Raw genomic sequence first — 115,343 nt, 5'->3', positions numbered from 1 at the left:
AGGCCGGCGAGTCCTCGGAAACGACCGGGGAGACGACCGCGGAGACGAACAGTCATGGCATACCAAGACAGCACGATTTCTGCCGGCGACAAGGCAGACCCAGGCCTCGACTCCGCGCTCCGTGTCCTCGGACTTGAAGCCGCCGGCATCGAGGCGCTCGCCCGCTCGCTCGACAAGCATTTCACCCGCGCGCTGCAGGTCCTCGATCACGTGACCGGGCGGGTGATCGTCACTGGGATGGGCAAAAGCGGGCACATCGCGCGCAAGGTCGCGGCGACGATGGCCTCCACAGGCACGCCGGCGAGCTTCGTTCATCCCGCCGAGGCGAGCCACGGCGATCTCGGCATGGTCACGCAGGGTGATGCGGTCATCGCCTTTTCCAACTCCGGCGAGACCGCGGAACTTGCCGACCTCGTCACCTACGCCAAGCGCTTTCAGATCCCGCTGATTGGCATTACCGGGCGCGCGGGAAGCACGCTCGCAGAGGCCTCCGACGTCGCCCTGGTGCTGCCCGACAGCCCGGAGGCGTGCCCGATGGGGCTCGCGCCGACGACATCGACGACGGTCATGCTCGCGCTGGGCGACGCGATCGCTGTGGCGATGCTGGAGCGCAAGGGATTTTCCGCCGACGACTTTCACCTGCTCCACCCGGGCGGCAAACTTGGGCGCCGGCTGCTGCGGGTGGGCGCAATCATGCATACCGGGGACGCGATTCCGCTGGTCCCGCCCGAAATGCCGATGCGCGAGGCGCTGATTGTCATGTCGTCGAAGAGCTTCGGCTGCGTCGGCATCGTCGGCGACGACGGGCGGCTGCAAGGCATCATCACCGACGGCGACCTGCGCCGCCATATGGGCGATAATCTGCTGTCACTGACCGCCGGCGCGGTGATGACGGCAAAGCCGCGGGCCATCCGGCGCGACGCACTGGCAAGCGAGGCGTTGGGCGTAATGAACGTGCGCAATATCACCAATCTTTTCGTCGTCGAGGACGGCTGTCCCGTCGGCATCGTCCACGTTCATGATTGTTTGCGCGCCGGTGTCGACTGATCGGGTGCCCCCAGCGCCCCGGCCCCGCGACGATGAGCGCGTGGTTGTACCGCCGGAACCGGCGCCGGTAATCCCTATGGGCACCCATACACCGCCAGCCGCACCGCGACGCTCCGGCCCGGCGACGCTGTTCCGGGTGCTGCGTATCGTGCTGCCGGCCGTGGCGACGGCGATCGTCCTGATCGCCGTCTTCTGGCCACAGATCGCCCCGGAACAAGGCCGGTTTGGCGTCAAGGTCATTCCCGCCGACCAGACGGAGGGCGCGTCCGGAGAAGCCGCGGTCGATGCCAGCTATTCCGGTGTCGATCGCGAGGGGCGACCGTTCACCGTCACGGCGAAAAGCGTCCGCAACGATCCGGCGCTTGAGCATGTGCTGCTGTTGACCAAGCCGGACGCGAAGATCGACCTGAAAGACGCGACGACGATGACGATCGCGGCAGACACCGGTACATTCAACCGCGAGCGTCACGTCCTCGACCTCGATGGGCACGTAACGCTGAACCGCGGAGCCGATATGACTGCCGAGACAAGCCGGGCAACGATCGATCTCGACACCGGCTCTGCCGAAGGCGCGGAGCCCGTGCAAGGCCGGACAGGGTTCGGCCGGGTCACCGGCACCGGTTTTCGCATCATCGACAATGGAAAAACCGTGTTCGTCAACGGACCAGCGCGGATGATCATCAATCCTGACGCGCAACCGCGACTGCCATGATTGCACCACACATGATTGCATCAAGATTGCATGCCGCATCGTTTGCGATCACACTCGTCGGCCTCATGGCGTGGTATGGATATGCTGCCGCCGAAACAGCTGAGGAGCCGGGCGGTTCTCCGGTAACGTCCGGTGCGATTGCCATTGACGCGGACAAGGCGATTGAATGGCGCCGGGCAGAACGGATCGTCATTGCCCGCGGCAACGCCAAGGCGTCTCGCGGAGATACGCAGGTTCAAGCCGATGTGCTGACCGCGCACTACCGAAATCGGCCCGACGGTACGACGGAGGTATGGCGAATTGACGGTGACGGCGGCGTGCGTATCACGTCACCGTCACAAACGGCCACGGGCGAACGAGGGACATACGACCTGGACACCGATACCTTGACACTGACCGGCGGCAAGGACTTGGCCGTAACGACGTCAACCAGCCGCATTACCGCCGATCGCCAGATTGACTACCTAGTGGCGTCGAAGACGCTGGTCGCGCACGGCAATGCCGTCGCTGTCGACGGCGAGCGAACCGTCTATGGCGACGTCGTCACCATTCATCTGGCCGATGCTCCCAAGGGTCAGTCGCAATTTCAGAGCCTCGACGCGGAACGGAACGTCCGGTTCGTAACGGCCCAAGACGACATTCGCGCCGACCACGGCACTTACGACGCAGATAGCGGCATCGCCAAGGTGAACGGCTCGGTTAAAGTGGTGCGCGGCAGCAATGTTCTGACCGGCTGCCGCGGTGAAATCAACGTCAAGACCGGCATCAGCAAATTGCTGGCATGCGACGAGGCGCGAGACGGCGGGACGCGCGTACAGGGCGTGATCCTGCCGCAATCGCTCCGCAAGAACTGATCACGGCGGAGCGGAGCGGCGAGGCCGGCATGGCAGTCATACGAGAGACCCACGCGCTAGACATCGAGGCCGTCCCCCGCGGCGCGGCGCGGCCGCGTCTGATTGCCGGCGATCGCGGGCTGTTCGCCATCAATCTCGGCAAGCGCTACGGCCGGCGGCCGGTCGTGCGCGGCGTCAGCCTCGCGCTGCAGCGCGGTGAGGTCGTCGGCCTACTCGGCCCGAACGGCGCCGGCAAGACCACCTGCTTTTACATGATTACCGGCTTGGTCGCGCCGAACGATGGTCGCATCAGTCTTGATGGCCGCGACATCACCGGGCTGCCGATGTATCGCCGGGCCCGCCTCGGCGTCGGCTATCTATCGCAGGAGCCATCGGTGTTCCGCGGCCTGACCGTCGAGGAAAACATCCGCGCCGTGCTTGAGGTCGTCGAGCCGTCGCGGGTGCGCCGTACCTCGATCCTCGATGCCCTGCTCGAGGAATTCGCCATTGGTCACGTTCGCCATACGTCGGCGGTGGCGCTGTCCGGCGGCGAGCGCCGCCGGGTGGAGATCGCCCGCGCCCTCGCCTGCAATCCGCAGTTCATCTTCCTCGACGAGCCTTTCGCCGGCATCGATCCGATCGCGCTCAGCGACATCCGCGACCTTGTCGTGCACCTGAAGGACCGGGGAATTGGCGTTCTGATCACCGATCACAACGTCCGCGAAACGCTCGACGTCATCGATCGAGCGTATATCATCTACGACGGTAAGGTGTTAACCGAGGGAGATCCCTCGGAGATCGTCGACAACGAAGACGTTCGGCGCCTTTACCTGGGTGATCGCTTCAGCCTGTAGATCGCTGGCCATGGCGTTAACCCCTCGACTTGATCTGCGCCAGACCCAGTTATTGGTCATGACGCCGCAACTGCAGCAGGCTATCAAGCTGCTGCAGTTCTCGAGTATCGAACTTACGGAGTATATCGAGACGCAACTGGAGCAGAATCCGCTGCTTGAGCGCGATGAAAGCGTCGAGACCGTTGACTTGCCTGCGGACGCGGCCGACAACGCGACGGCGGTCGCGCGCTCGGACGGCGAGCCGACGTCGGTCGATACCGCCGTCAGCGGCGATGATCACAGCATCTCCGACGACGGGCTTGATACCGAATTCTACGATAACGTCTTCGATGGCGAGTCCTCCGGTTCGGACTGGCAGACCGACCCGCTGGGCGGCCAGTGGCAGGCGCGCGGCGGCACGTTCGATGACCACGAGTCCAATCCCGGCGAGATGGTCTCCGGCCAGATCACCTTGCAGGAGCATCTGGTCAGTCAGCTCGCGGTCGAGATCGACGATCCCATTGATCGCGTCATCGGCGTGCATCTAATCGACATGCTCGACGAATCCGGCTATCTGAGCGCCGACATTGCGCAGATCGCCGAGGTGCTCGGCTGCCCCGTCGAGCGCGTTGAAGCCGTCCTGCACCGCCTGCAGGATTTCGATCCGCCGGGGATTTTCGCCCGCTCGCTCGCCGAGTGCCTGGCGTTGCAGCTCGACGAGCGAGGCCTGCTGAACCAGCCGATGCAGGCGATGCTCGCTCATCTCCCCCTCATCGCCCGGCGCGACTGGCCGGCGCTCGCGCGCCTCTGCGGCGTCGGCACGGAAAAAGTGATGGAGATGATGGCGCGCATTCGCAGCCTCAATCCCAAGCCCGCCTCCGTCTTCGATTACGGGTTCGCGGCGCCGGTGACGCCGGACGTCATCATGCGCGCGCAGCCGGGCGGCACCTGGATCATCGAGCTGAACAGCGAGACGCTGCCGCGCGTCCTCGTCAACAATCACTATTTTACCCAGATCAGCCGCGCGGTGCGCAATCGCGAGGAAAAGCAGTTCGTCAATGAGTGCTTTCAATCAGCGAACTGGCTGGTTAAATCGCTGCATCAGCGCGCGACCACGATTCTCAAGGTGGCGAGCGAGATCATCCGCCAGCAGCAGGCATTCTTCGTCAATGGCGTACAATCCCTGCGGCCGCTGGTACTGCGCGATATTGCCGACGCCATCGGCATGCACGAGAGTACGGTGAGCCGGGTGACGTCGAACAAGTTCGTCGCGACGCCGCGCGGCATATACGAGCTGAAGTATTTCTTTACCCACGGTGTCGGCGGATCGAGCGGCGGCGAGGTGCATTCAGCGGAATCCGTACGCGACCGGATTCGCAAGATGATCAGCGCTGAGCCGCCCCAGGCGATCCTGTCCGACGACGCGCTGGCCGACGCCCTGCAGAACGAGGGCATCGACATCGCGCGTCGAACCGTGGCCAAGTACCGTGAGGCAATGCGGATTCCATCGTCGGTGCAACGGCGAAGGGAGAAGAGCGGTGAGCTATGATGACAGGACGGTCATCGCGCTCTCGCCGCGGACGCGCGATTGTGCGAGGGAGCGTATGGATACGAGCGCGCGTTTATAAGATTACAGATGACGGCGACGTGGCGGCATCGTGAGTGCCGCTGCCACGTCGCCGTCCGATCAAAGGCGGTGAATTGATGGAGCTATTGGTCAAAGGCAAAAGCCTGGACGTCGGAGAGGCGCTTCGCGGCTACGTCGAAGAGCACATGGGCGCGGCGGTATCAAAGTATTTCGCCAAGGCACACGATGCGCTGGTGACGATTTCGCGGGAAAAGCACCTGTTTCACGTCGATATCTCGGTGCATCCAATGCGCGGCCTGCTGGTCCAGGGACACTGCGCCGCCGAGGACGTCTACGCGGCGTTCGATGCCGCGCTCGAGCGCATCGCCAAGCAGCTGCGCCGCTACAAGCGCCGGCTGAACGATCACCACAAGCGGCGATCGGCGGACGATGCCGAAATCCTGCCGGCGCAGCAGTACATCATCGCTGCAGAAACGGTGGACGACGAGTTGCCGGTCGACGGGCAGCCGGCGATCATTGCCGAACTGCCGACCGAGATCGCCACGCTGAGTGTCGGCGAGGCGGTCATGCGCATGGACCTCGGCGATCTTCCGGCGCTGATGTTCCGCAATACGGCGAGCGGCACGCTTAATGTCGTCTATCGCCGCTCTGACGGCAACATCGGCTGGATCGACCCTGCCAATACGCGTCCTGTGTGAAGTGCTGAGGCAGAATGGATATCGCTAGTCTCCTGACCCCGGAATCGGTCGTCGCCAAGTTGCGGGCGACGAGCAAGAAGCAGGCGCTGCAGGACCTCGCCCGCCGCGCCGCCGATATCACCGGGCAGTCGGAAAAGGCCATCTTCTCGACGCTGATGAAGCGCGAGCGGCTGGGCACCACCGGCGTTGGCAACGGCATCGCCATTCCGCACGGCAAGCTCGCCAACCTCGACCGGCTGTACGGGATGTTCGCCCGGCTTGAGCATCCGATCGATTTTGATGCGATCGACGACCGTCCGGTCGACCTTTTGTTCCTGCTCCTGGCGCCGGAGTCCTCGGGCGCCGACCACCTCAAGGCGCTGGCTCGCGTCTCCCGCCTCCTGCGCGATAAGATCGCGTGCGAAAAGCTGCGTGGAACGGACGACGCCGAGGCACTCTACGCGCTGCTGATCGACACAACGGCGAGTTGGGCGGCATAAACCGCGGCGGGAGCGCGAGAAAGGGGGCGCGAAATAATCTCGCCCTCTTGCTGCGGAGAAACCGGACATTGGTTCGCGGCCGGGTTGGCCATTCCTTCTTGGTCGCGGCTTCGAGCCAATGCGGCGTCAGGCGGTCGGGGTCTGGCGGGGAAAGAAGGTGGCAAGGCCAGCGCCGGTGCCGTCGTGCGAGCGCTCTCAGGCAAGTGTGGGGGTAAAACCCTATGTCGCGTCCGGATCGAGAGGTTCGGGCAACGCCGTCGGTGTCGCATCGCTCACGCCGGCCGCGTCGCGCAGGCTCTGGATCGCCGGTCGCGCATCGAGCAGCCCCGCCGCGCGCAGTTCCTCGACATTGGGAAGATCCGACAGCGCCGCCAGACCGAAATGGCGCAGGAAGGCCTCGGTGGTCGCCCAGGTCACCGGCCGCCCAGGCGTCTCCCTGCGGCCCTTCGGTGTGATCCAGCCATTGTCGAACAAGACATCGAGCGTCCCCTTGCTGAGCTGAACACCGCGGATTTCCTCGACGTCGCCGCGAGTCACCGGCTGGTGATAGGCGATGATCGCAAGCGTCTCGATCGCGGCGCGGGAGAGCTTCTTTTCCACCGTCCGCTCGCGCACGAGAAGCGGCGCGAGGTCCGGCGCGGTCGCGAACGCCCAGCTTGAGCCCGCCTTAACCAGCTGTACGCCGCGCCCGGAATAGCTTTCCGAGACGCACTGCAGCAGCGTGCGCACGTCGGTGCCGTCGGGCAGGCGTTGGGCCAGCTCGCGTTCCGTCATCGGCTCGGCGGCGGCAAAGAGGATTGCCTCCACCAGACGCGCGAGTTGCTGCTCATTGCGATGGGTCGATGCCATCACGCTCCCCATCTGCGTTGTGCCTGACGTAGATCGGACCGAAGGGCTGGTTCCGCCGCACCACCCCCCGGCCCTGACGGACCAGTTCGAGCATCGCCACGAACGTTGCGGCGAGCGAAGAACGGGCGGTCAGGCTGCCGGCGCGCAGGCCTTCAAGCGCCCCCGCCGGAAGATAGCGCATCAGGCTTTCCCAGCCTGGTGCCTGGCCGAGACTGAGATGGATGCGGGCAAGTGCCGCTTCGACTGAATCGAGCTCGATCGGCTCCGAAAGATCGAGCGGCTCATCGCGGCGCCGACGACGCAGATGATCACCATACGCGCGCAAAAGATCATGCAGGCCCGCCCGAACCGAGGTCGCGATGCGCTCCTCGACCGTCTCGGGCCGTCCCCGCGACCAGAAATCGCGGCCAAGCTGCGGGCGGGCGAACAAGGCGGCGCCAGCTTCGCGCATGCCATCAAGCCGGCGTAACTGAAACGCCAGCGCTCCCGCCATCTCGTCCGATGACGGCTCTTCCGGGCCCTCCGGCTCCGGCAGGAGCAGGCGCGACTTCAGCTCGGCGAGCCACGCCGCCATCACCAGGTATTCGGCGGCAAGCTCGAGGCTCGCCCGCCGCGCCTCCGCCACGTAGGCCAAGTACTGATCGGCAAGCTGGACGATCGAGATCTGCCGCAGATCGACTTTCTGGGTGCGGGCCAGCGCCAGCAGCAGGTCGACCGGCCCTTCCCAGCCGTCGACATCGACGATGAACGCGGCGTCGGGCGCGGGCTCTGCGGTGGTGATCGCATCGTCACCCGCATCATTGCGCAGGGCGGACGGCGACGGGCTCACGACACCCCGACAAGCGCGAAGATCACCCGGCTCAGCCAGTCGGCCGGCTCGACGACTAGCCACTGCATGACCGGGAAATTGAAGTCAAGCGTCCGCCCGAGCCAGGGCAGCACGAAGACGACGGCAAGGATGATGAAGAAGCCGTACGGCTCGACGCGTGCGAGCGCGCGCGCCGCCGGATCGGGCAGGATGCCGACGGCGACCCGTCCGCCGTCCAGCGGCGGTAACGGCAGCATGTTGAAGACGGCGAGCAGGATGTTCATGCCGACGGCGTTGAACAGATTGGCGTACCACCACAGTTCCAAGGCCGAGGGATCGACCGGCATGAAACGGATGAAGACGGCGGCGATCAGCGCCATCGCAAGGTTGATGCCCGGACCGGCGCCCGCAACCAGAACCATGTCGCGGCGCGGGTGATGCAGCCGGCGAAAATCCACCGGGACGGGTTTGGCAAAGCCAAACATCGCCTGGCCGTTCGACGCCAGCAGCAGCATTGCCGGCAAAACGATCGTGCCGAACGGATCGATGTGGCGGAGTGGATTGAACGTCACCCGGCCGAGGCGCAGGGCGGTATCGTCACCCAGCTTCGAGGCGACCCAGCCGTGCGCCGCCTCGTGCAAGGTGATCGCCAGCAACACCGGGATCACCAGGACAGAGATCTGATAGAGAACCTCGTGCATGGTCAGGCCACCGCCCGATCGGCGATCAGGTTCTCGAGCCGAGTCAACGCCGCGATGGCATCAAACGGCTCTGCCGTGATGGCGCGCAGCGCCTGTGCGCGTTCGAGCCGCGCCTGTGCTGCCGACGTCAGCGACGGACATGCCTTCGCCACGTCCTGCATCTGCGCGATATCGCCGTTGCAGTGCAGAACGACGTCGCAACCGGCGGCGAGTGCCGCGTGCGTGCGTGCCGCGGGAGTCCCGGCGAGCGCCCGCATGCACAGATCGTCCGAGATCAGCAGGCCGTCGAAGCCGATCCCCTCGCGGATGACCCGGCCAACGACTGCGGGGGACGTCGTCGCCGGGTGGAGCGGATCAATGGTGGAGAAGACGACATGCGCCGTCATCGCCAAAGGCATGTCGGCGAGGGCCGCGAAGGGCGCAAAGTCGCACCGCTCCAGTTCCTCGGCTTCGGCGCCAACAACTGGCAGCGATTCGTGACTGTCTAAGGTCGCCCGCCCATGGCCTGGAATGTGCTTGATCACCGGCAGCACGCCCCCTGCGATCAGCCCGGCGCAGGTGGCGCGACCCAGCAGGGCGACGATCTGCCCGTCATGCGAGAACGCGCGATCGCCGATGATGGCGTGTCCTTCCGGCCGGCGCACGTCGAGCAGCGGCGTACAGTCGACGGTAATGCCGAGATCGGCGAGATCGGCCGCGATCAGCCGCGCGTTGAGCCACGCGGCGGCGATCGCCCGGCGCTCGTCGCGTGCGGCGAGGGCACCGAAGACTCCCGGCGGCGGCGCCGCGCGCCAGTGAGGCGGCCCGAGGCGCTGCACCCGTCCGCCCTCCTGGTCGATCAGGACCGGGGCGTCCTCGCGGCCAACCGCCGCGCGCAGCGCGCACACGAGCGCGCGTACCTGGCCCGGATCGACGCAGTTGCGGGCAAAGAGAATAAAACCGAGCGGCTGGCAGTCGGCGAAGAACTGCCGCTCCGCCCCGCTCAACACCGGCCCGGCGAGGCCGAAGATCGCTGCTCGCGGCAGAGAGCCGCCCATCTCAGGCGCCGGACCGGATGATAATGCAGGGCACGCCGCGTTGAGACAGCGACTTGCAGGTCTGCCGGGCGCCAGCCTCACTCGCGATCGGCCCGGCGCGCAGGCGATAGAAGACGCCGCGATCACCAAGATCGGCGCGCGCGACACTGGGCGCCAAGCCGCCGAGGATGTCGGCATTCTTGCTCTTCAGACGCGTCCAGGCGGTATTGGCGTCGCTTTCCGAGCGCCCGGCGAACAACTGAATGACGTACGCCCCGGACGCAGGCGCCGACTTGGCCGCCGATGGCGCCGCCGGCTGGGCCCGCGCCACCTCCTTCGCCGGCGGCGGGGGCGTCTCGCTGGTACCGGTTGCACCGGATTGTTTGCGCGGGACTGGGCTCACCGCGGCTTTCGGCGGGGGAGCTGGCTTAATCGGCGGAATCGCCTTGATATCCGGCTCGGCGCCCGGCTCGTCCTCAGGCACCGACGGCGCCGCCTGCGATTGATACGGTGACGGCGGGATCTGATCCAGGCTCGAGGATTTCGCCGGCGCCTCGGGCTCGCCGGCCGTCGGCCGCTCGCCCGGGTGCGCCGGCGCCGACGGCGGCGACAACGGCTGTTCTGGTTCGGGAAGAAGGCGCTCCACCGGCGCCTTGCCGTCCGGCCCCCCGTGCATCCGGCCATAGACGAGCAGGTCCTGGTTGGGAACGTCCATGCCGCCCGGGTGTTCGGGCGTGACCTTGATCGGCTGATCTTCAGCCTTGATCAGCGGCGCCTCCGCCGGCGCGCCCGCCTGCCGGTCATCACCACCGGAAAACAGCAGCGCCAGGACGATGATGACGATAAGCGCCAGCGCGCACAGCCCTGCCAGCAGCAAAACGTTCCGGCGGCGCAGCAGCCCCCCCGGCAACAGACCCCGCGGCGGTTGAGAGGGCACGGGCCGGTCGGGAATCTCGATGCTGTCGAGCGGTGGCGGTTCCGAGACCATCAGCGAAGCTCCTCGACCGGCTCAACGCCGATCACATCCAGGCCGGAGGCAATGACGAGCTGCGTCGCGCGGACAAGCGCCAGCCGCGCCACGGTCATCGGCAGGTCATCAAGGTGAATGAATCGCAACTGCGCATCCTCCTTGCCCTTGGTCCACAGTCCGTGAAACGCCTGCGCCACATCCTGCAGAAAGAAGGCAATGCGGTGGGGCTCGTGCGCCTCGGCCGCGCTCTCCACCAGGCGCGGCCACCCCGCCAGGACCTTGATCAAACCAAGCTCGACCGGGTCGGTCAAGCGGACGAACGGCGCCTGCCCCAATCGCGCGTCGTCGATCGCCGCATCGCCCATCTCCGCCGCCGCGTGGCGGAGCACCGAGCAGCAGCGCGCGTGCGCGTACTGGACATAGAAGACCGGGTTGTCGCGCGTCTCCTGGGTCACCTTCTGGAAGTCGAAATCGAGCGGTGCGTCGTTCTTGCGGGTGAGCATGATGAAGCGAAAGACGTCGCGGCCGACCCGGTCGACGACATCGCGCAGCGTTACGAACGTGCCCGCCCGTTTCGACATGCGCACCGGCTGCCCGCCCTCGAGAAGATTAACGAGCTGACAGAGCTTTACGTCGAGCGCGCCGGCGCCGCCGGTCAGGGCGTCGACCGCCGCTTGCATGCGCTTGACGTAGCCGCCGTGATCGGCGCCCCAGACGTCGATCATCGTCGGAAAGCCACGGCGAAACTTGTCGAGGTGGTAGGCGATGTCGGCGGCGAAGTAGGTCCAGGAGCCGTCCGATTTCTTCAGCGGCCGGTCGACCTCGTCGCCGAATCGGGTGGAGCGGAACAAAGTCTGCGGGCGCGCCTCCCAGTCGTCCGGCAGCTTGCCTTTCGGCGGCTCGAGCACGCCTTCATAGATCAGACCGGCGTCGTCCAGCATGCGCAACGCCGAATCGACTCCCCCCGCCTCGACCATTGCCCGCTCCGAGGCGATCACCTGAAAGTGGATTCCAAGCGCAGCAAGGTCGGCGCTGATCAGCAGCAGCATCCGTTCGACGGCGAAGTCGCGAAAGATCGGCAGCCATTCCCATTCCGGCGCGACCGCCCAGCGATCCCCGTCGAGGGCCGCCAGCGCCTCGGCGACGGGAACCAGATAATCGCCGCCGTACTGAACCTCGCCGCTCGTCCGTTTCTCCTCGAACGTCTCCGGCTGTTCGGCACCGATCGCGATCAGGTAGCGAAGCCGCAGCGAGCGGGCGAGCGCGTCAACCTGACCGCCGGCGTCGTTGACGTAGTATTCGCGGGTGACGTGGAAACCCGCTTTCGCCAGCAGGCCCGCCAGCGCGTCGCCGACGACCGCACCGCGGCCGTGACCGACGTGTAGCGGACCCGTCGGGTTGGCGGAAACGTACTCGATATTCACCGGCCGGCCGTTGCCCAACTGCGAATCGCCGTAGGATCGCCCGGCACTAAGAATCTCGACCAGCCGGGCGTGCCAGAACTGATCCGACAGCCGCAGATTGATGAACCCGGGGCCGGCGACCTCGACGGCGTCAACATCCGGCAGCTTGAGCAGCCGCTCGGCGAGCAGGGCGGCAAGCTCGCGCGGCTTGCGGCGAGCGGCGGACGCCAATGCCATGGCGGCGTTCGAGGCGATGTCGCCGTGTGCACCGTCACGCGGCGGATCGACGGCGATCCGATCGAGGTCGAGGCCGGCCGGGAGAGCTCCGGCGGCGATGAGCGCGTCGATCTCGGCGACGATGGCGGATTGGAAATAACGAAAGAGATTCATGAGGTCCGTGATTGTACGTCGAACAGGCGCCGATGCTCGTCGGCGGCGAAACGGTCGGTCATGCCGGCAATATAATCGGCGACGACGCGCGCCGCTTCGGGCTTCGCCATCCCCTCGGCCCGCCGCCGCCACTCCGTCGGCAGGCACTCCGGCTCGACCAGAAAGAGCTCGAACAGCGCACGCACCAGCCGGCGTGCCTTGCTGGTCATCCGGTTCAGCTTGTAGTGCCGGTACATGTGTCGCCGCAAGAACGCCTTCAGCGCCCGGTCGTTTTCCTGCATCTCGGCGGAGAACGCCGCGACCGGCCGGCCGGCGCGCCGCACCGCGTCGACCGAGGCGGGACCAAGCTCAGCGATTCGCCGGCTGCTCTCGGTGACGAGATCGCCGACCATGTGGCCGATCAGCCGGCGAACCGCCTCGTGAATCAGCCGCGATGCCTCGATTCCGGGATAGCGGGCGCGAACGTTGGCGAACATCTCGCCGACCAGCGGTACCGCGCGCAAATCATCGATGGCGAAAAGCCCGGCGCGCAGACCGTCGTCGATGTCGTGATTGTTATAGGCGATGTCGTCCGCCAATGCCGCCACCTGTGCCTCGGGACCGGCGTAGGTGTCGAGTTCGAGGTCGTGGTGATGCGCATAATCGCGAATCGCCTCCGGCAGCGGTGGCAAGTCCGGACCGCCAACGAGCGGGCCGTTATGCTTGACGACGCCTTCCAGTGTCTCCCAGGTCAGATTGAGACCGTCGAACTCGGCGTATCGCTGCTCGAGGTGAACGACGACCCGCAGACTCTGGGCATTGTGATCGAACCCGCCGAAGGGCCGCATCATGTCCTTCAGGGCATCCTCGCCGGCATGGCCGAACGGCGGGTGCCCGAGGTCGTGGGCCAGGGCCAGGGCCTCAGCCAGATCCTCGTTGAGGCAAAGTGAGCGGCAGATCGAGCGGGCGATCTGCGAAACCTCGAGACTATGGGTCAGGCGCGTGCGGAAGAAGTCGCCCTCGTGATTGACGAACACCTGGGTCTTGTACTCCAGGCGGCGAAACGCGGCGGAATGAATGATCCGGTCCCGGTCGCGCTGGAAGCACGAGCGCGATTCGCTCTCCGGCTCCGCGTGCAGGCGACCTCGGCTCTCCTCGGGCCGGCACGCCCATGGGGCGAGGTGATCCGCGGTGGTCATAACGCCAGCGTACAAACGCCCCCCTCCGGCGGCAACGCCTGTTTGCACGCCCATCTGCTGCCTCGGGCCGGAGTAAGCCCCCGGCTCAGGCGAGAGCGGCGATTTCTTCCGCCGACAACCGCAGGCCTGCGGCGGCGCAGTTGTCGTCGATGTGGCGCAGCGACGCCGTTCCCGGAATCGGTAGCATCACCGGCGAGCGGGCGAGCAGCCAGGCGATCGCGATCTGCGCCGCCGAGACGTCGCGGGCGCGGGCGATCTCCAGCACAGTCCGACGGCGATCCCCGTCCGAGGACAGCGGCCGCCAGGGCAGGAAGGCGATGCCGAGGCGCGCGCATTCGCCGAGAACGTCGTCGGACGAGCGGTCGGCGAGATTGTAGCGATTTTGCACCGAGACCACGTCGACGATCTTGCCCGCCCGGCGCAGCTCGGCGACGCTGACGTTCGATACGCCGACGCAGCCAACCTTGCCTTGTGCCTGCAGGTCGGCGAGCGTGCCCATCGAGTCCTCGATCGGCACGCGCGGGTCCGGCGCGTGAAGCTGATAGAGATCGATGCGCTCGACTCGCAAGCGGCGCAGGCTGGCCTCGCAGGCGGCACGCAGGTGCTCCGGCCGGCCGTTGCGGTCCCAGCGCCCGGCGGATGGGCGAACCAGGCCGCCCTTGGTGGCGATAATGAGATCCTTCGGATAGGGATAAAGGGCGGCGGCGATGATCTCCTCGCTGACCTCGGGTCCGTAGGCGTCGGCGGTATCGATAAAGCGAACGCCAAGATCGAGCGCCCGCCGCAGCACTCGCCGCGCCGCCGCCGGATCGGCCGGCTCGCCCCAGACGCCGGATCCGGTCAGGTGCATGGCACCGAAGCCGAGCCGGCCGGTGGTGATCGCACTGCCAAGCGTAATCGCGCCGCCCAGCCACGTGCTGGTTGAACCCGCGGCCGGCGTTGCTGCGGCTGTCGTCGAATCGGTCATGGCTCGAACTCCCTGCCCTTCTGACATCGGAGCGTTGCCCGCGCCGATCAAGACCGCGCCGCTGGGTGCGCGCGCGGATCACGCAGCCTTGCAGCAAGGGCGGACGCAAGACGGACGAACGAACGACGTCCGTGGGCTGGCGCGCCTTTCGCCACGGCATTAGGATCGAGGGATGATGGAGTCGGCGGCGGCCGGAGACGGCCGCTCCTGCTGCCAAGGTGGCGACCGGGAGAAGGAACGACGTTTGCAATGAATGCCGAAGATCTCCGCGCCCTGCAGGCGCCGCTCAAGCAGCGTTACCGCGAGACGCCCGCGACCGCCGTGGTCACCCTCAAGGCCGAGGCGGAACTCGACGAAGCGATGGTGGCATGTTCGGTGGAGACCGCGCGCGGGATGATCACCGCCGGCCTGCACCCGGCGAGCGGCGGTGACGGCAGCCTCGCCTGCTCGGGCGACATGCTGCTGCAGGCGCTGATCGCCTGCGCCGGCGTGACGGTGAAGGCGGTGGCGACGGCGCTCGACATCACCCTTGAGGGCGGGTGGATCACCGCCGAGGGCGATCTCGATTTTCGCGGCACGCTCGGTGTCGACCGCGAGGCGAGCGTCGGCTTTGGCGCCATCCGCCTTTCGTTCGCGCTGAAGACCGACGCCTCACCCGAAAAGCTCGCAACGCTGCTCAAGCTCACCGAACGTTACTGCGTCGTGCTGCAGACCCTGCGCCAGGCACCGCCGATCGAGGCCACCATGGCGACGACGGCCGGCTGACGGAACCGCGTGGCCCGGCGGCGGAAATCGCTCCACCGGTCATCGATCGCCCCTAGAACGGTCATCCCCGGAGCGCTCACCCCAGTGATAGGCGACAAGCGGTGTGTGCGCGCCGGTTAAAAACAGCGCCGCCGTGCGCAGCAGGCGCAGGCGTTCGTCGAGATGATCGCGCAGCCGCTCCAGCCGGCTCGATCCCGCCGGGCGGGGCACGCCGGCGCCCGAGACCGGCAGCCCCAGCCGGCGAAAGACGAACAGCGCGCGCGGCAGGTGGTGCGCGTCGGTGACGACGACGACGCGCGTCCATGCCCGCGCACGGATGATTTGCCCGCAGAACAGCGCGTTCTCGAAGGTATTGCGCGAGGCGTCCTCGACGAGGATTCGCTCGGGCGGAACGCCACGGGCGAGCGCCAGATCGCGCATCATCGCGGCTTCGGCGGGCGGTGGGCCGACAACGCCGCCGGAGACGAGAAGATGGCCGGCATGACGATCGCAAAAGGTCGCGACGCCGAACTGCAGGCGGCGGACAAGCGCCGGCCCCGGTACGCCCGGCGCCGCCATCGCCGCGCCCAAGATCACCACCACGTCCGGCGCCGACGCGAGACCCGGCGTTTGATCTTGCATCAATAGGAACGCGGCAGGCCGAGCACGTGCTCGGCAAGATAGGCGAGGATCAGATTCGTCGAGATCGGCGCCACCTGATAGAGCCGCGTCTCGCGGAACTTGCGCTCGACGTCATAGTCGCGCGCGAAGCCGAATCCGCCGTGCGTCTGCAGGCACATGTCCGCCGCCGCCCACGACGCGTCCGCCGCCAGCAGCTTGGCCATGTTCGCCTCGGGACCGCACGGCGCCCCGGCGTCGAACAGCGCCGCCGCCTTTTCGATCATCAGCGCCGCCGCCTCGGACTGGGCGTAGGCGCGGGCAATGGGGAACTGCACACCCTGGTTCTGGCCGATTGGCCGGTCGAAGACGATGCGGTCCTTGGCGTAGGCGGTGGCGCGGGCGATGAACCAGCGGGCATCGCCGAGGCACTCGGCGGCGATGAGGATGCGCTCGGCGTTCATCCCGTCGAGGATATAGCGAAAGCCCCGCCCCTCCTCGCCGATCAGCGCGCGTGCCGGAACCCGCAGCCCATCGAAGAACACCTCGCAGGTGTGATGGTTGATCATCGCGTCGATCGGCCGGATGGAAAGCCCGTGCTGGCGGGCCTGGCGGATATCGATGAGGAACACCGACAAGCCATCGTGCGGCCGCCCCTGTGCCGCCCGCGGACTGGTGCGGGCGAGCAGAAGCATCAGGTCCGAGTGCTCAACGCGCGACGTCCACACCTTCTGGCCGTTGATCACATAGTCGTCGCCATCGCGCGCCGCCGTCGTGCGGATGCGGCTGGTGTCCGTTCCGCTGGTCGGCTCGGTGACGCCGAATGCCTGCAGGCGCAGCGTGCCGGCGGCGATCTTCGGCAGGAACTCCGCTTTTTGCGCCGGCGAGCCGTGGCGCAGCAGCGTGCCCATCGTATACATCTGCGCATGGCAGGCGGCGCCGTTGCAGCCGCTTTTCTGGACCTCCTCGAGAATGGCGGCGGCGGCGGCGAGGCCGAGGCCGCTGCCACCGTATTCGGGCGGAATGAGCGCGGCGAGGAAGCCGCCCTGGGTCAACGCGGCGACAAACGTGTCGGGATACGACCGCTCGGCGTCGAGCGCCCGCCAGTACGCGCCGGGAAAACGGGTACACAGAGCGCGAACCGACGCCCTCACGTCTTCGAAGGTTTCCACCATTCGGCTAATCCGCTACAACTACCGCCCATAACAACAGCGCTCATCCGGTCTTTTAACGTGGCCGGAGCGAGGCAACCAGCGGGTTAACGAGAGGCACGACATGGACAGGCGGACGAGCGCCGAAGTGATCAAGCAGTTGCTTCCGCTGAAGGATGCAACGGTGGTCGACGTTGGATGCGGCGACGGATGGTTGGTGCGGCTGATGACGCGGGAAGGGGCGCACGTCACCGGAATCGAAGTCAGCCCGAAACATCTGGCTCACGCTCAGGCGGTCGCCGCCGTCGGCGACGAGCACTACATGCCCGGCATTGCCGAGGATCTGCCCTTCGCCGCGCGATCCATCGACATCATCGTCTTCTTCAACAGCCTGCACCACGTCGATCAGGCGGGGCTGTTCAAGGCGATGCGCGAGGCGGCCCGCGTGCTGAAGCCGGGTGGCCTTCTGTTGATATCGGAACCGCTGCCCGAGGGACCCTACTTCGAGACGATGAAGCCGGTGCACGACGAGACGGCCGTGCGCAACCATGCGCAGGAGGCCTTGCGCAATGGCCCCGAATTCGGGCTCCTGTTGGAGAAGGCGTTCACCTATATCGATACCGTGCGGATGAAGAGCTTTTCGGCGTTCCACGATCGCCTGACGATGATCAACCCGCACATCCGTGAGGATTTCGAGGAGAAGGAGGACGAGTTGCGGGCGCTGTTCGAAAAACTCGGCACCGAAACGCCGGACGGCTGGGAGTTCGATCAGCCGATGCGCCTGCACCTGATGCGGCGAAGCTGACCTTAAGGCCGAGGTAAGAAGGGCGGGGACGACCGGCGCGAACGAAAGAAAGCCGGCCTCCGCCATCACATCAAGGGGATCGCGGGGCGGCGCGCGACAGGACATCAACGGCTTTGTCACTTGCCAAACCGGCCAGGGTGTGCCCTCTGCCGGTTTGTAAGGGCTTTGGCGCGTCCGTGCCGCGCCCCGAACAACGACGAGATCGGAGCACAATGAAAGTTGTCGTGATTCTCGCTGCCGTCGTCGTGCTCGTCCTGAGCGCGCTCGCCTTTGTGCCCGACGCCAGCGTCTACCAGCCCTACGTGTCCTATGGGACGGTCGCCGTCGCCGGCCTTCTGCTCCTGCTGGTTCTCCTCGACCGGGGGACCAAGGCCACGCCCCCCGCACCCGTCGCCGTGGCCGCCAAACCGGCGCCGGTGCCGCCCGCCCCCAATCAGGCAGAGGCGGAGATCGTCAGCTTCCTCGCCACACTGCAGGAGAAGGGCCGGCTCATCGATTTCCTCATGGATGACGTCACCGCCTACGCCGACGCACAGGTCGGTGCCGCAGCGCGTGTCGTGCACGAGGGCTGCCGTTCGGCGCTGCGCGAGCATTTCGGCATCCGTCCCATCCGCGACGAGAACGAGGGCGCGAAAGTCAGCATTCCGGTGGGATACCCCGCCGACGAATACCGTCTCGTCGGCAAGATCAGCGGCGAGGCGCCGTTCACCGGTATCCTCGTGCATCGCGGCTGGCGAACCGAATGGGTCAAGCTGCCGCGCGTCCTGCGCAGCGGCGGAGACCGCCTGCCGACCATCGCACCAGCCGAAGTCGAAATCACCTGAGCGGCGTCGAGGAAGGCTGCACGATCGATAAAGGCCGCCTTCCCGTGCGTCCCCGGCCGCCCGTCGGCCACCCGCGAACGACAGAGATCAGATACCCCGCATGAGCAGCCATCGTTTCAGCCTCGGTATCGATTTGGGCACGAGCAACAGCGCCGTCGCCATCGCCGATCTGGAAACCGATCAGACCACGATCGTCGACGTCACCCAGATCCTCGGACCGAGCCAGATCGGCGAGAAGCCGACCCTGCCCTCGGCGCTGTACATCCCCCATGCCGACGAGTTTCCCGCCGACGCGCTGCCGTTACCGTGGGAGCCGGACCCAGCGGAGAGCGAAAGCGGACGAACCATCGTCGGTCACTTCGCCCGCGATCACGGCGCGCTCGTCCCCGACCGCTTGGTCACGTCGGCCAAGTCGTGGCTGTCCAACCCTCACATCGATCCGACGCAGCCGGTGCTTCCCTGGCAGTCGGACATCGGCGCGCAGAAGCTCTCGGCGTTCGAGTGCTCGCGCCGCTACCTCCATCACATCAAGGAGGGGTTCCTTTACGCCGAGCGCAGCGAAGAGCGGGACTGGGACATATCCGAGGGTACGGTGGTGCTGACCGTACCTGCTTCGTTCGACGAAGTGGCGCGGAACCTCACGGCCGAGGCCGCCGAGGCCGCAGGGTCTCGGCAAGGTGATCCTCCTCGAGGAACCACTGGCGGCGTTCTACGCGTGGACGGCGCAGGCCGGCAAGGAATGGCGCGCGCAGGTCCGCCCCGGTGATATCGTCCTCGTTTGCGACGTCGGCGGCGGGACCGCCGACTTCAGCCTGATCGCGGTCACCGAGAAGGATGGCGCGCTCGAACTCGAGCGCATCAGCGTCGGCGAACACATCCTGCTCGGCGGCGACAACATGGATCTGGCGCTGGCCTATGCCTTGCGCGCCAAGCTCGAGGCCGCCGGCAAGACGATCGGCGACTGGCAGTTCCTCGCCCTCATCCACGCCGCCGCCAAGGCCAAGGTGACGCTGTTCGAGGATCCATCGCTGAACGAGGTGCCGATCTCGGTGCCGTCGCGCGGATCGAGCCTGCTCGCCTCGACGGTCTCGACCACGCTCGAGCGGGCGATGCTGGAGCAGATCGTGCTCGGCGGCTTCTTCGCCGAAACCAGCATCGACGACCTGCCGCAGGAAACGCGCCGCGCCGGCCTTAAGGAATTCGGCCTGCCCTACGCCTCCGATCCGGTGGTCAGCAAGCATCTCGCCCGCTTCCTCACCCGAAGCCTCGCCAACGTCAAGGCCAGCGAGGCGCTCCGTGCGCTCATCGGCGAAGAGCCGCTGGACAAGGCGTTCCTCGCCCCGACGGCGGTGCTGTTCAACGGTGGCGTGTTCAAGGCGGCGCAACTGCGCGCCCGCATTCTCGAACTTCTGACCACGTGGGCCGGCGACGCCCCGGTTCGCGAGCTCGAAGGCTTCCAGCCCGACCTCGCCGTCGCCAAGGGCGCGTCGTTCTATGGGCGCAACCGCGCCACCGGCAAGGGCATCCGCATCAAGGCCGGCGCCGCCCGTTCGTACTATGTCGGCATCGAGACGACGATGATGGCGGTGCCGGGGTTCAAGCCGCCGGTCAAGGCGCTGTGCGTCGTCCCCCAAGGCATGGAAGAGGGCACGGAACTGCTGATCGGCGGCCAGGAATTCGGCCTCGTCACCGGCCGGCCAGCGGACTTCCGCTTCTTCTCCTCGGAGGTGCGCAGCGGCGACCATGCCGGCCAGATCCTCTTCGATGCCGAGCAGGACCTGCAGGAGACCAGTCTTCTGGAAGTCAACCTGCCGTCGGTCGAAGGCTTTCCGCCGGGTCAGCCGGTGCCGGTGCAGATCAACTCGATCGTCACCGAGCTCGGCACCCTCGAGTTGTGGATGAAGCACCTCAACTCGGATCGCCGCTGGAAGGTCGAGTTCCAGGTTCGCATGGAATAATCCGGCGAGAAGGCGCACCGTCACTTCGCAATGGGACAAGCCCGCTACAGCATCGGCATCGATCTCGGCACGACCAACTCGGCGATGGCATTCGCCCCGCTGCAAGGCAGCGAACGTTCGGACGTATTTGCCGTCAGTCAGTGGGATTCGCTCTCGGGCCTGTCGTCATCGCCGACGCTGCCGTCGTTCCTCTACCTGCCCGGCGAAGCCGAGGCGGCACAGCTTCAGGGTCGGCAGGCGGGTTCGGGCGCATGGATCGTCGGCCGCCTCGCCCGCCGCAAGGCCTCGGAGATTCCGGGACGCGTCGCCCATTCGGCGAAGTCCTGGCTCTGCCACCACGCGGCCGACCGCACCCAGCCCTTCCTTCCCTGGGGATCGGACGACGTGCCGGCGGCGGAGAAAATCTCGCCGGTTCGTGCCTCGGCGCTGATCCTCAACTACCTGCGCGGCGCCTGGGACAGCCGCTTCGCCGCGTCCGGCGCTGATTTTCGCTTCGATGCGCAGGAGATCACCGTCACCGTGCCGGCGTCATTCGACGAGGCGGCGCAGCGCCTGACGCTGGCGGCCGCCCACGAGGCCGGCATGCCGAAATCCGTGCGCCTGCTGGAGGAGCCGCAGGCGGCGTTCTACTGTTGGCTCGAACGCCACGACGTCGAGCACGATTTGCGGCAACGGCTGGGCGGGCCGGACACCGATGCCCGCCATGTCCTCGTCGTCGACGTTGGCGGCGGCACGTCCGATTTCAGCCTGTTCGAACTCGACCGCAGCCGCGAGCGCGCCGGCAACACCGCGATCCGGCGCCTCGCCGTCAGCGATCACATCTTGCTCGGCGGCGACAACATCGACCTTGCCCTCGCCCACCACGTCGAGCAACGCTTGGCGCTCGGCGACGGTAAGCTGTCGGGGGCCCAGTGGGAGCACCTCGTCGCCCGTTGCCGCGACGTCAAGGAGCGGGCGCTGGCGACCGAGGGGGCGGCGGAGGATGTTTTTCCGATCTCCGTGCCCGGCCGCGGCTCGCGCCTGTTTGCCGACGCCGCATCGACCCATCTGTTGCGATCCGAGATCGAGGGCTTGCTGATCGATGGCTTCTTTCCGGCGTGCGCGCTGGGGGAGCGGCCTCAGCGCGCGCTGGGCGGCCTGAAGGAATGGGGCCTGCCGTACGCATTCGACAGCGCGGTGACCCGTCATCTCGCCCATTTCCTGGCGGGGCGCCCCCACGTCGACGCGGTGCTGTTCAACGGCGGCTCGCTCTATCCCGCGGCGTTGCGCCGGCGGATCTGCGAGCAGATCACCGCCTGGCAGGGGGGCTATGCCCCACTCGTCCTCGACAATGTCGAGCCTGATCTCGCGGTGGCACGCGGCGCGGCGCACTTCGGCCGCCTGCTTCATCTGCGGGCGGAGCGCATCGAGGCCGGCGCGGCGCGGGCGGTGTTTCTCGAAACCCAGCGCACCGCTGTTCACGGCGGCGGCGATAGCGGAACGGGCGACGACGCGCCGGAGCGGCGGCTCGTGTGCGTCCTTCCCCGCGGCGCCGCGCCGGAGCAGACTTTCGCACTCGAAGGCCTTGCCCTGGAGCTGCGGGTCAATCGCCCGGTGCGCTTTCAGGCCTACTCATCGACCCGCCATCGCAAGAGCCGGGTGGGCGACGTGATCTTGTGGAGCGAGAACACCTTCGAGGCACTGCCGCCGCTGGAAACGGTGGTGAAAATCGCGGATGAACACGGCGGCGATGATGCCGGCGCGACGCTGCCGGTGCGCTTGAACGCGACATTGAGCGAACTCGGGCTGCTGCAGGTCTCGGTGCACAGCACCGATCCACGGATCGATCAGTCGTGGCCGCTCGACTTCAACCTTCGTCCGCACGATCGTGTGGACACTGGCACGGCGCCGCCGCCAGGTGGTGCGCTGGCGGACGTTCGCGCCAATGCCGATCCCGCAATGGTCGCCGCCGCCAGCGCCCGAATTACCGCAGCCTTCTCGGCGCCTGCCGGCAAGCGGGACAAGCTCACAGCCGGCCGTCTCCTCCAGGGCCTGGAGAAGACGCTGGGACTGGCGCGCGCCGAGTGGAACTGGGTGTTGGTCCGCGCCCTGTGGCCGGCGCTGGCGGCGGGCATGGCCGAGCGGCGGCAATCGGTCGAGCACGAGGAGGCCTGGCTGATCGTCGCCGGTTTTCTCCTGCGCCCCGGCTACGGCGCGCCGATGGACGACGAGCGGATCGACGCCCTGTGGCGCCTGCGTGATCGCGGTCTTTATTTTCCGGGCAAGCGCAGCAAGCTTCAGGAATACATTTTGTGGCGGCGCGTCGCCGGCGGCCTGGCGCGCGACCGGCAGGAAAGCGTGCTCGCGCCCGAGCTTGCCAAACTGCGCGCGCCCAAGGACCCGCCGCCGGAACTGGTCCGCCTCGCCGGGGCACTCGAGCGGGTGGGGCACGAGATCAAGGCCGAACTGATCGAGAGTTTCATCGCCGCGAGCGTCCGCCTCGCCAGTGCCGGCCAGCACTGCGCGCCGTTCCTTGCCGCGCTGAGCCAGTTGCTCAACCGCTCGCCGCTCTACGCCGGTCCGGAGGCGGTCGTCTCCGCTGATCTCGTCGAGACGGCGTTCGAGGCATTTCGGGAGCTCGACTGGTCACACCCCGAACTCGCCGAGATGAAGACGTTGTTTTTACGTGCCGCGCGCGTCGTCGATGACCGCCGGATCGACGTGCCCCCGTCCCTTGCGCGGCAAGATCGCCAACAAGCTGGAAAAGCTGGGGGTCGCGCCGCTACGCACCGTCCGCTTGCGCGAGTACGTGCCCCTCGAACGCCAGGACCGCCTGGGACTTTACGGCGAAGCGTTGCCGGTTGGACTGATCTTCGCCGACGGCACGTCGGGCGAAGCCTGATCCGCCGACGCATCTGTCGTCTCGCCAGACGCCGCCGGAGCCACCGTGGTATCCGGACGGGCGGGCATCAGCGCCATCGCCGTCGGAAATTCCGCGGTGATCGTCTCCGGGCGCAGGGGCATGCGGATATAGCGCCGTTCCCGCCACAGCGCCACCTGGTCGGAGAAGTTGACGCTGCCGAGCCAGCCGTCGTTGCCGCCAAGCAGGGTAAACCAGTTGGCGTCAAGATCGGACAGATCGGAGATATGCCGGGCCATCGAGCCGAAGGTGGCGCAATGGCGGCCGTTGACCAGCCCGTGATCCATCTTCATCGGCGTCTGCCGTGAGCCGCCGGACGGAAGGTTGGCGACGATGAATGCGCCGCGCATCACCGGCAGCCGGCTGAGGCTGTGGCCGAGCCGCATCCGGTGCATGTCTCCCCAGGTCGGATAGCGGGCGGCATCGAGCATCGCCGCCCGCGCCGCCCGGCCCAGCAGCCGCGCCCGCGCCAGCGGTTCAAGCGCGCGCAGATCCGGCATCAGGTAGGTGGTGAGATATGACCACTGGCCGTAGAGCTCCGGCAGATCGGACGGCTTTTTGCCGTGGTAAAGCCCGAGAACAAGATGGTGAAGCAAGGTTTCGAAGGCGACGGCGCCCGAGGATTCCTCAGCGTAGTCGCCGTTCCACGCCACCAGACGCTGCATGAAATCGTCCGCCGCGCCATCCGGCAGCAGCGCTAGTTCCTCGGCCAGCGCCGACGACAGCCGCGCCGCCTCGGGGGCACGGGTATCGACCTGCAAAGCCATCAGATCTTCGATGGTCAGCTTTTCGCGCCGCGCCAGTAGGTCATAAAGACGGTGAATACGATCTTCCGAGCCGAAGGTGAAGCCGATCGGCAGATCGGTCCCCGCCGGCCGGTCATTGGCCGAGGCGAACACGCCTTGCTTGGGATTGAGCGTGAACGGCAGGTCCATCACGCCAGCGAACCCCTGCCAATGGGTGGCGGGATCACTCGCGTCCAGAACCGGATCATCCATGGGGAAGCCGCTGCGAACCGGTTGTCGCACCGCCAGGATATGGCCGATATTGCCGGCGCGGTCGGCGAACAGCATGTTCTGGCCGGAAACGCCGTAGCCGTCGAACGCCTTGCGGAACTCTTCCGGCGTGCGGGCGCGGGCGCACTGGATGAAGGAAGTCATCTCGTCGTTGGGCTCGTGACCGACCCAGCGCAAGGCGATAGGCTTGCTGCCGCCGCACTTGACCATCTTCGAATCGGAGATCACCGGACCGAACGCTGTCGTGCGGATGGTCTTGCGCGTGCTGAACCAGCCGCGACACTTGATCTCCGTCTCCTTGGTCTCGAATGCTTCGGCCGGCAGCTTGGAGACGTCGTAAAGATCGCTGGAGGCGGCACGCAGATTGGTGCCGCCCCAGGCGAGATCCGCATTGCGGCCAAGCCCCAGCATCGGCAGGCCGACGATCGACAGGCCGACGACGTTGAACGTCGGCGAGCGCAGACCGACGAGAATCCACAGGTTCGGCAGCGAAAGTCCCAGGTGCGGATCGTTGGCGATCAGCGCCGCCCCGGTGGCGCTGCGGCGCGGGGCGACGGCAACGGAATTGCTGCCCGAACGCGGCGCGCCGCGCAGCAGCCGTTCGAGCTTGGCCTCCGGAACGTCCGGCCGCCCGCTCGTCGTCGGCACCTCTCCTGTCTCGCGCGTGCGATTCCATAGCTGGGCGAACCCCGGCTTGCCCCGGCGTTCCAGCAGCGGGAAATAGTTCAGCCAGGTAAAGTCAGTGCCGGCGAAGCGCGAGCCGACGAGGATGTCGCGAAACGTATACGGTTCCGGCTCGATGCCCAGCAGCGCGAACTCGGGCGGCAGCTGGGTCATCCGCTCCTGGTAGCAGTTCATGCCGTCAACGAACGCCTGAACCCAGGCTTTCGTCTCCTCGGGCATCCGCTCTTCCCAGGCGTCGGCGGCGCGGCCGTAATCGAGGATGCGAATGGCGTGATCGAGATCGCGGGTGAACGGCCCCGCCATCTCGGAAATCCGGCCGTAGAAGAACCGCTTGAACAGGGCGATCTGCCCGCCCCGCAGGTGGGCGTGCACCATGCCGAAGACGAAGGCAAGGTCGCGGTCGGTCTCGGCCTCGATGAACGGCACCTGGTGTTCGTTCCAGCGCACGACGGCCGGGCGCTGCAGAGGCAGATCGTGGGTCGGAAACTGCTCCAGCCGCTCACGCAGCGAAGTTGCGCTCGGCACCAGCGCGCCGAGGGCGGCGCGCAAGCCGGGCGGCGTGATCGGCAGGACACGGCGAAGCAGGCGGAGTGCGGTCAGGAGGGTCATCGAGGTCTCGGCTGATCGGCCGGCAGGCGGCTCTGGCGCGCCCACTTATAGCAGCGATCGGCGAAATGTCCGTCTGTTTGCATAACCGCGGCGCGCGGTTTGCGCGATCAACCCGGAATCGGACGTCATCGAAGCCCGCTGTCCGCGGCTGATCAGGGGTTGGAAGACAACGGCAAGGTCTGCTAAGTCATCCGCGGTCTTGCACTCGACGGCGTGCATTGCAGAAGCGCGCCCGCCCTTTGTGCTTTCTCGCGAGGGCCGCGACCAATAATCGGAATCGACGCATGGTCAGGCTGCTGAAGGTCTTTTTTTCGTTCCGCGGCGCGAATCCGTGGATGGTGGTTCTCTGCCTGCTGTGCGCAAGCGTCGCCCAGGGGTTCGGATTCGCCAGCCTCGTGCCGCTGATCTCGGTAATCGGCGACGGCTCCAGCCAGCCGACGTCGCTCGCCGGACGGACGGTCGTGCGCGTGTTGGGCACGGTCGGGCTGAGCGCGAACGTCGAAACCCTGCTCGTCGTCGTTGTCGTCGCGGTCCTGTTGAAATCGGCCCTGACCGTGATGGCGATGGTCTACGTCTCGCGCGCCGTGGCCAACGTCGGCAACAATCTGCGCGAGCGGCTGATTGGCGCGCTGCTCAAGGCGCGCTGGAGCTACTTCACCAGCAAGCCGACCGGAACCCTGATCAACAGCGTCGGCCTGGAATCGTCGATTTCGGGCCAGCTCTACCTGATGATCTCGCGCTACCTGTCGAATTTCCTGCAGACGGCGATCAACGTCGCCGTCTCGTTCGCCGTCTCGTGGCAGCTTGCCGCAGTCTCGATCATTGTCGGCGGCCTCGTTGTCCTGTCGATGCACTCGCTGGTGCGGATGGCGGACAAGGCCGGGCGGCGCAACATCCGGCGCTCGCGCGAGTTGGTCACCCGGCTGAGCGATGCGATGGTCGGCATCAAGCCGCTGAAGGCGATGGCGCGCGAGGACGAGTTCGCCCGGCTGTTCACCCGCAAGATCGACCAGATCCGCAGCGCCGTGCGTCGGGAGATGATCAGCAAGAATCTGCTGAACAACCTTCAGGAACCGATTTTGATGCTGATGCTCGCCGGCGGATTTTACGTCGTCGTCGAGTTCTGGCACATGCCCATCGCCAACGTCCTGGTGATGGGCGTCCTGCTGCAGCGCACGGTTCAGACGATCGCCCGCGTGCAGGCGCAATACCAGGAGGCGGTGGCGGCGGAGAGCGCCTACCTGTCGGTCTGCCACATTACCGCCGAGGCGGATCAGCAGCGCGAGCCCGAATTCGGCACCCGGATAGCGACGTTCGAGACCGGCTGTGCCTTTCGCAGCGTCTCGTTCACCTACGGACGCTCGCCGGTGCTGCGCGATCTGTCCGTCGAAATCCCGGCGCGCAGGCTGACGTTGCTGGTCGGCGGCTCCGGAACCGGCAAGACGACGTTCACCGATCTTTTGCTCGGCCTCTACCGGCCGGACGAAGGGAGCATTGTCATCGATGGCGTGCCCCTCTCCGAAATCGACGTGCGCTCATGGCGACGGAGCATCGGTTACGTTCCGCAGGAACTCAGCCTTTTGCACGATACCATCCTTGCCAACATCACCCTCGGCGATACCTCGCTCGACGAGGAACGGGTCATGGAGGCGCTGCGGCTCGCCGGTGCCGCCGAATTCATTGCGCCGCTGCCGGACGGTCTCGCCACCGAGGTCGGCGAGAAGGGCTCGCGCTTCTCCGGCGGCCAGCGTCAGCGAATTTCGCTCGCCCGCGCCCTGGTGCACGGCCCGAAGCTGCTGATCCTCGACGAGGTGACCAGCGCGCTCGACGCCGCGACCGAGCGGGAGATCTGCGAGAACATCAAGGAGATCTCAAAGTCGGTCACCGTGCTCGCTATTTCCCACCGGCAAGCCTGGATCGACATCGCCGATCAGGTGATCTATCTGCGCGCCGCCACCGACGATGACGAGAGCGCCGGCTGACGCGCGGCGCCACTCGATGTTTCGATCGTCGGGCGGTTGGGCCGCGTGGCGTTCCTGTCTCCTGAGATTATGATTCAACCGTCGCCGCGGCTTTCGCCTTTTCCAGACGCTGGCGGAAAAAGGCGTCCATCGGCGTCCAGTTCTTGTCCATGTAGCTGACCGGACCCGGCCATGCCTGTTGGATGCGCTCGCGTCCCTGGCGCTTGGAAAGGAAATCGTGCACCGCCCGCGCGCAACCGTCCCAGGAGATGTAATCGTCGAGAATGATCAGGCCCTGGTCGGCAACAAGGTCGTAGAGGTGATCGAGGGCGACCATCGTCGATTCGTACCAGTCGCCGTCGAGCCGCAGCACGGCAATCGGCCGATGCGGACGAAACTCCGGCAACGTGTCCTGAAACCAGCCCTTGTGCACGTGCACCTTCGCGCGCGTTGCCGCATCGAAGCGTCCGAGACCGCGGTTGAACTCTTCGATCGACGCGACCACGTTGCCCGCTTCCATCGCCCGCGCGTCTTGCGAGGCGCGGGCCACCTCTCCGTCCGCCTCGGTCGCCGGTGGCAAGCCCTCGAACGAATCGAAACAATGGAACTCAGCGATCTCGGGGCAGGCATCGATCATGCCGAAGGTCATCCCCCCGGCCCAGGTGCCGCATTCGACGATGCAGCCCTCGGCGAGCGCCTCGCGCCGCAGCGCCGCGCGGATGAGCCGTAGATTGCCGATATAGGCCTTTGCCGATACGAGGGTATAGTCGGCGTGCTTGTCGTAGATGGCGCGAAAGGCCTTCTCCTCGCGCCGCATCGCGCAAAGATCGGCAACCCGCTGACGCTTCTTGTCGAACTTGTGCTCGCACCATCGTGCGGCGGACTTCATACGATCACCAACATCCGACATCACCGACACCCCGTGTCCTGACCCCGCATCCTGAGGCGGAGGAGAGAGCCCATCCAAGTTCTGGGTCACAGGCGCGCCCGTCTCGTCCCGCGCGCTGCAATGCTTAACCGCTCGCTTCGAGCGCAGCCGCCGCTGGCGGCCCTGCTTTTTCGAACGTGTATTCGGCATTGCCGCTGCCGAGAAGCCCCAAATCGCGGCGTGCCTTGAACGTCGCGCGCGGGCGAAAGCCGATGGGCTCGAGAAAGGCCGCCACCTCCTTGGGGCTCGCCGATTCGTAAGGGTATCCGCCGAGCCAGTCGATGACATCGGTATACCACTTCATTCCACGCTTTTCGTTGTGGACCCGGATCTTGGCCATCGGGTTCTTCAGGCGAACGGCATCGCGCAGGACACGCGCGGCGACGAACACGCCGATAGCCGCGCCGCGAAAGAAAGGACCGCCGCGGGTGTAGCGGCGCTTCTCCCAGCGCCAGAAGGCGCACATCGGCGTCTTGCGGTAAAGGGCGATAGCCAACGTTCCGCCGGGCTCGACGAACCCGGCGGCGCGGCGTATGGCGGTCCACATATCGCCGGTGTGATGAAGCACGCCCCAGCTGTAGACGAGATCGAAGTGGCCGAGATCGTCCGGCGTCAGCAAAAAGACGTTGCCCTCGCGGATGAGGTAGTTGGCCTGCGCCCAGTGCTGGCCGATCAGCGCGCGCGCGGCGCCCACCGAGTGCGGATCGATATCGATCGCGGTGACCATGGCGGCGCCCAGCCGCAGGGCCGCCAGGGCATGAATGCCCGATCCGCAGCCGATATCGAGAAAGCGCAAACCGTGGAGGGATTCGCGGCCCAGCATCCGGCGCATCTCGCGCATGGAGCGGGCGATGTCGTCCTCGGTCACCGTAAGGCTGTACGCCGTCCAGTTCTTGCCGAACTCGAAGTGGGTTCCGCGATCATACTTGAGCGATTCGACATCGGTCTCCATTACCGTGCCTCGGACCTCCGCAGTGCGGCGCTGCTCTCTCGCGGCGGGACCGCTGGTGCGGCCGGCGGCCTTGGGCGAAGGGCGCCCAAGCAACCGAGTAGCGCAATGAATGGAAGGCGACGATAGCCGTCCGAAACCGCAGGTGGAACCGATTATTCCGTGTCGTCGCGTTCTTGTCGATCGCCGATCAGGAGATCGAGGTAGCGATCGAGGGCGGCATCGATGGTGAACATCCGCGCCCGCTGGCGCAGGGCTTCCGCCGCTGGCGGCGCGTCAAGCGTGCGCAGGATGCACGCCGCCAGCGCCTCGGCGTCGCCCACCGGCGCGAGCCGCCCCCAGCGGCCATGACCGAGGATTTCCGCCGGACCGCTGGGACAATCGGTGCTGACCACCGGGCAGCCGCAGGCGAGCGCTTCGAGCAGCACGTTGCCGAACCCCTCCCACGCCGACGACAGAACGAAGACGGCGGCGTGGCGGTAATAGGGAAAGGGGTTGTCGACCAGCCCGACCAAGCGCACGTGCCCGTCGATGCCAAGCGAGCGGGCGAGCGCGTCGAGCGTGCCCCGCTCCGGGCCGTCGCCGAGAATCACCAACCGCGCCGGCCGCGCTGCGATCACGCGCGCGAACGCCCGCAGCAGCGTCGCGTGATCCTTCTGCGGCGTCATCCGCCCGACCGCCAGCAGCATCGGCGGCGCCCCGGCCGCCAACCACGGCTCGGCGACCGGCGCGGCGGCGGCCGCTTCGGCGCGGGCGACGTCGATCGGATTGTAGATCGTAGTGATGCGCGCGCGCGAAAGGCTGGTGATGCGGGCGAGGTCATCGCCGACACCGTCCGAGATGGCGACGATGCCGGCGGCGCCGGGGTAGGTCATGCCGACGAGGTCGGCGAGGCGACGATCGAAGCGCTTGGTGACGTGCGCCCGCGACAGCACGCTCGCCTCGCGGACGACGACGGGCACCGAGGGGCGCCGCGGCTCGCCGGCCAGCGCCGCTGCCCACAAAGCCGTCAGGTTGTTATAAGGCAAGGTCGTCAGTACCGCGTCCGGCCGCTCGCCCTGCAAGTAGTCCACCAGCCGTGGCAGGCTGCGCACCGCCTTCGGCGCCTTGTCGAAGGCCAGCGCACCCGCCAGAGTGCGGGCGACCGGTCCCGGCAGGCGGACGAGCGCGCGCCACAGCGCCGGGTGCGAAGCCATGCCAAGCTCGCAGACTCGCGCCCCCGCCGGCAGCGCGTCGGCGAAATAGCCCTCGCGCCGGGTGAGCACGATGTCGAGCGCATGCCCGCGGGCGATGAGCGCGTCGGCCAGCATCAGCATCACCCGCTCCGCCCCACCCATCGCCACGCTGCTGAGAAAAACCGCCAGATGCGCCACGCCCTGTCCTTCTTCGCCTCCGGTCAGAGGCACGCCCAACCGCACCCGTCCCGCCGCCGAACACCGATTTCATCCGAGTATCACAGCTCGGCGCGGAGCCGCCAACAATCGCACCGTGCACACCGGTACACCTGTCGCCAAGCAATCAACGTGAGGTGGGCTCAAGGAGAAACCTAACCCGCCGAACGCAATCAAAAGCGGGTGATCAAGTTAAATATCAGTAAAGAATTATATCCGATCGCACCGCATTGCACACTCAACCGAGTCAATGAATGTTTATATAAACGAACAGCTTCGTAAATTAGTTATTAGCGCGGCTCCAATTCTACGACGTCCCACTTCTGGGCAGTAGCGTTCCAGAAGACCTGATAGCGTTTCTCGGCGCGCAGCCGATAGCGCACGGCTCCTCTTCCTGCCGTTGGGATCTCGATGACGTAGGTTATGGAGACGCCATCAGAGAACTGGCGAATCTCGCCATCGCGCATCCGCTGTTGGGCAGCTTCCCCCCCTTGGGGCGCGAGGGAGAATACGATTTCCCCGCCAGTGGCGTTATGAATCAAGACAGTTTCGGGAGGGACAAGATAACTCAATTCAGGATCGACGAGCATGGTCATAATCTCAGCCGACATGACCGGGCATGCGGCTCCCGTTGCCGCCACCGCCACAACCGTTGCTGCGGCCGACAAGATCTTCTCCGTCTGGTTCATTTCTGTCGTCCGAGCAAATAGCCGATAATCGTTCCGAATAGGCCGATCGCCGGCGCAATCTGTTCGCGGGCAAAACCGGCAGTTATCACGAACAGGGTGGCGACGACAACGAGCGTTAACGTCGTTATGCGAACCGCTGTATCCTGGTCGATGCTCCCCCGCCAGACGAGCAAGTACTGAACACCTAGAATTAGCACTCCAAACAGCAACACGGCCACGGCCAGTTGCACTTCAGCATCGCCGAGCACCCGATCGAGTGTACCAATGGGCCGGGACGGCGGTGGATTCAGATTTGCCTCATCGCTTACAGTCGGCGGCAACGCTGCCTCAAGGCCGGCGGCCGATACCAGCGTACTTTGCATGCCGCAGGTGGCAACAAACAGAATGATCGTTATGATAGATACTGAAACCACTTGAACCAACAGGCGAGGACGATCGCCTCTCTTAGCTACCTGCGACATCCCGAGCCCGTGTGAAAACTGGTGCTCAATCGCCGATTGGCAGGCACCTTGGCTGGTGCGGGCGCAGTCGGCGGGACGAGATCGCGCCTCAGCTGCGGATCGCGGCGATGAGCGGTCGGGTGCCGAGGAGATTGATCACCCGTTTCATGTTGTAGGCGAGCACGTGCAGGCTCATTTCCGTTCGCACCCGCTCCAGCCCCTGGTGAGGAGTGCGTCGCACCCATCCAGGCCTTGAGCGTGGCGAAAGGATGCTCGACCGTGCGGCGGCGCACCGTCATTGCCTCGGGCGCGTGCTCGATCCGCGCCAGCATGGCGTCGATGACCGCCTCGTGCTCCCAGCGCCGGACACGCCGTTCCTGGGCCGGCGTGCACCGGCTCTTCAGCGCGCACTCGCCGCAGCGGGTCGAAAAGTAGGTGATCATCGTCCGGCCCTGCAGGACCGAGCCGAAACGGCGCGGAGAGCACCTCGCCGGCGGGACAGCGATAGGCGTCCTCGGCCGGCAGATAGACGAAGTCCTCTTTGGCATAGCGGCCCTCGGCTCTTGCCCCCGAGGTCAGCGGCTTGGGCACGTAGGGGTCACCCTGATCGCTTCGCATGCCCGGATCTGCTCGCTGCTGAAATAGCCGCGGTCGGCCAGCACGTCGATCGCGTCCTGGCCCATCGCCGCCTTCGCCCTGGCCGCCATCGGTGCCAGCAACGCCCGGTCGACGACGACGTTCGTAACCTCGTGCGCGACGATCAGATGATGCTCGGTCTCGACCGCCGTCTGCACGTTGTAGCCGACGACGCTGGCGCCGCGCATGTTGGTCGCCATCGCCCGTGCGTCGGGGTCGGTCAGCGAGATCTGGCCGTCGGGCGCGGCTTCCACCCGCGCCTTCAAAGCACGCAGCTCGCGCACCTTGGCGCGCATCGCCGCGACCTTCTCCGCCAGCCGCACCGCTTTGTCTTGCGCGACCGAGCCCTCCTGCAGGTCGGCCGCGTCCAGCGCGCCGAGCCAGCGGGCGACGCTGGCCTCGATCTGTTCGATGCGGCGCTGCAGCTTGCCCGGTGTGTAGTTGCGGTCGCGGGCGTTGACCGCCTTGAACTTGCTGCCGTCGATCGCCGCCACCGCTTGGCTGAAAAGCCCCAGCCGGCGGCACAGCAGGATGAACTCGGCACACGCCGCACGGATCGCGGCGCCGTTGTCGCGGCGAAAGTCGGCGATCGTCTTGAAGTCGGGGGCGAGCCGGCGGGTGAGCCACATCAGCTCGAGATTGCGCCGCGCCTCGCGCTCGAGCCGGCGGCTCGACTGGATGCGGTTGAGGTAGCCGTACAGGTAAATCTCGAGCAGCGTCGCCGGATGGTAGGCAGGACGGCCCGTTGCCGCCGGGCTCGCCCGATCAAAACCCAACGCCGCCAAGTCGAGTTCGTCGACATAGGCCTCGACCACCCGCACCGGATTGTCCTCGGAAACATAATCGTCGATGCAGTTCGGCAGCAGCGACTGCTGCAGTCGGTCCTCGCCTTCGATGAAGCGGCTCATGCGCACCCCCGGCTAACCCGCCGCCAACAATAGCCCACACCGCGTTTTCACACAGCCTCTCCCATTCCCTGAACTGGTAGTACGCTGCCGAAGTAGTTCACGTACGTCGCGTTTATAAGCAAAACGCAGCGATTGGCGATTTGATCGAGATGCTGCCGTTGCGGGTTCGGCGGAGTTGGCGGCCGACGGCGGTTCTGAGGACCGCAACGAGTTGCATAGCAGGCGGGATGCGGTCCCAGAGGGTTCGAACGTGCTCCCGTCCACGGGGTGACCGGCGGGTGGTCTGGCCCGCGACGACGCGCTGTGACCACCGGAAGCCCATCTCGTGGAAGTAGAGGTCGGCGTGCTCCGGACTGATATGATGGAACACGCCGGCGACGGTACGGCGGACGCGGGAATTGAACCCCTCGACGGAATTGGCGTGGACCGTGCCGCGCGCATATTCGCGCTTGGCATGCTGAACCGTATCGTGCGCTGCGAAGCTCTGGCCGACGGCGGCAAAGGTGCTCCACGCATCGCTCATCAGATGGGTCGCGGCCACGTCGACCTCCTTCTCGAGGACCCGTTCGGTCTCGACGGCAGAGAGGTCGACCACCACCGAGGCCCGTGCGCCACCCGCGACCGTCCCGATCTCCGCGTCACGCGGTCGTTCGACCACCGCGAGGACGCACGCCTTGGTCGTCCGCTTTGGCCTTTCCGGCCACGGCCGACCGGCGGTGTGTCCCGCTGTTTGCGCGGACGGCCGCCAAGATAAAATTCGTCGATCTCGACCGTTCCCTCCAGCTGGGTCTCGCGCGCCATCATCAGCCGCAGGGCGTGCCCCATGCGCCAAGCCGTGGGTTGGCTCACGCCGAGGGCCCTGGCCAGGCGCACCGACGACAGCCCCTTATCGGATTGCAGGGTCAGCCACAGCGCCTTCAACCAAGTGGCGAGCGGCAGCTTGGTAGAGTGCAGCGGCGTTCGTGTCGTCACCGTGAACTGGAACCGGCAACTGCCGTTCGAGCACTGGTAGAGACCGGGTCTCGCCCGCCAATTCCCCTATCCCGCCCGGCGAGCGCGATCGAACGTCGGTATCCACACGCCGGACAGACCCGCCCGGTCGGCCAGATCATGCTTTCCATCAGGCGGCGGCAGCGCTCCTCGTCGCTGAACGCTCGCACCATGTCATCGACCGTCCTGATCCCAGCCAGCGTCGATCGAACCAAATCTGACATCGCCACCACCCGACTATCCCGAACGTCACTAGAATCAGCCAGAAAGCAGCTTTGTTCAACGATTTTGCTGCGTTTTGTTTGTAAACGCGACGTACGTAAAGCAAGGGTTGCCGAAAGGAATTCCGGAATTGACGACCAGCGGCACGGAGGAGCCATCGTCGAAACAGCAATGAGTCGAAGGTAAGCTGCATGGCGCCGGTTGGCCGAAGATAGCACCCATCATCGCAGCATAAGGGTTAGTGCAATCCTGGCGGACTTGCGGCGGCTGATTTTGTGATTGACCTGGGTAGGTCGGATAAGTTCCCGGCTCCTGCCAGGGCCTTCGTGGTGGGTCCGGCGGCGGGTTGACTGACCCGGATCCACCTCTGTTGTTGCCGGGAATGTCCTCGGGGCAGTCGAGACCGGGGTAGCATCGATTCTGTTGGGCGAGAACCGAGATTGAGAACCCCGCGAAGATGACCGCGACAATGGTTGCCACGACGTTCCGTCCGCTCAACCAGGCACTTCGCCTCCAATCGCTCGCCCGTCGCAAAATGTCATCCCCCCCCCGCTGACCTTTATTCAACCCTCCAAACCGCTTACATTCGCATGATCTCGCGTACCGCATCGTAGCCACGCGCTGCGACGGATTGAATTGGCGTGAGCCCTTCAACGCCAGTACGATAGCCTTCCCGGACCGCCCGCCGTCGCTCTTCGCTACTGCCGTGGTGCCTGGGGTCGTCCTCGTGATCGTCGCCCATAAAATAAATGCCGTCCATGAACGCGCCTATATCCATATTCGCGCCGTCGCGTCGTTTTCGGCCGAGATGATATCCTGCCAAGTAATCGGCATGAAGCTCGACTGGCTCGTCGGTCTTCGACCCTTGCTTTAGCTTGGCATGGTAGCCCGATTTATATTGGAAAATATGGCCGAACTCGTGCGCCATTAGCCCGGCGACGGTGAGCCCGCCCCACCCGCGCCGGTCCCGCTGCAATTCGTCTAGGACTAGGGTCCGCCCGAGCATCACCGTCCCGGCCGTGCCGTCGACAAGTGTTTCGCTTGTCGCCAACGCATTCCTAGCCAAACTGCTAGGCTCAACCAGGATTTTCAACCCAGGCCAAACATCAAAGGTGCGGGCAACGTGACGAGCTTCGAGCATGAGCTGCCGATCGAGATTTCGATCGCCGGTGCTTGTTTCGATCTGGACTTGGCGGCTGCCCATCGTGACATACGCCGAGCACAATTGGCCCCGTAACCAGACACCTTCCGCTGCCAACGGAACATCCCAGGGGCAGAGGGCCACCAATCCGAGCGTAAGGGACGCCAGCGCGGTACGACGCGTGATTTCACACCGGCCAAGATGGCCGCTGGCAATCAAATCATTTAGCGGCATCAATTCCCCCGCCTCGGTGACGACCGATACGCTCTCCCCTCGTCACTGATGTATTTTACGATACACGTTCGCTAATGTCATTATTTTCGATCTTAAGCAGTGCGCTTGAATCGCGACCGACCTCGATTGGACGTGAGCTATTCATCCAGCTTTCGCCCGCGTAGCAACCGTTAAGCGGCCAACAGGCATTCGATCCGCAGGATGTCGCCGGCAACGACGTTATTGGTGAAGACGAGGAGTTTGCGAGCACAGGCGTCGAGTGCGGCCTGATGAGGCTTGCCGCTTAATGGTTGCTGCCGATGCGTTTTAAGGATGATAACGGGCGGCAGGATGGGAATTTGAATCGGCAAGCTTAAGAGTTCACGACCGTTTCGCCGAGCGTCCCGTCGCGAACCGCGAGGTTGCCGCTTCGCCACCGTCGGTTGACAAGCGGTCGGCAGCCGCGATACGCCGCGCTGCAAAGTGATGTCTTGCGAAGGCGCGGGCGGGTATCGGGCGGGTGGATGGGGTGACGTGAGCCATACGCGGCGGTTGTCGGTGATCGGGCTCGGCTATGTCGGCTTGCAGGTCGCGCATGCGTTTGCCCGGCGCGGCGATCCGGTCATCGCCTTTGATATCGACTCGGCGCGCGTCGGTGAGCTCGCCCGCGGCTACGACCGCACCTTCGAGATCGCCGCCGCGGACCTGGGCGCGGAGGCCATCGCCTATACCTGCGATCCGGCGCGCCTCGCCGAGGCGGACTTCCACATCGTCGCCGTGCCGACGCCGATCACGGTGGCGCGCAAGCCGGACCTCGCCCCGCTGCTGGCGGCGACGCGGACCATCGGCGCGCAGTTGCGGCCCGGCGCCATCGTCGTCTTCGAATCGACCGTCTATCCCGGGGCCACCGAGGAGGAGTGCGTGCCCGTGCTCGAGCGCGCCTCGAAGCTGGCGTGCGGGCGCGATTTCGACGTCGGCTATTCGCCGGAGCGGATCAACCCCGGCGATCGCGCGCACCGCTTCGAGACCATCGTCAAGGTAATCGCGGCGCAGAACGCCCGCACGCTGGCGGTGATGCGCGCGGTCTACGGCAGTGTCGTCGCCGCCGGCCTGCACGAGGCGCCCGATATCCGCACCGCCGAGGCGGCGAAGGCAATCGAGAACACCCAGCGCGACCTCAACATCGCGCTGATGAACGAGTTGGCGATGATCTGCGAGCGGCTCGGCCTCGATACCCGCGACGTGCTGGCCGCCGCCGGCACCAAGTGGAATTTCCTCGCCTTCACCCCGGGGCTCGTCGGCGGGCACTGCGTCGGCGTCGATCCCTACTACCTGACCGACCGGGCCGAACGCGCGGGCTATCACCCCGAGGTCATCCTCGCCGGGCGGCGGATCAATCACGAGATGGGGGCGTGGATCGCACGCGAGACGATCAAGCGACTGGTACGCACGGCGGGCCGTCCGCGCGGACGGATCGGCGTTCTCGGCGCGACCTTCAAGGAGGACGTGCCCGACTGCCGCAATACCCGCGTCGCCGACCTGGTGGGTGAGCTGCGCGCCTTCGGCGCCGAGGTGTTGTTGAGCGATCCGCTGGCAGGCGCGGGCGACGTGGCCAGCGCCTGCGGCCTCGCCCCCGTGCCGCTCGCGGCGATGAGCGATCTCGATGCCGTCATCCTCGCCGTGCCGCATCGGGCCTATCGCGACGGCGGCTGGGCGATGATCCGCGCCCTGCTCACGGATGGGCGGGGCCTCGTCGTCGACGTGCGCGCCTGCCTCGAACGCGCGACGCGGCCGGGCGGGGTCGTTCTCTGGCGCCCCTGACGCCGCAGTGCACCCCGGCGTACTCCTTTTACTTTTACGCGCCGGCGGGCCGGCGGATATGCGCGCGCCAGCGGTCCGTCCACGCCTCGACCATCAGCAGGTTCCACAGGACCTGTTCGTGATCGTGGGCACCGGCGAGGTGCTGGCGCCAGATTCGGCGCACCATGGCCGCGTCGAACAGCCCGCCTTCGATGAGCCGTTGCTCGCCGAGCAGTTCTTCCGCCCACGGGCGCAGCGGCCCGCGCAGCCATGCGGCGATGGGAACACCGAACCCTTTCTTGGGCCGCTCGGTCAGGCCGGGCGGCACGTGGCGGCCGAGCAGCGCGCGCAACACGCGCTTGCCTCTGCCTTTCTCGTCGATGCGCATCGCATCGGGCAGGCTGAGGGCGAATTCGACGATGCGGTGATCGAGCAGCGGGCAGCGCACCTCGAGCGCGACCGCCATGCTGGCGCGATCGACCTTCACCAGGATGTCGTCGGTCATGTAGCCTTCGATATCGGCCTGCATCATCGCCTGCAGCGGATCGTCGGCGTCAACCCAGCGCTCGGGATCGTTCATTACCCAGGCGAGCGGCTGGGCGCCCGGCACGAGGTCGGCGGCCCGGTCCCAGTGCGCCCGTTTCTCGGCGAGGATGCCGACCGGACCATCGCCGCGCATCAGCGCCGCCCGCTTGGCGAGCTTGGCGGCGAACCTCTGGCGGCGACCCGAACGTGGCTCGCCATCGCCCGCCGGGGGATCGGCGAGCCACGGCGCGTGCGCCGCGCCGCGCATCAGGCGGGCCAGCTGCCGCCGCGCCGTCGCCGGCAGGCGCTGGGCGAGGCGCCATTGGCCGAGGCAGCGGGGATAGAGCGCGTATCCGGCGAACAGCTCGTCACCGCCGTCGCCGGTGAGCGCCACGGTGACCGCGCCGCGCGCCAGACGCGAGACGATGAAGGTCGGAAGCTGAGAGGAATCGGCGAAGGGTTCGTCGTAGAGTTCCGGCAGCCGGGGGATAAGATCGCGGCTGTCATCGGCGGTGACGATGAGTTCGGTGTGCTCGCTGCCGAGATGGCGGGCGATCGCCGCCGCGTACGACGCCTCGTTGTACTTGGGCTCCGCGAAACCGATGCAGAAGGTTTTTACCGGCCGGGCGCTCGCCTGCTGCATCAACGCGACGATCGTCGTCGAATCGATGCCGCCGGAGAGCAGCGCGCCAAGGCTGACGTCGGCGATCATGCGCGTGGCGACGGCATCTTCGAGCAGCGTTTCCAGCGCGTTCGCGGCCTCGCCGAGGTCGCCGGTGAACGGACGGCGGCGTCCCTGCTCGGCGGCTGTCCGCGCCGACCAGTAAGGCTGCGGCGTCGCCGCCCGGCTGTTAGCGGCGCCAGCGTCGCCAGCATACACGCGCAGCCACGTCGCCGGCGGCAGCTTGCGCACGCCGCGAAAGATCGAGGCCGGCACCGGGATGAAGGAATAGCGCACGAACGCGCCCAGCGCGTCGCGATCGATCTCGCCGTCAAAGCTCGCGTGGGCGAACAGCGCCTTAAGCTCAGAAGCGAAGATCAAGGTGCCGGCGAACCAACCGTAGTAGAGCGGTTTCTTGCCGAGGCGGTCGCGCGCCAGGGTCAGCGAGCGCTCCGCCCGGTCCCACAGTGCCAGCGCCAGCATGCCGTTGGCGCGGCGCAGGGTTTCGTCGACGCCCCAAGCCACGAAGCCGGCGAGCAGCACTTCCGTGTCGGAATGGCCGCGAAAGACGCAGCCGCGCGCCTCGAGTTCGTGGCTAAGCTCGGCGAAATTGTAGATCTCGCCGTTGAAGGAGAGGACGAAGCGTCCATCCGCCGACAGCATCGGCTGATGGCCGGCCGCGGACAGATCGAGGATCGAGAGCCGCCGGTGGCCGAGCGCGATGCCGGCGGCGGCATCGACCCAGGCGCCGCTATCGTCCGGCCCGCGATGAGCGATGGCGTCGGTCATCGCCGCGACGGCGCGGTGAAACCGCGCATCGGCATCCCCGGCCCCACCCGCAGTGCCGCGGGCGCCGTCGCTCAGAAACCCGGCGATCCCGCACACGCTTCGCTCGTCTCCCCTTGTCGTCCGGCACCGGTTATCGGCCGGCTTGTCTTCCAGCGCCGGCTACCCGCCGGCGAGCACCGCTTCGAACCCGCTCACGGCCTCATCGAGCGAAAACTTCCGCGCCCGATCGATCATCGCCGCGCGCTCCGGTGGCCGGGCGAGGGTGGCAAGAATGGCGTTCGCCATCTGGTCGACGGCGCCGGTCGGAACCAAGGCGCCATAGCGGCCGCAATCGAGGATCTCCGCCGGGCCGCTTGGGCAGTTGGTGCTGACCACCGGGCAGCCACACGCCATCGCCTCGATCAGCGCGTTCGGCAAGCCTTCCCACACCGACGACAGGACGAACACCGACGCGCGACGATAAAAGGCGTAAGGATTCTGGACCTGTCCGGGGAAATCGACATCGGCGGCGATGCCGAGATCACGCGCCATCATCTCGAGGCCAGCGCGCTCACGGCCGTCGCCGAGAATGATCAGTCGCGCCGGCCGCGCCGCCCGAACCCGGGCGAACGCGGAAAGCAGCGTGCCGAAATCCTTCTGTGGCTTGAACTTGCCGGCGCCGAGCACCACCGGCTCGTTGCCGGCGACCAGCCACGGATGATCGATCGGCTCGTCGGCAAGGGCCAGCACCTCGGGGCGGAACACCGGATTGTAGACCACGGCGATACGCTCGGCCGGCAGACCGGTGATCGCGCGCACGTCGTCAGCCACGCCCTGCGATGGCGCGATCACCGCATCGGCGCGGCAAAACAATCGGCGCATCAGACACGGCACCGAGCGGACCCATCGTGAGTCCGTGTTGGCGGCCGCGACCGACATATGGTTGCGCACGCTGACGACGAATCGCGTATCGGTGCCGACGAGCGCGGTGGTCAACAGCAGGACCGTGTTCGGATAGTTAAGGAACGATAAGATCGCCTGCGGTCGCGCCTCGATCAGGTAACGGCGCAACGACGCGATCGGCGGCGCGTCGTTGCACAGGAGACGGGCGACAGGACGAATGCACCCCCCGCGCCCTCTCAGCAGCGCTGCCGGCGCGGCGATGAGATGGCGCGCGAAGACCGCGGCGCGCGCCAAGCCCTCGCAAACCGGCCGGGTTCCAAACTGGCGCAGGTTGATGACGTTGATCGTGGGGTGATGGGCGCGGAGTTCGCTGGTCAGCCAGCCACCCTCCTCCTCGATGAGGAAATCGACATGGTGCGACCGCGCTGCCAGACCGCGCGCCAGGTTGGCGGCGACTCGCTCCGCGCCGCGCGCCGATTCGACGGAGCGGATATAGATCGCCAGCCGCATCTCAATGTTTCCCCCGACAACGCACCGCCGCACGTTTGAACCGCGATCGGCTCTTTCGTGCCGCCGTTCGGCCGCCGCCGCCATCGTCGTCGGACTCGGGGTCGGGCGAGCGGAGGAGCGAAATCGGCCGGGGCATTTTGCCTCGTACCACACCATCGGCGTTGCATCAAGAGCAGCGCCGCAGCGAGTCCTTCGGCACAGGCGATGCACAGCGATAACCTACTTGGGTTAGTATAGTCCCAAACAGGCTGTTTTTGTCTAGGATGTGGTCGACATGGTCATGAATGCGGGGGTGGCATCGGGGTCCGCGCGCCGGGTCCTACCCTGATAGGCCAGAGCGCGGGCTCTCGCCACCGCCCGGCCCAGGCAATCCAGTTCCGCCTGGGGACTCTTGCCCTCGAAACGATCTCCGAGCCAGACCGCCCGCCCGCCATCGACAAGGTAGGTGTGGATGATGCGGATATCGCGGCTGAGACGTTCCGGGCCGAACCGCATCATCTGCCGATAAAGGAAGGCGCCGATGTTCGCCCACTCCAGCGACCGGCGTCCATGCTCCGCACGACGCGCGGCGATCGCCGCGTCCGCAGTCGACGGCCGCATAGCGCTTTCGCCTTCGCCGAGGTCGAAGATCTGTACCGGCTTGCGCGTCGCGCACGCCTCGGCGAGCATCGACATGCTATCACCGGTGACGATGATCTCGTCAGCGATGCCGAGGAAGGCAAAATACGGATTGTCCGTCGCCTGCTTCGACCAGCGGAAGAGGTACGCCGGCACACTCAGGTTTTCTTCCAGAACGTCGATCGTCGCCCGCGGCGTGCGCGCGCTGGTGGTGATCAGCAGCGATCCCCCGCGAGCGGCGGCGAACGCCGAAGCGTCCCGTGCCAGCCGGGCGGCGGCGGCGGTATCAAAGCTGTAGGGCCCCGAACTGCCGCCGATGATCACCGCCGTCAACGGCCCCGGCAAATGCGCCAGCCGGTCGCGCCAGCGCGACGCCTCGCGCGCCAGCCGCTCCGCCGTCACCCGATGCAGCGGCGTCTTGTTGTGCAGGACGTTGTCGCGCACCGGCAGGCGGTACTGCGGGGTGGTGACGATCAGATCGAAGTGATGCAGCCGGCTCCACGGCCGGCCAACATGCACGAGACGCACGGTATCCGGCGCCTGATTCTTGATCCAGCGGGCGATCGGCTCGTTGCGCCGGCCGGCGGAGATCACCAGATCCGGCCACGGCGCCTCCATCGGGCTCGACTGCTCCCGGTCGATGCCGACCAGGGTCGAGCGCAGCGCCATGTTGGGCACGAATTCGTAACGCTTATGGACGAACTGCTTGACCTCGAACGGCCAGCCGAGCGCTTCCGCGAGTGCCAGAACCTGAGAGTTGTCGCCCGCCTTGTTGCCGGCCAGCACCCATACGCGGGGCGCGACGGCGATGTCGTGAAGCGGAGCCAATCCATGCGGCATTCTGCGTTTTCCTTGAAGAGCAACGATCGCGTCGAAGGCAAGACGTCCGAGTAAACGGTCGCAACCTTGAGTTCGATTCTCAAATCAATCTTTGTTTCGGAATGTTACGCCACGGCTGCGGCGGGATCGCGATGGCAGCGGGGAACCGGAGATCCGCGAGGGGGCGGGGATGCGGGGCGTTGCCGGCGCGCCACCTTCAAGCGATGCTTTTTGGGAGGGCAGTTGCACCGCATGGATGCAATCGCTATAGGTGACTATATACGCTGCAGTGCAACACAGTTTCGGGACTAGCTGCGATGGGTATCGCCTTCAGGACGACTTTACGTCACTTGATCATGTATATGCTGTTCTTCCTGCCGAAGACGCAGCAGGTACGGATCGAGCGATGGTTACGCGGCCATGAGGACTTCCGCAAACTCGAGGCGGCCGACTGCGTCATCGTCTCGTTCGGCAAGAGCGGTCGCACCTGGCTCCGGGTGATGCTTTCGCGTGTCTACCAAGTTCGTCACGGCCTGTCGCAGCGTCATCTGCTTGCTTTCGACAACCTGCATAACAAGGTCCCAGCTATCCCGAAGATTTTCTTCACCCATGACAATTACTTGAAAGATTATGCCAAGACCAAGGACATAAAAGCTCCTTATTATCGAAAAAAGGTCGTGCTGATGGTGCGCGATCCCGCCGACGTCGCCGTCTCCCAATACTTCCAATGGAAGTTCCGGATGACCGACCGGAAGAAGAAGATCAACGACTATCCCGGGCCGGGCGAAGACGTCGCCCTTTTCGATTTTGTCATGCGCCCCGAGTGCGGCCTTCCCAAGATCATCGATTACCTCAACGGCTGGGGGCGCGAACTCGGCAATATCAAGGAATTGCTTGTGGTGCGCTACGAGGATCTGCGTGCCCGCCCGGACGAAATGCTCCGGCGGGTCCTCGAGTTCATCGGCACCCCGGCCACCGCTGACGAAATCAAGGAAGCGGTCGCATTCGCCTCGGTCGAGAACATGCGGGCGCTCGAGCAGAAGCGGACGTTCTGGCTCAGCGGCCGGCGGATGCTGGCCAAGGACCGCAAGAACATCAACACCTACAAGGTCCGCCGCGCCAAGGTCGGCGGCTATCGCGACGACTTCACCGCGGAACAGCTCGCCGCGATCGATGCCATGGTCGAAAACCGACTGGTGCCGGTGTTCGGCTATGAGCGCCCCGATATCGCGCCGAAGCTGGCCGCGGGATGAGACCGGACGAAACGGGCGCGATGACGGACGCTGGCGCGATGCCGCAAGCCGGCGCGACGCCAAAGGACATGCCCTATCAGCGGGAGACCTCGGTGAAGCCGACCGTTTTCATTCATACCAATCACCGGCAGATCGTGGGCGCTCTCGTCGCCCAGCATGCGCTGAAGCGCAATTCCCGCTGCCCCGATTCGTTCGACGTGCAGATCCTGCATACCGACGATTGCCCGTTCCTCGCCGCCCGCGAAGGTCAGCCTTACAAGCGCGACGGCATCACCCGGCGATGGAATTGCGAGGACCTGCAGTCGTTCACGCCCCTGCGCTTCATGCCGCCGGAAAAAATGGGCTACGAAGGCCGGGCGCTGGTCATTGATCCCGACATCTTCGCCGTTGCCGACGTCTGGGACCTGTTGTCGCGCGATATGCAAGGAGCGGCGATCTTGTGCCGCAAGCGCAACGGGCCGAAGGGCGTTTACGGATATTACGCATCGAGCGTCATGCTGCTCGACTGCGCCAAGCTGCGACACTGGCGCTGCGAGGAGCAGTTCAACGAGTTGTTCGCGTTCAAGCGCGACTATATGGACTGGATCTCGCTCAAGCTCGAACCCCGCGAGACGATCGGCCTGTTCGAAAAGGAATGGAACGACTTCGACCGGCTGACGCCGGCGACCAAGATGTTGCACAACACGCGGCGGATCACCCAGCCGTGGAAGACCGGCCTGCCGATCGACTTCGAGCCACCGGATGCTTTCAAGCCGTTCCCGATCTACGCGTGGTTGATGCGGTTCGGCCGCCGCTTCTTCGGCAACAACCGGCTGATCGGTCACTACTGGCGGCATCCCGACGCCAATCAGGAAAAGTTGTTTTTCGGTCTGTTGCGTGAATGCATGGAACGCGGCATCGTCTCCGAAGAGATGCTGCGTCAAGAAATGCTCCGCAACCACGTCCGCCACGACGCTTTCGAGGTCATCCGACGGACGACATTGCTGGCCGCATGAGCACCGCAGCATGCACACCGCGATACCGCGTCACCGCGGTGTGTCGTTGACAAGGTGACCCCGGCAGCATGACTCGGACAGTATGACTCCGGCCGCATCCGCGCCCACGGCGCCCCTGCACGATTCGTCGGCGCACGGGCCGTCTGGGCCGCGCGCCGGCGACTGCATGGTGCTGGCGCACCTGTCGGACCCGCACGTGCCCAATCGTCTGGGCGGACGCCCGCACGCGATGATCAACAAGCGGGTGATCGGCTACTTGTCGTGGCGGTTGCGCCGCGTGCGCATCCACCGCGCGGAGGTCCTGGCCGCCCTGGCGCGCGATCTCGCCGCGGCCGATGTCGATCACATCGTCGTCACCGGCGATATCGTCAACATCTCCCTCCCCAGCGAATTCACCCGCACGGCCGAATGGCTGCGATCGCTCGGCACGCCCGCGAACGTTACCGTCGTTCCCGGCAACCACGATGCCTATGTCGCGATGACCTGGGAGCGCTCGTGGGCAGCTTGGCAGGCGTTCATGCGCGGCGATGGCGATGGCGAGCAAGAAGGCGGTCCCCGGCGCGACGACTTTCCGATCGTTCGTCGCCGCGGCCCGCTTGCCCTTATCGGCCTTTGTACCGCCGTACCCACGGCGCCCGGCCGCTCGTCCGGAACCGTCGGCGACCGCCAGCTCGACGGCCTCGACGCGGCCCTGCGCGGAGCGGCGCAGGACGGCCTATTCCGCGTCGTTCTGCTTCACCATCCCCCCGGCGATCACGCGACACCGCGCTCGAAGCGACTGACCGACGCCGCCGACTTTCGCTCGGTCATCGCCGCGGCTGGCGCCGAGATGATCCTGCACGGTCACGAGCACCGCTTCCGCGTCGGTGAATTACCCGGTCCGGAGGGATCGGCGCCGGTCTTCGGCGTCCCATCGGCATCGATGCTGCCGCATGCCAACGGCGCCGTGGCCCAGTTCCATCTGCACCGCATCGCGCCGTGCCCGCGCGGCTGGTCGATCGAAACCCGCGTTTGCGCCTTCCGCCCCGGACCTGTCGAGAGCGAGCGCGGACGCACGCGCCACATTCACGGCACCTTCATCGAAAGCGAGCGGCAGATCCGGGATCTGGTGCGATCGCATCATCCCACGCCACCGCCCGATTTGGCGCCGGTGTCTTCGCCGAATTCGACAGCGACCGATTCGGTGTGATAGAGGAACACGGCGCGCGACGCGGCGGCTATCTGCCGAGAACAACTTAACGATTTTTTACCCCCGGCCAGACCCGTCGCCGCATTGACCGCGGTCGATGCGGCACTGACCTTCACCCTTCGATCCTGCGGGATCAGCGAATGCGCATTTTCGACCTGTACGTTCTGCGTCAAACCTTGAAGCCGCTGTGCATCGCACTCGTCATTGCGCTGCTGGTGCTGCTCATCGAGCGCATGCTGCGACTCCTCGATCTCGTGCTGGGCGCGTCGGGACCGCTGCAGATGGTGTTCGAGATCATGGCCTTTCTCGTTCCCCATTATATCGGCCTCGCCCTGCCCATCAGCCTTTTGCTCGGCGTCATGATCGCGTTCAACCGGCTCAACCGCGATGGTGAGATCGACGCGATGCAAGGCGCCGGGATGAGCCTCATGCACCAGTCGCGCTCCGCGCTCATCGTCGCCGTCGTCGTTGCCATCGTAACCGGTATCACGCTCGGCTACCTCAAGCCGTTCGGCCGCTATGCCTACCAGTCGATGGTCTATGCGGTCAGCAACGCCGCCTTCGAAACCCTGGTGCGCCCGGGCGTTTTCGCCGAGGTCGGCAATACCACCTTTCTCGTTCACGACATCGAGCCCGACGGTGGCAGTTTCGGCCGCATTTTCCTGTTCGAAGATAAAGGTGAGGGAACCTCGACGACCATAACCGCCCGTGACGGCGTCCTCATGCGATCCTCCGACGAGGCTCCGCCGCTGCTGCGTCTGTCCGAAGGCATCCGCTTGAACATCCGCGCATCGGAAGCACAGCAGAGAGCGGACGCACCGGACGCGCCGCCCGTGGGCGTGCTGCGCTTTCAACAGTTGCGCATGGCGCTCAGCGGCGAATCGTCCGGCGTGTTTCGCACCCGCGGCGTTGACGAGCGCGAGCTGACGCTCAACGAGCTATGGGAGCGGCGCCACGAACCGCCACCGGGCATTCGCGTATCCGACATGCTTGCCGAGTTGAATGTCCGCCTCGCGCGCGCGCTCTCGGTCCCGTTCCTGCCGCTTCTCGGCATTCCGCTCGCGCTCGGACGGCGGCGCAGCGACCGCTCGTACGGCCTCGCTGTCGGAATGCTGTGCCTGATCATCTATAATCAGGTCCTCGATCTCGGCAAGAACATTGCCGAGACTGGCGAGATCGACCCGCTCATCGGCATCTGGCTGCCGTGTCTCATCTTTGTTGGCATCAGCGGCTGGCTGTTCTACCGGGCATCGATGCGCCTGCCGCAGAGCGCCGGCCCTGGCTTGCCGTCGTTGTGGCCGCCATTGGTCCGTCTGGCCAGCGCCGCCCGCGCTCAGTTCGGGCGGTCGCGCTGATGACGATTCTCGGCCGCTACATCAGTCGCCGCTTTCTTCTCGCCCTCGCCTTCATGCTAGGGACGCTCGCCCTGATGGCGCTGACCCTCGACCTCATGGACGAGGCCGACCGGGTGCTCGATTCGGATTACGGCGGGGTGCTCGGACTGCTGCGCTACAGCGCGTTGCGGCTGCCGGACATCACGCAGCAGGTGCTGCCGGTTTCCTGCCTGCTCGGCATGCTCGTCGTTTTGAACCAGTTTATCCGTCACCGCGAGATGGTGGCGCTGTGGGGCAGCGGCTTCTCGCCGATGAGCTTCATGCGCACGCTGATCCCCGTCGTGCTGGTTCTCGCCGCGATCACCCTTGTCAACAACGACATCGCCGTGCCGGAGACACGCGCCGTGCTGCGCGCCTGGGGCGTCGGCGAGGCGCGCAAGAGCGGGTTCATTGCCGACGACGGCACCGCCGCCTGGCTGATCAGCGGCAATGACATCGTCCGCGCCCCCAAGCGGGCCGACACCGACGGCCGGCTGCACGCCATCACCATCTTCCGCCGCGACGCCGACGGCCGGCTGATCGAACGGATCGACGCCGAACTGGCCACACCGCAGGGCGCGGGCTGGCTGCTGCAGCACGTCATCCGCCATGGCGTCGATCCGACGGAACGGAGCGAGGCCGACGAACTCTACTGGGACGGCCGTATCGATCTGGTCGCGCTGCCGTTGATCGCCAGCGAGATGCGCGATCTGCGCAGCAGCGACCTCGTGCAACTGATCAAAAACGACGGCTACGGCCAGCGTCCGGTCGAACGTTACCGCACCTGGCTTCAGGCGCGCATCGCTTCGATGCTCGTGCCGGCGCTGATGGTGTTCCTCGCCATCTCGCTCGCCCAGCGCTTCCGCCGCACCGCCGCGTTCGGCACGCTTTTGCTCACCAGCGTTGGCATCGGTTTCGCCTTCCTCGCGCTCGACGGCATCTGCCTTGCCCTCGGCGAGGTCGGCTTGCTGCCCGCCTGGTTCGCCGCCTGGGGTCCGAAGCTGGCCCTGGCCTGCCTGATCGGCGCCTTTATCGTCCACCGCGAGGGCTGAGGCGCCCACCGCGGCCCGACGGCGGATCGCGCTCCCGGCAAGAAAAACGTCCCTTGACGCTAGCCCTCATGGGGTGGGCTAATACTGGCTCAAGAACGTCGAAGACCGCCCTCAAGGGCACCGCGCGATTACGACTTCGGGACTTGAACTCATCATCATTCTGAGGGGAGGCAGCACACCATGCCGCTCGTCGTACATTTCAAGCGCCCCACCGGCTGGAATATCGGCATCCGTGTTCATTTCTGGGACACGCAGCCGGCCGAGGCGGCGACGACATGGCCCGGCGTGGCGATGACCGCCGGGGCCAACGACTGGTTCACCTACACGTTTGCGACGGCGACGGCGGCGAGCATCGTCTTCAACGACGGCGCCGGCCGGCAGACGGGCAACCTGCGACGCGACGCCGACGGCTGGTACTTCACCAACAATACCTGGTACGCCGAGAATCCCGAGCTGCCGCGCATCCCAGTGATTCGCGCCGATCCGCGGGCGCGCCTTTACGATCAGCCGCAGCAGGTGAGCCTCGCGGGCAGCAACGACGACGATGTGATCTATTACAGCATCGACGGCACGGACCCCTGGGACCGCACGGCGAACGCGCCGGCGTCGGGCGCCCTGCGCTACGGCGGGCCGATCACCATCGCCGCGACGGCGACGCTGCTCGCCGTCGGCGTGAATTCGGCGGGCGAGGCCGGGCAGACCCGCTCGTTCGCCTACACCATCGATCCCAACGCCGACCTGCAGCGCCCGGAGGTTGCCGCCAGCCATCGCACCGGCAGCTACCCCGAAGCCTTCGACGTCGTCTTCACCATCACCGACAACCGCGCCGCCCCCGTCGCCGCCTACTACACCACGGACGGAACGGAGCCGAGCACCGCCTCGCCGACCTATCTCACCCAGGGCGATCCGACGAGCGGCGCGGTCGGCCTGCCGCTGCGCATCGCCCAGCCGATGCAGGTCAAGCTGCTGCTCATCGACGGCGCCGGCAACGAGACGCGGCGGAGCTTCTATTACAACGTCGGCCCGGTCGAGCCGCTGGGCGACTTCCGCGAGGAGACGATCTACTTCGTCATTACCACCCGCTTTTACGACGGCGATCCGTCGAACAACTTCTTCTGCCGCGATCGCATCAGCTTCGATGCCGCCGGCAATCCGCTCGATCCGCACTGGCGCGGCGATTTCAAGGGGCTGATCGCCCGGCTCGACTACATCCGCGACCTCGGCTTTTCCGCCATCTGGATCACCCCGCCGGTCGAGAACCGCTCCGGCCTCGACTACCACGGCTATCACGCCTACGACTGGACGCGCGTCGATCCGCGTCTGGAGAGCCCGGATGCCACCTACCAGGATTTGATCAACGAAGCCCACGCCCGTGGCCTGAAGATCATCCAGGACGTGGTGGTCAACCACTCCTGCCAGTTCGGCATCCGCGGCATCGTTCACATCGACCACCTGCCGATCAAGTACTACGTCCCCCAGGGCAGCCGGCAGGGGCAGATCAGCAACGGCCCCTACCAGGGCAGCCTCGGCAATTACGCCTGGCCCAATCGCGACGACATCGACAATTCCGTCGCGCCCGACTGGTACCGGGAACGGCACGACCGCGATCCCGGTGGCATCGAACCGCTGACCGACCCGCGCACCGGCCAGCAGGTCCCCGCGCCCGGCTACGATCCCAACCGCTTCTTCGGTATCGATGCCACCCGCCTCGATCCCACTTGGTACCACCAGGAGGGGTTCGTCATGGGCGGCGACTGGGAATCCCAGCACCCGGTGCAGACGCGCAGCATCGCCGGCGACTGCATCGATCTGTTCACCGAGAACCAGACGGTGCGCGACTATCTGGTCGAATCAATCGGCCGCTACCTCGACATGGGCGTCGATGCCCTGCGCATCGATACCGTCCGCCACATCGAGCGCGACAACCTGCTCGAATACGTCAACGCCTGGAAGGCGCGCCGCCCGGGCCTGTTCGTCTTCGGCGAGAACTTCGTGCGCGGCACCGGCTGGGGCGATCTCTTCGGCGACGACAACGCGCCCTCGACCATCCGGCCATGGTGGTACACGCGCCTGACCGATGATCCACGCGACCCCAACGCCGGCGGCGATTCCGGCTTCTCGGTGCTCGACTTCGGCCTGTTTTCGACCTTCCGCGATAACGTCAGCCGCGGCCACTACGGTGGCATCGGCGGGGTGCTGTCCCGCGACTGGGTCTACGGCGACGTCACCCAGCTCGTCACCTTCCTGCAGAACCACGACGTCGGCCCCGACAACGACTTCCGCTTCCGCTTCCAGGGCGACGACTGGATGGCGGCGTGCGCCTATAACCTTCTGTGGACGATCCGCGGCATCCCCTGCCTCTACCAGGGCGAAGAGATCGCCTTCGCCCGCGGCGCACCGCAGGACATCATGGGCAATTCCGATACGCTGATGACCACCGGCCGCGCCTACTACGGCGATCACCTGACCGACGAACGCCTCGCCGAAACCCAGGGCCATCCGCTCTACCGCCACATCCGCCGCCTCAACCAGATCCGCCGGGGCATCCCCGCTCTGCAGAAGGCGTTCATGGGCAGCGTCGGCGAATGGGGCTCGGGCATGAGCTTCGTGCGCGACTGGAACAACGGCGAGAGCTACGCCGTCGTCGGCCTCGCCATGGGTTCGGACCAGAACATCACTGTCGCCGGCGTGCGCAACGGCCATTACACCGACGCCGTCTCCGGCGGCATCATTGACGTCGGCAACGGCACGATCGCCTTTCACGTCCCCGCCAATTCCGCCGGCATCTGGGTGCTCAACGGCCCCGGCCGCATCGGCGATCCCGGCCCCTGGCTGGGATAACCCGGACAACCTCGGAGCAGGCGGAGCCAGCCTCCGCCCGCCGCTCCCCTGGGCGCCCTTTGGCATCGGCCAAATGAGACGCGGCCCCGTGGTCGTAACGACATGCCCCCCGCTCCGGCAAAGGCTCGGGATGTTCGGGACTATCCCAACTGCGGAAATTCCCGGTAACGCGACGATGGTGTCCGGTATTGCTCGCTACGGTACCGCGCTAACGCGTTGAGCGTAACAATTGTAGGGTGGTTAACGTACCGCGCGTTTACAAACAAAACGCAGCAAAATCGTTGAACAAAGCTGCTTTCTGGCTGATTCTAGTGACGTTCGCGATAGTCGGGTGGTGGCGATGTCAGATTTGGTTCGATCGACGCTGGCTGGGATCAGGACGGTCGATGACATGGTGCGAGCGTTCAGCGACGAGGAGCGCTGCCGCCGCCTGATGGAAAGCATGATCTGGCCGACCGGGCGGGTCTGTCCGGCGTGTGGATACCGACGTTCGATCGCGCTCGCCGGGCGGGATATGGGGAATTGGCGGGCGAGACCCGGTCTCTACCAGTGCTCGAACGGCAGTTGCCGGTTCCAGTTCACGGTGACGACACGAACGCCGCTGCACTCTACCAAGCTGCCGCTCGCCACTTGGTTGAAGGCGCTGTGGCTGACCCTGCAATCCGATAAGGGGCTGTCGTCGGTGCGCCTGGCCGAGGCCCTCGGCGTGAGCCAACCCACGGCTTGGCGCATGGGGCACGCCCTGCGGCTGATGATGGCGCGCGAGACCCAGCTGGAGGGAACGGTCGAGATCGACGAATTTTATCTTGGCGGCCGTCCGCGCAAACAGCGGGACACACCGCCGGTCGGCCGTGGCCGGAAAGGCCAGAAGCGGACGACCAAGGCGTGCGTCCTCGCGGTGGTCGAACGACCGCGTGACGCGGAGATCGGGACGGTCGCGGGTGGCGCACGGGCCTCGGTGGTGGTCGACCTCTCTGCCGTCGAGACCGAACGAGTCCTCGAGAAGGAGGTCGACGTGGCCGCGACCCATCTGATGAGCGATGCGTGGAGCACCTTTGCCGCCGTCGGCCAGAGCTTCGCAGCGCACGATACGGTTCAGCATGCCAAGCGCGAATATGCGCGCGGCACGGTCCACGCCAATTCCGTCGAGGGGTTCAATTCCCGCGTCCGCCGTACCGTCGCCGGCGTGTTCCATCATATCAGTCCGGAGCACGCCGACCTCTACTTCCACGAGATGGGCTTCCGGTGGTCACAGCGCGTCGTCGCGGGCCAGACCACCCGCCGGTCACCCCGTGGACGGGAGCACGTTCGAACCCTCTGGGACCGCATCCCGCCTGCTATGCAACTCGTTGCGGTCCTCAGAACCGCCGTCGGCCGCCAACTCCGCCGAACCCGCAACGGCAGCATCTCGATCAAATCGCCAATCGCTGCGTTTTGTTTGTAAACGCGGCGTACCGTATCCGTCGCATGTATTGCTGTTATTGCTGCGGTATCAACACATCCAGCGGGTTACGAGCGCTGCCCTCACCGGCCTACGCAAGCCGTTACATGATGATTCGTATCTGGAAACGCCGACCCATGACCGACAAAGATCACCCATGTTTGGCGATACAAGCAGGATACGACGCTCCGGAGGACGATCTTGAGCGGGACCGCCTCGGGCGCGGCGCCAAGTGGCGGCGACGGTCTACAATCTCCTCGTCGCCACGCCGCAAGATTGGTCGACGCGCGTCGGTCTCTTCGGCGCTTGGGGCGAGGGCAAGACCACTATCTGCAAATTCGTGGAGCGTCTCGCCCGGTCAGACGGTCACATTGTACTGTGGTTAGATCCATGGACTGCGCGCAGCATCGACGAACTGTTGGCCACGTTCACGTTGCGTCTGATCGATGGGCTGAAAGCTGCCGGCTTGAGTGTCAAAGGCACGGCATTTGCGCAGTTTTTAGGGAAGGCGCAGAAAATGACGGAACCAGTCCAGCGTCTGGCCGAGATTAACAATATCGCCAAGGCGGGAGTCGGGGCCGGCATCACCCTCATGAACAGGTTCAAAGCCGATCGGTTGCTCATCGATCGTATACGCAGACAGTTTCCCGCGAAGCGCGTGATCATCGTGATCGACGATCTCGACCGTGCGAAACCGGACCTCATTCCCACGCTGTTGTTATCGCTCCGAGAGTTGTTGGACTTGCCCCGATTCTCGTTTCTCCTCCCGTTTGATCCGAAAATTGTTTCGAGCGCGTTGGCAGAGGAGCATCCGGCGTGGGTAAGCGGTGACCGCTTCCTCGAGAAGATCACCGATTTCCGCTATCGTCTGCCGACCCCGACCGTCGAGCAATGCCGCCGCCTCTTTCTGGCGGATCTGGAGGCGCACTGCCCTTTCGTGCCAAGGGACGCCATCCACTCATTTCTCGACCTTCTGCCGGGCAATCCACGCCGCATCAAAATGGTTGTTCGGTCGCTGGCTATGCTGAAGGATGAGGTGGCGCGGCACGGCGAGGGCGAATTGGATTGGCCGCTGATTCTGTTCGCATCACTCGTCAGAATTGAATCTGATGCATTCCTCAACGCCTACGTCGATGACGTATTCGGCGAAGAGAATGTTTGGCTTCAGTTGGCAATGGACAAAGACCAGGCGGAAGAAAAGCATCGCAAGAAAGTCGAACAAGTATGCGATAATACGGCAATTGACGAGAAGGACACTCGTCAACGGTTGATGCGCCTTTGCGAGGCGATCCGCGAGCGGTCTCCACTCGAATCGGCTGTGAAGGTCCGGTACCACTGTGAGCTTCTTACTCGCCCGCACGCGGTTACATGGCGCGAATTCGAAATGCTGCTTGCAACGGCGCATGATGTCTCGGCGGCTGAGGCATGGCTTCAAAAGCATGCTGCAAAACGGCATCTCGACATGGATGCGGTTCTGGACGAGCTCTTTCGAACTTTGGTGATGTTTTACGATCACCAGCTGGCGGCGGCGTCGAACACAAACACACTCGTGAACCACGACGCCGAGATGGCACATGCGGACAAGGCCTTACGGCTTCTCGGAGACCTGATTGACGGAAAGATAGCCGCGCCGATCAGTCGTCGGTTGATCGAAGAGCCCAGTCACTTTGAGGCATTTTTAAAAGTAGCACTCAAGTGGGCACACTTCGATGTAAATCTTGCCGATGGATCGGCGAGGGACGCGGAGAAAGCGGCGCTTGCCAATTGGCTGAACACCGTTAGCGACGATATGCTCCCCTTACTTGCAGACCTTGTCATAGATCGACATGAGAGTCCGATCGAGCACGAAGACGCGGGGTCATTGAAGAAATGTCTCCTGCAAGAATGCGAGAACAGACTTGCGATTCTGGTCGTGACCAAGCTGCAAATCCCCGATGGCATGCGCGAATTCCGTAACGGAGGCCGCCATATGGCTACGCGTCCGCTGCTTCTCGATCCAGCTGGCCCGGTATGGACTGGCCGAACGGGGCAACGAGTTTACGAAGTTCTATCGTCGGCGAGTACCAATCATATCGTTCAAGAAAACGCCCAGGCTTGGCTTAAGCTGGTATGTTCCGACGGAATTGGCACGTATACGCGGGACATGAGTCAAACCTTCATAAAGGACATCCATCCTGTTTCCGCGTTGTGGAAAGCCGCGATAGCCTGCCAATTGCAGTTTCGCGCGTTATCGGAGATGCGTGTCTTGCGCGAGCAGCTAATTGGCTGCGGCGCCAACGAAGCCGCACTTCCTATTCCCGACTGGTTGGAGGATTAATCTCGTAGCCAGGGTTAAGTTGTAGGGTGGGTCTAAAGCGCAGCGTGACCCGCCGGATGCGTTACTCGCCCAACTTCTTGTCCGACGAAGACTGTTCACCCGGCCCGCGCCAGCCTTCCGGATACAGCCCGCGCTGGACAGCGGATCGCGAAGTCATCGTCATCCGACGGCAGGGTCCAAACGCAATGGAGATGATCGGGAAGCACGACCCAGGCATCGGTCGTGAACGGTCGGCTCCTGCGCACCAGACGAACCGCGTTCCGCAGTAAATCAATGCGTCGTATCAGCACGTCGTTGCCCGCCGTTCGGTAACTGCTCACGCCTTTGGCTTTTCAGGTTGCCGGTGATGTCGTGAACGTTCCGTTGAGGAGCTGGCCGATAGCCTGGCGGGCGGTGTGGCCGTGGAGCCTGGCGGTACCGATGACGGAGCGGTAGCCGGCGTGGATGTGGGCGCCCCATTTCGAGCGGAAGCCACCGGTGACCTTGCGGAACGCCACCGACGGGCGGATTTCCCGTTCGCAGGCGTTGTTGGTCGTCGGCACGTCGGGGTCTTCGAGGAAGACGAAGAACTTCGTCCGCCATGCCTTGAGCGCGGTCTGCAGTTCGCGGCCGGCCGGGTGTGCGGCGGGGTTGGCGAGGAGCGCATCGAGGCGGAGTTCGGCACGACTTCGGTAGCATCGCAGCGTCGTCGGTCGCAGCGTCGTCGGTCGCAGCGTCGTCGGTCGCAGCGTCGTCGGTCGCAGCGTCGTCGGTCGCAGGGGCGTCGCGCCGCCGGCCGATGCGGATCGCCCAGCGTAGCAGGTCGCGCAAGCGCGGGACGAAGACGGTGTCACCGCAGTCGATGGCGTACTGGACGTCGCGCAGCACATGGGCAAGGCAGACCTGGTGTGCCGGCGCCAGATCCTGCTGGCCGGCGTGTCGGTCAGCGCCCGCGCCGAGCCCGGGCGCGATGGCCGCGGCTTGCGCCGCTTGCTGCCGTCGTTCTTGTCCGCGGGCACGCCCGGTTTCCGGTCCTGCGACGGCGGCGTGGGGCTGTTCTGCGACGTCTTCTTCGGCTTCGCCAGCAGCGCCTCGAGCTCCGCGATGCGCACCGCCTGCCGCTCGATCAACCCCGCCTGCTCCGTGAGCAGCGCGTCCTTCTCCCGGTCACTGAGGCGGTACCGAAACGGCGGAGGCATCCATACCTTGACTCACATCCAGCCCGCCCGCGCAACCCGAAAATGCCAACCCGGTGAGCAGCTACATGCCTTCACGTTGTTCGGATGGCTTTGAGCCGATCAAGCGCCCGGGCTGCTGATTGTGCCATCTCGGCGATCAGATCCGCAGCCTTTGGGACTGAGGCAATCAGTCCAGCGACTTGACCGGCAAATGCGGGAAGAGCCTCAAGATTGCCTGTTGTCGACCTGAGCGGCGAGTCCGTACTAAATTTGTAAATAGGACGACCATCTTCTTCTGCGATCATTTCTCGAGGCAGATTGCCAGGATCATTACCGCAAAGCTTGACGGACCTGTCCTCGGTAATGCTGTTGCGGATCACGCGAACCGGCGAGCCTGGTGGCCAGTTTATGGCGAACAGGTCAGTATGGACCGTGTCTTCCGAGCCGGCTGCGACCACCCGCCGCTTGTGAAAATCGTGGGCGAACGATTCCTCAGTCGCCAGAAAGACCGTCCCGCAGTGGATTCCCTGCGCTCCAAGAGCCAATGCCGCGACCAACCCTTCTCCCGAAGCGAATCCACCCGACGCAACGACCGGGATTGAAACGGCGTTTACCAACTGCGGCAGCAGGACGAGTGACGAGATAACGCCTCGGACATGCCCACCAGCTTCAAAGCCCTGGCCAACGATAACATCCGCTCCGGCCCTTTCCGCCGCGACGGCCGCCCCGACCGAACCGACCTGATACAACACGAGGCACCCGGCCCGTTTGGCGCGCATCACAACGTGTTCGTCAACATCCCAGAAGAAACACATCGAATGAACGCGCTTTTCGAAGCAGACTGCCAGCTCCTCTTCAAGCAGCGATGGGTCGGTGGCTGCCGGTATGAGGTTCACGCCGAACGGCTGATCGGTTCGGTCTCGGACGGAATCGATCTGTCGCAATATCACCTCCGGCCGTTCGCGAACCATGCCGAGAAAGCCGTAACCGCCAGCGCAGGACACGGCAGAGGCCAGTTCCGCCCGCGCCACACCTCCCATGCCCGCCTGCAGAATGGGATATCGGCAGCCAAGGAGATCACACAGAGGCGTGTGCAGATCCCGTTCGGCAGTCATTAGTCTTGCCTCGCTACATTTCTCTCCAGGTATTCCTTGAGAGCGGCGGCATTGTTCCGATCGACATCCCGGGCGCCGAAGACCAGCGTCGTGGGTTGCCGACGCACCGTTTCGACGAACCTCGAGACCGCTTCCGGGCGCTCGTCCAGCTCGCGGAAGTACCGCCGTTTGAACTCCTGCCACTTGCTGCGGTCATGGCCGAACCATTTGCGGAGCTCGGTCGTTGGCGCGATTTCCCTGGCCCATTCATTCAAGGCCAGCGCCTTTTTGGATATCCCCCGGGGCCAAATGCGGTCGACGAGGATGCGATAGCCGTCCATGTCGGCAGGTCTTTCGCGGCTGCTTTTCAAAGAGACAATCAACGTGTTCCTCCCGGGTCTGGCACCGACTTGCGCTCAGGTCTCCGTCCGAGAGCCCCGAAGACACCGACCGGTGCGAACGCCGACGTTCGACCATCAGGTCTCCGGTTCGATGTCGATTGCATCAAGGGCGAGGGCCGAATGAGCGAAGGCTCCTCCCGCGCGCATCTCTGCCGCCACCCAGATCGCCTCCATGATCTCTTCCGCCGTCGCTCCACTGCGGCGTGCCGCCTTTGCATGACCGCGAATGCAATAAGGGCATTGGGTGACATGTGCGACCGCTACGGCGATCAACTGCTTGGTCTTCGCCGGTAGTGCTCCATCCTTGAATACCGTCCGGCTGAACTGGTTGAACGCCGCTTCGATTTCCGGCGCCAGGTCGTACCGTTTCTGAGCCAGCTGCTTCGTTGATTGCGGGAACAGTGTCTCGGGCATTCCAATCTCCCTCCTGCCTGGCAATAAGATGTATGTTTGATATATGTATCGAACCGCCTGAATGCGGGGCGAGGATCTGCCGCTCGTTACCTGGAGTTGCAAATGCGCCTGACAACCTATACGGACTACGCGCTGAGGGTGTTGATGTACCTCGGGCTGCGCGGCGACGAGCTCTCGACCATCCAGGAAATCGCGGAGCAATACGGGATCTCGAAAAATCACCTGATGAAGCTGGTCCATGTGCTGGGTCAGCTCGGCTACATCGAGACCATTCGCGGAAAGAAGGGCGGGCTGCGCCTCGCGCGGCGTCCCGAGGCGATCACGGTCGGCGAAATCATCCGGCGGATGGAGCCGGACATGGCCCTCGTCGAGTGTTTCCGGAACGCCGATATCCAATGCCGGATCGTCAAGACCTGCATCCTTCAGGGTGCGCTGGGAGAAGCCCTGGACCACTTTCTTGAGACCCTCGACGGGTACACGCTCGCGGACCTGCTGGCACCAGCCGAAGATTTGTCACGATCGTTTCCTATACACATCGAGCACCCGCCAGCGGCTGTCTCGGATTGACCGCGACCGTCCGAGGTCACTGGTCTTTTCGTGACATCCGCTGGCGGGCACACCGTTCACTCCGCCGCGAGCGGGCTTTCGCCTTCCCGCCCGGTTGCGAGCGGAACGCGCCCCAGGCTGCCGCGCCACAGCTTGAACAGGAAGAGCCCGATCAGCAGTGCGCCCAGCCCGAAGACGATGTCCCCGGGAACCCGCATCCACACCAGCGTGCGGACCAGAGGCGACTGCACGACCTCGACCGACCGGGCATACCAGAACCCTTCGGCAACCGCCGCCCAGCCCTGGATGGCCCCGATCGGCAGCAGCGAGAAGAACAGCATCATGGCGAGGCCAATGTTCAGGCCCCAGAAGCCCCATTTCAGCAAGCGGTCGTCCCAGGACCGGGGTACGGTGAGGCCGCGCAGGCAGAACAACATCAGGCCGATCCCCAGCAGGCCGTAGACGCCGAACAGGGCGGCATGTGCATGCACCGCCGTCGTGTTCAGGCCCTGGATGTAGTAAAGCGAGATCGGCGGATTGACGAGGAAGCCGAAAACGCCGGCCCCCAGCATGTTCCAGAAGGCGACGGCGACGAAGAACAAGATCGGCCAGCGGTACGCAAAGATCCACGTCGCCGTCTTTGTCACCCGGTAGTTGTTGTAGCCCTCCAGACCGAGCAGCACGAGCGGCACCACTTCCAGCGCCGAGAATACCGCCCCAAAAGCCATCACCGAGGCTGGCGTTCCTGACCAGTAGAGGTGATGCAGCGTGCCGATGATCCCGCCCGAAAGAAAGATGATGGACGAAACCAGCACCGCCGACGACGCGATTTTCGCGCGCACCAACCCAAGTTTCACGAACAGCAGCGCGATAACGGCAGTCGCGAACACCTCGAAAAAGCCTTCCACCCACAGGTGGACGACCCACCAGCGCCAGTACTCGACCATCGCCAGATGCGTGTGCTTTCCCCAGGCAAACCCGGCGGAATAGAACAGCGCGATCGCGATGGTCGAGACAAAGACCGAGGCGATCAGCGAGCGGCTGTCGCTGGGCCGGCGCAGCGCCGGCCACAGTGCCCGTCCCACGAGAAGCAGCCAGAGCAGCAGTCCCACGAACAGCAGGATCTGCCAGAAGCGGCCGAGGTCGACGTACTCATAACCCTGGTGGCCGAACCAAAAGTTGGTATCGAGCCCCAGCCGCTGCTGGACCCCGAGCCATTCGCCGGCGAGCGAGCCCGCGACGACGACCAGCAGAGCCGCGAACAGAACGTTGACGCCCAGCGTCTGCCACGGCGGATCGTACCCCGATATGGCCGGCGCGATGTAAAGCCCGGTCGCGAGCCATGCTGTGGCGATCCAGAAGATGGCGATCTGAGTGTGCCAGGTGCGCGTAACGGCATATGGCAGCCAGTCGGCCAGCGGGAAGCCGTAGAAGTGCTGGCCCTCGACGGTGTAATGCGCGGTGAGCGTGCCCAGACCGATCTGCACCAGGAACAGCAGCATCACCACGGCGAAATACTTGCGCGTCGCCAGCATCGATCGCGTCGGCCGCAGCGCTTCCATCGGATCGCTGGCCGGTGGACCCGCCGCCGGTTCCTCGTGAATCTGGGCCGCCTGGTACCACACCAGAAGGCCGATCGCGCCGATCAGGGCGATGAACGAGGCCACCGACCAGACGACCGCCTCGGTCGTCGGCAGGTTGCCGATCAGCGGTTCGTGCGGCCAGTTCATGGTGTAGGTGGCGGTGTCGCCGGGCCGGTCGGTCGCCGTCGCCCACGATGCCCAGAAGAAGAACGTGGTCAGGGCCGCACGCCGCGAGGCGTCGGGGATCGGATTCTCGGGCATGGCGTACTGCTCGCGGAGCACCGCCTGTTGCGGCGCTGACCCGAACAGACCTTCGTAGTACGCCTGATTGGCGCGGATCGCCTCGGCGCGATCATCCGAGACCGTCAGGACACCCGTCGCCGGATCGACCCGGTCGTTGCGGATTTCTTCGCGCAGCCGCTCCTTAAGCGCCGCCTGAGCTTCCCGGTTTACCTCGGCAAAGGGCACGCCGAAGTCACGCATGGCCCAGTGGTCGAGGATGAAAACCAGTTCGCGGTGCAGCCAATCCGCCGACCAGTCGGGCGTGAGGTACGCGCCGTGGCCCCAGATCGAGCCGAGCTGCTGGCCGCCCATCGACTGCCACACCTGACGGCCGCGCTCGATATCCTGGGCTGTGAAGAGCGTCTCGCCCGTCGGCGTGACCACCGCGGACGGAATTGGCGGCCGGTGCACCCAGATCTGCCGGCCGATGAAACCGAGGCCGACGAACGACGTGACAACGATGATCGCGAGCACGATCCAAAGACGCCGGATGTTGTGCAATTCAGACCCTCCTCTCTTGCCAACCAGCGGGCGGCCGGTCAGGGAGCATCCGATCTCCATTTGCGACCGTCGCTCACGCCTCGACCGGCTTCGGTGGAAAGCCGTCCCCGCCCACATGTCCGGGGCGCCTTGCCAATTAGATGTATGTTTGATACATCTTTAAGCGCCGATGCACAAGATGCATCCGGCACACATGTTCAAGTCGATCCGATGTGCGCAGCTAGGTGAGTCCCGCAGTGTCTATTGCTGCGCGGGTAACCTGCGGATCGCGGTGATTGGAGGATTGCTGATGATGATCGGAAGGGAAGCCAAGTCATGACCACAGCCTCGACTGCGGGGCCGGTTCCGAGACTGCGGACCACCGCAGGACCGGCGTTGCTCAGCTACGGCTTTCGCCCGTTCTTTCTTCTCGCCGGTGGTTGGGCAGCGATGGCGTTGATACTCTGGATGGCGGTTTTCCTTGGCCGGATCTCCCTGCCAACGGCGTTCGATCCGCTAAGCTGGCACAGCCACGAGATGCTGTTCGGGTTCGCCACGGCGGCCGTCGCCGGCTTTGTCCTGACCGCGGTGCCGAACTGGACGGGGCGGCTGCCTTTGCAGGGACGGCCGTTGCTGTTTCTCATCGTGCTGTGGCTGGCGGGACGAGCGGCCGTCGCCACCTCTGGCATCATCGGCGGCTGGACGGCAGCCATTATCGATATCGCCTTTCTTGCCGTGCTGCTGGCCGCCGTTGGCCGCGAAATCATCGTTGGCCGCAATTGGCGAAACCTTCCCATCGCGGGTGCGCTCGCTGGTCTCTGCGGCGCCGACATCGCGTTCCACATTGGGGCTCTGAACTCGGGCGAAACCGCCGCGGCGGCACGCCTCGCGATCGCTGTCCTGATCCTGCTGATTTGCCTGATCGGTGGGCGCATCATCCCGAGCTTCACTCGCAACTGGTTGGCAAAGCGGGGACAGGGCCGCCTGCCGGCGAGCTTCAATGGCTTTGATAAGATCGCGTTGGCGGTGACGTTGGCTGCCATGGCCTGCTGGACCTACGAGCCTCAGTCCTCTTTCACCGGCGTGGCCACCGCCGCCGCCGCGGCATGCAACCTCGTGCGTCTGGCGCGGTGGGCGGGCGAGCGGACAACCCCGGAACCGTTGCTGTGGATCCTCCACGTCGCCTTTCTATGGGTTCCGGTGGGCCTTGTGCTGCTCGCGATAACCGCGTTCGGAGGTGCCGTCCCGCCGTCCGCGGGTGTGCACGCGCTGACCGGCGGTGCCATCGCATCGATGATTCTGGCGGTGATGACCCGGGCGACGCTCGGTCACACCGGCCATGATCTGCATGCCGGACCCAGCACGACCGTCATCTACCTGCTCGTCCTGGTCGCGGGGATCAGCCGGGTCTGGGCATCGCTAGAGCCTCAGCTTTTCACGCCCCTGCTCATGACGTCCGCGCTCGCCTGGGTGGCGGCGTTCGGTCTGTTCATCGGCCTTTATGGACCGATGCTGGTTCGGCCGCGCGTGCGGCAGGTTTTGTGAGAATGGAGAGATCGACATGGACAACAAGAAACGGATCGGGGAGCGAGACGACGCGCTTACGTCGTCGTCTCCGCCGTGTTTCCTGCAGAGCGCCGATCCAGCCTACCAGGGTTATCTGGAGCGCGCCCAGGTCCTCGCGCTGCTCGACGAGCTTCTGGAGGCGGAACGCGCTGGCGCCAAGGTTGCGCGGACGCTGAGTGCGGAGGGTGTCGGTGAACCAGCGGAGGACGCTCTGAGGTCGTTGGCAATGGACGAAGCTCACTTCTGCGCCATGATTACGCAGCATATTAAGCAGTTGGAAGCAGTCCCCAGTCAGCGAACGGGGGCCTTTCGCGAAAAGGTTCTCGTTTTGGAAGGACTGGACAATCGATTGCGCTTGCTGAATCGCGGCCAGGGATGGGTCGTCCGCAAGCTGCAGGAAGCTTTGCCGCGGATTGCCGATGAAACACTGCATGCCGACCTTGCCGACATGCTTTCCGTCCACGAAACCAACATTCGCAAGTGCGACGAACTATTGAGAAGCGGATAATCCGTTGATCGATGGGAGGGACGCGGGAAACTCTCCTTGGCAGGAAACACGCTAAAGCCCCTCGACGACGACTTCAGCAGGTGCGAGCAAGGCGTCGGTGAATTTCAGCGTAAATGTGGTTTCTCGTCCTCGTCAGCGTCCGCTGAGGAAGGTGATGAAATCCCCTTTTTCCTGTGCGGTACAGGTTCGGCCGAGGACGTTCTGACAGTCGCGGCGGAAGCGCTTTTCGACGTCGGCGGCGTCGGTGAACCGGCTGGGCTCGACAGAGACGGCCATCGGCTGGATCGGCCGACCGGATTTGACGTTGCGACCCGGCATGCGCGGATCCGCCGTATGGCACGACGCGCAAGCTGGCGTCTGCGGATTTCCCCCGGCGTGAGGACCACGATAGAGCGCCTCGCCGCGCGCTGCGGAAAAGGCATCGAAGTCGGGCGTTTCCGCCTTCGCCTGCCGTGCGTACGTCTCGAGGATCGCATCGCGGGCCGGCTCACCAGCGACGGCGACTCCGCTGAGGCAGAGCAGCCCCGCCGCCAGCATGGCCGCAGTTCCCGCACCTGTCTTCGGCCGCCGGAGGGCGGATGGGCGGGCGCGGGGCGAACCAGCCGGTGCACGGCGCGTCTTCCGCCGATAGAGAGCCACAACCATCGCCACGTGCCCAAGCACAAACCAGGGCGCGAGTTCGCCGATCGCTTCGTGGAGGTGCTCAACGGGAGGGACGAAGTCGGCAACGGCACCGCTGCCGGCAGCGCCTCCGACAAACATGAGCAGCACAACCGCGGCCAGCGACAGCAACGGACGACGCGGCAGAGGCTGACTTCCACGCAACGCCCCGTTCACCCACTCCCGAATGGGCGTCAGCGTCGGACGAGGCAGCCGCAGTGGGCTTCCTTCGGCGACAAGCACCCCGGCGATTACCCGGAGCGCGAGGGCCGCCAGTACGGTGTAGCCGGCGAACTGGTGCATGGCGTAGGTGTCCTCGTCGCTGCTCAGATAAGCGACGATGAAGGCCCCCGACAACAGTGCATGCCAACCGTACAGCAGGCTGAACTCGATCGCCCTGGGTTTGCGACGGACGGACGCTTTCCGCGTATCAGTCGTCATCGTGATATACCCTTTCGCTCCGGGGCTGGTTGTCCGGCGACATGAACATTCCCGGCCCTGCCGACAACTGCCAGACTGCCGCCAGGGCGCCGATAACGGCGGCTGCGATGAGGGTTTGGCGCCCCATCTTCCACAGCATCCACTGCTCTCCTCCGATCTCTTGCAGCAACCAGTCTATCGCCGGACACCTGAACCACGGCTGAGGCGGCCGTTCATTTCCGGTTCAGATTGGGAGAGCGACAATCGCCCATGCGCAGCATGTGTCTTCACCTCGTGGCCGCGTTCTTGGTCACCGTCCTGCCTTCGTTTTCGACGGCGATGGCCGACGATCAGGACCGGGCGCGCGAAGATGTGGCGGCCGGACGGATCCTGCCGCTGGCGACGATTGTGGAGCGGGCAACGGGGCAGTTCGGCGGTACCATCCTCGATGCGGAGTACGAGTGTGACGACGACGACCATGACGATCGGAACCGGCTGCCGCGTCATCGCTACGAGCTCAAGCTGTTGACCGTGGACGGACGAATCCTGGAGCTCGATTACGACGCGGCGACCGGTGAACTCATCGGCGAGCGGGGTCGTCGGCGCGAACATCATCGCTGGCGGCATGGCCGCCCGAACGACGAGTGAACGGGATGCGCCTCCTGGTGGTCGAAGACGATCCAATCCTCCTGCGCCAACTCCGCGAGCGATTGGGCACCGAGGGCTATGCGGTCGATGCAGCAATCGACGGCGCGGAAGCCGCCTTTCTTGGATCGAGCGAGCCCTACGATGCGATCGTCCTCGACCTGGGTCTGCCGCGGCGAGACGGGCTGTCCGTTCTGCGGAGCTGGCGGGAGGAAGGCCTCAGCATCCCGGTGTTGATCCTGACCGCTCGCGATCATTGGCACGACAAGGTGCTGGGCATCGACGCTGGTGCCGACGACTACCTTGCCAAGCCTTTCCACATGGAGGAACTGCTCGCCCGCCTGCGCGCGCTGATCCGCCGTGCCCGCGGCCATGCCTCATCCGAGTTGCGGGCAGGGCCGGTAGTCCTCGACACGCGGACCGGCACCGTCACCACCGATGGCCGACCGCTCGATCTGACCGGCTACGAATTCCGCGTCCTTTCCTACCTGATGCACCACGCTGGCGAGGTGGTGTCGCGGACGGAGCTGACCGAGCACGTCTACGCCCAGGACTTCGACCGCGATTCCAACACCATCGAGGTGTTCATCGGCCGCCTGCGCAAGAAGTTGGGTGGGGATCTGATTAAGACGGTCCGTGGCCTGGGCTACCGGTTGGAGATCCCGCCGGACGACGCCCCGTGACACCTCCAGTCGGCTCGCTGCGTCTGCGCCTGCTGCTGGGTGCTGCCGTCTGGATCCTGCTCGCCCTGGTGATGGCGGGCCTGGTCCTCGCCGAGCTTTTCGCCCGCCACGTCCAGGACCGGTTCGCGGTCGAACTCGGACATCACCTCGATCAGTTGGCGTCGAGCCTGCGCATCGATGCCGAGGGCAAGCCCGAGCTGTCTCGCCCCCTACCCGATCCCCGCTTCAGCCGTCCGCTGTCAGGTCTCTATTGGCAGGTGTCGGCAAACAGCCGGGTTGTCCTGCGTTCGCGATCTCTGTGGGATCAGACGCTTGCTCTGCCAGTTGACGCTTCAGCCGACGACGGACGCGTGCACCAGTGGCGGATCGTGGGTTCGGAGCAGCAACCGCTCTATGTCCTCGAACGCTCGCTGCTGCTGCCGGAGGGACCGGAGTCGCTGCAGGTCGTGGTCGCCGAGGACCTGGGTGAGGTGGATGCGGCCCTTCGGGCGTTCAATCGTATTCTGGCGCTTTCCCTCGCGGTCCTCGCAGTTGCGCTGGCGGTCGCTGCCATTGTCCAGGTGGCGCTCGGATTGCGGCCACTCGGTTGGCTGCGCGACGAACTGGCCGAAATCCGCAGCGGACGCAAGCGGCGGTTCCAGCGACCGATGCCGAGTGAAGTGCAACCGCTGATCGACGATCTCAACGCGCTGCTCGATCACGCCGACGAAGTCGTCGAGCGGGCACGTCTGCAGGCCGGCAACCTCGCCCATGGCCTCAAGACCAACCTTGCGGTGCTTGCCAACGAAGCGGAGCGCCTGGCCGGACCTGACGCACAACGCGAAGACGCTGAGGTGGCCCGGCTCATGCTTTCGCAGGTGGCGACGATGCGTCGGCACATTGATCACCACATGGCGCGCGCCCGTGCAGCGGCCTCGCGTGGATTGCCGGGTGCGGGGACGGACGTCGCCGAGTGTGTCTCGGCGCTGGTGAGGGTCATGCAGAAAGTCCACGCCAGCCGCGATCTCACGATCAGCGCCGAAGTCCCGGCAGGGCTCACGTTCGCCGGAGATCGGCAGGACCTGGAGGAAATGTTGGGCAACCTGCTCGACAACGCCTGCAAATGGGCGAAAGGAGCGGTTACCGTGGTGGCTGCACGCGAAAGCAAGCAGCTGATCGTCAGCGTCGAGGATGATGGCGTTGGCCTCTCATCGGAAGACTTCGAACGCGCGCTTTCGCCCGGCACGCGCCTGGACGAAAGCGTGCCGGGCACCGGTCTCGGTCTCGGCGTCGTCCGCGACTTGGTCACGTTCTATGGCGGAAAGCTCGTCCTCGTTCAATCCTCCGAGGCAGGCGGGTTGCGTGCTTCGCTGCACCTGCCAGCGCTATCTTGACTCCATGGCCTGTTGACAACAGTTATTGCGGGCAGGATCCGTGTACTTGGCAATCCATCGTAGCCATAGCATGACTTGGGTTGAAATCGGCATTCCCGAGATAAAGCTGCTCTCTCCGCAGTTCTGACGCCGACATTCGCGTGTGTTGCAACGACAACGTAGGCGCTACCGCGAGGGAACTTCCTGGATTTCATGCTCCCTGGATACCACAGTGCTGACAGGGCGCGATGTACGGCTGTTTACAGACGAAGCAGTCGTATATCTAATATTTTTATATACTTCGAAAAATTGATTGCGGTAGCTCGCGTTGGACTTCATTTCCTGGTCGCGGCCCGTGCACCTGATCCCTGCGATTCAGGAATTCCCGTGATGCGTCTACCAGACCAACTCTGGGTCACGAACTCATAAACGGGATTCCCAAGGCGGGAAGAATCTGATTCGAGCTCCTCGAAGGAGCGATCATGTCCCCACTGCGCTTTGAGATAACGGATTTCGAATGGTCGATCATCGGGCCTCGGCTGCCGAACAAGCCGCGCGGCGTGCCGCGGGCCGATGACCGAAAGGTCCTGAACGGCATCTACTGGCCGCTGCGGACCGGCTCGCCCTGGGCGGATATACCGGAGCGCTACGGCCCGTCGACGTACCATGCTCACGCCGCTCGCCGGCTCGATCCCTCGCAGGCGTCCCTCCGGGCGCGTCGCGACGGGGTGCTGCGTCGATCGATCCGCCGGATATTCGACGAGAACTTCCGCGTCTACGGCGTTCGGAAGGTCTGGCGACAGATGAACCGGGAAGGTGAACGCGTCGCTCGTTGTACGGTGGCTCGACTGATGAAGCAGATGGGCCTTCAAGGAGTTGTCCGGGGTCACCACAGCGACAGAGGCGGGCAATACCTGTCCATCCGCTACACCGAACGTCTCGCCGACGCCGGCGTGGTTCCCTCGGTCGGAAGCGTCGGGGACTCCTGCGACAACGCCCCCGCCGAAACGATCGACGGCCTCTACAAGGCAGAGGTGATCCACCGGCGCGGACCGTGGCGGTCGTTCGAAACGGTCAGTATGCCACGCTCGAATGGGTCGACTGGTTCAACAATCGGCGGCTCCTCGAGCCGATCGGCAATATCCCGCCGGCTGAGGCGAGCTATTACGCCGAGATGGAGTCCCGCGTCGTGGCGGCGTAGGACTCAAAGAAACCCGCCTCCGACAAACCCGGAACAGTTCAGAGCTCTCATGAGAGTATTTATCCAACGCGCCTTGGCAATGGATTGCCCCAACACGGCGGCTGTCGCGTTCTCTGGTGGGCGAGGCGGATTTGTGCACCTTTGGTTTCCGGTCGCATTGTCATGGCTTCTTGGGGGCTGCAGCGGGGTGTCTGTTGAACAAACTCACTGCTCGGCCCATGACGCGGAGCAACCTCCCGTAGGGTTGGTCTATTGTCACAGTGAAGTAATCCAATAAGTTTTTGAATTGCGTACGGAATTGGAGAGTCAACGGTAAATGTCTTCTTGATTTCTTTCTTTTTCTCCGCATCGAGAGTGTCACCCTTTAGTGTCCGTACATGTAGTGTAAATCGAGATGCCTGATTCGGTGCGTTTTGGTCACTTCTATCTAATATCATGGACAACATCTCATCTCTATTAAGCAGCCAATAAGGCAGAAACAACACCTCATCGCCTGGTCTTTCGAGATCACCTGGGCCAGCAATGCGAAAGCGTCGCGCGAATCCGCCTGCGGTTCTATCAGCGAGGGGTGCATACTCGCCGTGCATGTCAAAAACGATGATGTTTGGGAATTCTAGCTTCGCTGCCCGCTCCAAAACCAGCGCCACTGCCCAGCTTTTTCCGGAACCAGTGCTCCCGAGAATTGCAGCATGTCGTTGAAAGAATTTATCGCCGCTTGCAATCGCATCGGCGGACCGATCCGCAACAAATGTTCCGAGCTTTAATCGCTCATTTTCACTAAAACCGGAGCCGAGTATTCCCATAAACCGCTGAAGATTAGCGCCTTCAATGACATAACAATCTCGATCGATCTGTGGAAAGCTATCAGCACCACGTTTAAAGGTATTTACCTTAGTTCCTTCGACTGTACGAAATGTGCCAATCAACACGCTAACGATGAAATCAGTAGGAATCGCCGCCAATAGCGCGCCTTGATCTCCTGCTTCTTCAAGATCCGGCAATTCTTCTCGCATAGAGCGGGTGACGCGTTCCACCAATGCAATAAGATATTCGCGTTCGGTTATTCCGCGAATGGCAATCAATTGCCCAATGCCGATCCGAGTTAGGAGGAGGGAGTTGGTGACATCAATCGCAACGCGACTCGTGTCGACCGAAGCTACTCTACCAATCCTGTCGATGTCGGCGAACTCAATCGCAGGTTGGGTCATGGTTCCAGTACCTCCGCGATAAAACAATCAAGGTCCCAAATGGCGAGGTCTGCGAGGAAAGATTCCCTTCGTTCCCAAAAACTGACGATCCGGATCTACCTGCGGAGGACGCTTGCTGAACTGCTGTCACATTGGCGTACTGGCGAGCGAATTGCAGCGCCTTCTCTGAAAGGTTACGCGTCAGTATTAGAGTTGGAGTGCCACTCATAATGCGATTCCTCAGGTATGTTTCCAGATGGTCATCATTAAATCCGTAACCTAATACGAGGATTTGTCTTGCTTTATCAATCGCATCATTGGCGCGCTCGCGGTGACGATCAAATGGACTCTCGTATCCTCTACGGAGTTTATTTATACCTGGCGTTATTATTAGGCGTGGTAACGCAAGATCCCCGGGATGACGGACGGGCTTTCCTTCGCGATAATACCAGTCCAGACTACCGTGAGGTTTGAAGACATTCACGCGGTCACGGAAACGATACTGAACATTCCTACCGCGAAGTGTAGCCTCCCGAAAAAAGCTAAGCCTGCTCTCTTTCTCGTTAAGCTCACCGGCGAAGTGGCCAACGAAGAGTGTGTCAACACCAAGCCCAGCTTCTTCGACCGCGACTTCGATTAGGCGATCATAATTCGTCGTGACAACAGGAATACCTGTTGTAGGCTTCAACATATGTTTGAGCAATCTTGAAAAAGGAAGCACACGTTTATTTGAAAATACGTTAGCCAATATATCTCGCTCTCTTTGAGCGATCAGTTCTCCGGTGCTCTCAACTATCTTTGCTTCCAATTTCGGTGTTGGTGGTTTCTCATGTAGTGCTGCCTCAAGTCCTTTCTTCGAAATAAGCGGCAACAGCAATTTCCATTCTTCCTCTACATCGCCAGGGAGTTTGGCTCCGAACGTAGTGGAGAAATGCGCCGCCAGATCCCCCATCCCCGGGATTCCTTCAGCGCACGAGAGCCCCGATCCAACCACGGTGACCAGACCATCCCTGAAATGATGCTGGAACGACAACTTTAGATCGTGGAGTTCCAAGCGCCGCCCCCACGGCAAGACCGGTGTCCATCACAGTGGATTTTCACCCATTTGAAGGGTTCGCAGTAAAGCATACATCTTCAACGGCTGCCAAATTTTCGTATCCAGTGGTCGGTTGACAGCATTCGGAATAAGGATCCGGGCAGGGGCATACTGGCCGACTTGAGCGAGCGCGCAGCGCGGCGGGTTACGGCCGCATCGCAACCACGAAACCGGTGATCAATGCTCGACTCTCGACGCTGCCCACGCCGGTGTCGCAATATGCATGAACCGACCGATCAACGACGATCGTTGCAATCAACGCAAATGGCGAGGAGCGCATGTCCGGCCGAGGGGACAACCGGCGAACACCTCACCTGCATGATCATCCGGCGACCGCTCCGGCATGGCACCCCGTCCAAAGTCCCTTCACTTTTCGCACACTCGGAAAATCGATCTAAAACAGCCGCTTGACCGTCCAATAAGTATGTGCGATAAATCTGGTTAGTTGAACAAACTAATTGGACACCACCATGGGTCGCTCATTCGGCTACTCTCGGGTCTCCACCTCGGATCGGGACTGGGCGCTGCAGGTCGACGCTCTGACCAAGGCGGGTGTCGACGACCGCGACATCTTCCGCGAGAAGCAGTCAGGCGCGAAGGCCGAGCGGCAGGAGTTGCAGCGGGTGCTCGACCTGCTCCGTCCCGGTGACAAGCTGGTGGTCTGGCGGCTGGATCGCCTCGCCCGCTCCCAACTGCACCTGCTGCAGATCGCCAAGGAGATCGAGGACAAGGGCGCCGAACTGGTCGCTCTCATGGATCGCATCGACACCAGCACGGCGACCGGCCGGATGCTGTTCGGCATCCTCGCGGTGCTGGCCGAGTTCGAGCGCAACCTGATCATCGAGCGGTCGAAGGCGGGTCAGGCGATCGCCCGCAACAACGGCAAGAAGTTCGGCCGGCCGAACAAGCTCACCCCGTCGCTGATCCGGCAGATCTCACTGGCGCACGCCGATCCGCAAACGACCGTGCGGGACACCTGCCGGCACCTGCGCATCTCCCGGTCGAGCTACTACGCGGCCTTGAAGCTCACCGCCGCGCCGGCGTGATCGAGGGGAAAGCTATGTTAGCTTAACCTGGTGTCCGAAAAACCGGCAGCAGGCCAATGACACTTCGTTTGGACGACGCTGGCGCGTCGCCCACATGCCCACCGCGACAACAGCTGTGCATCGATTGTTGCCTCGCCTCCGACGGCAGGACGAATACGTCTCGCCCGGCCAAACGCCCGGCGATCCGCGATTGCGGGACGGGCACCCAAGCGGTCGCCTGCGGTAGCCCGGCTGCGTCCAGCAACTCGCGCGACACGGCGAACGCGGCGCCGACGGTGCGCGTCAGCCGCTCCAGGCGTTCAGCGACATTTACGGCATCGCCAAGGACGGTAAATTCGAGCATCCGCCTGTCGCCGACGGTGCCCACGAAGACCTCGCCATGATGAGCCCCGATGCCGATCCGGACCTCGGGATCGCCCTGCGCCTGCCTCGATGCGGACCAAGCCTCCACTGCGTCCAGCGCTCTGATGCCGCAATCGATCGCGCGTTTCGCGTCATCGGCTTCCGCCTGGAAGGCTCCGAACACCGCCAGGACGGCATCGCCGATGAATTTGTCCACCATTCCGCCGTGATCGAAAATAACCTCGGTTAAGATGCCGCGAAACTCCGCCAGGAGCCGGCTCACCGCTTCCGGGGCCATGCCGCGGGCGATGTCGGTGAACCCGCAGATATCGATGAACATGATGGCGCAGCATTGCCGGCGGCCCGACGAGAGCTGCTGGCCTCCCTCGCGGGCGAGGCGTTCGGCGAGGCGGGGACTGAAGAACCGCGATAGCGTACCCAGCCGGTGGGAGTAGTCGATGGACGTCTGGAGCATTTCGTACGTCCGGCGGGACGTGGCCCACAACGCCAGGGTCGCCAGCGCGATGATCGCGAACGGCAGCAGCCGCGAGTGCAGCAGGGATTGCAGGAGATCGCCGTGCTGCGTGCCACTGAGGAACGGCGATGCTTCCTCCGGGGCCGGCATCACGGCAACGCCGGCGGCCATCATCGCGACGGTCAATGTGCCGGCGAACACAACCAGCGCCGGCCGGAAGCGCATCGCGGCGTGAGCGAGGACGACGAAGATGATCGCCGAAGCGGGGATCGCGAACACCATGTGCGGCGGGAAGTCCAGCATGCGGCTGACCAGCAGCAGGCTGAGGCAAACCAGAACGACGTCGAAGGTGGCGTAGGCGTAGGGCATCACCGGGTGAAAGATGCCCCGCCAGGCGAGGAGGATGGCGAAGACCGCGACTACGCCATAGGCGAATACGACGGCGAGGGCAAACTGCTCGTGGTGATGCTGGGTCCCGCTGGTCAGCACGAGCGCGAGCAGCGCGAAAAAGATCACCAGCCTCACGATTGCCGAGAGACGCTCTGCCGCGAGTTCGGCGTCGCGCAAGAACGCGTCAGCGTCGGCAGAATTGCGATGGTCGGGCATTGCGGCGTCAGCCGGCCGGGCTGGTTGCGGGATGTTGGGGTTGGGTCGCGGGTGCGCCGGATGGCAGCCCCACCCCCTTGACCAGGCCGTAGATCGCCGGGATGACGATCAGTGTCAGGATGGTTGAGGAAACCATGCCGCCGATCATCGGCACCGCGATCCGACGCATCACCTCCGAACCCGTGCCCGTCGACCACAGGATCGGCATCAGACCCGACATGATCGCGATCACCGTCATCATCTTCGGCCGCACTCGCTCCACCGCGCCGAACATGATCGCCTCGTAAAGGTCGCCGCGCGTCGGCGGCCGGCCTTCCTCGGCGCGACGGGCCTTGATCCCGGTCCAGGCGTGGTCGAGATAGATCAGCATGATGACGCCGGTCTCGGCGGCGACACCGGCAAGCGCGATGAAGCCGACGACGACGGCGACACTCAGGTTGAAGCCCAGGTACCAGACGAACCACAGCCCGCCGATCAACGAGAACGGCAGGCTCAACATGACGATCAATGTTTCGGTCAGGCGCCGGAAGTTCAGGTACAGCAGCAGAAAGATGATCAACAGCGTTACTGGCACGACGACCTTCATCCGTGCCTCGGCGCGTTGCAGATATTCGAACTGACCGCTCCAGGTGATGTAGTATCCTTGTGGAAACTGCACGCGATCGGCGACGATTTTCTTCGCATCGGCAACGTAGCTGCCGATGTCGCGATCGCGGAAATCGACGTAGATATAAACGACGAGTTGGGCGTTTTCGGTGCGCACGCTGGGCGGGCCTTTCGAGAGGCTAACCTTCGCCACCTGGCCCAGCGGAATGGCGTTGCGGTTCGGCAGCGGGATCAGCACGTTCTCGGCGATAGCCTGGGGATCGGCACGAAACGCCTGCGGATAGCGGACGTTGACCGTGTAGCGCTCGCGGCCTTCGACGGTGGTCGTCACCGCCTCGGCGCCGAGCCCGCTCTTCACCACCTCCTGCACGTCGCCGACCATCAGCCCGTAGCGGGCGAGCGCCGCCCGGTCCGGCTCGATGTTGACGTAGTATCCGCCCATTACCCGTTCGGCAAAGGCGCTGGTCGTCCCCGGTACCGTGCGCACCGCCTGTTCGATTTCGCGGGCGACTTTTTCCAGTCCTTCGAGGTCGGGGCCGAACAGCTTGATGCCGACCGGCGTGCGAATGCCGGTAGAGAGCATGTCGATGCGCGCCCGGATCGGCATCGTCCATGCGTTGCTGATGCCGGGGAACTGCAGTGCCCGATCCATCTCGGCGATCAGGCCGTCGACGGTCAGGCCGGCACGCCATTCCGCTTCGGGCTTGAGGTTGATGACGGTCTCGAACATTTCGGTCGGCGCCGGGTCGGTGGCCGTCCCGGCTCGCCCGGCCTTGCCATAGACTGACGCCACCTCCGGAAACGACTTGATTATCTTGTCCTGGGTCTGCAGCAGTTCCGCCACCTTGGTGATCGAAAGTCCCGGCAACGTCACCGGCATGTATAACAGCGTGCCCTCGTTCAGAGCCGGCATGAACTCGGTGCCGAGCCGCGTCGCCGGCCAGACCGAGGCACCGAGCACGAGGAAGGCGAGAGCGATGGTTATCACCTTGGCCCTCAAGACCACGGATATGACCGGACGATAGATCCAGATCATGAACCGGTTGATCGGGTTCCTGTGCTCCGCAATGATCCTGCCGCGGATGAACAACACCATCAGAGCCGGCACCAGCGTGACCGACAGGAACGCCGCGGCGGCCATCGAGAACGTCTTGGTGTAGGCGAGCGGTTTGAACAGCCGCCCCTCCTGCGCTTCCAATGTGAAGATCGGCAGGAAGGAGACGGTGATGATCAGCAGCGAGAAGAACAGCGACGGGCCGACTTCCACCGCCGCGTCGACCAACGACTTGATGCGCGGCGTACCCGGGGCGGCACGCTCCAGATGCTTGTGGGCGTTCTCGATCATCACGATGGCAGCGTCGATCATCGCGCCGATGGCAATCGCGATGCCGCCCAGCGACATGATCGTCGAGCTGATGCCGAGCGCGTGCATGGCGGTGAAGGCCATCAGGACACCGACGGGCAGCATGATGATCGCGACCAGCGCGCTGCGGACGTGCAGCAGGAACACGATGCAAACGAGCGCAACGATGATGCTCTCCTCGATCAGCGTGCCCTTCAGGGTCTCGATCGCTCGAAGGATAAGATCGGAGCGGTCGTAGACGGTCTCGATTGACACATCCTTGGGCAGGCTGGGGGCAATCTCCTTGATCTTTTCTTTGACGTTTCTGATGACTTCGAGGGCGTTGCCGCCATAACGCTGTACGGCGATGCCGCTGACCACCTCGCCCTCGCCGTTTAGCTCGGTCAGGCCGCGCCGCTCGTCCGGTCCCAGCTCAATCCGGGCGACATCGCGCAACAGGACGGGCGTCAGGCTGTCGACCTTAAGAACGATTTGTTCCAGGTCCGCTATTCCGTGCAGGTAACCTTGGCCGCGCACTAGGTACTCGGTCTCGGTCATCTCGATAACCCGTCCGCCGACATCCATGTTGCTCTGCCGGATCGCGTCCATCACCCGTGACAGCGGGATGTCGTATGACTTCAATCTGAGCGGATCGACGGTGACAGCGTAGGTCTTGACGAAGCCACCGATGCTGGCGACTTCCGACACGCCTTGCGCCTTCGTCAGACCGAAGCGGATGTACCAGTCCTGCAGCGTGCGCAGCTCGGCCAGGGTCCGCTTGGCGCTGGTGACGACGTACTGATAGACCCATCCGACGCCAGTGGCGTCGGGGCCGAGCGTCGGCGTGACGCCTTGCGGCAACTGCTTCGAGGCGAAGTTCAGGTATTCGAGGACACGCGAGCGCGCCCAATAGATGTCGGTTCCATCTTCGAAAATGATGTAGACGAACGACGCCCCGAAGATCGACAGGCCGCGGACCACCTTGGAGTGCGGCACCGCCAGCATCGCCGTGGTCAGCGGAAAGGTCACCTGGTCTTCGACCACTTGCGGCGCCTGGCCCGGATACTCGGTAAAGACGATCACCTGGACGTCGGAAAGGTCTGGAATGGCATCGAGTGGCGTCTTCGCCACCGCATAGATGCCGCCGGCGACGATGAACACCGTACCGATCAGCACCAGGATGAGGTTGTGCGCCGACCAGCGGATCAGCCCGCCGATCATGGGTGCTGGTGCTCCCCGGCGGTAAAGGCGCTCAACGCGGCCTTCAGATTACTCTCCGCGTCAATCAAGAAGTTGGCACTGATGACCACATCTTCTCCCTCCTTCACGCCATCGCGGATTTCAGTGTAGCCGTCCGCCTTGGCGCCGACTTTCACCGGGCGCGGCTCGTAGCGGCCTTCGGCGCGCTCGATCAGCACCACCTGGCGAACACCGTTGTCGATCACCGCCGAATCCGGGACAGTCAGCACCTTCGGCGCGCTCGCGTGGGTATCCAGTTCGACGCTGGCGTACATGTCGGCCTTGAGTTCACCGCTGGGATTGGGAATTTCGATGCGGACCGTTCCGGTGCGGGTTTCCTGCCCAACGGTCGGATAAATGTAGGCAACGCGGCCCTGGAAGCTGCGGCCGGGATAGGCCTTCACCGTGATCGTCGCCGGCTGACCGATCGCGACATGCGCCAGATCTTGCTCAAACACTTCAGCGATCACCCAGATCGGCGAGATCCCGGCGATCTTGAAGAGCGGCTCCCCAGGCATGAACCGCATGCCGTCGAACACCATCTTTTCCAGCACGATGCCGGAAAACGGCGCCGGCCAGGCGATCGTCCGATTGGCCTGCCGCTCGCGCTGCAACCGCAGCACCTCGGCCTGCGGGACATCGAGATAACGGAGCCGCTGCAAGGCGCCTTCGACAAGCCGAGCCGCCGCGGTTTCGCTTTCCACATCGCCGCCTTGGAGCGACGCCGCCATCTTCGCCGCATCGACGTATTCTTGCTGGGTCTGCACCAGGAGCGGACTGTAGATCTGCATCAGCGGCTCGCCGCGTCGCACCGGCTCACCCGTCGTATTGACGTAGAGAGTCTCGATCCAGCCTTCGAACTTGGTCGAGACCACGGTCATCTGGCGTTCGCTGAACTGAACCGTGCCGACGGCGCGCACCGGCCGCATCAGGGTCCGCCTCGCCGCCGTCTCGGTGCGCACGCCCAGCATCTGCACCCGCGCCGGGCTGACCGTGACCACTGAACCGTCGTCCTGCCCCTGGTCGGTGTAGACGGGAATGTAGTCCATCCCCATCGGATCCTTCTTCGGAACCGGCGACGTGTCGGGCAGACCCATCGGATTGCGGTAATAGAGAACCTTTCTGTCCGCCGGTGCGCCGTGGGCATGGTCCGCCTGCGATGGGGCTGCGGGCTCCAGCGAGGGTTCCTCGTCTTCGAAAACGGGGATGTAGTCCATCCCCATGTCGTCCTTCTTCGGCACCGGCGAGACGTCGGGCTTCCCCATCGGATCCTTGTAGTAGAGGACCTTGCGATCCGAAGCCCCGATGGCCCATGCCCCTTTGGCAAGGTCCGCGGGGTGAGTGCCTGCGCTCGTTCCGGTTGACAGACCCGGCGCGTGATGACGGGCGAACCAGTAGCCACCGTAGGCGGCGCCGGCCGCGACGAGCACGACGACTGGCACGACGACGACAAGTCTCACAGGTCGCTCCCGATCAACCGCTCGATCTCTGCAAGGCGCCCTTGTTGTTCGACCTGTACTGCAAGCAGCCGCAGCATCGTTTCGAACACCCTCTGCTCCGTATCCAACACCGAGTTCAGATTGGAGCGTCCCTGTTCGTAACCGCGCAGGGCTGTCTGGAGCGCCAGTCTGCTCTCGGGCAGCTGGACGTCTTTCAACAGCGTTCCGATCCGCCGCAGGCCCTCCAGGCCATAAAATGAGTCGGCAAGTTCGCCCCGCACACTCGCGGCGGCGCTATCGCGGCGGCGGCGAGCGGCGGCGAGGTTCGCGGAGGCCTCGCGCTCCCACGCCTCGCGCAGTCCCCACTGCAAAGGGATCGTCGTGCCGATCATCGCTTCGTAACCCGGCGAACGTCTCCCTTCCTGGTCGACGAATTGCTGGAAGGTGACGCCGAGCGTCACATCCGGGTACCAGCTCTTTCGGATCAATGCCTTGTCCCCTTCAGCAGCAATGATCTGCGATTGCGCGGCGCCTAGCGTCGGGTTATTGATTCGCGCGCGTTCAAGCAACTCGGACACGCTCAACGAGTCATCGGGCAAGGGCCGCAGGGATTCTGGCGCAGCGAGCGGCATGTCTTCGACGCGATCAAGTAGCGCATTGAGTTGTGCCGCCGACTGGCGTTGATCGGCTTCGAACCGAACCAACTCGGTCCGCAGTCTAGTTTTCTCGACCTCGGCGCGGATCGCGTCTTCCTGCTCGCCAAGTCCCTGGGCATAGCGGCTCTGGGTGACGTCGGCGAGCGTGGCGACAGTGCCGTACAAGTCTTTTGTCAGCCGCCAGTTTTCAAACGCCGCATAGTAGGCGGCGAATACCGTCTTGATCCGTGCCGCGATCTCCAACTCGATGGCACGCTGCGTCTCACGCGTCGCACCAGCGCGTGCCCGCGCGACGTCCTCCTGCAGGCCGAGCTTTCCCCACAACGGAAATTCCTGCTGAATCTTATACTCAACCCGGGCAAGCTTCTCGGGAAGCGCGCTCTGCCGCTCCCGATCGATGTCCTTGAATTCCGTGATGAACGTCGGATCGGGTAACCGGCCCGCGGCATCGACCCGGGCGAGCGCGGCCTCCGAGTCGAGTGCTGCTACGGCAACCTCGGGGTTCATCCGCCGCGCCAGCGTCAACAGTTCACCGACCGTGGCGCCGGGGACCGCCAAGCCGGCTGCCGCTTCGGCCGATCGGGCCGGCGCGGCGGCATCGCCCTCGGCGCGTGCTGCAGGATCGGCGGCGAGGAGAGCCACGACGGCGATCAGCCCCGCTTTCGCGTGCGTCGCGCAACGGCCGGAACGCGTCATCGCCACATCTGGGCGGTTACGATCGTGGCGATCGACCGGCCTATTCCGTGGCAACGACGTCGACCTCGCCGCGTACGGTTTCCTGCTCGCCCGGAACCTTGGCCGCTAGTGTCAGCGCCCAGCGACCCGCCATGCTCAGGTCTACTTCGAAGCAGTAGACGCCGGGTTCCTCGAATGCCACGGGCGTAACCTTGCTGGTCATGCCACCCATGTTTTCGGGCGACATGTCGAGCCGCGTCTGAAAGATGACCGCGTTCGCGACCGGTTTGCCGGATGCCTTGTTCAGCAGCCGTACACCAACAATCGCATCGCTGCCCTGCCCGACCTTCGCCGTCGCGGCTTCAAAGGCATAATCTTCAGCGGCTGCACTTGCCTCGTGGTTCGCGCCTAAAGATAGCGTGGCGGCAATGAGCAGTACGCCGAACATCCGTTGCATGTAAAATCTCCACTTCGTCGTGCTGCGCGCACGCATTCGATCCCTGTCTCAGTGGTTATGTCCACCATGCGGGTCCGCGTGTCCGGTAAATCGGGAAAATGGTGCCAGCCCCTTCTGCCCTTGCTCGGGGCTCACGACCCCTTGGCTGGCTGCGGCGACACCGGCGCCGTGGCCGTACACCAGTTCGCCACCAAACCAACCCTGGAAGACGAGAAGCGTGAAAGCCGCTGCGGCTGACGCCAAGTAGGCCCTCCCCACACGTCCGCCAGGACCGCTGCGGCGCCGGATCCGCAAACGCCAGACCGCCAGCAGCAATATGACGGCAAGCAGCACCCATCCGATGTCGCGGTGCAAATGAACGTATCCGTGCGTCGCCATCGCCAGATCGGCGCGGTGCATATCAACGAGACCGGTCATAACCGCGCCTGCCGCGCCGACCGCCGCGAGGACGAGGCACCAGAAGCCCAGCGCCCTCGCCTCCGTGCTCACGCGCACGGAGGCGAGGGCATCCGCAGCGAGCGAAACCGTCAGCAAGGCTATTGGGAAATGCACGAGGATCGGATGAACAGGCAACATGGCTGCCTCAGCCGTTGCTCAGATCGGCGATACGGCCCTCGGCATCGACCCGGATGGTCACTCGGTCCTCGACCACCTCGTCGCCGACATCCTCACCCGGCGCCATGATCCTTACCAGCGTGCCCATGAGATCGAGAATAGCGCGTGGGGCGTGATCGTGACCTTCGTGCGCGCCTGCTATGGTCGCGGGCACAACCCCGGCCAGGATAGCCGTAGCGAGAATGCCTCTGCCTTTAAGGCTTAGCCGTCGGGCCGCGTCAGGCGTTCGGAGCATGTCTTCGTTAACCATTGGACTTCGTTTCACCTCACGACAGATCGTTGTTCTCGTGTGGCTCCTTTTTTTAGAGGGCTCAGGTATCCCGACGTTTTCGCGCTTGTAACAAATTGTTGCGGCGAGCCGCCAACTGGCCGCTGGTGGATCAGGAACTGAAGCGGCGGACCGGAGCCACCGCCGTTTGCGGCTTGGTTCCGCAACGCGGTTCCGAATGTGTCGTGTCCGGGCGTTAGGAGTTGCTGGGCGCCGCGTGCGTCAGCGTCCTTCGAGCCAAGCCATGGCATCGCTACGCGCCGACGGTTGGAAGTACCTGACCTGCCCGGCTTTATAGACGTCGGCAAGGCGTTCACCTTCGCCTCTTCAGGTGTCTGATCCGACAATTGCGATGCGACGAACGCGTTCTTGGTAACCCATGCAGAAAGTGGTGCAGGCGGTGCGTGTCCCTGCCTCCCACCCGTCCAATCGTTCCCAGTCCATCAAGACGTAAAGCGTGCCACCGCCGCGATGACGAACGTGCAGACTGAATTCTGCTCCAGGGGCCCGTTCGAATGCAGCTGTAACCCCATCCAAACCCTCATCCGTTATTCTGCGACTTATCCGAAGTATGATCATGTTCTGGATAATATGCGTTTCTATCACGTGACTATTCCTTGCATATATTCAGGATACGGACGTTTTTCTTCGAAATCGTGATACCCGAACAAGGAACGAGCCGGCTGTTATTTGTATTTGTGTGACATTGTCCATCTACGACGTGACCTCAACGCCGCCGTGTTTCGAATCGCGGTTGGCAAACTTCAGATAAAGTATCGTTCCGCTCGGCAGCCGCGTCTGAAACACGATCTTGAATTGTGCGACCGGGTAGATTGTCCGGAAATTTCGGGCGCGCGGTGTCCTTGTTAAGAGCGGGTCGCTGGCTTCGTACGTCGATCGATCCGGAAGAACTGCTGTGGCGATGACCTGCCTTCTTGAGAAAGCATTATTGTAGGCTCCCAGCCTGCGGACTTGGCCATAGACGGTGGTCTCTTCCTGATCTGCCAGGACGGGGTTACGCCTTGAATGTTGACCTTTGGTGTGTTCTCGACCAGCACGTCCACCGCACCAGTCTCTGAGAGATTGGTGCGCCCGGTGGCGCACGCCGAGAGAGATGTTACGAAAGCCATCAGGATGAAGAAGCCGAAGCGCCTGAACGCAAACATCACCGCTCGTCCCGTCCCACATGCAGGTTGTGGCGTGTGGCCTCCCCGCTACACCCGCGTAACCCGACAACAGACAACCGCTCGTCCGCGCGCTACTGGCGGGCCTCGAACGTCGCTGTGCCCTCGACGGGCTCCGCCTCGCTCGGGACCGTCGCGATGATGTCGAGTTTCCAAGTCCCGGGCATGGAAACGTCTCCCATCAGCCGGTAGAGACCGGGCGACGGCGCTCCGAGCAGCTTGACTTCTCCGCCCATGGTGGTCGCCATCGGCATCGACCCCTTATGCGCGAAGTGAGGCATTGTCATTTCCAGATGGCCCCGGGTGATCGTGGCATCCTCCACCGGCTGCCCGGTTGACGTCCATGTCAACTTGAGATTGAATTCGCTGTGGGTGCCGACGGCGACCGGCTGATCGACCACTTCGAAACGGTACTCTTGTGATCGATCGGCGGCATGGGCGAGCGACGAAACTGCGATGAGGGCGGCGGTCAGCACTCCCAGCGCAGGGGATGGTAGGCAAACTTCGGGCGAACGAAGAAGGCGCATCGGACTCTCCTGGAAACACGCTCTGCCTTACGGCAACCGATGCGAAAGAATGAGCGCAGCCGGTTTCTCCAGTTTTTCGACTTTGTAAAATAATGTGTCTGGCTGGCTATCGAGCGGCGGACTTCGGCAACGCAACGAGGACGCGCAAGCCGCCGCAGTTCCGGGTCTGCAGCGTGATGTCACCGCCGTGCGCGCGGACCACCGTGCGGGCGACGGTCAAACCCAGCCCCGAACCGCCGGTCTCGCGGCTGCGGCTGCCTTCAATGCGATAGAACGGATCGAACACCCGTTCGCGCTCGGTTTCGGCAATCCCCGGCCCGTCGTCCTCGATCATCACAATCACTTCGTCCGCCCCGTCTGTCAGCGAGACCCGCGCCCGCCCGCCGTACTTGACCGCATTCTCGATCAGGTTCGACAGGGCGCGCTTGATTGCCAGAGGCTTGCAATGAAGGGGCGCGAAATGATCCCCTGACAGCACAACGTCGTCGCCGGTATCCCCCAAGTGATCGCAGATCGTTTTCAAGATGGAGCCGATGTCGCTCGTCCGGCCTTCCTCGCCGGTCTCGTCGCCGCGGAGAAAAGCCAGCGCGGAATCGATCATTCGCTCCATCTCGTCGAGGTCGGCGTCGATCGACGCGCGCAACTCTCTGTCGCCGACGAATTCGGCACGCAGCCGCAACCGGGTGAGGGGTGTCTTCAGGTCGTGGGAAACGGCGGCCAGGGTTTGCGTTCGGTCCGTGATCAGCCGCCGGATCCGCGAGCGCATCGTATTGAACGCTTTGGCTACCTGGCGGATCTCCCTCGGCCCTGCTTCCGGCGCCCCTTGCGCGGAAATGTCGGTGCCGACCCGGTCCGCTGCGTCTGCAAGGGCCCGCAGCGGAGCCGTCATTGAGCGGACAAGAAGGACCGAAACGACGATGATGCCCACCGCCATCGCGGTGAGTGAGCCAAGGACGTCGTGCTCGACCGTCGCGCCCTGCCTGAAGGCGTTCAAGCTGAATGTCACCCAGCTGCCATCTCCGAGTTGCATCGACGCCAGAAGCAGGTGGCGATGCCGCTCGGCGTCGTCCGCATAGCCGAAGCGCAGCCGATGCTCGGCGAGCGCGGGCGCCAGTTGGCGGATGCGTCGCCGCAGATCGGCAAGGCGCTCGGTCTCGACGGTCCGATCGCTCATCAGGCTCGACCGGCTCCAATGGACTTCCAGATCGGGCGAGGAAAGGGCATGTGCCGTCGGTTCCCGCTGGTCCGCCGGCAGTTCGTCGAGGGCATGTATTGCGGACACCAAATGTTCGGCCAAGCCTTGCTCGCGTGTCGAGCCGAGAAGGTTTTCCGTGCCGATCTGGTAGATCCATATGCTCCACAGATGGAACAATCCGAGGCCGATCACCAGAATGACGATAGTCCGTCCGGCGAGTGTGTCGGGAACCAGCCGCCTCACAGCCGGCTGACCGTCGGCACGAAGATGTAGCCGGCGCCGCGAACGGTTTTAATGAGCACCGGCGACGTTTCGCCGGCCTCCAGCTTGCGTCGCAGCCGGCTGACCTGGACGTCGATGCTTCGATCGAACGGCTCCGCCGATCGGTTCCGCGACAGATCGAGCAGTTGATCGCGCGAGAGAATCCGGTTCGGGTGCTCGATGAAAGCCAGCAGCAGATCGTATTCTCCGCCGCTCAGATCGATCGCGACGCCGCCGGCTGACGTCACATCGCGCCGCTGCGTGTCTAGGGTATAGCCGGCGAACGTGATCAGACGACCACCGATCACCAGATCGGCGTCGGGCTGGGCGGCCGCCCGCCGCAGGACGGCCCGGATGCGCGCCAGTAGTTCGCGCGGGTTGAACGGCTTCGGCAGGTAGTCGTCGGCGCCTAGTTCGAGTCCGACGATCCGATCGGTATCCTCGCCTTTGGCGGTCAGCATGATGATCGGCACCGACGAGCCCGCGCGCAGTTCCCGGCACAGATCGAGACCCGAGGCCCCCGGCAGCATCAGATCGAGGACGATCAGATCGATCTTTGCCGCAGCGAGGGTCTCACGCATCTCGATGCCGTCGCGGGCGCTGGATGCACGATAGCCACTCTCGCGCAGGAAGCGCGCAATCAGCTGCCTGACCTGACTGTCATCATCGACGACGAGAATGTGGGCTTCCGGTTCCAGGTTGTTCACCACCTCCGCTCCGCTTCCCTTGAATTGCGCGCATCGCAGAAGCCGACTGAGCGCCAAGTACAGGAAGAATCGTCGACAGGTGTCAACATGCTCCGCGCCAGACCGCCACCGCACGTGGGAGAAACTCGGCATGATCGGCGCTGCTCAAAAGTCAAAAAGACGATCGTCGGCGGCGGCGATACGACGCTGATGCCTGAAGCGGGGTCCGACTCATTCCCAATCGGTCGAGCGATGGCAACACGAGCATATCTTTCTCGGCGCGAATCATGCCCACAACGAGCGGCGCACATAGTTGTCATCGGCTTGACCGCGTAGTGATAGTCGGGAAAATCTGCACATGATCTCGAATCCGGTCAGCGTTTTCACCAAAGCGGCCACCTGATCGATCAGGATTGGCACGGCGTTTGGGTGTTTCGTCCATGCCGCCCCGCGGGGCGGCATGGACGTCCAGCGTCTGACCTGGGTTGCACCGTAGGGTTGTCCTTGCTGGTGTTAAAGAGGGTTAATTGGCGGTGGCGATCATCGCGGCAGCGGTGCGGGTTTTGCGCAGGGACTCGCCCTTGAGCTCATGCCGGGTGGCGTTGCGAACGTTGCGATCGAGGATGGCGTCGGCGTACGTCGGATCGCCGATCATGTCGTGCCAGCGATCGACCGGCACCTGGGTGGCGAGGATGATGGCGCGGCGGTCGTACCGATCATCGACGATTTCCATCAGATCGCGGCGCTGCTGAGCGGTCAGATCGGTCATCGCCCAGTCGTCGAGAATGAGCAGGTCGACCTTGGCCAGCCGACGCATCAGGCGGCTCACGGCATTGGCGAGGCGTGTAAATCGGCTTCGAACCGGGGCTCTTCTCTATTCGGCCGGTTGAGGTCAAGCGCTTTCAGGCGATCCGCCGTTCCGTCGGTTGCTGTCGCTCGCGGATCCGCGCTTCTCTTCGGGATCAGCCGTTTGGCTCTCCCAGCATGGGATCAGGAAGATGGGGTGGAACAATCTGACGCGCGTCCTGATCACGTGTCGGGCGACCGGCACAAGAGCCCAGGCGAACTCACCCCATCCATCGTCCCGCGAGGGACATCGATCCGCCGGCTGGCGGAACTCAAGATTTCCTTCTCGTGCGACGGGAGGCTTCGGAAACCCGTCAGACAGAAGCCGGTATGCTCTCCCTGGTCCAGCGGAACTCCGTGCCGTCCATCCACATGCGATGCATGATCACCGCCAGTCGGCGGGCGAGCGCGACAATCGCCTTTTGCTGACCGCGCCGTTTGGCGATGCTCATCGCCCAGGCCTTCAGCCACGACCATGTCTGTGCTCGCGTCAGCATGACCTGAGCGGCTTCGTAGAGCAGGTGACGCATCATCTCGTCCCCGCACAGCGAGATCCGACCCAGCCGGTGGCTCTCTCCCGATTGATGCAGCACGGGCGTCAACCCCAAGGCTGGGCCGACAGCCTTTGAGCTCGTGAACCGTGCTGGACTGTCGATGGTGCTTCGGAACGCCAGCGATACGACCGGACCGACGCCGGGTATCGTCATCAACCGCCGGCAGACGGCGTCATCTCGAACGATCGCGAGCAGCCTGCGGTGGAGTGCCATGAACGCCTCGCGAAGCTGTTTCCTGGATGCCAGGAGCGGTTCCATGATTTCGACGAGGTCGGGCAAGCCCTCGACAAGCTCCCGGATCCGTTGGTCGAATTTGAGCACGCCGACGACGCCGACCTTGAGCCCGAAGTTGCGCAGCAGGCCGCGGATGTCGTTCTCGATGGCGATGAATTTCTCCTGCAGCAGCTTACGGGCCGTCAGCAGGGCGCGATGCTTCTGGCTGGTCAGGGTCTTCACATGCACGGGCCGGAATAGCTGCACACGCATCATTTGGGCGATGCCGCGGGCGTCATTGCGGTCGCTCTTGTTGACCTGGGCTTTGAGGAACGCCTTCGTGTGCCGGGTTTCAATGCAGACCACCGGCAATCCGGCTTCCGCCATCCCACTGAACAGCCATTGCGACAAGGGCCCGGCCTCGAGACCGACCCGGACAAGCCGCCAGGCTGTATCCCTGAGTAACCGCGCCAGATCCTCCGGATGGCTCGGCACCTTCCCTTCGCAGCAGATCGCGCCCGCTTCGTCGACAATGCACACCGAGGTCTCTTTGACCGAAACGTCCAGACCGGCATAGTGCTTCATGCTGCGCTTCTCCATCTGATGCTGTGGCTGTTTCAATCCACACCACGTCTATCATCAACCTGAAGCGCAGCGCCTTCTCCGAGGGTTGGGGAAAGCGGCGGCAGGCCGAATACCCCATCTGACGCAATTTTGGTGGTGATGGCACGAATTAAGCGCCGACGAGGCGAGCCTGGAGCAGGTCGACCTAAGAGTTTCACGTGTCCCTCCCTTCGCCTCGTCGGCTGGTGCCGGTTCTCGGCCCGATTGTTGAGACCATTTTGCTGCCTTTGCTCGACGCCCGGCATGGCCTCGCGCTTGGCGGCGGGGTAGATCTTCAGCTTATCGGTCAGCATCACTCTTGGCGCCCACCCCTGTTTCTTCAGGAGCTTTCGCAGCAACCGCTTAGCCACCTTCTTGCTGAACTTGTCGAGGCAATCAGGCACGCGCATATGTCGATGCGGCTGATATGTCCGTAGCAACTGAGCGGCAGAAAGCGGACGCGAGAGCGCAGTCGCGATAGCTCCTCGGAGCGGTCGCATTCGGCCGCAGGCGATGTCCGCTTCTTTCATGAAGCGGGCCGGATGCGAACACTCCCGGCTCTGCTGCCGCGACCGGCAGTTGGACCCTTCCGCGCTACTTCCGGGTCACCTCTTGAGCAGGTGATCCCTGTATGGCGGCGAGGCGCAGGAATCGCCGCTTCATCGCATTGACATCGGCAAGATACTTCGCGACGACCTGGTCGCCGCACCGCTCGCCGGCCATCGGACGAAAGCCGCGGTGGGCGAAAGCGCGGGCAGGTCCCGAGCCACAGAGATGGATGACGGCGGCGAGATCCTGCACCTGTTGCGGGCTCGCCCGACCGTCGCGCTTGCCAGCGAGGATCGCCGTGACATTGCGGTCGAGAAGCACCGCCGTGAGTTCGATGGCATGGCTCGGAAAGATCCGGGAGTAGAAGCCGCTGAACCGGCAGCCCTCTTCGACGACGGTGTGCTGGCGTATGCAGTAGTGCTGCGCGTCGGCGAACGCGGCATCGGTCAACTGGTACATGCCGACGGCGCTCGAGGCGGGCTGGTAAATTGCGAAGGGGTTCCAGGTCAGCCGCCAACTCCAGTAGGTGCGCGCAACAGGATTACCGTCGCTCTCGACCTGCGCGAGCGCCGCCAGCAATTCGGGTGCGACGGCGTCCGTCGAATACTCGCGGAACAGCGCTCCATATTGCCGCCACGTCTCGGCCGGCATCTTGGAGAACGCGCTACTCACGGGAAAGAACAGCTCCGTCGGCTTCCGGACCACCTGATAGACGAGGTTCATGGCCGAGACGGCCGCAACGACCAGTGCCATCACGACGACGATCCGAACCGACGGTGGAGCCGAGAGCACCCGCCGTCGGGCCCGGCGCGCGCGGTCGAGCCAACGGTGAGCGCGTCGGCGCAGAGGGTTTCGGCGTCGACGGGTCCGTGTCCTGGGAGACAGGATCCCGGCTATGCGCGATGTACCCGTGCGACGCCTCATGAACACTCTTGAGCAGCGCAGAGAAGTGGCTGGCGGTCGACGTTGACCCGGAGACGCCCCCTCTCGGTCAGCTCATCCGGCAGCTCGGGATTTGGACCGCTGTCGCTTCGGTTGCTCAGTGGCTTCGGCCGCCGTTCTGCCCAAGCCGATTTGCTTGGCGAACTCCGAGCGCCGGGCGGCGTAGTTGGGCGCCACCATCGGGTAGTCGGCCGGTAATCCCCACTTCTCGCGGTACTGCTGCGGCGACAGGTCGTAGGTCGTCCGCAGATGGCGCTTCAGCATCTTCAGCTTCCTGCTGTCTTCCAGGCAGACGATGTAGTCGGGCGTGACCGACTTGCGGATCGACACGGCCTGCTTCAATGGTTCGGCGTTCTGCGGCGCCACCGCGCCGTCCAGGTCCGCCAGCGCCGCGACGACGCTGAGAATGAGCTCGGGCAGTTGCGTCGCCGGTATCGGGTTGTTTCCCACGTAGGCGGTGATGATCTCGGACGTCAGCTACAGAAGTGTCGTCTCGCCGCTCTCAGCTCCACTCGACGCATTCATGGTCTCGATCGATCCTCTCTCTTTATGCCGGGCGTCGTCCTTCCGACCAGCGGGAACGTCGCAAGACACCAGGGGCTACACTGTAGAAACTCTGCTGTGCGAGTCACCGGCGATTTTCCCGGCGATCACGGGCGGGGCCAGGGGAACGCCGATCCGGTACGGCCCGAGGAACAGGTCGCCCCGGGCGCGGCGCAGCAAATAGGTGATCCGCCGCTGCGCCAGATGATGCGGACGATCGTGCAGCATGTGGCAGCGTTGGCAGAGGCTGCGCAGATTGCGCAGGCGGTTGTTGGTCGGATCATGATCCAGGTGCGCCGCGGCGAGCACGACGCGCGTCATCCGCATCCGCGCCGCCTGTTCGAGGTCGGGCCATCGGGCTAGGCGTCCATGCCCGTCCCGCCAAGTCCGCCGTGCCGGATCGAACCATCGTCCGTCCGGCAGGCACCGCAGGGCGAGCCCGTGCGGCCGGCCGCAGCCCTGGCAGACGCCGCCGGCCCGCTCGAAGCGCACGCGCCGGCTGAGATCGGCCCAGTGCGGAGGATATAGGCTGCGCAGCTCGCGCCGGATCGGCATTGTCGCTTACTCCGAAACCGTGGCGACGGCAGCGGCAGGTTCCGGCTGCCGACCCAGCACGCGGTAGACTGAGGCACGGCCGATGCCGAGGCGCCGGGCGATCGCCGCCGGCCCGAGCTTCTCCTCGGCATGAAGACGCCGAACCTCGGCGGCGTCGATCGACGGCTTGCGTCCCTTGTAGACGCCGCGCTCCTTCGCCGCCTTGATCCCCTCCATCTGCCGCTCGCGGCGCAGATTGCTCTCGAACTCGGCGAACACGCCCAGCATGTCGATGAACGCTTTGCCGGCAGCCGAACCTGTGTCGACCGGCTGCTCGGTCGCCTTCAGCGGGCTCTGTTGCATTGACCGGGTTGGGCGGCTAGCAGACGGGCTTTTGGAGTGTCTCCGCGATGTCTGTGTTCAAGCGTCGCCGATTTCCGGCCGAGATCCTCCTGCTGTGCGTTCGCTGGTACTGCAAGTATGGGATCAGCTACCGGGACCTTGAGGAGATGATGGCCGAGCGCGGGGTGGATGTCGACTTTTCGACGCTTTATCGGTGGGTTCAGCGCTATGCGCCAGAGATCGAGAAACGGGTCCGCTGGTACCAGGGCTACCGGTCGCCGTCCTGGCGCGTTGACGAGACCCACGTCAGGGTGGGTGGCAAGTGGAAATACCTGTTCCGTGCCGTCGACAAGCAGGGGCGCTTGATCGATTTCATGCTGTCGGACCGGCGGAACACCAAGGCGGCGCGTCGCTTTCTGGCCAAGGCATTGAAGGTCATGCGCAACTGGATGCCGGTGTCGATCACGACCGACAAGCTCGGCTCCTACCCGAAGGCACTGCGCCGGTTGAAACGGAAGGGCGCGCTGGAAGACACGGTCAAGCATCGGACGTCGAAGTATCTCAACAACATTATCGAGGCCGATCATGGTGCGCTCAAACGGGTAATCCGTCCCACAAGGGGCTTCCAGTCGATGAAAACTGCGTACGCCACGATCAAGGGTTTCGAGATCATGTGCATGATCCGCCGCCGCCATTGCATCCTGATCGAACCGGGGGCTACAGGCGAAGTCCGATTCGTCAACAAACTCTTCGATCTTGCCGCCTAATCCCCGCTGCGGAGCAAGCCAAATTCTGTCCGACCGCGGTTAATGCAACAGAGCCGTTCGTTGTTTTCGGCGATGCGCCTTGCGTCCTGCGCCGCCGCGAGCCGTTGACGTTCGTCCCTGTGGCGCTGGGCGAGGGGGGTCGGCGCGCTGGAAGGCCATCTACCACCAGCCGCACGGGTTTGCCCGCCATCGGCAGATCCGCCAGCCACCGCTGATACCGACTGTGGATCCGCTTCGATCGCGTGCCACAACCCGGACAGGCGCTCTCGCTGGTGACGTCCCGACGACCAATGGCGGTGGCCGGCGCCCTTTAACCGAGTCGGACGTGCAGCCGATGCGTACCGCCGTCGTCGGCGAGCCGGAGGCGTAATGGTCGCTCGGTGAGGAGGTTCTCGTCGAGGGTGGCGACCGCGACACCGCGCTCGACACCGCCGGGGTTAGCAACGTTGATCTCGTACCGCGCTGATCGGTGCCGGAGCAGTATGTCGAAGCCCGGCCAGGCGCGCGGGATGCAGGGATCGAGGTGCAGGAAATCGCCTTGCAGGCGCAGCCCCAGAATGCTCTCCACCCCTGCGCGCTGCATCCAGCCCGCGGAGCCGGTGTACCAGGTCCAGCCGCCGCGTCCGATATGCGGCGGTTTCGCATACACGTCGGCGGCGACGACATAGGGCTCCACCTTGTAGCGGAGCACGCCCGCCCGGGTGCGGGCATGGTTGACCGGATTGAGGATCGAGAACAACCGGGCGGCCCGGTCACCCTCCCCCAGGGCGGCGAAGGCGATCACCGACCACGCGGCGGCATGGGTGTACTGACCGCCGTTTTCGCGGATCCCGGGCGGGTAGCCCTTGACGTAGCCGGGATCGAGCGGCGTCGCGTCGAACGGCGGGGCGAACAGCAACGCCAACCGGTCGTCGGCGCGGATCAGTTCCCGCTCCACCGACGCCATGGCGCTGGCGGCCCGCTCGGGCAGCGCGACGCCGGAGATCACCGCCCACGACTGCGCGATAGCATCGATCCGGCACTCCGTGCCCGCCGCCGAGCCGAGCGGCGTGCCGTCGTCGAACCAGCCGCGCCGGTACCAGTCGCCGTCCCAGGCTTCGCGATCCAGCGATGCTGCGAGCCCCGCGGCGTGAGCCCGCCACGCCGCGGCGCGGACAGCCTCGCCTCGTGCGAGGGCGAGCGGCGCGAACGCGGTCAGCGTCGCGTGCAGCAGCCACCCGAGCCAGACGCTCTCTCCCCGGCCCGCTTCGCCAACCCGGTTCATACCGTCGTTCCAGTCGCCGGTGCCGATCAGCGGCAGACCGTGGCTGCCGAGCGAGAGGCTGTGGTCGAGGGCCCGCGCGCAATGCTCGAAGAGGGTGGCGGTTTCGTCGGCAACGGCGGGGGCGAAGAAGTTCTCATGCTCGTCCGCAGCCAGCCGTTGGCCCTCGAGAAACGGAACTGCGTCGTCGAGGACAGCGCTGTCGCCGACGGTGGCGACGTAGTCGGCAACGGCGTAGGCGAGCCAGACGCAGTCGTCGGAAATCCGAGTGCGGACGCCCTGGCCGGAGTGCGGCAGCCACCAGTGCTGGACATCGCCCTCGGAGAACTGACGCGCCGCGGCACGCAGCAGGTGATCGCGCGTCAGCTCGGGCCGCGCGGTGGCGAGCGCCATCCCGTCCTGCAGCTGGTCGCGAAAACCATAGGCGCCGCTCGCCTGGTAGAATGCCGAGCGCGCCCACATCCGGCACGCCAGCGCCTGGTAGAGCAGCCAGCCGTTCAGCATGATGTCCATCGGCCGGTCGGGCGTTTTCACCTGCACCGCGCCCAGCACGCGGTCCCAGAAAGCGCCGACATCGGATCGCACGTCGTCGAGATCGGCAGTGCGGTAGCGGGCGAGCAGGCTCCGCGCTTCCTCGGCGCCGGCGGCATCGCCGAGCAAGAAGACGATCTCGATCGTGCCGCCAGCCTCCAGCTCGACCGTGGTCCTGAGCGCACCGCAGGGGTCGAGGCCAGCGCCAACCGTGTTCGACAGCGGCCCGGCCACGGCCAGCGCCGCCGGGCTCGCCAGCGTTCCGTTGCGGCCGATGAACTCCCGGCGATCGCCGGTCCAGTCCGTCTGCCGCCCGGCGAGATCGGCGAAGGCGACACGTGCGCCGAAAGCAGTATTCCAGGGATTGCGGACGAACAGCGCACCGCTGGCGGAATCGGTTTCGGTGGTGACGAACGGCGCCGATGCGGCCCGCGACGGACCCAGCACCCATTCCACGTAGGCGGTGATCGAAAGCCGGCGGACGCGGTCGGAGGTGTTGCGAAGCGTCAGGCGGGAGATCTTGACTGGGTCGTCGAGCGGCACGTACTGCAGGAGGTCCGCCACGATCCCGTTCGCTGAGAGCTCGAACCGGCAGTATCCGCGACCATGGCGGGCGACGTAAGTCGCCGCTTCGTCGCGGATCGGCGCCGCGGTCGGGCTCCACAGGTGGCCGGTGTCCTCGTCGCGAAGATAGAATGCCTCGCCGGGCGGGTCGGTGACGGGATCGTTCGACCAGGGCGTCAGCTGGTGCTCGCGGCTGTTGACCGACCAGGTGAAACCGGCGCCCTCGGTCGACGCCTGAAAGCCGAAGACGGGATTGGCGACGACGTTGATCCAGGGCGCCGGTGTGGACTGCCCGGGGCCGAGAACGGTGACATATTCCCTTCCGTCGTCGTTGAACCCGCCGAGGCCGTTGAAGAACTCGAGGCCCGGCACGAGCGGTGCCGGTCGTCCCCGCGCACCGGCCACAACACGCTTGCGCGGGATCGGGGCAGAGGCCTTTCCCTCCGGTACTCGATCGAGCTGATCAGAAAGGCGCCCGCGCTGGCCCACGAATACCACCCGCGCTACGGACGAGAGAAGGGCGCGTGTCTCCGCCGAGATCAGGTCCGCGCGCAGCGTGAAGACCCGGCCCGATACTCCGTCCACCCGCACCTGCGGCCGCGACTGGCTGGTGCGCACCATGGTTTCCAGCGCCGCCTGCAGGTCTTGGACATAAGAGGACTCGCGCTCATTGAGGATGACCAGATCGACGTCGAGACGTTTCATCCGCCAGTATTCATGGCCCTGCAGCAACTGCCGGGCGACATCGAGGTTCTCGGATTCGGAGATGCGCAGCAGCACGATCGGCAGATCGCCGGAGATGCCGTTCGCCCAGAGCCCCGGCTGTCCGCCGCCGCCGCGCCGGATCGCGTCGGACGACGGGCGCATCGTCGGCGCCGCATACAGCAGGTGTCCGGCAAGACGCTGGAACAGGGCGGCTTCGCCCGCATCGATACCGAGGTGATGCAGCTGCACCTGCGCCTGAGTCCAGGCCAGCGTCGCTGCACGCTCGAAGGCGGGAATGTCCCGGTGCCTGTCGGCGAGGTCGAGGACTGCGGCACGGCTCGACGCGACCATCGTCCAGAAGGCGATGCGCACCACCGCGCCTGGAGCGACGCGGATCCGACGGCGCAGGGCGAACACCGGGTCGAGCACGGTGCCGACGGTGTTTGACAGCGGCCGCCCGTCGAAGATTGCGATCGGCGTTCGGGCGCCGCAACCTCGGCCGAGAAAACGCGCCCTGTCCGTCTCGACCTCCGGGGTGCCTACGCAATCGCCATCGACGATCGCGAGGTGGGCGGCCCAAGTCTCCGGCTCGCCGGGCGCGCGCCGCCGGCGGGTGGCCAGGATGACACCGACGTCGGGGAGATACTCGGTTTCTACGAACAGCTTGGAGAACGCGGGATGGGCGATGTCGGCAGCCTGCGGTGCCAGCACCAGTTCGACATAGGAGGTGATGTCGATCAGCCGCGTCCGGTTGCCGGCGTTCGACACCGAAATACGCCGCACCTCGGCAGCGTCTTCCGCCGAGACGAGCACCTCCATCGTCGTCGAGAGCGCGCCATCGCGGCGTCGGAACTCGGCGCGGTCCTCCTTGAAATTGGCGTCGAAGGCGTCGGGCTCGGCACCGGTCGGCTGAAATCCGGCCGACCACACCGTTCCGTCGCCGACGTCCCTGAGGAAGACGTAGGACCCCCAGTCGTCGCAGGTGACGTCCTCACGCCACCGGGTTACCGACCGATCCCGCCAGCGGCTGTATCCCGATCCGGCCGCCGTCAGCATCACCGCGTACTCGCCGTTCGAAAGCAGATGCGTCGCCGGCGTCGCGCCATGCGGCGTCGTCAGCCGCCGGCTGCCGAGCGACTGGGCCTCCAGCACCTTCGCCGCCGTCCTCACCTCGGCGCGCAACGGCCGCGCCACCGCCACGTCCCGCGGCGTGCGCTCCTGCAGAAGCAACTCGGTCGCCTGGACGATGGGCTCGGCATGGAATCGCGTTCGCATAACGCCGTCGAGCAGCGCATCGGCGATGGCGACGATCGTCATGCCTTGATGGTGCGCCATGAACGCCTGCACGATCGCAAGGCCTTGGCCTTCCGGCACCCGCAGCGGCGTGTAGTCGAGAGCTTCGCAGTAACCGTAGCGGCCGCGCGCGCCGACCGCCGCGAGCCTGTCGAAGTTGCGTGCCGCCGCGCGCGGATCGACCATCGTTGCCAGCGCCGTGGCGTACGGTGCGACGACAGCGTTGTCGCCGAGCCCGCGCTTCAGGCCGAGACCGGGGACGCCGAAGTTCGAATACTGGTAGGTGAACTCCAGGTCTCGCGCATTGTAGGCACTTTCCGAGATGCCCCAGGGCAAGCCGAGCGTGGTACCGTGGTCGATCTGCCGCCGAACGATCAGACGGCTGGTTCGCTCGATGAGGCTGCCCGCCGGTGCACGCATCACCAGCGCCGGCATCAGGTACTCGAACATCGATCCCGACCAGGAGATCAGCGCTGCGCCATAGGCGACCGGCGTGACGGTGCGGCCGAGGCGGAACCAGTGGCGAGCCGGAACGTCGCCTTTGGCGATGGCGATGAAGCTGGCGAGCCGCGCCTCCGACGCCAACAGATCGTAGCAGCTCGGGTCTAGGGTGCTCTCCGCCACCCGATAGCCGATTGCCAGCAACTTGCGTTCACGGTCGAACAGGAAGCCGAACTCCATGGCCAGCGCCGTCGCCCGCGCTGCCTCTTCCAGCACCGCGAGGCGTGCTGCCGCCGCGCTGGCTTCGTCTACCGACAGATCGACATCGCGCCGATGGCTGTCGATCGCGCGCTGCGTCGCCGCCACCCAGAACAGCATGTCGCCGCCGATCTCGTCGTCTCGTTCGGTCGCCAGGGTCCGCGCGATATCGCCCAGGGTTCTGGCGCCGGCGGCAAGGGTCGCGAGCCGATCTGCCAGGGCCTCGCCGTCGGCGAGCGCTTGCCCCGTTGCCGCGGCCAGGGTGGCGAGGGCGTCGTCGAGCTGCTGCCATGTCACGGTCTGCGTCCGCCGCCCGTCATCCAGCAAGCCGGCCTCCTCGCGCGCGAGGTCGAGGGCGTCCGCAATGCCGGCGAGGCGTCGCGCATCGCTGAGCGGGTGACGGCGCCACTCCCGCAGGACATTGGCGAGCGTGATCAGGTGCCCGGCGAGATTGCCGCTGTCGACGGAGGAGATGTAGCGGGGGTCGAGCGGGCGCAGGTCCTGGGTATCGTACCAATTGTAGAAGTGGCCGCGGAAGCGTTCGAGGCGACTCATGGTGGTGAGCGTCGCCTGCAGGCGTTCCGTCGCCTCGGTCGAGCCCGTCCACCCGAAGTCGCGGGCGGCGACCGCCGACAGGAGATAGAGGCCGAGGTTGGTCGGCGAGGTGCGATGGGCGAGCACCGGGTGCGGGGTCTGCTGGAAGTTGTCCGGCGGTAGCATGTGATCGGCGGACGTCACGAACGTCTCGAAGAACCGCCAAGTCCGCCGGGCGATCAGCCGCAGCGTGCGGGCGTCGGCGTCCGACACCTCTAGCCGGCCGGCGACCAGCGGCGACAGGCTCGCCCCGCGGGCGATTGCCGGCGAGGCGATCCACAGCGCCGCGAACGCTCCTGCGATCGGCCACGTCCCGTGTCCGGCGAGCAGGGCGACGATCACCGCAAGGCCGCGGATGACCAGCGCGCCGGCCATTCGACGATAGGAGGCGAAGAGATCGAGCCGGGGGCCAACCGTCGCCTGCGCCGCCGTCACCCACTCGAGAAGATGCCGCCGGGTGACGCACAGCCGGATCAGGGTGCGCCCGATGGCGTCGCCCATCAGCCAGGCCTGATGCGCGAGAAACGCCACCTGCAGCCCGGACTGGGTCAGTGCGAGCCTGATGTCGCCGCCGAGGGCACGGACGTGGCTGTCGGGCGTCACCCCGCCACGACGGGGCAGGATGGCGCCGATCACCGGAATCAGGGTCGGCAGGACGATGGTGGCGAGCACGAAGGCGGTCCAGACGACGGCGCCGGGCAACGGCATCGCCCATCCGCCCAGCAGGGCGAGGATCGCCATGGGCGCCGAGAGCGACCGCCGCAGGTTGTCCAGCATCTTCCAGTGGCCGATCGCCGGGAGTATGCCGGGCCGCCGGTCCGCAGCCGTCGCCGGTCCACGTCCAAAGATCCACGGCAGGAGCTGCCAGTCGCCGCGCGCCCAGCGATGGCGACGCAAGGCGTCGACGTCATACCGTGCGGGGAACTCCTCGACGACCTCGACGTCAGAAGCGAGGCCGGCCCGGGCGAACACGCCTTCGAACAGATCGTGGCTGAGCATCGTCGAGTCGGGGACGCGGCCGGCGAGCGCGGCTTCGAAGGCGTCGACGTCGTAGATGCCCTTGCCGGTGTAAGAGCCCTCGTCGAACAGATCCTGGTAGACGTCGGAGACGGCGGAGGCATAGGGATCGATGCCGCTCATGCTGGAGAAGGTGCGCTGGAACAGCGAGCCTTCCCGCCCGACCGGCAGCGACGGCGTGACCCGCGGCTGAATCACCGCATGACCCTCCACCACCCGACCGGCTCGGGGATCGAAGCGAGGTTGGTTGAGCGGATGCGCGATCTTGCCCACCAGTCGGCGCACCGCGTCCCGCGGCAGCCGCGTATCGGCATCAAGGGTGACGACGTAGCGGACATCTGCAGGCACGGCCGGGGGCTCGCCGTCCAGGCCCACGAATGTGGTGTCGGTGGCGCCGCGCAGCAGGCGGTTCAGCTCGTGCAGCTTGCCGCGCTTGCGCTCCCACCCTAGCCAGCGCCGTTCGCCCTGGTTCCACACCCGTCGGCGGTGCAAGAGCAGGAACCGCTCGCCGCCGGGGGCGGGGCCGTGGCGCCGGTTGAGCGCCGCAATCCCGTCCCGTGCCGCGGCGAGGAGGGGCGCATCCCCGTCGGCGTGCTCGGTGGTGGCATCGACCCAGTCGGAGAGCAGCGCGAACTGCAGGTCGCCCTCGGGACTGGCGAGGTGATGCACCTCCAGGCGCTCGACCTGCTCCTCGATCGTCGCCAGCGTGGTCAGCAGGGTCGGCACCGCGACGAGCGTCCGGAGATTTGCCGGAATACCGTCGCGAAGCTCCATGGCCGGCAGCAACGCCGCACCGAAACCGGAAACAGCGGCACGGTTCACCAGTGCCACCGCTACGTCGACCGCCGGAATTGCGCCAAGAACGCCGAGCAGGCTGAGCCATGCGGCACCGAGTCCCGCCGCCGCCAGCGCCAGGAGCGGTAACGTCACAAGGACGGCCGTGACCAGCGCGATGGCGACCGCGTAGCCGCCGATGCCGAACACCCGGTTCAGCCGCCCGGGCCAGGCGCGCAACGGTGGGCGGAAGCCGATCAGCGCTTCGAAGTCGCGCCGTCCACCGGCGATGAGGTAGTAGCCCGGATCGCTCCGCCGGAGGTCAAGGCTGCCCACCACCGCACTGTCGGCTACAGCGACGGCTCGCTGCGCGATGTCGATTTCCGTGCGGCTGGACCCTCGCGCCAGCTCCTCGACGGCGCTCCGGTAGAGGTTGCGCGTGGGGAAATCCATGTCGAGAAAGCCACGCGCCGCGGCGAGCGCGTCGTCGACGAGGCTGACCCGCTCGACCAGCTCCGTCCAGTCGACGTCGGCGATCATGCGCATGCTGGTGATGATGTTGCGGACGGTGACGCTGGCGGCACCCTGCTGCTGGTGCACCTCGCGGACGACCGCGTCAGCGCTGGTTCCCTGCGCCAGCAGGCGCTGATCGAGCCAAGCCAGCGCCGGCGTCACCCTCGGGTCCTGATCCCGCAGCCTGTAGACGAGTTGAACCGCGAAAATGTCCGCCAGCGGGGCACGCTCGTGTTCCGCGAACACCACCGGCGCCGGCTCGGCTGTTCGGCCGATCCCCAACAAGCGGTCGGCGAGCCGGTCGGCCTCCTGCCGGGATGCGCGGTTGCGCACGATGGCCTGGGCGAAACGCCGCAGGTTCTCGAGGAGCACGATCCGCAAAGTGATCGCGAGCGCCCAGAGTTCGCCGATCGTCAGCGGCTGGACCTGCTGGTAGGCGGCGACATAGCGGCATAGCATCGCCGGATCGAACCGGCTGTCGGTGTGAGCGACGAACGCCCACGTCACCCCCAGCACCCGCGGATAGCCCGCGAACGGCCCGTCGGCGAGCTTCGGCAACTGCCGGTAATAGCCGGGCGGGAGATCGAAGCGGATGTCGTGGATCTGTTTCTCGACGAGGTGGTAGTTGTCGAGCAGCCACTCCGCCGCCGGGGTGATCGCCCGGCCCTTGTCGGTCGCCTCGGCAATGATGCGATGCGACTCCAGTAGCACCGCCGCGTTCTCGGCGAGCCGGCCCGCCAGCGGATGCCCGCGGACAGGCTTTGGCGTCACCGGCTGCGCTGCCGCCAAGCTGCGCGCGTGCTCCTCCAAGCGCTCGACGCTGAACAGCTCATGGCGGATCGGTTTCTGGTCATCCCAGGGCGTCGGCGGTCCACGGCGGCCGAACATCCGAGGAGGGTCGTCTCGCACCAGGTGCGCCTCCCGCCGGTTCCGACGCCAGAACCGCCGGCCAGGGGTCGGGAGGGTCCACGCAGCCCATCGCGATGTCACGGAACGCCTCCGTCCGCTCGATCTACGTCTTGTCAACCGCCTCCCGGATCGTGTCCTTCACGCTCCCGACGGTATTCTGGATCTCGCCTTCTGTCTTTTGTGACTTTCCCTCCGCTTCCGTCTTCTTGTCGCCGAGGATCTTACCGGCGGCTTCCTTGATGCTGCCGGAAAACTGCTTGAACGACCCTTTGATACGATCTTTATCCATGACCAAGTCTCCTATCGTTGCGTCGGATGTCGCTAACGGCCGATTTAGATACTCCCCAGAGATCCGAGCACTCCAAACGCACTGAGAAGCCAGAGTATGAGCGCAATCACCACGACTACGTTCATAATGGTCTTTATCTTGTTGTCCATTGGAATATAATTATTAGCGAGCCAAAGGAGAACTCCAACGACGATCAAGACGATGACTACCGAGATCAAGGACATCTCTAGGTCTCCTCTTAGTTCACTTCGTAGAATACGCGAACTCGGGTAGCGCCTTGAGCACGTCCTTCGAACCGCCAGGCAGCATGACTCTGTTGCCGGTGATCTTCAGGCTGTTGAACGGTACGACGACCAGATGCTCGCCCATGCCGAGGAAGCCGCCCACCGACAGCACTGCGAACAGGACTTTATCGCTCGGCTCGACCAGAAGATCGTCGATCTCGCCGATCTTCTCGTTGGAATCGTTGACAACCGGGCTGCCGACGATCTTCGACGAGCGATACCCGGCCGAGAGCTTTTGAACATCGACCCGCTCGATGCTGACCGTCTGCGGCGCGCCCTGCGCCCACACCGGCTCCGCCAGGAGAACTGCGCCGAGTATCGCTGCGCCGGTGACGAAAGATGCCCTGTACATGACCGGTCCTCTCATTGATCCAAATGGATGTTGCCTGATCGTAAGAACGCTGGCCCCGGCGCAACTATTCGTAGAAAACCGAGGATCGCTACATTAAGCATCTGGAGAGAGGCGTGCACTAACCCAGGTCAGTTCGGTGGGATCACCACGCCCCCACCGCCGGCCCCTGAAGGCGGCATCTCGGCATGCAACATGCCGATCAGGGCGTCGTCGTTCTCCCGCCGGCGGGGAAGTGTGCCAGGCTGTTTCCAGTGGTTCAGGCTTGTGTGATCTTAACCATCGATTTCGTTTTTTCATCCCACAAGCAGTATCGCGAGCTCAGCAACGCCCCCTTGTGCAGCGTCAACGTCTCCGCCTCAGCAAACGCCGGGTGGGAGCGGTGACAGGCCTCGAGACGGTAGTTCGGCACCCTCGGGTCGAGATGGTGGACGTGATGAAAGCCGATGTTGCCGGTGAACCACTGCAGGATCCGCGGCAGCTGCAGATACGAGCTGCCGCGCAGCGAGGCCGCCACCGGCGACCACGCGCCGTGGCGTGCCCACATCGTGCCCTCGAAGCGGTGCTGCAGCGAGAACAGCCATACGCCGATGACCGAGGCGATGATCGAGGTCGGCAGGTGCACGAGCAGGACGTCGCGAAAGCCGAAAACGAGGCCCAGGATGCCGAACAACGCCAGGAGCGCCAGGTTGGTGCCCTGCACCGCGCATCGTTCGCGCGTCCAGGAGCGGGGCGCATCGAACGGCATTCGGAACATGACGAGGAACACGAGCGGCGGCAGCAGCAGCAGCGATACCACCGGATACAGCATCACCCGGTGCACGACGCGGCGCCACGGCGGCAGCGCGCGGAACTCTTCGACGGTCAGGCAGGTCGAATAGATGTCGCTGCCGCTCATCCGGCGGTCGAGATCATTCCAGTGCGCGTGGTGTCCGGCGTGCTGGCGCCGCCACATGCTGTACGGCGCCAGCGTAAACAGGCTGCAGAGCCTGCCGACCCAGTCGTTCGCCTGCCGCGACCGGAAGAACGAGCCGTGCCCGCAGTCGTGCTGGATGATGAAGATCCGCACGATGAAGCCGGCGGTCACGACCGACAGCGCCATCGTCGCCCAGTAGCTGAACGCCAGGCCGGCGTACATCAGCGCATACAGGGCTAGGCATGGCAGGAAGGAATTGGCCATCTGGCCCAGGCTGATCGCGAGGCTCGGCATCCGATGCCGCGACGTGGCTTCGCGGACGCAAGCCCAATCGGATGCGGCGTCGCTCGTGCGCTGGTGACGGCCATCCATCGTCGCCGCCGCAGTTCCCAAACCCATTCCTCGCGTCCTTCATTTCACAATTGGTCGCCATTGCGTCGCCGGCTGGGAACCGCGCAGTCCACCTCGGGATCTGCGCATCATCGCAGGTGCTGTTCTGGAACGCGCTGACCGTTCCCCCGGGGTCCGGCCCCAGCTCGATCATTCTGCGAGGTGTGGCCTCGACGCGTACGGCAGACACGTCGGCTGTTCGGTGGCTTCGTGCCTCGGTGGCTGATTGGCTGATGGTGCTGCCTGAACATCACGGTGGTGTTCGGAATCGGCGTCAACGTCGATACCCTGCGGAGCCGGGCGAGCATCGCAAAGAAGCGCGTTCATCCAAATCGTCCTCATGATGCTCACGGCTGTCTCCTTCAGCCTCCCGATGCGGATACGGTGTGCGGCACGGAAACGAGGCGTCGAGATCAAACCCCGTTTTGATCACCGGCCGAGCGTCCGCCGAAGAGCATGGGTGTGAACACGAACAGACTTCCTTGGCAAGAAGGACGGCGAGAGCGTTCAGCCAGCGATCAATCGCCAGATCGGCGTAAAGTTGCGGCGCTAAAAACCGAAGGGAGATGCTTGGTTCATAGCACTGGAACACGTGATGCTTGCTGGCCTAACACTCTCGCCGTTCGTCGCAGGCGACGGAGTTGTATGTCGTATGCCTTGACGGTATGCCGAGGAGGGACAGGGCGCACTAACCTGCATCAGCATCCCGGCGGTCGCGTCGGCGGGTCGCCGAGGTGCGATTACGGCCGGTCGTCCGCGGACGGATGGTGATTGAGGTAGGCGTTGTCGTAGCCCGCCAGCTCCCGCAGGCCGTCGAGGTTGTGAATGATCACCTGCTGCGCCTTCAGCGTGATCAGTTTCCGCTCCCGCAACTGCCGGAGCACCCGATTGACGTGAATCGCGGTGAGACCGAGCGCGTCGGCCAGGACGTACTGATTGAGCGGGCACGCAAACTCCGTCGACAAGACGAGGCCCGCCATCTGCAGCCGCTGTCCCAGTTCCAGGAACAGATGCGCCAGCCGCTCGATGGCGCTGCGCCGTCCGATGTTCACCAAGTGCTCGACCACCATTGCCTCGTCGCGCGACGTCGCCCACAGAATAGCCGTCGCCAGCCGGGGAAACTCCTGGAAGATCTCGATCATCCGCTGCCGGGAGACATTGCTGATGACGGCATTGGTCAAGCTCGCGAAGGAATGGTCCGACGTCCGCAACAGGACACTGCGCAGCCCCATGAAGTCGCCCGGCAGCGGAAAGCCGATGATCTGCCGGCCGCCGTTCGGCACCAGCTTGTAGCAGTTGGCCCACCCTTCCTGCAGGATCCAGGCGCGGTGGTCGGTTTGCCCTTCGTGCACGATCTCGGTCAGCGCCGCGACGCTGCGGCGGCGGGATTGCAGATCGTCGAGGCATGCCAGTTCATCCGCGGACAACGCAACGAAGCTGTTGAGTTTCTTCGCCAAAGGGGTGGTCATGGCCGACATTTCGGGTAATCTCCACCTCCTCGCGGCGGAAGGTTATTGTCAGGGAAGTCGCAGCACCGATGCGAGATCGCAAGACTTGTGGATCGACTATCACACATTAGCATCGACCTTGGGATAAAGGACTAGCATTCGCCTGCAGTCGTCGGAGCGCGGCTCGGCATCCCGCCAAGACAATGACTCCGCATTGAAACGCTCATGAGCACCAACTCGAACGCTGCCGGACTCGCTGCCCTCTCCATTTGCGAGTCGCTGCTGTTGTCCCTGACGGATCTCGAGGTCATCGAGAGCAATGAAGCGGTTTCCATCCTCGAGGATGCCGCCGCGGCGCATCGCGGCGCACTGGCCGCAGCGCAAAACCCGGACGACCACCAGGCCGCCGCCGACGTGATCGACCGCATCATCAAGGGCAAGAACTCGGTGCGGCACGACTGACGGTGGTCCAACGAGCCCGAACATCGGCGTCGGCGGGCCCAATCCGCATCAGTGGTGCGTGAGCGACGAACCAGAAGGCGACGGCCCGATGCAGTTGTTCGAATGCCAACAGTGCGGCCAGCTCCTCTACTTCGAGAATACCCGCTGCGAGCACTGCGGACACAGCCTCGGGTACCTCCCGGAACTGCCCGTCCTGAGCGCCCTGCTGCCCGAAGGTGACGGCACCTGGCGGCCGCTCGCCGCCCCCGACCGGCCGAGTCGATTCTGCGCCAACGCCACGCATGCCGCCTGCAACTGGCTGGTGCCGGTGGCGGGCGCCAATGCCTTTTGCGAGGCCTGCGGTCTGAACCGGACGATCCCCGACCTGGGCGTGCTGCAGAACCTGCAGCGATGGCAACGCCTGGAAGCCGCCAAGCATCGCTTGGTTTACGGACTGCTGCGGCTTCGGCTGCCGCTAGTGGGCCGTGGCGAGGATCCGCGGATGGGGCTCGGTTTCGACTTCCTCGCCGGCCCCGGCCGTGGCTCGCGTCAGGCGGAGGAGATCGTCACCGGTCACGCCCGCGGCCTGATTACCATCGACATCGCCGAGGCGGACGACGCCGAGCGGGAGCGCCACCGCCAGGACATGGCCGAACCGTTCCGGACGCTGCTCGGGCACTTTCGCCACGAAGTCGGGCATCACTACTGGGACCGCCTCGTCGCCGGTGGCGTCTGGCTGAACCCGTTCCGCGCGCTGTTCGGCGACGAGCGTTCCGATTATCCGGCCGCCCTGCGCACCCACTACGCGGCCGGCCCGCCGCCCGACTGGCAGGAGCGGTTCGTCAGCAGCTACGCCAGCACGCATCCGTGGGAGGATTTCGCCGAGACCTGGGCGCACTACCTGCACATCGTCGATGCCTTGGAGACTGCCTACGCGTTTGGCCTCGCCGTCCATCCCAGGGCGGGACGCGATGCGGCGCTCAGCGTCTGCATCGATTTCGATCCTTATCCGCAGTCCGACTTCGACGCCCTCGTTAAGGCGTGGCTGCCGCTGACCTATGCCGCCAACAGTCTCAACCACAGCGTCGGACAGCCGGACCTCTACCCGTTCGTCCTGGCGCCGACGGTGATGGGAAAGCTGCGGTTCATTCATGGCCTGATCCATGGTGCAACCGTCGGGCTGGCGCCAAACCTCGGATGAAGGTACGCTGACCGTCGCGCTGCCTTACTTTCGGTGGGTCTCGCGCGACCTTCTGCACAAAAAAAGCGACCGCCCCTACGGCGGCCGCCTCGTGACGTTTCCGTCGATGCTGGCTCAGTGGCTGGCTGGGGCCGCCGTTGGCTGCGGCTTTGTCGCGGGCGCGCCGTCGGGTAGCACCGCTGCGTGCTGCAAGTCCTTGAGCGATTGTGTGACACCGTTGCTGATCGCTTCGACAGCCTCTTGCTGCGCCTTCGAGACCATCTCAGCGAGCTCGCGCATGTGACCTAGCGCCGTGCCGAACCCCTCCTTCATCAGCTCGACTTGCTTCGTCGCGAGGTCGACCGGTGATGCGGATTTCGCCAGCGTTTCGAGGGAATGTGCCGTCTGTGTCATTGTCTCCTGGAGGATTTCCGCCTGGCGCTTGCCGACGGCATGTGCGCCGTCCAGTGTCGAGCGGCTGGCGTTGGCCAGCGCTTCGATGTTCTTGCGCTGCGACGCCATCACGGCGTCCACGTCGACGCCCTTGACGGCGAGCGCCTTGAGTTGGCTCACCAGCTCCTCGGCGATCTTCGACGGCTTCAGAAACTGTTCAGCTGTCTTCGTCATTATAATCTCCAAATATTCTTCCGGACATCACGAGTGTCCGGCGTCTTTGTATCTGTCAGGGAAGTCCTTAGAATACCAATATATATGTGGTCTGTTGCAGAGTGTATTGCAACTATTAGGTTGGGGATCATTTTATATAGGCTCGTTATTCAACGGCTTAATCTGCAACAGCCGACCCGCTGCCGGCGCCGCAGAGCCGGGTGCGTCATGGCTTCGCGGGACCGACGAGCATGCCCAACCCTGCCATATCAATTGCACCGTTCAACAGCGATCGCACCGCAGCGGCCGTCCGCAGCGACAGGGCCTCGTTCAACAGTTCTTCCGCGTGACGCCGCGAAACCGTCCGGATGACCTTCTTGATCCGCGGGATGCGCGGCGAAGCCATGCTGAGGGTGTCCACTCCCATCCCCAACAGCAGGATCGCGGCCGGGGGATCACCGGCCATTTCGCCACAGACGCTCACCTTCTTGCCGGCGCCATGGACCGCCCGGACGGTGCGATGAACCGCGTCGATGACCGCCGGGTGCAGGCTGTCGTAGAGCGGAGCGACCCGTGAGTTGTTGCGATCGACGGCGAGCAGGAATTGGGTCAGGTCGTTGGTGCCGATCGAGACGAAATCGACCTGTCGCGCCAGGAGCGGGGCGAGGTACGTGGCGGATGGCACCTCGACAATGACCCCGATCTGCGGTTTCGCCGCAGGCATGTCCTCCTCCCGCAAGCTTCGGTAGGCGCGATCCATGAGATCGAGCGCGACGTCGACTTCCTCCATCGCGCTGATCATAGGAAACGCCAGATGCAGATTGCCCAGCCCGGCATTTGCTCGCAACAGGGCGCGCAGCTGGATGAGGAAGATCTCCGGATGGTCGAGGGTGACGCGGATGCCGCGCCAGCCGAGGAACGGGTTGTCCTCGACCACCGGGAAGTACGGCAGCGACTTGTCGCCGCCGATATCGAGCGTGCGCATGACGACCGGGCGCGGCGCGAACGCCTCTAACAGCTGCCGGTAGATCTTGCACTGCTCTTCTTCGCTCGGGAAGCGATCGTGCAGCATGAAGCTGAACTCAGTTCGGTAAAGACCGATACCTTCGGCACCGCTGTTCAGCGACGGTTCGAGATCGGACAACATCGCGACGTTCGACTGAAGGCCGATGCGCATGCCATCTGGCGTGATCGCGGGTTCGTCGCGCAGGGTTGCGAGATGCGTCGACAGGTTTTTTTCGTAACGGATGATGCGCTGGTACTGGTGGAGAATGGCCGGCGACGGATTGATGAACACGCGGCCGCGAAAGCCGTCGATGACGGCGGCAACGCCGTCCAGATGGCCGATCGGCAGATCGCCGAGGCCCATCACCGCCGGGATGCCCAGCGAGCGGGCAAGAATGGCGGCGTGCGAGTACACCGAGCCGCGGGTGCCGACGACACCGACCAGGCGCGCCACCGGCACGTCGGCCATCCGCGCCAGACTGATCTCCTCGTCCATCAGGATACAGTTCTCGGGATATGTCCGTTCGATGCTTTCGGCCGATTGCAGATGCATGAGAATCCGGCGACCGAGGCCGCCCATGTCCTCGGCGCGAGCACGTAGATAGGGATCTTCCATCTCCTCGAAGACCCGCGAGAACGCGGCAATGGTCTCGCGAAGCGCGCCCGGTGCCCAGTTGCCGGCGCGGATCCGCGCGACCGCATCGATAATCAGCCGGTCGCTGTCGAGCAGCATGACATAAGCGTCCAGGATCGCCTTCGCCTCGTCCGATACCGCGGCCCGCAAGTCTTCGCTGCGGTCGCGGATCTCGTTCCGCGCCGCGATCACGGCTGCGCGCAGCGAAGCCTCTTCGGCGTCCATGTCCTCGGGTCTCCGGTCAGGAACCGCGGTGAGGTTGGCGAGCGGGTCCGGCAGCATGATGGTGCCGATGGCGACTCCCGGGATGCCGGGTATCCCCTGCAGAAACGCGGGCGCCTCGCTGCGATCGCGCAGCAACTGGCTTATAGTATCGCCCCGGGTCACGTCGTTGATCGCGCCGGCGAGTTGAGCGGCAATGGTGACGAGAAAGGCGACCTCATCGGAACTGAAAAGGCAGGCAGGTACGCGCTGGACCACCAGCACCCCCAGCACGCGGCGGAGGTGCATCAGCGGCACGCCGAGAAAGGCGGAACAGGGTTGATCGGCGAGTTCGGGGAAATCGCGAGAGCGAGGGTCCGCCGGCGCGGCCGTCAGGTTGAGCGGTTGCTGTCGTTCGCCCACCTGTCCGACGAAGCCCTCGGTACGCGGCACGCGGAAGATTCCAACCTGCGCCGGGTCCAGCCCGTCCGTCGCCATCAGGACCAGGTGGCTGCCGGCGGCATCGAAGAGGTAGACCGAACAGGCATCGACACGCATTGCTTCCCGGACGCGCCGGACGATGATCGCCAACGCGCGGTTGCGATGAGGCGAGGCGCTCACCTCCTCGACGATGCGGCGCAGGGCTTCAAGCATTACGTTCTCCGTGATGTCTGCCCGCATCGGCGTCGCCTGCCCGCATCGGCAGGGCAACGCCGTTCACCGGCTGCCCCGACGGGGGCGCCCGTTAGTGTAGGTCTTGACCTGCCCCCCGGAAGCTCCCTCGCCGTGATGTAGAGTCTGCCCAATCTGAAGGAGCAGACGACATGAGGAAATGCCGTTTCATACCGCTGAGCGGTTGATCTGACTCGGCGTTGGGGATTTCCGAGTTCGCGGATTTCTGATTCCCTCATTTCCAGCAGATATGGGGGAAGCGATGGGACGAGCCCTCGAAATCCGGGATGATCATGCGGCTTCGGAGTTGCGGCTCCTCGCCCGTCGCGAGCGGGACGGTCGAGTGGCGGCGCGGATGTACGCGATCGCGAACGCGCTGGACGGGATGACGCGGGCGGAAGCGGCGCGGCTGGCCGGGATGGAGCGCCAGGCGCTCAGGGACGCGGTCGTCCGCTACAATGCCGAGGGTCTGGCCGGGCTGAAGGGCCGGCCGAAAGGCCATGCGCCGCGCACGCTGAGCGAGGCCGAGGAGGCGACGTTCGCGGCGGCGATCTTTCGTGGCCCGGACCCGGAGGCCGACGGCGTCTCGGCGTGGACCCGGGCCGACCTGTGCCGCTGGCTCGCGGCGCACTTCGGCAAGACCTACCATCCGTCGAGCCTGACCCGGGTGCCGCGGCGGATGGGGCTGTCGCGGCAGAAGGTGCGGCCGGTCCACCCGCAGGCGGACGCCCGGGCGCAGGCCCGGTTCAGAAAAAGGGGCTGCGCGAGGCGGTGAGCGCGACGGCCGCGGCGCATCCCGAAAGGCGGGTCGAGCTGTGGTTCATGGACGAGGCGCGCGTCGGCCAGAAAGGCCGCGTCCGCCATCGCTGGTGGCTGAAGGGCCGGCGCCCGCCCGGCGTCTGCGACCGCCGCTACGACTGGGCCTGGATCTTCGGCGCCGTCCGTCCGGCCTGCGGCGACGCCTTCGCCCTCGTCCTGCCGGACGTGTCGGCGGAAGCGATGCAGACCTTCCTGGACGCCTTCGCCGCCCGGCTCGCCCCGGACGTCCAAGCCGTCGTCGTTCTCGACCAAGCCGGCTGGCACGGCGCCAAAGCTCTGCACATCCCCGAAACCGTCACCCTGGTGCCGCTTGCCCCCCTATTCGCCCGAACTCAACCCGGTGGAGCGCCTCTGGCTCTACCTGCGCGAACGCTTCCTGTCGCTGCGCCTCTTCCCCGACGACGACGCCATCGTCGACACCTGCTGCCGCCCCTGGAACGCACTCGCCGTACGCATCCGGTGATGGCCGCCTTGTGGTGAGGCGGGATTTTGTGCGGCATTTGGCTCGGATTTGGAGTTAGCGGCAGCGCAAGATCGATGTCTTATCGTCAGGGTGAGGTACTGGGACGGGTCGAGCGGCGGCGTCGGTTCTCGCTCGGGCAGAAGCTTGCGGTTCTGGCGGAGGCGTCGGCGCCGGGAGTGGTGATCTCGGCGGTGGCGCTGCGGCGGGTTCTGGACGTGCTGGATCGGCGATGATTGCCGTTCCGACCGGCGCCCGGGTGTGGCTGGCGACCGGACACACCGACATGCGGCGCGGCTTCGATGGGCTGGCGCTGCAGGTGCAGGAAAGGCTGAAGCAGGACCCGCACTGTGGTCATTTGTTCGTCTTCCGCGGAAGACGCGGTGACCTTTGAAGATCCTTTGGCACGACGGCCAGGGCCTGTGCCTGTTCGCCAAACGTCTCGAACGCGGTCGGTTTCTGTGGCCGTCGGCGGCCGATGGAACGGTGACGATCACGCCGGCGCAGCTCGCGTATCTGCTCGAGGGCATAGACTGGAGGATGCCGCGGCGAACTTGGCGTCCGATCGCCGCCGGATGAGATAACAGCTTACAAAGGTGTGCGATCTGATTCAGTTCGGGTCGTGATGACGACGCCCGAGCCGCTGCCCGCCGACCTCGCCGAAGCGCACGCGATGATCCTCGCCGAGCGCGCAGGCCGGCTCGCTGCCGAGGCCGAGGCGGCGATCGCGAAACAGACGAAGCGGGTTCTCGACCTGGAGATCGAGCGGCTGAAGCTGGAGATCGCCCGGCTGCGCCGGCAACGGTTCGGCACGTCGTCCGAGCGCAGCGCCCGGCTGGAGCAGCTGGAGCTGGCGCTGACCGAGCTGCAGGAGACCGTCGCCCAGGCCGACGCCGCGGTCGAACTGCGGGCGGCGGAGCGCAGCCCGACCCCGGCGCGCAGCGCCGCGACGCCACGCAAGCCGGCACGCCGGCGGTTGCCGGAACACTTGCCGCGCACCCGCGTCGTGTATCCCGCGCCGGCGACGTGTCCCTGCAGCCGCTGACCGCGGCGATCGAGGCGCATGTCCGCGCCGCCGCCCGCATCCACGCCGACGAGACGCCGGTGCCGGTGCTGGCGAAGGGCAAGACGAAGGAAGGCCGGCTGTGGACCGTCGTCCGCGACGACCGGCCGTTCGGCGGTCCCCACCTGGACGGAACAGGCCCGCCGGCCGCCGTCTTCTTTTATTCGCCCGACCGCAGCGGCGTGCACGCCGAACGCTTCCTCGCGGGCTGGATCGGCATCATGCAGGCGGACGCCTTCTCCGGCTTCGGCCGGCTGTACAAGAGCGATCGCCGGCCTGGCCCGATCACCGAGGCCGGCTGTTGGGCACATGGCCGCCGCGGCTTCTTTGAGCTGGCGGAGCTGCAGCAGGGGCCGATCGCCATCGAGGCGGTCAAGCGGATCGACGCGCTGTTCGCGATCGAGCGCGAGATCAACGGCGCCTCGGCCGAGCAGCGTCTGGCCGTCCGCAACCAGCGATCCCGCCCGCTGATCCTCGACCTCGAAGCCTGGCTGCGCGACCAGTACGCGAGGCTGTCGGCGAAGTCGAAGACGGCAAAAGCCATCGACTACCTGCTGAAGCGCTGGACCGCCTTCACCTGCTTCCTCGACGACGGCAGGGTTTGCCTCTCGAACAACGCCGCGGAACGCGCGCTACGCGGTATCGCCGTAGGAAGACGCAACTGGACCTTCGCCGGCTCGGACGAGGGCGGTCGTCGCGCGGCGGCGATGTACACCCTGATCGAGACGGCGAAGTTGAACGGCATCGATCCCCGCGCCTGGTTGGCCTCCGTCCTCGCCCGCCTTCCCGGCCACCCCACCAGCCGCATCCACGAGCTGCTGCCCTGGAACTGGCAGGCACCAGAGCCAATCAGCACCGCCGCATAGCCGCTCACAACTGCGCCGGTCCGGCAACCCACTCCAGCCGCGGCCCTCGCCGGATGGGTACCGAGATCTGGCGGCAACGGATCGGCGGCTTGCATGAGGCGCTGGCCGACGAGGCCGCGAAGGCCGAGGCGCTTGCGCTGCTGCGCTCGCTGATCGAGCGGGTGACGCTGGTGCCGGAGCGCGGCCAGCTGGCGATCGAGTTGCGCGGTGATCTGGCGGCGATGCTGACGTTTGCCGCGAACAAGCGCAGATCGCCCGGCGAACGCCCCGATTTGGGGGCGCAAGTATCGTTGGTTGCGGGGGCTCGCCTTGGACTTCATTTCCTGTTCGCGGCCCGCGGGCTTGATGCCCGCGAGCCGCTTCCGGCTTGACCGAACAAACCCGCTTACGCGGCCAGCAGATATCCGCCCGCGACCAGCGCCGCCTCGTCGGTCAGTCCGGTGATGTTCTGCAGCGTCGCGATCTGGACGAAGTTGACGCCGTTCGCCGTGCCGTCGGCGTCGATCTTGAGGATGCTGTTCGCCCCGCTCGTGGTGATCTGCACGAAATCCGTGATCGCGTGAATCGTCGGGTTGAAGTCCACAACGTCGGACAGGTCGAGCCTGTCGTTCTCGGTCTTCTTGAAATCCGTGATCGTGTCGATCTCAGTGACCGCTCCGGTCCGGAACACAAAGCGATCCGCGCCTAAACCGCCGCTCACCGTGTCGAGGCCTTTCCACCCGCACAGCCAGTCGTCTCCGGCATCGCCGTAGAGCGCATCGATGCCATCTCCCCCATGTAGCGTGTCGTTGCCGTCGTTGCCGTGGACGATGTCGTCCCCGGTGCCGCCGTGGAGGCCGTCGTTTCCGGCATTGCCGTTCATCGTGTCGTTGCCGCCCTTGCCGATCAGGGTATCGTTCGTCGTCCCGCCGCTGAGCGTGTTCGCGGCGGAGGTCCCCGATATCCAGCTCTTGTAACTCGGAAGGTCGGCGGAGAACCCGTCATCGAAAGTGATGGTCTCGACCTTCTGCGCCGCCGTGCCGCGCAGGTTGTTGATCGTGACTTCATTGACGGCGGCGGCGAGCACGATTTTCGCCCCCGTCGTCCCGAAATCGGAAACCGTGATGTCGTTGATCGTCTTGCCGCCGGTGATCCTGAGGGTGTCCAGACCGCCCGTGTCGTTCAGGACGTCGAGCCCGGCGCTGTAGACGAACGTATCGTTCCCCGAGTCTCCGTTCAGCGTGTCGTTTCCGGCCTCGCCGTACAGGATATCGTCGTTGTTGCCGCCGCTTAAGGTATCGTTCTCGGTCCCGCCGTAGAGCGTATCGTTGCCGTCGTTGCCCTTGAGGTTGTCGTCGCCCGCGAGACCCTTCACAAGGTCGTTTCCGGCATCGCCCTGCAGAATGTCGTTCCCGGCGTCCCCGTTCAGCGCGTCGTCGCCATTGCCGCCATAGAGCGTGTCGATGCCGTTGCCGCCGTACATCGTGTCGTTTCCGTCAACCCCGCGTAGCGTATCGTCGCCGTCGAGGCCCTTGATGATGTCGTTGCCGACCCCGCCGTTCAGGGCGGTATCGGCGGCGGCCGTGCCGTTGACGTTGACGCCGACGGTGAGCAGGTTAACCGGAGCGCCGGTCGCAAAGTTCAGGGTTTCGACGGCCTTTCCAGTGTTGTAATGGCCCACGATGCGGACGCTGTTCCCTGAGCCGAAGTTGATCTCAAGGTCGCTGCCATAGCGGTTATAGACCGCCTGGGACGCGGTGAAGGCGGAGGCGATCCGGAGGATATCCGTTCCGGCGCTATCATTGACCTTGTCCGCGCCGCCGTCATAGATGAAGGTATCGTTCCCGGCGTCGCCGTACAGCGTATCGCTTCCCGTCTCACCATTGATCGTGTCGTCGCCGTTGCCGCCGTAGACGGTATCGTTGCCCGTCCCGCCATACAGCGTATCGTTGCCGTCGTTTCCGCGGATCGTGTCGGTTCCGGCGAGGCCGTTGATGGTATCGTTTCCAGTTCCGCCATTAATGGTATCATTACCAGTTGTTCCCATATAGGTTGCGGCAACGGTCAGCAGGTCAACGGTCGCTCCATCGTCGAAAATCAGCGTCTCGACCGCTTTGCCGGTTAGATAATGACCGACGATGCGGACGCTGTTGCCCGTGCCGAAATTGATCTCAAGGTCGCTGCCATAGCGGTTATAGACTGCCTGCGACGCGGTAAAGGCCGAGGCGATCTGCAAGATGTCGGTTCCGGCGCTGTCGTTGATCTTGTCCGCGCCCGCATCGAAAAGAAACGTCTCGTTGCCATTGTCATCCCAAAGCTGATCGTCACCACTTCCTCCACCGAGGGTATCGTCGCCATTATTTCCGCTTAAATAGTCGTTTCCAGAGTCTCCATAAATCAGGTCATCGCCATCGTTGCCGAACGCATAGTCATCGCCTTCGCCGCAGAAAAGCTGATCAGCTGCGTCTATATCACCGTCAGTAGTATTGTCAGCCCCATGAATAGCGTCGTTTCCAGCTCCTCCGTAAATCACGTCAAAGCCACCTTCACCCTGGAGCAAATCATTTCCAGCGTTGCCTATGATTACGTCGTTACCTTCTCCGCCATATAAATACCCGTCGCCGCTCCACCCGACAATGTAATCGTCTCCATCTTTGCCATAGGCAAAGTCCTCAGTGTATTGCAGCATCGCGTCGCCGCCGCCTGTCCCATCAATACCGTCACGGATCACCTTGCCTGTGCCGTTCCATTTCAGGTTCCGCCAGTTTCCTGAAATAATGTCCGTCGCGGTCATATCCAGAAACTGGCTAAACCGATAAGACTCGATACTCGCAAGCCCTGTGGAAATTGTCAGCTCGTCGATTCCAGTCAGGAAAGAAAGCTTGTTCTGGGGAAGTTTTGAGGCGTCCAGGTCTTCTGGACTTAAAGCGAGCGCAAAGTAGAGCGCGTCATTGCCTGCGCTGTCCGTAATGGTGTCAAGGCCAGATGAATAATAATACTTGTCATCGCCTTCACCACCGTCCATCACATCGTTGCCGCCCTCGCCGTCAAGCCTGTCGTCGCCCATACCGCCATAGAGAAAATCATTGCCCGCCCCGCCGATCAGGCGATCATTGCCGGCATTCCCATTGAGCGTGTCGTTGCCAAAGTCCCCGATAAAAGACTCCGAACCGCTCCCGCCCTGAAAAATGTCGTCGCCGGACAATCCTGCGAAATCTGCATCGCTGGCAGACCCGACAATCGTGTCTCCCCGGTTCGTTCCGTAGACCTGACCTGAATATGTGTGCGCAGAATAATCCAGTCTGCTGAAATCGATCTCCCAACCATTACCGTGAACCTCCCAGTATGCCATGTCCGTGGCGTATTTTTGCTGGGTGCCTGTAAATTGGCGGATTTCCGCTCTGTTATTCTCAACCGTAATGCTGCCTAGCGTCCCGACGGTTATCTTGAGGTCGTACGTGAAAGTCTGAGTATCCGTGCTTGAATTGTAGGACACGTTCCGCGTATTGATTTCCTCGACGGAAACCGCGCCTGCCGTTACGCTGTAAGTAACAAAGATGTCTGAACCATTCGTATATCTCGAATGCCGGAGCACGTCGTTTCCACCCGAGTAAATATAAGCGGCAGCGGGAGCGCCTGACACGTCATCATTTCCCGTTCCGGAAAAGAGTACGGCGGACGCTATGTTTCCGATGGTGCCGAGTGAATAGGTGTCTCCAAAATTTGTGCCGTAGAGAACTTTAGCGTTTATCAAGGTGTCGGTTGGACCGCTTCCGCTGGACAGGCGCGCGCTGCCTGTCGCCGGACTTCCCGTCGCTCCGTATTGAAGACCTGGAAGCGAGAAAGACATCGCCCCGGTGGCGCTGCTGTAATCGATCGCCAAGGTGCTGCCTACAACACTTGAGCCCAAGATGCCGCTATCGACGTAGGCTTTTGCCTCATAGGTGAAACCGGTCGGGTTGCCGGTACGAATGTCCGAATGAGCGTACCCGGCTGTGATCAGGCGCTCCATCCCTGAAAACCCGACGACTCCGGCGGATGAGCTCCACTCCCGGGCTGCTGCCAGCATATCCACGTAGGACTGACCAGACTGAGACACCGTCAGGGCATCGATCCCGCCGCTGTTTGCCGCTCCGTCTATGAAGGTCCGGCCCTGGCCGTTGGCGAAGAAGCTGTCGGCGTACCCGGTGCCGAGGACGTTCTCGACACTGAACAGAGTGTCATCGCCGCCCAGGCCCGCCGCGCCGATATTCACTTTCACACCAGCCGTGAAGGCCGAGTAGTTGACACTATCCGAACCGGTGCCGCCGTGAACGATGTCCTTGCCCGCGGACCCTATGATGTCGTCGTTTCCACCGCCGGCCAGGATGAGGTCGCTGCCCGCCGTGCCCTTGAACCCGGCGAAGCCGCCTTGTTCGCCGACAATCATGGTGGCCTTGCCCGCGGCCGTCGGCTCGGTTGGCAGAAGCGGGTTGCCGTTGCCGACCGTGGCGAACACCACGCGCTCGACGACGTTGGTCGTGCCGTCGCCCCACATTTGCTGCATCGCGTCCCGTACGGGGGTGGCGTTCCCTGTCTCGGTCAAGAGATTGCCCACCAGGTCCGCCCGTGCGGGCATGTTTGGCATCACGCCGCCGTTGACCGGCTTCCACAGCGCCTCGCTGAAATTAACCGTGAGCGCGCTGCCGGCGGGATCGAGCGACAGCACGCCCTGCGTGGCGGTCGTGCTGTCAGATTGAAGGATCTTATTGAGCGCCAGCGTGCCCGCGAACTGGACGAAC

Annotated in this window: 83 protein-coding genes and 14 pseudogenes (1 of these 97 only partly in view); 41 read left to right on the top strand and 56 right to left on the bottom strand. The window is 64.7% G+C overall.

Annotation, left to right across the window (positions count from 1 at the left end; translation table 11 throughout):
• Positions 1–54 precede the first annotated feature (54 nt).
• The 7 genes from IPK66_06675 (at position 55) to ptsN (ending at position 6,190) form a co-directional block, all read left to right on the top strand.
• Positions 55–1,047 (top strand): KpsF/GutQ family sugar-phosphate isomerase, encoded by a 993-nt coding sequence (locus IPK66_06675; GenBank protein ID MBK8174942.1) that lies wholly within the window; start codon positions 55–57, stop codon positions 1,045–1,047.
• Between the two features lie 40 nt (positions 1,048–1,087).
• Positions 1,088–1,759 (top strand): LPS export ABC transporter periplasmic protein LptC, encoded by a 672-nt coding sequence (gene lptC, locus IPK66_06670; GenBank protein ID MBK8174941.1) that lies wholly within the window; start codon positions 1,088–1,090, stop codon positions 1,757–1,759.
• Positions 1,760–1,770: 11 nt separating this feature from the next.
• The gene (locus tag IPK66_06665) at positions 1,771–2,613 is read left to right on the top strand and encodes a hypothetical protein (GenBank protein MBK8174940.1); all 843 of its coding nucleotides are present in this window, start codon (positions 1,771–1,773) and stop codon (positions 2,611–2,613) included.
• 29 nt (positions 2,614–2,642) lie between these two features.
• Positions 2,643–3,446: an LPS export ABC transporter ATP-binding protein gene (gene lptB, locus IPK66_06660; GenBank protein MBK8174939.1), complete on the top strand. Its 804-nt coding sequence runs from the start codon at positions 2,643–2,645 to the stop codon at positions 3,444–3,446.
• Between the two features lie 10 nt (positions 3,447–3,456).
• Entirely contained in the window at positions 3,457–4,974 is a 1,518-nt protein-coding gene (rpoN, locus tag IPK66_06655) for an RNA polymerase factor sigma-54 (protein MBK8174938.1), read from the top strand.
• Between the two features lie 155 nt (positions 4,975–5,129).
• Entirely contained in the window at positions 5,130–5,711 is a 582-nt protein-coding gene (gene raiA / locus IPK66_06650; protein ID MBK8174937.1) for a ribosome-associated translation inhibitor RaiA, read from the top strand.
• A gap of 14 nt (positions 5,712–5,725) precedes the next feature.
• The gene (ptsN, locus tag IPK66_06645; protein MBK8174936.1) at positions 5,726–6,190 is read left to right on the top strand and encodes a PTS IIA-like nitrogen regulatory protein PtsN; all 465 of its coding nucleotides are present in this window, start codon (positions 5,726–5,728) and stop codon (positions 6,188–6,190) included.
• 219 nt (positions 6,191–6,409) lie between these two features.
• Here the strand turns inward: ptsN and scpB are convergent, their stop codons facing one another.
• The 8 genes from scpB to IPK66_06605 form a co-directional block, all read right to left on the bottom strand.
• Positions 6,410–7,051 (bottom strand): SMC-Scp complex subunit ScpB, encoded by a 642-nt coding sequence (gene scpB, locus IPK66_06640; protein ID MBK8174935.1) that lies wholly within the window; start codon positions 7,049–7,051, stop codon positions 6,410–6,412.
• Complete coding sequence (locus IPK66_06635) at positions 7,017–7,820, bottom strand: segregation/condensation protein A (GenBank protein ID MBK8174934.1); 804 nt, start codon at positions 7,818–7,820, stop codon at positions 7,017–7,019. The genes scpB and IPK66_06635 overlap by 35 nt, the downstream gene beginning before the upstream one ends.
• Before the next feature lie 44 nt (positions 7,821–7,864).
• On the bottom strand, positions 7,865–8,548 hold the full coding sequence (locus IPK66_06630) for a site-2 protease family protein (protein MBK8174933.1): 684 nt from the start codon (positions 8,546–8,548) through the stop codon (positions 7,865–7,867).
• A 2-nt stretch (positions 8,549–8,550) separates the two neighbouring features.
• Positions 8,551–9,585: a beta-N-acetylhexosaminidase gene (nagZ, locus tag IPK66_06625; GenBank protein ID MBK8174932.1), complete on the bottom strand. Its 1,035-nt coding sequence runs from the start codon at positions 9,583–9,585 to the stop codon at positions 8,551–8,553.
• Between the two features lies 1 nt (position 9,586).
• Entirely contained in the window at positions 9,587–10,552 is a 966-nt protein-coding gene (locus IPK66_06620; protein MBK8174931.1) for an SPOR domain-containing protein, read from the bottom strand.
• Positions 10,552–12,327 carry an arginine--tRNA ligase gene (locus IPK66_06615; GenBank protein ID MBK8174930.1) on the bottom strand — a complete coding sequence of 592 codons (1,776 nt, stop codon included), beginning with the start codon at positions 12,325–12,327 and terminating at the stop codon, positions 10,552–10,554. Before IPK66_06615 ends, IPK66_06620 begins: the two co-directional genes overlap by 1 nt.
• The gene (locus tag IPK66_06610; GenBank protein MBK8174929.1) at positions 12,324–13,505 is read right to left on the bottom strand and encodes a deoxyguanosinetriphosphate triphosphohydrolase; all 1,182 of its coding nucleotides are present in this window, start codon (positions 13,503–13,505) and stop codon (positions 12,324–12,326) included. Before IPK66_06610 ends, IPK66_06615 begins: the two co-directional genes overlap by 4 nt.
• Positions 13,506–13,590: 85 nt before the next feature.
• On the bottom strand, positions 13,591–14,472 hold the full coding sequence (locus IPK66_06605) for an aldo/keto reductase (protein ID MBK8174928.1): 882 nt from the start codon (positions 14,470–14,472) through the stop codon (positions 13,591–13,593).
• A gap of 249 nt (positions 14,473–14,721) precedes the next feature.
• Here IPK66_06605 and IPK66_06600 point away from each other — a divergent pair, with 249 nt between their 5' ends.
• Entirely contained in the window at positions 14,722–15,237 is a 516-nt protein-coding gene (locus IPK66_06600; GenBank protein MBK8174927.1) for an OsmC family protein, read from the top strand.
• A 39-nt stretch (positions 15,238–15,276) separates the two neighbouring features.
• Here IPK66_06600 and IPK66_06595 read toward each other — a convergent pair whose 3' ends face one another.
• Both IPK66_06595 and IPK66_06590 read right to left on the bottom strand, forming a co-directional pair.
• A complete protein-coding gene (locus tag IPK66_06595; protein ID MBK8174926.1) occupies positions 15,277–15,858 on the bottom strand; it encodes a YdcF family protein in 582 nt (193 codons plus the stop codon).
• Complete coding sequence (locus IPK66_06590; protein ID MBK8174925.1) at positions 15,858–17,009, bottom strand: acyl-CoA/acyl-ACP dehydrogenase; 1,152 nt, start codon at positions 17,007–17,009, stop codon at positions 15,858–15,860. The genes IPK66_06595 and IPK66_06590 overlap by 1 nt, the downstream gene beginning before the upstream one ends.
• Before the next feature lie 100 nt (positions 17,010–17,109).
• Between IPK66_06590 and IPK66_06585 the strand changes: the two genes are divergently transcribed.
• From IPK66_06585 to IPK66_06565, 5 genes and pseudogenes are all read left to right on the top strand, one after another.
• Positions 17,110–17,790 carry a methyltransferase domain-containing protein gene (locus IPK66_06585; protein MBK8174924.1) on the top strand — a complete coding sequence of 227 codons (681 nt, stop codon included), beginning with the start codon at positions 17,110–17,112 and terminating at the stop codon, positions 17,788–17,790.
• 212 nt (positions 17,791–18,002) lie between these two features.
• Entirely contained in the window at positions 18,003–18,614 is a 612-nt protein-coding gene (locus tag IPK66_06580; protein MBK8174923.1) for a DUF2760 domain-containing protein, read from the top strand.
• A 100-nt stretch (positions 18,615–18,714) separates the two neighbouring features.
• Positions 18,715–20,572, top strand: a pseudogene (locus tag IPK66_06575) (Hsp70 family protein).
• Positions 20,573–20,602: 30 nt separating this feature from the next.
• Positions 20,603–23,779 (top strand): Hsp70 family protein, encoded by a 3,177-nt coding sequence (locus IPK66_06570; GenBank protein ID MBK8174922.1) that lies wholly within the window; start codon positions 20,603–20,605, stop codon positions 23,777–23,779.
• Positions 23,780–26,064: 2,285 nt separating this feature from the next.
• Positions 26,065–27,762 (top strand): ABC transporter ATP-binding protein, encoded by a 1,698-nt coding sequence (locus IPK66_06565; protein MBK8174921.1) that lies wholly within the window; start codon positions 26,065–26,067, stop codon positions 27,760–27,762.
• Between the two features lie 67 nt (positions 27,763–27,829).
• Here IPK66_06565 and IPK66_06560 read toward each other — a convergent pair whose 3' ends face one another.
• From IPK66_06560 to IPK66_06520, 9 genes and pseudogenes are all read right to left on the bottom strand, one after another.
• Complete coding sequence (locus IPK66_06560) at positions 27,830–28,651, bottom strand: class I SAM-dependent methyltransferase (protein ID MBK8174920.1); 822 nt, start codon at positions 28,649–28,651, stop codon at positions 27,830–27,832.
• Between the two features lie 103 nt (positions 28,652–28,754).
• On the bottom strand, positions 28,755–29,621 hold the full coding sequence (locus IPK66_06555; protein MBK8174919.1) for a class I SAM-dependent methyltransferase: 867 nt from the start codon (positions 29,619–29,621) through the stop codon (positions 28,755–28,757).
• A 152-nt stretch (positions 29,622–29,773) separates the two neighbouring features.
• Positions 29,774–30,955, bottom strand: a complete 1,182-nt coding sequence (locus IPK66_06550; protein MBK8174918.1) for a glycosyltransferase — start codon at positions 30,953–30,955, stop codon at positions 29,774–29,776.
• A 344-nt stretch (positions 30,956–31,299) separates the two neighbouring features.
• A complete protein-coding gene (locus IPK66_06545) occupies positions 31,300–31,698 on the bottom strand; it encodes a hypothetical protein (GenBank protein ID MBK8174917.1) in 399 nt (132 codons plus the stop codon).
• Positions 31,695–32,159 carry a hypothetical protein gene (locus IPK66_06540; GenBank protein ID MBK8174916.1) on the bottom strand — a complete coding sequence of 155 codons (465 nt, stop codon included), beginning with the start codon at positions 32,157–32,159 and terminating at the stop codon, positions 31,695–31,697. Before IPK66_06540 ends, IPK66_06545 begins: the two co-directional genes overlap by 4 nt.
• A gap of 88 nt (positions 32,160–32,247) precedes the next feature.
• A pseudogene (locus tag IPK66_06535) lies at positions 32,248–33,682 on the bottom strand (IS1182 family transposase).
• Between the two features lie 112 nt (positions 33,683–33,794).
• A pseudogene (locus IPK66_06530) lies at positions 33,795–34,896 on the bottom strand (IS1595 family transposase).
• Between the two features lie 578 nt (positions 34,897–35,474).
• Positions 35,475–36,269, bottom strand: a complete 795-nt coding sequence (locus IPK66_06525) for a hypothetical protein (GenBank protein ID MBK8174915.1) — start codon at positions 36,267–36,269, stop codon at positions 35,475–35,477.
• A 170-nt stretch (positions 36,270–36,439) separates the two neighbouring features.
• The gene (locus IPK66_06520; protein MBK8174914.1) at positions 36,440–36,619 is read right to left on the bottom strand and encodes a hypothetical protein; all 180 of its coding nucleotides are present in this window, start codon (positions 36,617–36,619) and stop codon (positions 36,440–36,442) included.
• Between the two features lie 163 nt (positions 36,620–36,782).
• Between IPK66_06520 and IPK66_06515 the strand changes: the two genes are divergently transcribed.
• A complete protein-coding gene (locus IPK66_06515) occupies positions 36,783–38,069 on the top strand; it encodes a nucleotide sugar dehydrogenase (GenBank protein ID MBK8174913.1) in 1,287 nt (428 codons plus the stop codon).
• A gap of 34 nt (positions 38,070–38,103) precedes the next feature.
• Here the strand turns inward: IPK66_06515 and asnB are convergent, their stop codons facing one another.
• The 3 genes from asnB to IPK66_06500 form a co-directional block, all read right to left on the bottom strand.
• The gene (gene asnB / locus IPK66_06510) at positions 38,104–40,119 is read right to left on the bottom strand and encodes an asparagine synthase (glutamine-hydrolyzing) (protein ID MBK8174912.1); all 2,016 of its coding nucleotides are present in this window, start codon (positions 40,117–40,119) and stop codon (positions 38,104–38,106) included.
• Between the two features lie 63 nt (positions 40,120–40,182).
• Positions 40,183–41,415, bottom strand: coding sequence for a glycosyltransferase (locus IPK66_06505; GenBank protein MBK8174911.1), 1,233 nt, complete (start codon positions 41,413–41,415; stop codon positions 40,183–40,185).
• A 258-nt stretch (positions 41,416–41,673) separates the two neighbouring features.
• Positions 41,674–42,873 (bottom strand): mitochondrial fission ELM1 family protein, encoded by a 1,200-nt coding sequence (locus IPK66_06500; protein ID MBK8174910.1) that lies wholly within the window; start codon positions 42,871–42,873, stop codon positions 41,674–41,676.
• 296 nt (positions 42,874–43,169) lie between these two features.
• Here IPK66_06500 and IPK66_06495 point away from each other — a divergent pair, with 296 nt between their 5' ends.
• The 8 genes from IPK66_06495 (at position 43,170) to IPK66_06460 (ending at position 55,313) form a co-directional block, all read left to right on the top strand.
• Positions 43,170–44,105, top strand: coding sequence for a sulfotransferase domain-containing protein (locus IPK66_06495; protein MBK8174909.1), 936 nt, complete (start codon positions 43,170–43,172; stop codon positions 44,103–44,105).
• Positions 44,106–44,197: 92 nt separating this feature from the next.
• Entirely contained in the window at positions 44,198–45,100 is a 903-nt protein-coding gene (locus tag IPK66_06490) for a hypothetical protein (protein MBK8174908.1), read from the top strand.
• 82 nt (positions 45,101–45,182) lie between these two features.
• Entirely contained in the window at positions 45,183–46,289 is a 1,107-nt protein-coding gene (locus IPK66_06485; protein ID MBK8174907.1) for a metallophosphoesterase, read from the top strand.
• A 140-nt stretch (positions 46,290–46,429) separates the two neighbouring features.
• Entirely contained in the window at positions 46,430–47,644 is a 1,215-nt protein-coding gene (locus IPK66_06480) for an LptF/LptG family permease (protein ID MBK8174906.1), read from the top strand.
• Positions 47,644–48,714 carry an LptF/LptG family permease gene (locus IPK66_06475; protein MBK8174905.1) on the top strand — a complete coding sequence of 357 codons (1,071 nt, stop codon included), beginning with the start codon at positions 47,644–47,646 and terminating at the stop codon, positions 48,712–48,714. Before IPK66_06480 ends, IPK66_06475 begins: the two co-directional genes overlap by 1 nt.
• A gap of 180 nt (positions 48,715–48,894) precedes the next feature.
• Positions 48,895–51,555: a chitobiase/beta-hexosaminidase C-terminal domain-containing protein gene (locus IPK66_06470; GenBank protein MBK8174904.1), complete on the top strand. Its 2,661-nt coding sequence runs from the start codon at positions 48,895–48,897 to the stop codon at positions 51,553–51,555.
• Positions 51,556–51,895: 340 nt separating this feature from the next.
• Positions 51,896–52,999: an IS1595 family transposase gene (locus IPK66_06465; protein ID MBK8174903.1), complete on the top strand. Its 1,104-nt coding sequence runs from the start codon at positions 51,896–51,898 to the stop codon at positions 52,997–52,999.
• Positions 53,000–53,228: 229 nt separating this feature from the next.
• Positions 53,229–55,313 (top strand): hypothetical protein, encoded by a 2,085-nt coding sequence (locus IPK66_06460; GenBank protein ID MBK8174902.1) that lies wholly within the window; start codon positions 53,229–53,231, stop codon positions 55,311–55,313.
• Between the two features lie 332 nt (positions 55,314–55,645).
• Here IPK66_06460 and IPK66_06455 read toward each other — a convergent pair.
• The 4 genes and pseudogenes from IPK66_06455 to IPK66_06440 all read right to left on the bottom strand — a co-directional run bounded on the left by IPK66_06455 (position 55,646) and on the right by IPK66_06440 (position 58,379).
• Positions 55,646–56,491, bottom strand: a pseudogene (locus IPK66_06455) (transposase).
• Positions 56,492–56,562: 71 nt separating this feature from the next.
• Positions 56,563–57,585, bottom strand: coding sequence for a nitronate monooxygenase (locus IPK66_06450; protein MBK8174901.1), 1,023 nt, complete (start codon positions 57,583–57,585; stop codon positions 56,563–56,565).
• Entirely contained in the window at positions 57,585–57,905 is a 321-nt protein-coding gene (locus IPK66_06445) for a DUF488 family protein (GenBank protein MBK8174900.1), read from the bottom strand. Before IPK66_06445 ends, IPK66_06450 begins: the two co-directional genes overlap by 1 nt.
• Positions 57,906–58,040: 135 nt before the next feature.
• A complete protein-coding gene (locus IPK66_06440) occupies positions 58,041–58,379 on the bottom strand; it encodes a carboxymuconolactone decarboxylase family protein (GenBank protein MBK8174899.1) in 339 nt (112 codons plus the stop codon).
• Positions 58,380–58,481: 102 nt separating this feature from the next.
• Here IPK66_06440 and IPK66_06435 point away from each other — a divergent pair, with 102 nt between their 5' ends.
• Positions 58,482–58,946 carry an Rrf2 family transcriptional regulator gene (locus tag IPK66_06435; GenBank protein MBK8174898.1) on the top strand — a complete coding sequence of 155 codons (465 nt, stop codon included), beginning with the start codon at positions 58,482–58,484 and terminating at the stop codon, positions 58,944–58,946.
• A gap of 56 nt (positions 58,947–59,002) precedes the next feature.
• Here IPK66_06435 and IPK66_06430 read toward each other — a convergent pair whose 3' ends face one another.
• A complete protein-coding gene (locus tag IPK66_06430) occupies positions 59,003–61,351 on the bottom strand; it encodes a nitric-oxide reductase large subunit (protein ID MBK8174897.1) in 2,349 nt (782 codons plus the stop codon).
• A 255-nt stretch (positions 61,352–61,606) separates the two neighbouring features.
• On the opposite strand from IPK66_06430, the gene IPK66_06425 reads away from it, so the two are divergent.
• Both IPK66_06425 and IPK66_06420 read left to right on the top strand, forming a co-directional pair.
• The gene (locus IPK66_06425; protein MBK8174896.1) at positions 61,607–62,815 is read left to right on the top strand and encodes an NnrS family protein; all 1,209 of its coding nucleotides are present in this window, start codon (positions 61,607–61,609) and stop codon (positions 62,813–62,815) included.
• A gap of 16 nt (positions 62,816–62,831) precedes the next feature.
• Complete coding sequence (locus IPK66_06420) at positions 62,832–63,344, top strand: hypothetical protein (protein ID MBK8174895.1); 513 nt, start codon at positions 62,832–62,834, stop codon at positions 63,342–63,344.
• A 132-nt stretch (positions 63,345–63,476) separates the two neighbouring features.
• Here the strand turns inward: IPK66_06420 and IPK66_06415 are convergent, their stop codons facing one another.
• Complete coding sequence (locus tag IPK66_06415) at positions 63,477–63,881, bottom strand: DUF1924 domain-containing protein (GenBank protein MBK8174894.1); 405 nt, start codon at positions 63,879–63,881, stop codon at positions 63,477–63,479.
• A 553-nt stretch (positions 63,882–64,434) separates the two neighbouring features.
• Positions 64,435–64,584, bottom strand: coding sequence for a hypothetical protein (locus IPK66_06410; GenBank protein ID MBK8174893.1), 150 nt, complete (start codon positions 64,582–64,584; stop codon positions 64,435–64,437).
• Between the two features lie 110 nt (positions 64,585–64,694).
• Here IPK66_06410 and IPK66_06405 point away from each other — a divergent pair, with 110 nt between their 5' ends.
• From IPK66_06405 to IPK66_06385, 5 genes and pseudogenes are all read left to right on the top strand, one after another.
• Positions 64,695–65,072 carry a hypothetical protein gene (locus tag IPK66_06405; protein ID MBK8174892.1) on the top strand — a complete coding sequence of 126 codons (378 nt, stop codon included), beginning with the start codon at positions 64,695–64,697 and terminating at the stop codon, positions 65,070–65,072.
• A 5-nt stretch (positions 65,073–65,077) separates the two neighbouring features.
• The gene (locus IPK66_06400; GenBank protein ID MBK8174891.1) at positions 65,078–65,752 is read left to right on the top strand and encodes a response regulator transcription factor; all 675 of its coding nucleotides are present in this window, start codon (positions 65,078–65,080) and stop codon (positions 65,750–65,752) included.
• Between the two features lie 71 nt (positions 65,753–65,823).
• Positions 65,824–67,125, top strand: coding sequence for a sensor histidine kinase (locus IPK66_06395; GenBank protein MBK8174890.1), 1,302 nt, complete (start codon positions 65,824–65,826; stop codon positions 67,123–67,125).
• A gap of 461 nt (positions 67,126–67,586) precedes the next feature.
• A pseudogene (locus tag IPK66_06390) lies at positions 67,587–67,766 on the top strand (transposase).
• Positions 67,758–68,305, top strand: a pseudogene (locus IPK66_06385) (IS3 family transposase). The pseudogenes IPK66_06390 and IPK66_06385 overlap by 9 nt, the downstream one beginning before the upstream one ends.
• Positions 68,306–68,364: 59 nt before the next feature.
• Here the strand turns inward: IPK66_06385 and IPK66_06380 are convergent.
• Together IPK66_06380 and IPK66_06375 are read right to left on the bottom strand one after the other, a co-directional pair.
• A complete protein-coding gene (locus IPK66_06380; protein MBK8174889.1) occupies positions 68,365–69,513 on the bottom strand; it encodes an ATP-binding protein in 1,149 nt (382 codons plus the stop codon).
• A pseudogene (locus IPK66_06375) lies at positions 69,510–70,546 on the bottom strand (SIR2 family protein). Before IPK66_06375 ends, IPK66_06380 begins: the two are co-directional and overlap by 4 nt.
• Before the next feature lie 512 nt (positions 70,547–71,058).
• Between IPK66_06375 and IPK66_06370 the strand changes: the two are divergent.
• Positions 71,059–71,634, top strand: a complete 576-nt coding sequence (locus IPK66_06370; protein MBK8174888.1) for a recombinase family protein — start codon at positions 71,059–71,061, stop codon at positions 71,632–71,634.
• A gap of 22 nt (positions 71,635–71,656) precedes the next feature.
• Here IPK66_06370 and IPK66_06365 read toward each other — a convergent pair whose 3' ends face one another.
• From IPK66_06365 to IPK66_06340, 6 genes are all read right to left on the bottom strand, one after another.
• Positions 71,657–73,057, bottom strand: a complete 1,401-nt coding sequence (locus IPK66_06365) for an adenylate/guanylate cyclase domain-containing protein (GenBank protein MBK8174887.1) — start codon at positions 73,055–73,057, stop codon at positions 71,657–71,659.
• Between the two features lie 7 nt (positions 73,058–73,064).
• Complete coding sequence (locus IPK66_06360) at positions 73,065–76,226, bottom strand: efflux RND transporter permease subunit (GenBank protein ID MBK8174886.1); 3,162 nt, start codon at positions 76,224–76,226, stop codon at positions 73,065–73,067.
• Entirely contained in the window at positions 76,223–77,704 is a 1,482-nt protein-coding gene (locus IPK66_06355) for an efflux RND transporter periplasmic adaptor subunit (GenBank protein ID MBK8174885.1), read from the bottom strand. The genes IPK66_06360 and IPK66_06355 overlap by 4 nt, the downstream gene beginning before the upstream one ends.
• Positions 77,701–78,864: a TolC family protein gene (locus tag IPK66_06350; GenBank protein MBK8174884.1), complete on the bottom strand. Its 1,164-nt coding sequence runs from the start codon at positions 78,862–78,864 to the stop codon at positions 77,701–77,703. The genes IPK66_06355 and IPK66_06350 overlap by 4 nt, the downstream gene beginning before the upstream one ends.
• Positions 78,865–79,075: 211 nt before the next feature.
• Positions 79,076–79,471 carry a FixH family protein gene (locus IPK66_06345; GenBank protein ID MBK8174883.1) on the bottom strand — a complete coding sequence of 132 codons (396 nt, stop codon included), beginning with the start codon at positions 79,469–79,471 and terminating at the stop codon, positions 79,076–79,078.
• A 48-nt stretch (positions 79,472–79,519) separates the two neighbouring features.
• Positions 79,520–80,047 (bottom strand): DUF2231 domain-containing protein, encoded by a 528-nt coding sequence (locus IPK66_06340; GenBank protein ID MBK8174882.1) that lies wholly within the window; start codon positions 80,045–80,047, stop codon positions 79,520–79,522.
• On the opposite strand from IPK66_06340, the gene IPK66_06335 reads away from it, so the two are divergent.
• Positions 80,046–80,291, top strand: a complete 246-nt coding sequence (locus IPK66_06335) for a hypothetical protein (protein MBK8174881.1) — start codon at positions 80,046–80,048, stop codon at positions 80,289–80,291. The two genes, IPK66_06340 and IPK66_06335, sit on opposite strands and share 2 nt — an antisense overlap.
• Before the next feature lie 1,321 nt (positions 80,292–81,612).
• On the opposite strand, the gene IPK66_06330 is transcribed toward IPK66_06335, so the two are convergent.
• The 10 genes and pseudogenes from IPK66_06330 to IPK66_06285 form a co-directional block, all read right to left on the bottom strand.
• A complete protein-coding gene (locus tag IPK66_06330; protein MBK8174880.1) occupies positions 81,613–82,065 on the bottom strand; it encodes a FixH family protein in 453 nt (150 codons plus the stop codon).
• A gap of 106 nt (positions 82,066–82,171) precedes the next feature.
• Complete coding sequence (locus IPK66_06325) at positions 82,172–83,503, bottom strand: HAMP domain-containing protein (GenBank protein MBK8174879.1); 1,332 nt, start codon at positions 83,501–83,503, stop codon at positions 82,172–82,174.
• Positions 83,500–84,219: a response regulator gene (locus IPK66_06320; protein ID MBK8174878.1), complete on the bottom strand. Its 720-nt coding sequence runs from the start codon at positions 84,217–84,219 to the stop codon at positions 83,500–83,502. Before IPK66_06320 ends, IPK66_06325 begins: the two co-directional genes overlap by 4 nt.
• Positions 84,220–84,730: 511 nt before the next feature.
• Complete coding sequence (locus tag IPK66_06315) at positions 84,731–85,024, bottom strand: ATP-binding protein (GenBank protein MBK8174877.1); 294 nt, start codon at positions 85,022–85,024, stop codon at positions 84,731–84,733.
• 343 nt (positions 85,025–85,367) lie between these two features.
• Positions 85,368–86,405: an IS110 family transposase gene (locus IPK66_06310; protein ID MBK8174876.1), complete on the bottom strand. Its 1,038-nt coding sequence runs from the start codon at positions 86,403–86,405 to the stop codon at positions 85,368–85,370.
• 191 nt (positions 86,406–86,596) lie between these two features.
• Positions 86,597–86,800 (bottom strand): annotated as a pseudogene (locus tag IPK66_06305) (IS6 family transposase).
• Positions 86,801–87,017: 217 nt separating this feature from the next.
• Positions 87,018–87,896 carry a transglycosylase SLT domain-containing protein gene (locus IPK66_06300; GenBank protein MBK8174875.1) on the bottom strand — a complete coding sequence of 293 codons (879 nt, stop codon included), beginning with the start codon at positions 87,894–87,896 and terminating at the stop codon, positions 87,018–87,020.
• A 72-nt stretch (positions 87,897–87,968) separates the two neighbouring features.
• Positions 87,969–88,439 (bottom strand): annotated as a pseudogene (locus IPK66_06295) (MucR family transcriptional regulator).
• A gap of 153 nt (positions 88,440–88,592) precedes the next feature.
• Positions 88,593–89,012: pseudogene (locus tag IPK66_06290) on the bottom strand (hypothetical protein).
• Between the two features lie 6 nt (positions 89,013–89,018).
• A pseudogene (locus IPK66_06285) lies at positions 89,019–89,339 on the bottom strand (recombinase family protein).
• Positions 89,340–89,401: 62 nt separating this feature from the next.
• Here IPK66_06285 and IPK66_06280 point away from each other — a divergent pair.
• On the top strand, positions 89,402–90,100 hold the full coding sequence (locus tag IPK66_06280) for an IS6 family transposase (protein MBK8174874.1): 699 nt from the start codon (positions 89,402–89,404) through the stop codon (positions 90,098–90,100).
• Between the two features lie 160 nt (positions 90,101–90,260).
• Here IPK66_06280 and IPK66_06275 read toward each other — a convergent pair.
• The 6 genes and pseudogenes from IPK66_06275 to IPK66_06250 all read right to left on the bottom strand — a co-directional run bounded on the left by IPK66_06275 (position 90,261) and on the right by IPK66_06250 (position 102,666).
• Positions 90,261–90,374, bottom strand: a pseudogene (locus IPK66_06275) (transposase family protein).
• 36 nt (positions 90,375–90,410) lie between these two features.
• Positions 90,411–98,939 carry a glycosyl transferase gene (locus tag IPK66_06270; GenBank protein MBK8174873.1) on the bottom strand — a complete coding sequence of 2,843 codons (8,529 nt, stop codon included), beginning with the start codon at positions 98,937–98,939 and terminating at the stop codon, positions 90,411–90,413.
• 124 nt (positions 98,940–99,063) lie between these two features.
• Positions 99,064–99,249 carry a CsbD family protein gene (locus IPK66_06265; GenBank protein ID MBK8174872.1) on the bottom strand — a complete coding sequence of 62 codons (186 nt, stop codon included), beginning with the start codon at positions 99,247–99,249 and terminating at the stop codon, positions 99,064–99,066.
• Positions 99,250–99,492: 243 nt separating this feature from the next.
• Positions 99,493–99,885, bottom strand: a complete 393-nt coding sequence (locus tag IPK66_06260) for a PRC-barrel domain-containing protein (protein MBK8174871.1) — start codon at positions 99,883–99,885, stop codon at positions 99,493–99,495.
• A 256-nt stretch (positions 99,886–100,141) separates the two neighbouring features.
• On the bottom strand, positions 100,142–101,170 hold the full coding sequence (locus IPK66_06255; protein ID MBK8174870.1) for a fatty acid desaturase: 1,029 nt from the start codon (positions 101,168–101,170) through the stop codon (positions 100,142–100,144).
• Positions 101,171–101,928: 758 nt separating this feature from the next.
• Positions 101,929–102,666 carry a Crp/Fnr family transcriptional regulator gene (locus tag IPK66_06250; protein ID MBK8174869.1) on the bottom strand — a complete coding sequence of 246 codons (738 nt, stop codon included), beginning with the start codon at positions 102,664–102,666 and terminating at the stop codon, positions 101,929–101,931.
• A gap of 195 nt (positions 102,667–102,861) precedes the next feature.
• On the opposite strand from IPK66_06250, the gene IPK66_06245 reads away from it, so the two are divergent.
• Positions 102,862–103,098, top strand: a complete 237-nt coding sequence (locus IPK66_06245; GenBank protein ID MBK8174868.1) for a hypothetical protein — start codon at positions 102,862–102,864, stop codon at positions 103,096–103,098.
• A gap of 88 nt (positions 103,099–103,186) precedes the next feature.
• Entirely contained in the window at positions 103,187–104,278 is a 1,092-nt protein-coding gene (locus IPK66_06240) for a putative zinc-binding peptidase (GenBank protein ID MBK8174867.1), read from the top strand.
• Between the two features lie 114 nt (positions 104,279–104,392).
• On the opposite strand, the gene IPK66_06235 is transcribed toward IPK66_06240, so the two are convergent.
• Both IPK66_06235 and ptsP read right to left on the bottom strand, forming a co-directional pair.
• A complete protein-coding gene (locus IPK66_06235) occupies positions 104,393–104,884 on the bottom strand; it encodes a phasin family protein (GenBank protein MBK8174866.1) in 492 nt (163 codons plus the stop codon).
• Between the two features lie 205 nt (positions 104,885–105,089).
• Positions 105,090–107,357 carry a phosphoenolpyruvate--protein phosphotransferase gene (ptsP, locus tag IPK66_06230; protein ID MBK8174865.1) on the bottom strand — a complete coding sequence of 756 codons (2,268 nt, stop codon included), beginning with the start codon at positions 107,355–107,357 and terminating at the stop codon, positions 105,090–105,092.
• A gap of 280 nt (positions 107,358–107,637) precedes the next feature.
• Here ptsP and IPK66_06225 point away from each other — a divergent pair, with 280 nt between their 5' ends.
• The 6 genes and pseudogenes from IPK66_06225 (at position 107,638) to IPK66_06200 (ending at position 110,954) form a co-directional block, all read left to right on the top strand.
• Entirely contained in the window at positions 107,638–108,150 is a 513-nt protein-coding gene (locus tag IPK66_06225) for a winged helix-turn-helix domain-containing protein (protein MBK8174864.1), read from the top strand.
• The gene (locus IPK66_06220; GenBank protein MBK8174863.1) at positions 108,147–108,674 is read left to right on the top strand and encodes a transposase; all 528 of its coding nucleotides are present in this window, start codon (positions 108,147–108,149) and stop codon (positions 108,672–108,674) included. The genes IPK66_06225 and IPK66_06220 overlap by 4 nt, the downstream gene beginning before the upstream one ends.
• A gap of 57 nt (positions 108,675–108,731) precedes the next feature.
• Positions 108,732–108,890 carry a hypothetical protein gene (locus IPK66_06215; GenBank protein ID MBK8174862.1) on the top strand — a complete coding sequence of 53 codons (159 nt, stop codon included), beginning with the start codon at positions 108,732–108,734 and terminating at the stop codon, positions 108,888–108,890.
• Positions 108,887–109,233: pseudogene (gene tnpB / locus IPK66_06210) on the top strand (IS66 family insertion sequence element accessory protein TnpB). Before IPK66_06215 ends, tnpB begins: the two are co-directional and overlap by 4 nt.
• Before the next feature lie 43 nt (positions 109,234–109,276).
• Positions 109,277–110,583, top strand: a pseudogene (locus tag IPK66_06205) (IS66 family transposase).
• Positions 110,584–110,636: 53 nt separating this feature from the next.
• Complete coding sequence (locus IPK66_06200; GenBank protein ID MBK8174861.1) at positions 110,637–110,954, top strand: hypothetical protein; 318 nt, start codon at positions 110,637–110,639, stop codon at positions 110,952–110,954.
• Positions 110,955–110,968: 14 nt separating this feature from the next.
• Here IPK66_06200 and IPK66_06195 read toward each other — a convergent pair whose 3' ends face one another.
• Positions 110,969–115,343, bottom strand: partial view of a type I secretion C-terminal target domain-containing protein gene (locus IPK66_06195; protein MBK8174860.1) — the 3' portion only. It continues 1,082 nt past the right edge of the window; only the last 4,375 of its 5,457 coding nucleotides appear in the window; its start codon lies off the right edge, out of view — the gene reads right to left on this strand; its stop codon occupies positions 110,969–110,971.

This window comes from Rhodospirillales bacterium (genome assembly GCA_016712595.1).
In the GTDB taxonomy this organism is placed as follows: Bacteria; Pseudomonadota; Alphaproteobacteria; order Rhodospirillales; family Defluviicoccaceae; genus Defluviicoccus.
Note: the sequence above shows the minus strand (reverse complement) of the source record. Positions and strands in the feature narration are given on the sequence as shown.

What these genes read in the sequence shown, in the direction of transcription:
- IPK66_06310 (MBK8174876.1), bottom strand. Translation starts at nt 86,405, where the DNA reads ATGAAGCACTATGCCGGTCTGGACGTTTCGGTCAAAGAGACCTCGGTG.
- IPK66_06365 (MBK8174887.1), bottom strand. Translation starts at nt 73,057, where the DNA reads ATGCCCGACCATCGCAATTCTGCCGACGCTGACGCGTTCTTGCGCGAC.
- IPK66_06495 (MBK8174909.1), top strand. Translation starts at nt 43,170, where the DNA reads ATGGGTATCGCCTTCAGGACGACTTTACGTCACTTGATCATGTATATG.
- IPK66_06595 (MBK8174926.1), bottom strand. Translation starts at nt 15,858, where the DNA reads ATGCAAGATCAAACGCCGGGTCTCGCGTCGGCGCCGGACGTGGTGGTG.
- IPK66_06405 (MBK8174892.1), top strand. Translation starts at nt 64,695, where the DNA reads ATGCGCAGCATGTGTCTTCACCTCGTGGCCGCGTTCTTGGTCACCGTC.
- IPK66_06600 (MBK8174927.1), top strand. Translation starts at nt 14,722, where the DNA reads ATGAATGCCGAAGATCTCCGCGCCCTGCAGGCGCCGCTCAAGCAGCGT.
- IPK66_06330 (MBK8174880.1), bottom strand. Translation starts at nt 82,065, where the DNA reads ATGCGCCTTCTTCGTTCGCCCGAAGTTTGCCTACCATCCCCTGCGCTG.
- IPK66_06415 (MBK8174894.1), bottom strand. Translation starts at nt 63,881, where the DNA reads ATGCTGGCGGCGGGGCTGCTCTGCCTCAGCGGAGTCGCCGTCGCTGGT.
- IPK66_06370 (MBK8174888.1), top strand. Translation starts at nt 71,059, where the DNA reads ATGGGTCGCTCATTCGGCTACTCTCGGGTCTCCACCTCGGATCGGGAC.
- raiA (MBK8174937.1), top strand. Translation starts at nt 5,130, where the DNA reads ATGGAGCTATTGGTCAAAGGCAAAAGCCTGGACGTCGGAGAGGCGCTT.
- IPK66_06270 (MBK8174873.1), bottom strand. Translation starts at nt 98,939, where the DNA reads ATGTTCGGCCGCCGTGGACCGCCGACGCCCTGGGATGACCAGAAACCG.
- IPK66_06380 (MBK8174889.1), bottom strand. Translation starts at nt 69,513, where the DNA reads ATGACCCAACCTGCGATTGAGTTCGCCGACATCGACAGGATTGGTAGA.
- IPK66_06360 (MBK8174886.1), bottom strand. Translation starts at nt 76,226, where the DNA reads ATGATCGGCGGGCTGATCCGCTGGTCGGCGCACAACCTCATCCTGGTG.
- IPK66_06265 (MBK8174872.1), bottom strand. Translation starts at nt 99,249, where the DNA reads ATGGATAAAGATCGTATCAAAGGGTCGTTCAAGCAGTTTTCCGGCAGC.
- IPK66_06475 (MBK8174905.1), top strand. Translation starts at nt 47,644, where the DNA reads ATGACGATTCTCGGCCGCTACATCAGTCGCCGCTTTCTTCTCGCCCTC.
- IPK66_06260 (MBK8174871.1), bottom strand. Translation starts at nt 99,885, where the DNA reads ATGTACAGGGCATCTTTCGTCACCGGCGCAGCGATACTCGGCGCAGTT.
- IPK66_06485 (MBK8174907.1), top strand. Translation starts at nt 45,183, where the DNA reads ATGACTCCGGCCGCATCCGCGCCCACGGCGCCCCTGCACGATTCGTCG.
- IPK66_06665 (MBK8174940.1), top strand. Translation starts at nt 1,771, where the DNA reads ATGATTGCATCAAGATTGCATGCCGCATCGTTTGCGATCACACTCGTC.
- IPK66_06525 (MBK8174915.1), bottom strand. Translation starts at nt 36,269, where the DNA reads ATGCCGCTAAATGATTTGATTGCCAGCGGCCATCTTGGCCGGTGTGAA.
- IPK66_06560 (MBK8174920.1), bottom strand. Translation starts at nt 28,651, where the DNA reads ATGTCGGATGTTGGTGATCGTATGAAGTCCGCCGCACGATGGTGCGAG.
- IPK66_06570 (MBK8174922.1), top strand. Translation starts at nt 20,603, where the DNA reads ATGGGACAAGCCCGCTACAGCATCGGCATCGATCTCGGCACGACCAAC.
- IPK66_06620 (MBK8174931.1), bottom strand. Translation starts at nt 10,552, where the DNA reads ATGGTCTCGGAACCGCCACCGCTCGACAGCATCGAGATTCCCGACCGG.
- IPK66_06430 (MBK8174897.1), bottom strand. Translation starts at nt 61,351, where the DNA reads ATGGAGATCGGATGCTCCCTGACCGGCCGCCCGCTGGTTGGCAAGAGA.
- IPK66_06255 (MBK8174870.1), bottom strand. Translation starts at nt 101,170, where the DNA reads ATGGATGGCCGTCACCAGCGCACGAGCGACGCCGCATCCGATTGGGCT.
- IPK66_06500 (MBK8174910.1), bottom strand. Translation starts at nt 42,873, where the DNA reads ATGCCGCATGGATTGGCTCCGCTTCACGACATCGCCGTCGCGCCCCGC.
- IPK66_06335 (MBK8174881.1), top strand. Translation starts at nt 80,046, where the DNA reads ATGGCTGCCTCAGCCGTTGCTCAGATCGGCGATACGGCCCTCGGCATC.
- IPK66_06395 (MBK8174890.1), top strand. Translation starts at nt 65,824, where the DNA reads ATGGCGGGCCTGGTCCTCGCCGAGCTTTTCGCCCGCCACGTCCAGGAC.
- nagZ (MBK8174932.1), bottom strand. Translation starts at nt 9,585, where the DNA reads ATGGGCGGCTCTCTGCCGCGAGCAGCGATCTTCGGCCTCGCCGGGCCG.
- IPK66_06225 (MBK8174864.1), top strand. Translation starts at nt 107,638, where the DNA reads ATGGGACGAGCCCTCGAAATCCGGGATGATCATGCGGCTTCGGAGTTG.
- IPK66_06250 (MBK8174869.1), bottom strand. Translation starts at nt 102,666, where the DNA reads ATGTCGGCCATGACCACCCCTTTGGCGAAGAAACTCAACAGCTTCGTT.
- IPK66_06630 (MBK8174933.1), bottom strand. Translation starts at nt 8,548, where the DNA reads ATGCACGAGGTTCTCTATCAGATCTCTGTCCTGGTGATCCCGGTGTTG.
- IPK66_06315 (MBK8174877.1), bottom strand. Translation starts at nt 85,024, where the DNA reads ATGCGTCGGCTGGCCAAGGTCGACCTGCTCATTCTCGACGACTGGGCG.
- IPK66_06340 (MBK8174882.1), bottom strand. Translation starts at nt 80,047, where the DNA reads ATGTTGCCTGTTCATCCGATCCTCGTGCATTTCCCAATAGCCTTGCTG.
- IPK66_06590 (MBK8174925.1), bottom strand. Translation starts at nt 17,009, where the DNA reads ATGGTGGAAACCTTCGAAGACGTGAGGGCGTCGGTTCGCGCTCTGTGT.
- IPK66_06345 (MBK8174883.1), bottom strand. Translation starts at nt 79,471, where the DNA reads ATGCAACGGATGTTCGGCGTACTGCTCATTGCCGCCACGCTATCTTTA.
- IPK66_06540 (MBK8174916.1), bottom strand. Translation starts at nt 32,159, where the DNA reads ATGTCGCAGGTAGCTAAGAGAGGCGATCGTCCTCGCCTGTTGGTTCAA.
- IPK66_06580 (MBK8174923.1), top strand. Translation starts at nt 18,003, where the DNA reads ATGAAAGTTGTCGTGATTCTCGCTGCCGTCGTCGTGCTCGTCCTGAGC.
- IPK66_06215 (MBK8174862.1), top strand. Translation starts at nt 108,732, where the DNA reads ATGTCTTATCGTCAGGGTGAGGTACTGGGACGGGTCGAGCGGCGGCGT.
- IPK66_06235 (MBK8174866.1), bottom strand. Translation starts at nt 104,884, where the DNA reads ATGACGAAGACAGCTGAACAGTTTCTGAAGCCGTCGAAGATCGCCGAG.
- IPK66_06605 (MBK8174928.1), bottom strand. Translation starts at nt 14,472, where the DNA reads ATGACCGATTCGACGACAGCCGCAGCAACGCCGGCCGCGGGTTCAACC.
- IPK66_06435 (MBK8174898.1), top strand. Translation starts at nt 58,482, where the DNA reads ATGCGCCTGACAACCTATACGGACTACGCGCTGAGGGTGTTGATGTAC.
- IPK66_06585 (MBK8174924.1), top strand. Translation starts at nt 17,110, where the DNA reads ATGGACAGGCGGACGAGCGCCGAAGTGATCAAGCAGTTGCTTCCGCTG.
- IPK66_06550 (MBK8174918.1), bottom strand. Translation starts at nt 30,955, where the DNA reads ATGGGTGGGGCGGAGCGGGTGATGCTGATGCTGGCCGACGCGCTCATC.
- ptsN (MBK8174936.1), top strand. Translation starts at nt 5,726, where the DNA reads ATGGATATCGCTAGTCTCCTGACCCCGGAATCGGTCGTCGCCAAGTTG.
- IPK66_06240 (MBK8174867.1), top strand. Translation starts at nt 103,187, where the DNA reads ATGCAGTTGTTCGAATGCCAACAGTGCGGCCAGCTCCTCTACTTCGAG.
- IPK66_06480 (MBK8174906.1), top strand. Translation starts at nt 46,430, where the DNA reads ATGCGCATTTTCGACCTGTACGTTCTGCGTCAAACCTTGAAGCCGCTG.
- IPK66_06425 (MBK8174896.1), top strand. Translation starts at nt 61,607, where the DNA reads ATGACCACAGCCTCGACTGCGGGGCCGGTTCCGAGACTGCGGACCACC.
- IPK66_06300 (MBK8174875.1), bottom strand. Translation starts at nt 87,896, where the DNA reads ATGAGGCGTCGCACGGGTACATCGCGCATAGCCGGGATCCTGTCTCCC.
- IPK66_06245 (MBK8174868.1), top strand. Translation starts at nt 102,862, where the DNA reads ATGAGCACCAACTCGAACGCTGCCGGACTCGCTGCCCTCTCCATTTGC.
- scpB (MBK8174935.1), bottom strand. Translation starts at nt 7,051, where the DNA reads ATGGGGAGCGTGATGGCATCGACCCATCGCAATGAGCAGCAACTCGCG.
- IPK66_06565 (MBK8174921.1), top strand. Translation starts at nt 26,065, where the DNA reads ATGGTCAGGCTGCTGAAGGTCTTTTTTTCGTTCCGCGGCGCGAATCCG.
- IPK66_06610 (MBK8174929.1), bottom strand. Translation starts at nt 13,505, where the DNA reads ATGACCACCGCGGATCACCTCGCCCCATGGGCGTGCCGGCCCGAGGAG.
- IPK66_06505 (MBK8174911.1), bottom strand. Translation starts at nt 41,415, where the DNA reads ATGCGGCTGGCGATCTATATCCGCTCCGTCGAATCGGCGCGCGGCGCG.
- IPK66_06445 (MBK8174900.1), bottom strand. Translation starts at nt 57,905, where the DNA reads ATGGACGGCTATCGCATCCTCGTCGACCGCATTTGGCCCCGGGGGATA.
- IPK66_06450 (MBK8174901.1), bottom strand. Translation starts at nt 57,585, where the DNA reads ATGACTGCCGAACGGGATCTGCACACGCCTCTGTGTGATCTCCTTGGC.
- IPK66_06420 (MBK8174895.1), top strand. Translation starts at nt 62,832, where the DNA reads ATGGACAACAAGAAACGGATCGGGGAGCGAGACGACGCGCTTACGTCG.
- ptsP (MBK8174865.1), bottom strand. Translation starts at nt 107,357, where the DNA reads ATGCTTGAAGCCCTGCGCCGCATCGTCGAGGAGGTGAGCGCCTCGCCT.
- IPK66_06400 (MBK8174891.1), top strand. Translation starts at nt 65,078, where the DNA reads ATGCGCCTCCTGGTGGTCGAAGACGATCCAATCCTCCTGCGCCAACTC.
- IPK66_06545 (MBK8174917.1), bottom strand. Translation starts at nt 31,698, where the DNA reads ATGAACCAGACGGAGAAGATCTTGTCGGCCGCAGCAACGGTTGTGGCG.
- IPK66_06555 (MBK8174919.1), bottom strand. Translation starts at nt 29,621, where the DNA reads ATGGAGACCGATGTCGAATCGCTCAAGTATGATCGCGGAACCCACTTC.
- IPK66_06675 (MBK8174942.1), top strand. Translation starts at nt 55, where the DNA reads ATGGCATACCAAGACAGCACGATTTCTGCCGGCGACAAGGCAGACCCA.
- IPK66_06465 (MBK8174903.1), top strand. Translation starts at nt 51,896, where the DNA reads ATGTCAGATTTGGTTCGATCGACGCTGGCTGGGATCAGGACGGTCGAT.
- IPK66_06440 (MBK8174899.1), bottom strand. Translation starts at nt 58,379, where the DNA reads ATGCCCGAGACACTGTTCCCGCAATCAACGAAGCAGCTGGCTCAGAAA.
- IPK66_06280 (MBK8174874.1), top strand. Translation starts at nt 89,402, where the DNA reads ATGTCTGTGTTCAAGCGTCGCCGATTTCCGGCCGAGATCCTCCTGCTG.
- IPK66_06470 (MBK8174904.1), top strand. Translation starts at nt 48,895, where the DNA reads ATGCCGCTCGTCGTACATTTCAAGCGCCCCACCGGCTGGAATATCGGC.
- rpoN (MBK8174938.1), top strand. Translation starts at nt 3,457, where the DNA reads ATGGCGTTAACCCCTCGACTTGATCTGCGCCAGACCCAGTTATTGGTC.
- lptB (MBK8174939.1), top strand. Translation starts at nt 2,643, where the DNA reads ATGGCAGTCATACGAGAGACCCACGCGCTAGACATCGAGGCCGTCCCC.
- IPK66_06615 (MBK8174930.1), bottom strand. Translation starts at nt 12,327, where the DNA reads ATGAATCTCTTTCGTTATTTCCAATCCGCCATCGTCGCCGAGATCGAC.
- IPK66_06410 (MBK8174893.1), bottom strand. Translation starts at nt 64,584, where the DNA reads ATGCTGTGGAAGATGGGGCGCCAAACCCTCATCGCAGCCGCCGTTATC.
- IPK66_06200 (MBK8174861.1), top strand. Translation starts at nt 110,637, where the DNA reads ATGGGTACCGAGATCTGGCGGCAACGGATCGGCGGCTTGCATGAGGCG.